At 41.9% G+C, this 115343-nt stretch carries 84 protein-coding genes, 3 tRNA genes and 3 pseudogenes (1 of these 90 running past the window's edge); 30 read left to right on the top strand and 60 right to left on the bottom strand.

Annotated elements, in window-relative coordinates; translation table 11 throughout:
- The 3 genes from H8B21_RS20425 to H8B21_RS20415 all read left to right on the top strand — a co-directional run.
- On the top strand, positions 1 to 2478 hold the 3' portion of the coding sequence (locus H8B21_RS20425; protein WP_190315708.1) for an outer membrane beta-barrel protein. It extends 204 nt beyond the left edge of the window; only the last 2478 of its 2682 coding nucleotides appear in the window; its start codon lies off the left edge, out of view; the stop codon is at positions 2476 to 2478.
- Between the two features lie 179 nt (positions 2479 to 2657).
- Complete coding sequence (locus H8B21_RS20420) at positions 2658 to 4061, top strand: DUF4270 family protein (protein WP_190315707.1); 1404 nt, start codon at positions 2658 to 2660, stop codon at positions 4059 to 4061.
- Positions 4062 to 4064: 3 nt separating this feature from the next.
- Complete coding sequence (locus H8B21_RS20415) at positions 4065 to 5078, top strand: Kelch repeat-containing protein (protein WP_190315706.1); 1014 nt, start codon at positions 4065 to 4067, stop codon at positions 5076 to 5078.
- A gap of 62 nt (positions 5079 to 5140) precedes the next feature.
- Here H8B21_RS20415 and gltX read toward each other — a convergent pair whose 3' ends face one another.
- Positions 5141 to 6661: a glutamate--tRNA ligase gene (gltX, locus tag H8B21_RS20410; RefSeq protein ID WP_190315705.1), complete on the bottom strand. Its 1521-nt coding sequence runs from the start codon at positions 6659 to 6661 to the stop codon at positions 5141 to 5143.
- A gap of 25 nt (positions 6662 to 6686) precedes the next feature.
- On the opposite strand from gltX, the gene H8B21_RS20405 reads away from it, so the two are divergent.
- The 5 genes from H8B21_RS20405 (at position 6687) to H8B21_RS20385 (ending at position 11455) form a co-directional block, all read left to right on the top strand.
- Positions 6687 to 7961, top strand: coding sequence for a sensor histidine kinase (locus tag H8B21_RS20405; protein ID WP_223815164.1), 1275 nt, complete (start codon positions 6687 to 6689; stop codon positions 7959 to 7961).
- Positions 7942 to 8481, top strand: coding sequence for a DinB family protein (locus H8B21_RS20400; RefSeq protein ID WP_190315704.1), 540 nt, complete (start codon positions 7942 to 7944; stop codon positions 8479 to 8481). Before H8B21_RS20405 ends, H8B21_RS20400 begins: the two co-directional genes overlap by 20 nt.
- Positions 8482 to 8491: 10 nt before the next feature.
- Entirely contained in the window at positions 8492 to 8932 is a 441-nt protein-coding gene (locus H8B21_RS20395) for a hotdog fold thioesterase (protein WP_262891568.1), read from the top strand.
- Between the two features lie 357 nt (positions 8933 to 9289).
- Positions 9290 to 10573 carry a sugar MFS transporter gene (locus tag H8B21_RS20390; protein WP_190315703.1) on the top strand — a complete coding sequence of 428 codons (1284 nt, stop codon included), beginning with the start codon at positions 9290 to 9292 and terminating at the stop codon, positions 10571 to 10573.
- Between the two features lie 39 nt (positions 10574 to 10612).
- The gene (locus H8B21_RS20385; RefSeq protein WP_190315702.1) at positions 10613 to 11455 is read left to right on the top strand and encodes a DUF2911 domain-containing protein; all 843 of its coding nucleotides are present in this window, start codon (positions 10613 to 10615) and stop codon (positions 11453 to 11455) included.
- Positions 11456 to 11496: 41 nt separating this feature from the next.
- Here the strand turns inward: H8B21_RS20385 and fabD are convergent, their stop codons facing one another.
- The 10 genes from fabD to H8B21_RS20335 all read right to left on the bottom strand — a co-directional run bounded on the left by fabD (position 11497) and on the right by H8B21_RS20335 (position 27089).
- Positions 11497 to 12384: an ACP S-malonyltransferase gene (gene fabD, locus H8B21_RS20380; protein ID WP_190315701.1), complete on the bottom strand. Its 888-nt coding sequence runs from the start codon at positions 12382 to 12384 to the stop codon at positions 11497 to 11499.
- Positions 12385 to 12437: 53 nt separating this feature from the next.
- Positions 12438 to 13664: a M16 family metallopeptidase gene (locus H8B21_RS20375; RefSeq protein ID WP_190315700.1), complete on the bottom strand. Its 1227-nt coding sequence runs from the start codon at positions 13662 to 13664 to the stop codon at positions 12438 to 12440.
- Between the two features lie 102 nt (positions 13665 to 13766).
- Positions 13767 to 14726: a discoidin domain-containing protein gene (locus H8B21_RS20370; RefSeq protein ID WP_190315699.1), complete on the bottom strand. Its 960-nt coding sequence runs from the start codon at positions 14724 to 14726 to the stop codon at positions 13767 to 13769.
- A gap of 46 nt (positions 14727 to 14772) precedes the next feature.
- Positions 14773 to 16608: a RagB/SusD family nutrient uptake outer membrane protein gene (locus H8B21_RS20365; protein ID WP_190315698.1), complete on the bottom strand. Its 1836-nt coding sequence runs from the start codon at positions 16606 to 16608 to the stop codon at positions 14773 to 14775.
- Between the two features lie 7 nt (positions 16609 to 16615).
- The gene (locus tag H8B21_RS20360) at positions 16616 to 19945 is read right to left on the bottom strand and encodes a TonB-dependent receptor (protein WP_190315697.1); all 3330 of its coding nucleotides are present in this window, start codon (positions 19943 to 19945) and stop codon (positions 16616 to 16618) included.
- 186 nt (positions 19946 to 20131) lie between these two features.
- Complete coding sequence (locus H8B21_RS20355) at positions 20132 to 21286, bottom strand: FecR family protein (protein ID WP_190315696.1); 1155 nt, start codon at positions 21284 to 21286, stop codon at positions 20132 to 20134.
- Between the two features lie 50 nt (positions 21287 to 21336).
- On the bottom strand, positions 21337 to 22695 hold the full coding sequence (locus tag H8B21_RS20350; RefSeq protein ID WP_190315695.1) for a Gfo/Idh/MocA family protein: 1359 nt from the start codon (positions 22693 to 22695) through the stop codon (positions 21337 to 21339).
- A gap of 129 nt (positions 22696 to 22824) precedes the next feature.
- Positions 22825 to 23370, bottom strand: a complete 546-nt coding sequence (locus tag H8B21_RS20345; protein ID WP_190315694.1) for a sigma-70 family RNA polymerase sigma factor — start codon at positions 23368 to 23370, stop codon at positions 22825 to 22827.
- A 188-nt stretch (positions 23371 to 23558) separates the two neighbouring features.
- Positions 23559 to 26348, bottom strand: a complete 2790-nt coding sequence (locus tag H8B21_RS20340) for an outer membrane beta-barrel protein (protein WP_190315693.1) — start codon at positions 26346 to 26348, stop codon at positions 23559 to 23561.
- Between the two features lie 18 nt (positions 26349 to 26366).
- Positions 26367 to 27089: a hypothetical protein gene (locus H8B21_RS20335; protein ID WP_190315692.1), complete on the bottom strand. Its 723-nt coding sequence runs from the start codon at positions 27087 to 27089 to the stop codon at positions 26367 to 26369.
- A 221-nt stretch (positions 27090 to 27310) separates the two neighbouring features.
- On the opposite strand from H8B21_RS20335, the gene H8B21_RS20330 reads away from it, so the two are divergent.
- Entirely contained in the window at positions 27311 to 27907 is a 597-nt protein-coding gene (locus tag H8B21_RS20330) for a ribonuclease HII (protein ID WP_190315691.1), read from the top strand.
- A 45-nt stretch (positions 27908 to 27952) separates the two neighbouring features.
- On the opposite strand, the gene H8B21_RS20325 is transcribed toward H8B21_RS20330, so the two are convergent.
- The gene (locus tag H8B21_RS20325) at positions 27953 to 30088 is read right to left on the bottom strand and encodes a carboxy terminal-processing peptidase (RefSeq protein ID WP_190315690.1); all 2136 of its coding nucleotides are present in this window, start codon (positions 30086 to 30088) and stop codon (positions 27953 to 27955) included.
- 279 nt (positions 30089 to 30367) lie between these two features.
- Between H8B21_RS20325 and H8B21_RS20320 the strand changes: the two genes are divergently transcribed.
- Both H8B21_RS20320 and H8B21_RS20315 read left to right on the top strand, forming a co-directional pair.
- Positions 30368 to 31489, top strand: coding sequence for a tetratricopeptide repeat protein (locus H8B21_RS20320; RefSeq protein WP_190315689.1), 1122 nt, complete (start codon positions 30368 to 30370; stop codon positions 31487 to 31489).
- Between the two features lie 416 nt (positions 31490 to 31905).
- Positions 31906 to 32499: a hypothetical protein gene (locus H8B21_RS20315; protein WP_190315688.1), complete on the top strand. Its 594-nt coding sequence runs from the start codon at positions 31906 to 31908 to the stop codon at positions 32497 to 32499.
- A 64-nt stretch (positions 32500 to 32563) separates the two neighbouring features.
- Here the strand turns inward: H8B21_RS20315 and H8B21_RS20310 are convergent.
- The 12 genes and pseudogenes from H8B21_RS20310 to H8B21_RS20270 all read right to left on the bottom strand — a co-directional run bounded on the left by H8B21_RS20310 (position 32564) and on the right by H8B21_RS20270 (position 44911).
- Positions 32564 to 32638: transfer RNA gene (locus H8B21_RS20310), tRNA-Val, on the bottom strand.
- Between the two features lie 12 nt (positions 32639 to 32650).
- Positions 32651 to 32725, bottom strand: a tRNA-Val gene (locus H8B21_RS20305).
- 201 nt (positions 32726 to 32926) lie between these two features.
- Positions 32927 to 34642 carry a GMC oxidoreductase gene (locus H8B21_RS20300; RefSeq protein ID WP_190315687.1) on the bottom strand — a complete coding sequence of 572 codons (1716 nt, stop codon included), beginning with the start codon at positions 34640 to 34642 and terminating at the stop codon, positions 32927 to 32929.
- A gap of 27 nt (positions 34643 to 34669) precedes the next feature.
- Entirely contained in the window at positions 34670 to 35152 is a 483-nt protein-coding gene (locus H8B21_RS20295) for a gluconate 2-dehydrogenase subunit 3 family protein (protein ID WP_190315686.1), read from the bottom strand.
- 21 nt (positions 35153 to 35173) lie between these two features.
- The gene (locus H8B21_RS20290; RefSeq protein ID WP_190315685.1) at positions 35174 to 36595 is read right to left on the bottom strand and encodes a glycoside hydrolase family 140 protein; all 1422 of its coding nucleotides are present in this window, start codon (positions 36593 to 36595) and stop codon (positions 35174 to 35176) included.
- 33 nt (positions 36596 to 36628) lie between these two features.
- Positions 36629 to 36997 carry a fibronectin type III-like domain-contianing protein gene (locus H8B21_RS20935; RefSeq protein ID WP_449618951.1) on the bottom strand — a complete coding sequence of 123 codons (369 nt, stop codon included), beginning with the start codon at positions 36995 to 36997 and terminating at the stop codon, positions 36629 to 36631.
- Positions 36998 to 37129: 132 nt separating this feature from the next.
- A pseudogene (locus H8B21_RS20930) lies at positions 37130 to 37843 on the bottom strand (glycoside hydrolase family 3 protein); the annotation flags it as partial.
- A 120-nt stretch (positions 37844 to 37963) separates the two neighbouring features.
- A pseudogene (locus H8B21_RS20925) lies at positions 37964 to 38611 on the bottom strand (glycoside hydrolase family 3 protein); the annotation flags it as partial.
- A 306-nt stretch (positions 38612 to 38917) separates the two neighbouring features.
- Positions 38918 to 39544: pseudogene (locus H8B21_RS20920) on the bottom strand (SGNH/GDSL hydrolase family protein); the annotation flags it as partial.
- A gap of 56 nt (positions 39545 to 39600) precedes the next feature.
- Positions 39601 to 42123, bottom strand: a complete 2523-nt coding sequence (locus tag H8B21_RS20280) for a hypothetical protein (RefSeq protein WP_190315684.1) — start codon at positions 42121 to 42123, stop codon at positions 39601 to 39603.
- A gap of 6 nt (positions 42124 to 42129) precedes the next feature.
- Positions 42130 to 43611 carry an L-fucose/L-arabinose isomerase family protein gene (locus tag H8B21_RS20275; protein WP_190315683.1) on the bottom strand — a complete coding sequence of 494 codons (1482 nt, stop codon included), beginning with the start codon at positions 43609 to 43611 and terminating at the stop codon, positions 42130 to 42132.
- A gap of 97 nt (positions 43612 to 43708) precedes the next feature.
- Complete coding sequence (locus H8B21_RS20270) at positions 43709 to 44911, bottom strand: MFS transporter (protein ID WP_190315682.1); 1203 nt, start codon at positions 44909 to 44911, stop codon at positions 43709 to 43711.
- Positions 44912 to 45011: 100 nt separating this feature from the next.
- Between H8B21_RS20270 and H8B21_RS20265 the strand changes: the two genes are divergently transcribed.
- Positions 45012 to 45752 (top strand): GntR family transcriptional regulator, encoded by a 741-nt coding sequence (locus H8B21_RS20265; RefSeq protein ID WP_190315681.1) that lies wholly within the window; start codon positions 45012 to 45014, stop codon positions 45750 to 45752.
- A gap of 1 nt (position 45753) precedes the next feature.
- On the opposite strand, the gene H8B21_RS20260 is transcribed toward H8B21_RS20265, so the two are convergent.
- The 20 genes from H8B21_RS20260 to nagA form a co-directional block, all read right to left on the bottom strand.
- On the bottom strand, positions 45754 to 48132 hold the full coding sequence (locus H8B21_RS20260; RefSeq protein ID WP_190315680.1) for a cellulase family glycosylhydrolase: 2379 nt from the start codon (positions 48130 to 48132) through the stop codon (positions 45754 to 45756).
- A 2-nt stretch (positions 48133 to 48134) separates the two neighbouring features.
- Entirely contained in the window at positions 48135 to 49034 is a 900-nt protein-coding gene (locus H8B21_RS20255; protein ID WP_190315679.1) for a DUF5017 domain-containing protein, read from the bottom strand.
- Between the two features lie 17 nt (positions 49035 to 49051).
- Positions 49052 to 50653, bottom strand: a complete 1602-nt coding sequence (locus tag H8B21_RS20250; RefSeq protein ID WP_190315678.1) for a RagB/SusD family nutrient uptake outer membrane protein — start codon at positions 50651 to 50653, stop codon at positions 49052 to 49054.
- Positions 50654 to 50658: 5 nt separating this feature from the next.
- On the bottom strand, positions 50659 to 53823 hold the full coding sequence (locus H8B21_RS20245) for a SusC/RagA family TonB-linked outer membrane protein (RefSeq protein ID WP_190315677.1): 3165 nt from the start codon (positions 53821 to 53823) through the stop codon (positions 50659 to 50661).
- A gap of 60 nt (positions 53824 to 53883) precedes the next feature.
- On the bottom strand, positions 53884 to 55305 hold the full coding sequence (locus H8B21_RS20240) for a RagB/SusD family nutrient uptake outer membrane protein (protein ID WP_190315676.1): 1422 nt from the start codon (positions 55303 to 55305) through the stop codon (positions 53884 to 53886).
- A gap of 18 nt (positions 55306 to 55323) precedes the next feature.
- Positions 55324 to 58491, bottom strand: a complete 3168-nt coding sequence (locus H8B21_RS20235) for a SusC/RagA family TonB-linked outer membrane protein (protein ID WP_190315675.1) — start codon at positions 58489 to 58491, stop codon at positions 55324 to 55326.
- 292 nt (positions 58492 to 58783) lie between these two features.
- Positions 58784 to 60784 (bottom strand): putative porin, encoded by a 2001-nt coding sequence (locus H8B21_RS20230; RefSeq protein WP_190315674.1) that lies wholly within the window; start codon positions 60782 to 60784, stop codon positions 58784 to 58786.
- Positions 60785 to 60861: 77 nt separating this feature from the next.
- A tRNA-Val gene (locus H8B21_RS20225) sits at positions 60862 to 60936 on the bottom strand.
- A gap of 89 nt (positions 60937 to 61025) precedes the next feature.
- On the bottom strand, positions 61026 to 62513 hold the full coding sequence (locus H8B21_RS20220; protein ID WP_190315673.1) for a sodium:solute symporter: 1488 nt from the start codon (positions 62511 to 62513) through the stop codon (positions 61026 to 61028).
- 9 nt (positions 62514 to 62522) lie between these two features.
- The gene (murQ, locus tag H8B21_RS20215; protein ID WP_190315672.1) at positions 62523 to 63338 is read right to left on the bottom strand and encodes an N-acetylmuramic acid 6-phosphate etherase; all 816 of its coding nucleotides are present in this window, start codon (positions 63336 to 63338) and stop codon (positions 62523 to 62525) included.
- A gap of 101 nt (positions 63339 to 63439) precedes the next feature.
- Complete coding sequence (locus H8B21_RS20210) at positions 63440 to 65305, bottom strand: outer membrane protein assembly factor BamB family protein (RefSeq protein ID WP_190315671.1); 1866 nt, start codon at positions 65303 to 65305, stop codon at positions 63440 to 63442.
- A 20-nt stretch (positions 65306 to 65325) separates the two neighbouring features.
- A complete protein-coding gene (locus tag H8B21_RS20205) occupies positions 65326 to 66795 on the bottom strand; it encodes a glycoside hydrolase family 10 protein (protein ID WP_190315670.1) in 1470 nt (489 codons plus the stop codon).
- Positions 66796 to 66859: 64 nt separating this feature from the next.
- Complete coding sequence (locus tag H8B21_RS20200; protein WP_190315669.1) at positions 66860 to 68287, bottom strand: DUF4623 domain-containing protein; 1428 nt, start codon at positions 68285 to 68287, stop codon at positions 66860 to 66862.
- Between the two features lie 31 nt (positions 68288 to 68318).
- A complete protein-coding gene (locus H8B21_RS20195) occupies positions 68319 to 70133 on the bottom strand; it encodes a RagB/SusD family nutrient uptake outer membrane protein (RefSeq protein WP_190315668.1) in 1815 nt (604 codons plus the stop codon).
- A gap of 21 nt (positions 70134 to 70154) precedes the next feature.
- Entirely contained in the window at positions 70155 to 73619 is a 3465-nt protein-coding gene (locus H8B21_RS20190) for a SusC/RagA family TonB-linked outer membrane protein (RefSeq protein WP_190315667.1), read from the bottom strand.
- 235 nt (positions 73620 to 73854) lie between these two features.
- Positions 73855 to 75618: a RagB/SusD family nutrient uptake outer membrane protein gene (locus H8B21_RS20185; protein ID WP_190315666.1), complete on the bottom strand. Its 1764-nt coding sequence runs from the start codon at positions 75616 to 75618 to the stop codon at positions 73855 to 73857.
- Between the two features lie 2 nt (positions 75619 to 75620).
- Positions 75621 to 78929: a SusC/RagA family TonB-linked outer membrane protein gene (locus H8B21_RS20180; RefSeq protein WP_223815162.1), complete on the bottom strand. Its 3309-nt coding sequence runs from the start codon at positions 78927 to 78929 to the stop codon at positions 75621 to 75623.
- A 212-nt stretch (positions 78930 to 79141) separates the two neighbouring features.
- Positions 79142 to 80368, bottom strand: a complete 1227-nt coding sequence (locus H8B21_RS20175; RefSeq protein ID WP_190315665.1) for an exo-beta-N-acetylmuramidase NamZ family protein — start codon at positions 80366 to 80368, stop codon at positions 79142 to 79144.
- Between the two features lie 120 nt (positions 80369 to 80488).
- Positions 80489 to 82159 (bottom strand): glycoside hydrolase family 10 protein, encoded by a 1671-nt coding sequence (locus H8B21_RS20170; RefSeq protein ID WP_190315664.1) that lies wholly within the window; start codon positions 82157 to 82159, stop codon positions 80489 to 80491.
- Positions 82160 to 82179: 20 nt separating this feature from the next.
- Entirely contained in the window at positions 82180 to 83313 is a 1134-nt protein-coding gene (nagA, locus tag H8B21_RS20165; protein ID WP_190315663.1) for an N-acetylglucosamine-6-phosphate deacetylase, read from the bottom strand.
- 253 nt (positions 83314 to 83566) lie between these two features.
- Here nagA and H8B21_RS20160 point away from each other — a divergent pair, with 253 nt between their 5' ends.
- The 4 genes from H8B21_RS20160 to recG all read left to right on the top strand — a co-directional run bounded on the left by H8B21_RS20160 (position 83567) and on the right by recG (position 87544).
- A complete protein-coding gene (locus tag H8B21_RS20160; RefSeq protein ID WP_190315662.1) occupies positions 83567 to 83953 on the top strand; it encodes a RidA family protein in 387 nt (128 codons plus the stop codon).
- Positions 83954 to 83956: 3 nt separating this feature from the next.
- Positions 83957 to 84877: an EamA family transporter gene (locus H8B21_RS20155; protein WP_190315661.1), complete on the top strand. Its 921-nt coding sequence runs from the start codon at positions 83957 to 83959 to the stop codon at positions 84875 to 84877.
- A gap of 123 nt (positions 84878 to 85000) precedes the next feature.
- Complete coding sequence (locus H8B21_RS20150; RefSeq protein WP_190315660.1) at positions 85001 to 85411, top strand: hypothetical protein; 411 nt, start codon at positions 85001 to 85003, stop codon at positions 85409 to 85411.
- 27 nt (positions 85412 to 85438) lie between these two features.
- Positions 85439 to 87544, top strand: coding sequence for an ATP-dependent DNA helicase RecG (recG, locus tag H8B21_RS20145; RefSeq protein WP_190315659.1), 2106 nt, complete (start codon positions 85439 to 85441; stop codon positions 87542 to 87544).
- A gap of 4 nt (positions 87545 to 87548) precedes the next feature.
- On the opposite strand, the gene H8B21_RS20140 is transcribed toward recG, so the two are convergent.
- Positions 87549 to 87773 carry a helix-turn-helix domain-containing protein gene (locus H8B21_RS20140; protein WP_190315658.1) on the bottom strand — a complete coding sequence of 75 codons (225 nt, stop codon included), beginning with the start codon at positions 87771 to 87773 and terminating at the stop codon, positions 87549 to 87551.
- Between the two features lie 132 nt (positions 87774 to 87905).
- On the opposite strand from H8B21_RS20140, the gene H8B21_RS20135 reads away from it, so the two are divergent.
- Positions 87906 to 89699: a hypothetical protein gene (locus H8B21_RS20135; RefSeq protein ID WP_190315657.1), complete on the top strand. Its 1794-nt coding sequence runs from the start codon at positions 87906 to 87908 to the stop codon at positions 89697 to 89699.
- A gap of 171 nt (positions 89700 to 89870) precedes the next feature.
- Positions 89871 to 93368 (top strand): DEAD/DEAH box helicase, encoded by a 3498-nt coding sequence (locus H8B21_RS20130; protein WP_190315656.1) that lies wholly within the window; start codon positions 89871 to 89873, stop codon positions 93366 to 93368.
- Between the two features lie 6 nt (positions 93369 to 93374).
- Here H8B21_RS20130 and H8B21_RS20125 read toward each other — a convergent pair whose 3' ends face one another.
- Positions 93375 to 93929 carry a hypothetical protein gene (locus H8B21_RS20125; protein WP_190315655.1) on the bottom strand — a complete coding sequence of 185 codons (555 nt, stop codon included), beginning with the start codon at positions 93927 to 93929 and terminating at the stop codon, positions 93375 to 93377.
- A 93-nt stretch (positions 93930 to 94022) separates the two neighbouring features.
- Between H8B21_RS20125 and H8B21_RS20120 the strand changes: the two genes are divergently transcribed.
- The 6 genes from H8B21_RS20120 (at position 94023) to H8B21_RS20095 (ending at position 98083) form a co-directional block, all read left to right on the top strand.
- Positions 94023 to 94421, top strand: coding sequence for a hypothetical protein (locus H8B21_RS20120; RefSeq protein WP_190315654.1), 399 nt, complete (start codon positions 94023 to 94025; stop codon positions 94419 to 94421).
- Between the two features lie 139 nt (positions 94422 to 94560).
- Entirely contained in the window at positions 94561 to 95067 is a 507-nt protein-coding gene (locus H8B21_RS20115; protein ID WP_190315653.1) for an RNA polymerase sigma factor, read from the top strand.
- Positions 95067 to 95573 (top strand): hypothetical protein, encoded by a 507-nt coding sequence (locus H8B21_RS20110; RefSeq protein WP_190315652.1) that lies wholly within the window; start codon positions 95067 to 95069, stop codon positions 95571 to 95573. The genes H8B21_RS20115 and H8B21_RS20110 overlap by 1 nt, the downstream gene beginning before the upstream one ends.
- 178 nt (positions 95574 to 95751) lie before the next feature.
- Positions 95752 to 96942: a GTPase HflX gene (gene hflX, locus H8B21_RS20105; protein WP_190315651.1), complete on the top strand. Its 1191-nt coding sequence runs from the start codon at positions 95752 to 95754 to the stop codon at positions 96940 to 96942.
- A 9-nt stretch (positions 96943 to 96951) separates the two neighbouring features.
- On the top strand, positions 96952 to 97647 hold the full coding sequence (gene lipB, locus H8B21_RS20100; RefSeq protein ID WP_190315650.1) for a lipoyl(octanoyl) transferase LipB: 696 nt from the start codon (positions 96952 to 96954) through the stop codon (positions 97645 to 97647).
- A gap of 16 nt (positions 97648 to 97663) precedes the next feature.
- Positions 97664 to 98083, top strand: a complete 420-nt coding sequence (locus H8B21_RS20095) for a 6-pyruvoyl trahydropterin synthase family protein (RefSeq protein ID WP_190315649.1) — start codon at positions 97664 to 97666, stop codon at positions 98081 to 98083.
- On the opposite strand, the gene H8B21_RS20090 is transcribed toward H8B21_RS20095, so the two are convergent.
- Genes H8B21_RS20090 through H8B21_RS20065 form a run of 6 tightly spaced genes read right to left on the bottom strand, consistent with a single transcriptional unit; the run spans position 98078 to position 104281 of the window.
- On the bottom strand, positions 98078 to 99406 hold the full coding sequence (locus H8B21_RS20090; RefSeq protein ID WP_223815161.1) for a DUF58 domain-containing protein: 1329 nt from the start codon (positions 99404 to 99406) through the stop codon (positions 98078 to 98080). The genes H8B21_RS20095 and H8B21_RS20090 overlap by 6 nt on opposite strands.
- The gene (locus H8B21_RS20085; protein WP_190315648.1) at positions 99406 to 100401 is read right to left on the bottom strand and encodes an AAA family ATPase; all 996 of its coding nucleotides are present in this window, start codon (positions 100399 to 100401) and stop codon (positions 99406 to 99408) included. The genes H8B21_RS20090 and H8B21_RS20085 overlap by 1 nt, the downstream gene beginning before the upstream one ends.
- Positions 100398 to 101606 carry a DUF4350 domain-containing protein gene (locus tag H8B21_RS20080; protein ID WP_190315647.1) on the bottom strand — a complete coding sequence of 403 codons (1209 nt, stop codon included), beginning with the start codon at positions 101604 to 101606 and terminating at the stop codon, positions 100398 to 100400. Before H8B21_RS20080 ends, H8B21_RS20085 begins: the two co-directional genes overlap by 4 nt.
- The gene (locus tag H8B21_RS20075; protein WP_190315646.1) at positions 101603 to 102421 is read right to left on the bottom strand and encodes a hypothetical protein; all 819 of its coding nucleotides are present in this window, start codon (positions 102419 to 102421) and stop codon (positions 101603 to 101605) included. Before H8B21_RS20075 ends, H8B21_RS20080 begins: the two co-directional genes overlap by 4 nt.
- Positions 102411 to 103328 (bottom strand): ABC transporter permease, encoded by a 918-nt coding sequence (locus H8B21_RS20070; RefSeq protein ID WP_190315645.1) that lies wholly within the window; start codon positions 103326 to 103328, stop codon positions 102411 to 102413. The genes H8B21_RS20075 and H8B21_RS20070 overlap by 11 nt, the downstream gene beginning before the upstream one ends.
- Positions 103319 to 104281 carry a stage II sporulation protein M gene (locus H8B21_RS20065; protein ID WP_190315644.1) on the bottom strand — a complete coding sequence of 321 codons (963 nt, stop codon included), beginning with the start codon at positions 104279 to 104281 and terminating at the stop codon, positions 103319 to 103321. The genes H8B21_RS20070 and H8B21_RS20065 overlap by 10 nt, the downstream gene beginning before the upstream one ends.
- Before the next feature lie 109 nt (positions 104282 to 104390).
- On the opposite strand from H8B21_RS20065, the gene H8B21_RS20060 reads away from it, so the two are divergent.
- The gene (locus tag H8B21_RS20060) at positions 104391 to 105119 is read left to right on the top strand and encodes an RDD family protein (protein WP_190315643.1); all 729 of its coding nucleotides are present in this window, start codon (positions 104391 to 104393) and stop codon (positions 105117 to 105119) included.
- A 3-nt stretch (positions 105120 to 105122) separates the two neighbouring features.
- On the opposite strand, the gene trmB is transcribed toward H8B21_RS20060, so the two are convergent.
- Positions 105123 to 105770, bottom strand: a complete 648-nt coding sequence (gene trmB / locus H8B21_RS20055) for a tRNA (guanosine(46)-N7)-methyltransferase TrmB (RefSeq protein WP_190315642.1) — start codon at positions 105768 to 105770, stop codon at positions 105123 to 105125.
- A gap of 56 nt (positions 105771 to 105826) precedes the next feature.
- Between trmB and fcl the strand changes: the two genes are divergently transcribed.
- Positions 105827 to 106756 (top strand): GDP-L-fucose synthase, encoded by a 930-nt coding sequence (gene fcl / locus H8B21_RS20050; RefSeq protein WP_190315641.1) that lies wholly within the window; start codon positions 105827 to 105829, stop codon positions 106754 to 106756.
- A 3-nt stretch (positions 106757 to 106759) separates the two neighbouring features.
- Here the strand turns inward: fcl and H8B21_RS20045 are convergent, their stop codons facing one another.
- The 3 genes from H8B21_RS20045 to H8B21_RS20035 all read right to left on the bottom strand — a co-directional run bounded on the left by H8B21_RS20045 (position 106760) and on the right by H8B21_RS20035 (position 108008).
- Complete coding sequence (locus tag H8B21_RS20045) at positions 106760 to 107281, bottom strand: hypothetical protein (RefSeq protein ID WP_190315640.1); 522 nt, start codon at positions 107279 to 107281, stop codon at positions 106760 to 106762.
- Entirely contained in the window at positions 107256 to 107675 is a 420-nt protein-coding gene (locus tag H8B21_RS20040; RefSeq protein ID WP_223815160.1) for a hypothetical protein, read from the bottom strand. The genes H8B21_RS20045 and H8B21_RS20040 overlap by 26 nt, the downstream gene beginning before the upstream one ends.
- Positions 107676 to 107738: 63 nt before the next feature.
- Complete coding sequence (locus H8B21_RS20035) at positions 107739 to 108008, bottom strand: YtxH domain-containing protein (protein WP_190315638.1); 270 nt, start codon at positions 108006 to 108008, stop codon at positions 107739 to 107741.
- Between the two features lie 226 nt (positions 108009 to 108234).
- Between H8B21_RS20035 and H8B21_RS20030 the strand changes: the two genes are divergently transcribed.
- Positions 108235 to 109773 carry a YifB family Mg chelatase-like AAA ATPase gene (locus H8B21_RS20030; protein WP_190315637.1) on the top strand — a complete coding sequence of 513 codons (1539 nt, stop codon included), beginning with the start codon at positions 108235 to 108237 and terminating at the stop codon, positions 109771 to 109773.
- 6 nt (positions 109774 to 109779) lie between these two features.
- Here H8B21_RS20030 and H8B21_RS20025 read toward each other — a convergent pair whose 3' ends face one another.
- From H8B21_RS20025 to rsfS, 4 genes are read right to left on the bottom strand one after another with little or no spacing between them, the layout of a single operon-like run.
- A complete protein-coding gene (locus tag H8B21_RS20025) occupies positions 109780 to 110409 on the bottom strand; it encodes a rhomboid family intramembrane serine protease (protein ID WP_190315636.1) in 630 nt (209 codons plus the stop codon).
- 12 nt (positions 110410 to 110421) lie between these two features.
- Positions 110422 to 111069 (bottom strand): LutC/YkgG family protein, encoded by a 648-nt coding sequence (locus tag H8B21_RS20020; protein WP_190315635.1) that lies wholly within the window; start codon positions 111067 to 111069, stop codon positions 110422 to 110424.
- A gap of 17 nt (positions 111070 to 111086) precedes the next feature.
- Positions 111087 to 113141, bottom strand: a complete 2055-nt coding sequence (ftsH, locus tag H8B21_RS20015; protein ID WP_190315634.1) for an ATP-dependent zinc metalloprotease FtsH — start codon at positions 113139 to 113141, stop codon at positions 111087 to 111089.
- A gap of 39 nt (positions 113142 to 113180) precedes the next feature.
- Positions 113181 to 113555: a ribosome silencing factor gene (rsfS, locus tag H8B21_RS20010; RefSeq protein WP_190315633.1), complete on the bottom strand. Its 375-nt coding sequence runs from the start codon at positions 113553 to 113555 to the stop codon at positions 113181 to 113183.
- A 28-nt stretch (positions 113556 to 113583) separates the two neighbouring features.
- On the opposite strand from rsfS, the gene H8B21_RS20005 reads away from it, so the two are divergent.
- The 3 genes from H8B21_RS20005 to H8B21_RS19995 all read left to right on the top strand — a co-directional run.
- Positions 113584 to 114378 carry a biotin--[acetyl-CoA-carboxylase] ligase gene (locus H8B21_RS20005; RefSeq protein ID WP_190315632.1) on the top strand — a complete coding sequence of 265 codons (795 nt, stop codon included), beginning with the start codon at positions 113584 to 113586 and terminating at the stop codon, positions 114376 to 114378.
- A 173-nt stretch (positions 114379 to 114551) separates the two neighbouring features.
- Positions 114552 to 115001 (top strand): protein-disulfide reductase DsbD N-terminal domain-containing protein, encoded by a 450-nt coding sequence (locus tag H8B21_RS20000; RefSeq protein WP_190315631.1) that lies wholly within the window; start codon positions 114552 to 114554, stop codon positions 114999 to 115001.
- Positions 115002 to 115078: 77 nt separating this feature from the next.
- Positions 115079 to 115343 (top strand): hypothetical protein (locus H8B21_RS19995; protein ID WP_190315630.1); only part of this gene is annotated, 265 nt, incomplete at its 3' end.

The following is a 115343-nucleotide window of genomic DNA, read 5'->3' as shown; positions in this document are numbered from 1 at the left end:
CCATTTAAATCGTCGATAACACTACTGGATAAAGATATACAAATCAACATTGCCATGGAATCCGGAGAGATCGCTTTAGAAGAAATTGAAATTACGGGGACACCGGCAGTTTCTCTCCGTGGCGATACCACGGAATTTGATGCGAAACGTTTCTCTACGCGAGAATATGCTGATGCCGATGAATTAGTTGCACAAATACCCGGCGTAGAACTGGATGAGGAGGGAAATGTGAAAGCACATGGCGAAGAGGTTACCAAAATTATTGTGGACGGAAAGGAATTTTTCAGTACAGATCCGCGTATAGCCCTTAAGACACTACCTGCTGAAATTGTGGACAAGATCCAGCTTATTGATGAGAAATCGGAACAGGCCAGGTTTTCCGGCTTTGATGATGGTGAACGGAAGAAAGTAATTAACATTGTGACAAAACCCGACAAAAAACGCGGCACATTCGGAAAGGCTTCTTCAGGTTATGGAGATGAAAACAAATTTGCTTTAAACACCTCCATCAACCGATTTGAAAACGATAAAAAAATTGCCGTAAACCTCATGGCAAATAATGTGAATGAGACAAACTTCGCGGAACAGGGCCGTGGTGGATCGCGAAGAGGCAACAACAATACGGACCGGGGATTATCGGATACCTACGCGGGTGCTATTAATTATAACAATTCGTTTTTTGAAGACGCCATGGACGTCAGTGGCGATTACAATTTTCGTTCTTCCAAAACGAGCGTCATCTCTTTATCCGACATTGAATATATCTTAGGGAATCGCGCCAACCAATCGCGAACACAGGAACAAGATAATCTTAACCGACAAACAGAACATAAAGCAAACGCACGGGTACGTTGGAACATAGACGATAAACAGCGTGTCGATTTAGCACCAAACCTATCTTACAGCTCACTCGGCCGTACCGGAAGCAACCATTTTTCTACTTTTTTGAATGACAATGATTTGCTCAACATATCCGAGAGACAGAACGACACGCGTAACAGCAACTTCAATTTTGGAGGGAGGTTCACCTATATGTATCGTTTTAAAAAACCCGGTCGCACAATTTCCTTAAATGTCTCAGGAAACAAAAGTACCAATGACGCTTTAGGAAAAAATCTAGCACTTACGAAATATTACAAAGATGCTTTACTGAACCGTGTCGACACCAACAACAATCAGAGTATCACAAACGGATATGGTTCGGGCTTGAACAATCGGCTGTCGTTTACAGAAAATCTCTCCAGTAGAAGCAGATTACAGCTAAGTTACAATTATAGAAATACACTAAATTATTCCGATCGGGAAACATTTGAATGGCTCGCTGAAACAGGACAATTGGGAGAGCTAAACGAACGTCTATCAAATGAATTTAGAAACGACTTTAATTATCATAAAGGCGGTTTATCTTTTTCTTACAACAAAAAAGATTCCCTCCGTTTTCAAATCGGGTTAAGCTATCAACGTGGCGTTCGCAATAACGATCGAATCATACCCATTCACCTCGTCACACGCGCGTCGTTTGGCAGTTTCCATCCGGAATTCTCAGCGACTTACAATATCAACAAAGAAAGGCGTTTCGAAGTAAATTATACTACGACAACCAATACGCCAAATATCAATCAACTACAGGATTTCATCAACAATCAGAACGAATTGAATATCCGCAACGGTAATCCATATCTTAACCAAGAGTATAACCATCAAGTAAAAATTCAGTATAAGGACGTACGACGTTCCACGGGGCAGAGCTTCAATTCAAGCATGGATTTCAATTATACAAACGATAAAATCGTCAACTCCATCCTTACGACAGATACGGCACTCGTATTATTTGACGATATCCGCTTGGGCGCTGGCGGCCAATACACTGTTCCTATCAATGTAGACGGAGCTTATGGCGCACGTTGGACAAACAGTTTCGGCATTCCGATCAAAAAATGGAAACTCAACGTTAATCTAAATAATACCGTTTTTTATAATAGCAATTTTGCGGTACTCAACGATGAATTTGTCAACGGTTATAATTATGGTGTACAACAGCGCGTTGGCTTAAATACCAACATCAATAAAAAATTTGTTTCCGCACTAAACTATCGTATCAATCTCACATTGAGCGACAATCCCGTGTCCCGCGTAGCATTATATAAGGTATACTCTCACACCGTCAATCACACCTTAACCTATGAGTTTTTAGGCTCATTTATTGCCCACTCCAATCTATTGTACATCTATAATAGCGGCCTATTAGAATCTCCAGGAACAAACACCACGCTTTGGAATGCTTCATTGGGTACTAAATTCCTAAAACAAAAAAATGCAGAGCTATCACTGAAAGCTTTTGATATATTTAACCAAGCACAAAATATCGGCAGAAGGGTGACTGATATTGCCATTACAGATGTGACGTCTAATACATTGACACGTTATTTCATGCTGTCATTAAATTATAACCTGCGAAATTTTGATAGCAGGAGATAGTTTGTAGTCCGTATGAAATACATCTTACAAGTCAAGAATCACGAGAATCTAGTTACGTGTCACAAAAACGAGAATAAATTACTGCCTGTGCACTAAACAAGTATAAATGACTATTTTTAACAAAATATAACACTGATTAACAATTCTATTTAATTACTTTTGCCGATCAGACATTAAATATGAATCGTTTTTTAAAGAGAAGTATTCACTTTTTTGCCATACCATTTTTCACACTAATCATTGTAGCGGCCTGCGACAAAGACATGAGCGTCATGTTAGATAATTCGGCGACGAGCAACGTGGGGGTTACCTTGATAGACTCTTTCACCGTCAATACTTCTACCGTTCAGCTAGCGAACTTACCTTCTGCTGGCACAGGAAATATACTGGTGGGAAAGGCGACGGTTCCGCAAAGCGGAAGCGTAAAATCCACATCATATTTTCGGATCGGGCTTACTTCAACAGCAAATGATATTCCAGAGACTGCTCGGTTTGATTCGATTACCTTGGTTTTAAAGCCGACAGCTACTCCGTATTCTTTTGGGGACACGACAAAAATGCAAAAAATCACGGTGCATCAATTGACGGAGGCCCTGGCGACAAAAACACCTACGCCTCTTTTCCCTAATCAAGCACTTCCTCTCTACGTCATTGGCAACACGATTTTTACTGACCAAACGTTTGGCTACAATAGCACACCTATCGGAACAATTTCTTTTAGGCCGCGCATGCACACATTGGATAGCCTCAGTATCCGCTTGGCAGACGCTATCGGACAGGATTTCTTTACCCGTATAAAAGCTGGTAATATACAAGTGACCTCTTATGATAACTTTAAAGAATATTTTAAAGGGTTGGTGCTTGTTCCGGATGAGGAGAATACAGCGGTAGCTGCTTTCAATGACGTCGTGGAGGTCCGAATAAATTATAATTATCCATCTGCCGATGGGCATAAACGTACGGGATTCAAAACGCTTGGTATTTTAGAGCCCGGTTTTCAATATAACAACATCGTTACGGATCGGACGGAAACCGCCTTTGAAGAATTATCCGCTAAAAAAGCAATTCCGACATCATCTACAAGCGGACTTACCTATGTACAGTCCGGCAGCGGAACTGTAGCGAAAATCTCTCTGCCTACGTTAAAAGAGTTCTTGCAAGCTGAAAATATCGCGGTCAATAAAGCCGAGCTTGTGATAGAGACATCGTCAAAAACAAATACGATGTATCCGGTACCAAGTAATCTGGTACTGTCTATCAATGATCAAGACGGTGTTCCGAGGTCCGTATTACAATCGGTATATAGTTCTGGAACACAATACGCTGTATTGGTTCCGGGGGTGGAAACAGGAAGAAATGGAACATATACTTTCGACTTAATGATGTATTTGCAACAGTTAAAATCAACGCAAATTTATGACAACACTTCTTTTTATCTGATGGAAAATCCGAATAGCACTACGCAGGGGCAGAACGAAATAATTCCTCCTGATCTGTTTAGGTCATTCAATACGGCATTTATAGCATCGGAAAACTCCAAACCCAAAATAAAACTGAATATATTATACACAAAATTTAGATAATTTATGAATAAGAAAAATTGGCTATTGTTATTCTTTGCCTGCACTATTGCTTTCGCTTCGTTTAATTCATGTAAGAAAGATGATGATGAGGGGGACAGCGGAGATACTGGTCCTACAGAATGGACAAAATCAACGGTATTTACAGGCGATCCGCGTAGTGGAGCCGCTTCATTCACCATAGACGGTAAAGGTACTTATGTGGTTGGCGGATACGTAAACCCAACCGTAGGTACGGCACAAGATGGTCGCGTGTTTAACGGAAAAGGCTGGAGCAGCATTGAAGACTTCACTGGCCCAGCACGTCATGAAGCCGTAGGTTTTGCTGTCGGAGGAAAAGGTTATGTGGGTACCGGAAGAAACCTTAACAACGAGTTATTCAACGATTTCTACCAATACGACCCAGCTACAGACAACTGGAGTCCGATTAAAAACTTTCCTGGCGTTGCACGTTCAGGCGCTGTTGCATTTACGTTAGGAAATTATGCGTATGTCGGGCTTGGCACTAACGTGGGCGGCGGCCGTCTTGGAGACTTATACCGATACGATCCCGCTAATGATGAATGGTCCGCGGTAGACAATCTTCCTTTCAAGGACAAGCTATCAGGGGCATTTGCTTTCGTCATTGGTAACAAAGCATATATCGGTGGCGGTTATAGCGGCAGCTCAACTCTTCCTGACGGCCTTTACACTTTTGACGGAACGAATTGGACGACATTAAACAGCTTAAACCGATCGGACGATAACTATACCTATGATGCGCGTAAATACAACGCTGCCACCTTTGTCATCGGCAATTATGCTTATGTTGTCAGCGGTAGAAACGCTAACAGCGTAACCAGCACCGTATGGAAATACGACCCTTCTTCTGACTCATGGACGGATAAGCATCAGGCGCTTTCCACGGACTCCCGTGAAAAAGGTGTAGGCTTCTCTTTAGATGGTAAGGGATATGTTGTTACCGGTGTAAACGGATCGATTGTCTTTGACAATATGTACGAGTTCACTCCTGTTCGTTAATATAAGATTTATACCGCATAAAAAAGGGAGCTGGCGCTCCCTTTTTTATGCGGTAATTATCGTCATGCAAAATGCGGCAACGCCTTTTCTATACGTTTAATAACCCCCTCTTTACCTAATGCCTCGGCAATCTGGAATACATCAGGGCCAAACTTCCCTCCCACCAACATAATCCGAAAAGGCATCATCAATTCGCCTATCTTCATGCCAGAATCAGCAATCTTACTTTTAAAAAATGGTTCCAGAGAACTTGCAGTCCATTCTTGCATTGCCCTAAATTCGGCTACTATATCTTGAAAGAAGGTTATTTTATTTTCATTCCATTTCGGTCTTACCGCATCCACGTCGTAAGTTTCCGGTATCGTAAAGAAAAAGGAAGCCTGTTCCCAAAAATCTTCAACAAAGGTCATGCGCTCCTTAACCAAAGCTAGCACGTTAGCTATATAATCTGAGTGAGGTAAAGCAACGCCGTGCTGTTTTAACACCTCTTCTATCTGCGGTAAGATTTCCTTATTGTCCGTTTTCTTTATCCACTCATGGTTAAACCATTTCGCCTTTTCAAAATCGAATTTAGCCCCTGCCTTACTAATTCTGTCCACCGAGAACTTCGCAATGAGCTCCTCCATACTAAAAATTTCTTGCTCCGTTCCGTCATTCCAACCTAAAACGGCCAGCATATTGATAAAAGCCTCCGGCAAGAATCCCATTTCTCGGAATCCTCTCGTGACATCACCCGATTTTATGTCGGTCCAGTTCATTGCATATACCGGGAAACCCAGTCTGTCACCATCGCGTTTGCTAAGCTTACCGTTTCCATCTGGTTTCAATATAAGCGGCAAATGCGCCCAGTGGGGCATTTCATCTTTCCACCCTAAGTATTCCCACAATAATATATGCACTGGTGCCGACGGAAGCCACTCTTCTCCACGGAAAACATGCGAGATTTCCATCGCTTTGTCATCGACCACAACAGCTAGGTGGTAAGTTGGCATACCATCTGCTTTTAACAAGACTTTATCATCTATCAATCCCGTTTCAAATGCAACACGTCCCCGGATCATATCTTCAAAAGATACGGTTTCTTCTACGGGCATTTTAATACGGATCGTATGCGGACGTCCGTCAGATAATAATCTTGCCGTTTCCTCTTCAGAAAGACTTAATGAGTTACGCAATTGTAAACGGTTTTCGTGCGAATATCGAAAATTAGGTTCTTCCTTCCGTCGTGCATCTAATTCTTCCGGTGTATCAAATGCATAATATGCGAATCCGTTATTCACCAGTTGTTCCGCATACTGCCGATAAGATGCTTTCCTTTCGCTCTGCCGGTAAGGTCCATATCCATCTGGTTTATTTGGGCCTTCATCGGGTGTAAGCCCACACCAATCCAAACATTCGTTGATGTATTCTTCAGCACCTGACACAAAACGAGTTTGATCGGTATCTTCAATTCTCAAAATAAAATCACCTTTATGATGGCGGGCATACAGATAATTAAACAATGCTGTACGTACACCCCCGAGGTGTAAACCGCCCGTAGGACTTGGTGCAAAACGCACTCTTACTTTTCGTTGCGAACTCATGGGGACAAAATTACACATTTTAGGAATGGCAAAAAATCCCTATTTTGCAAACTATTTAGATATGAATCACGACAATCTATATCAATATAACAATAAACAACGATGGAAAGTGCTCCTCTTTCTGTTTGCGGCACTCATTGCAGCCGCCTCGCTGTTTTATACAAACTATTTGGTCAAAAGCCTTTCCAAGTCCGAACGCACCAAAGCCGAGGTATGGGCGATGAGTACCCGGAGTATTATGACCATGCCCGATGTAGATGATCAATTCATCAGCTATGTGTATGCGGTGCGGGACAGTTTATCGATTCCGGCTATTATCACAGACAGCAAGGGCAATATCATCTTTTGGCGCGATTTAGACCCTCACAAGACCAATATAGAAGAACAGGCTGATTCCGTTAATAGCGAATTAGAATATGACCCTGTTTATTTTGAGAAACAGTTGGCTAGGATGAAACGTAACCATGCGCCAATTGCACTCCCGCTAGATACAGGCGAAACGTGGTCTGTTTATTACCTAGATTCCCTGGCATTACGCCAACTGCGTGTTTTTCCTTACCTCCAACTCTCCCTGATTGCGATCTTTCTTATCATCGCGTATACAGTTTTTAATTCTATCAAAAAATCAGAACAAAACTTAGTATGGGTAGGTATGGCAAAAGAAGCTGCGCATCAGCTTGGCACGCCTATATCGTCATTAATGGGCTGGTTAGAGCTCGTACGCATTAAGTTCGATGCAGAGGATGATAGCTCCTTAAATGAAATGGAACGAGATGTAAAACGTCTCGAGGTTGTAGCGGATCGTTTCTCTAAAATAGGCTCTATCCCTTCCTTAGCCAATCACGTGGTTTATCAAGTTATCCGCGACTTCGTCCAATATTTTAAAGTACGGACCAGTGAAAAAATTACTTTTGAAATCACTGGAGATAAGACTGTTGAAGCAAAATTGAATATCCCTTTATTCGACTGGATTATCGAAAACTTGCTAAAAAATGCGGTGAATGCAATTGAGTCCGAAGGAAAAATAACGATTAACATCATCGATAACATTGCAAAAGAGGAAATTTTTATAGACATTAGCGATACAGGAAAGGGCATTCCGAAATCGAACTTCGATGCGATTTTCCAACCTGGTTTTACAACACGTAAACGTGGTTGGGGATTGGGGCTCAGCTTGACAAAACGTATGGTTGATTATCATCAAGGCCAGATATTTGTTAAAGAATCTGAACTAGGAAAAGGAACAACATTTAGGATTATACTTAAAAGTAATTTACGCTATGAACCCACTCAAGTCTGATGAATATCCTGCGATATACAGTGACTACATAGAGAATGTAGTTGGTTCTGTTATGGAAGAGCTGTACGAACAGGTAGAAACGTTCCCAGAATTTATTCGAAATATCCCAGAAGACTTAGGCGATTACACCTACGCTGAAGGAAAATGGACAATCAAGGAGGTACTATGCCACATCTTAGACACGGAACGGGTAATGGCGTATCGTGCCCTGCGGTTTGCACGTAATGATATGACGGAATTGGCTCCTTTTGAACAGGATGAATTTGTACAAAATGGCCGTCACAACGAACGTTCTTTGGACAGTATTGAAGAAGAATTTATATATCTTCGAAAAGCAAATCTCGTGTTATTCAATACGTTCAACGAAACGGAATTAGAACGAAAAGGTATGGCATCAGGCAGGCTCATCACCGTTAAGGCTTTCCTTTACGTGATTGCAGGTCACTTAACGCATCATCGCATCATTTTAAAAGAACGCTATCTCAATAATGAAACCGAGATGCAAATAACATTGACATAGGGTGGTAATTATGATGAAAACGTCGAAAATTTGGCTTAAAGATTATACGTTGGAAGAGATTAACAGTATCTTCCATAAGTTTATGACAGGTTACCTTAACATTCGGGCAACAGAGGTACGTAGCGATATGCTCATCGCTTCTATGCCTATAACTGACAAAGTAAAGCAGCCGTTTGGAATTTTGCATGGCGGGGCGTCTGTCGTGTTAGCAGAGTCTGTAGGGAGTATTGCTTCGAACCTTATTATTGATCCGCAACATCTCGTGGGCGTAGGCATGGAAGTAAATGCAAATCACTTGAAATCCGTTGCAGAGGGCACGCTATATGCTTATTGTTCTCCCCTTCATATCGGAAAAAAAAGTCACGTATGGGATATTAAAATCAAAAACGAAAAAGATATTCTTATCTGTATTTCCCGGCTGACAGTAGCGATTATAGAAAAACCCTCCTGAAGGAAAACCGATGCAATCAAAAACTTGTAAAAAAAAATTAAAAATTTTTAAAACTATATTGTTATCTAAATTGTACTCTATATACAAACACCATTCGATATGGTTTTATGATACGGTTTAGGTTTTAGAGAGACTTCACCCCCAAATGAAGTCTCTCTATTTTTTTTAAGAAGTGTTAACCTCCAATGCCCCCTAAAGACGTTTAATAACTTTCCAATTTTGCTCGCATAGAATTATATAAAGGTTTTTACAAAATGCAACCGTTTGTGTACATTTTTCTGTTTCCTAATATCAATATATTTTATTAGTCTTGTAATTCGATTTTGATAATCACATATTAAATCTAATATTCCACAAATGGATTCGAAAACCTCAACACAACAGACTGGTCAATCTTCAATAGGACCAATGATTATTATTGCTTCTCTATTCTTTATTTTCGGTTTTGCTACCTGGCTAAACTCCTTATTGATACCATATCTCAGAATAGCGTGTGAACTTACAGAAGTACAATCTTATTTTGTAACTTTTGCGTTTTATATCGCCTATTTGGTTATGGCACCAGTCTCTACATGGGTATTAAATAAATACGGGTTTAAGAAAGGAATGGCTATATCTCTTGGTGTAATGGCTGTGGGTGCTTTATTATTTATTCCGGCTGCCTATACTAGAACATATCTCATCTTTTTAGTAGGTCTATTTACGATGGGTGGAGGTTTAGCTATACTACAAACTGCATCCAATCCCTATATTACAATTATAGGCCCCGTCGAGACGGCTGCAAGACGAATTAGTATTATGGGTATTTGCAATAAGGTAGCAGGTGCTATTGCTCCAGTCCTACTAGGATTATTCCTAAATCTTGGCGAAGCTGATAAGATTGCTAAGCAAGTGGAGTCGATGCCGGCAGACCAATATTCGGCTGCGCTAGATCAGGTAGCGCTACAGGTTGTTAATCCCTACATCGGTATCGTTGTTGTGCTAGTGCTTCTAGCTATTTGGATTTCGCGTGCAAATCTTCCAGAAGTAAAAGGAGATGAAGAAGAGACAGCTGACCACCATATCATATCGGAAGATAAAAAGAGTATTTGGGATTTTCCACATGTTATATTGGGCTTCATTGCGCTGTTTATGTATGTGGGAGTAGAAGTTCTTGCTGGCGACACGATTATTGCCTATGGTGTATCGCAAGGTGTCAGTTTAGATAAAGCAACTGTCTTTACAGGATATACCATGGGAGCAATGGTATTAGGTTATATTATCGGAATCATCGCTATACCAAAATATTTCACACAAGAAACTGCTATGAAAGCATGTGCTATCTTAGGTATCATCTTTACTTTAGGAATTGTTTTTACAGATGGCATGCTTTCGCTTACTTTTGTTGCGTTGTTAGGTTTAGCGAATTCCTTGGTATGGCCGGCTATCTGGCCATTGGCATTAAAAGGAGTAGGAAGATTTACCAATGCAGCTTCAGGTTTACTAGTTATGGGTATTGCAGGTGGAGCTGTTATACCGCTAATTTATGGACAAATAGCCCATATGGTAGGTTCCCATGCCGCTTACTGGATAGCCCTTCCCTGTTATTTATTCATTTTTTATTACGGAATTGCCGGACATAAAGTGGGGAAAAAATCATAAGAAACCTTATTTTAGCATAGAAAAATAAACAACATGTATATGAAGAAGATATTCTTTTCGCTAGTATTTGCCGGAGTGATCCTGTTTTCAACACAAGAGTCACAAGCCCAAGCGAAGTTTCCGCCTGCCAGCAGCACAACAAAAATCGAACAAGGCATCGGTATCAAAAAGGTCACTCTTGTATATCAGCGTCCAAACGTAAACAGCCGTACGATCTTCGGAGGGTTGGTGCCCTACGACCAAGTTTGGCGGACAGGAGCAAATGGTATACCTTCTCTTACTTTTGAAGAGGAAGTAACGATTGCGGGCAATAAAGTTCCTGCCGGTACATACGGACTCTTTACTATTCCAACTAAAGGTGATTGGACTATCATTCTAAGTAAAAATGTCGAGCAATGGGGTGCTTACCAGTATAACCAAAGCGAAGATTTTTTACGTTTTCAAGCCAAGTCAAAACAAACCTCGGATAAAGTAGAATCTTTCACGATTGCCTTTGAAAATGTAAAACCGAACGGTGCAGATTTAACATTGTCGTGGGAAAACACGAAAGTTTCTTTCCCTATTTCCGTTGATCAGTCCAAAGAGATCATAGCAGGTATCGAGGAAGCGATGAAAGGAGAAAAGAAACCTTATTTTGCAGCCGCTCAATATTATTACAATAACAATCTAGACATTAACAAAGCCGTCGAATGGGCTAATGAGGCAGATAAAGGCAATACAAAAGCCCCTCATATCAAATATTGGAAAGCACGGATTTTATTAAAATCGGGTGACAAAGCCGGAGCTATCAAAGCCGCAACCGAGGGTGTTGCGATGGCCAAAGCCGGTAATAATGAAGAATACGTGAAGTTGAACACGCAAGTGCTCGAAGAAGCTAAATAAAAAAATAAGGACGCAGTACTGCGTCCTTATTTTTTTACAGCCTAACCAACCGTCGCCGCCGATGTCTGCGCCGAACGATCTACCTTTTTAACCAATCCCTGTAATACATTCCCTGGGCCTACTTCTACGAAAGCTTCCGCACCGTCTGCTAACATTTGTTGCACCGTTTGTGTCCAACGGACAGCTCCTGTCAGTTGCGCGATTAGGTTCGCTTTGATCTGTACTGGATTTGTATAGGGTTTTGCATCCACATTTTGTACGATAGGACAAATAGGCTCTTTTATTTCTGTTTCTTCGATAGCAGCTTGTAGCTCTACTTTTGCCGGTTCCATCAACGGCGAATGGAATGCACCTCCGACATTTAATTTCAGCGCACGTTTAGCCCCTGCTTCAGTCAACAAAACACAAGCTTTATCCACCCCTTCTATCGTTCCCGAAATAACTAATTGCCCTGGGCAATTATAATTTGCCGCCACGACAACATCTTCTACTTGCGCACATACCTTCTCTACCGTTTCATCATCTAATCCTAGAATAGCGGCCATTGTCGAGGGATGCGCCTCACATGCTTCTTGCATCGCATTGGCACGCTTCGCTACCAACCTTAGTCCATCTTCAAAAGACAATGCCCCTGCTGCTACCAATGCAGAGAATTCGCCTAAAGAATGTCCCGCCACCATCGCCGGTTGAAAGCTATCGCCCAGGGCTTTTGCCAAGATAACCGAATGGAGGAAAATAGCCGGCTGTGTTACCTTTGTTTGTTTTAAATCCTCATCTGTTCCGGAAAACATAATATCGGTAATACGGAAACCCAAAATATCATTTGCCTGTTCAAAAAGAGACTTCGTCTCTTGATTTAAATTGTATAAGTCCTGTCCCATTCCTACGAACTGAGCACCTTGACCTGGAAAAATATATGCTGTTTTCATCTTCAAAAATAAAAAATTCTGTTGTCTTTGTCTCTTTACCACCGTTCTTTTGTCTATTCGGGGAGAAACGCTAAGGACGTTAGTTTCCTTTCATCAAAAATATCTTGTGCAATCGACAACAAGTCATTAGCAGATACCGCATCTATCTTTTCAAAGACCTCGTTTAGCGATATGACCCGATCGTAGTCCATTATATTTTTTGCTTCTGCTATAATCATACTCATTCTATTCTCCTCTGCCAGTGCGATTTGCCCTTTAAACTTATTTTTTGCCTTTTGTAGTTGATTTTCCGAAACTCCTTTTGTTTTCAATTTATCAAGCTCCCGGAAGACAAGTTTTTTCGCCCGTTTTATCTTTTCCTCATCGGTACCGAGATAAATCGTGAACAACCCTGTATCCGTAAAAAGTGTGTAGTTTGATTCAATTGTATAAGCAATTCCGTATTTTTCCCGAACAGCAAGATTAAGAATAGATGCCATACCAAATCCACCCAACATATTATTGAGCAGGAGCAAGCCGGTTTTACGATCGTCATGCATACTATACGCAGGCGCACCCAACATGAAATGCACTTGATTGATAGGTTTCTTTAATTCCACATGCTGGGACGCATTCACAAGTACCTCTTTACGCGAGCGTGCGGGTTTGTTTTCTTTTACTGGCTCAAAGTAACGTCTTAACATTTTTTCCACCGTCTTTAACTCATAATCTCCCGTGATACCGATAACGATATCATGGGTATGATAATTTTGACAGATAAATTGCTGAACATCTTCTCTCGTAAAAGCTAAAAGATCGTTTTCTAACCCTAGGATATTGTGTCCCAACCCCGACCGTTTAAAAATCAAATCTTCGTAATCATCCATAATTGATTCTTCGGGGTTATCCCGATAGGATGCCATTTCGTCCACAATAACACCTTTCTCTTTTTCCATTTCATCTATTGGAAATGTAGAATGGAAGATGATGTCCTCAAATAAGTCCAGCGCCTTAGATAGGTGTGGCTTTAAAATAGAGGCATGCACACAAGTATATTCTTTGGTCGTGTAAGCATTTAAGTCGCCCCCTACAGCTTCCAAGTAATTGAGAATCTGCTGCATGGAACGTCTCTCCGTTTGCTTAAACAATAAGTGCTCGATAAAATGGGCCACACCATATTTACCCTCTTCTTCATCTCGGGAACCAGCATTTACAACCAAACAGGTATGAGTAATAGGAGAAATCTGACGGTGAAATACCGCACGGATACCGTTATCCAAGCGGATAATTTCATATTCCATATTCATCAAAGTCAAATGCCAAAAGTAGAAATAAAAAAGTAGAGACGCAAATTAAGGGCGTCTCTACTTTGTCGGTGCTGATTTTTTTAAGAACTTATCGTTCTAATACGTATAAACGACAAATTCTGCTAAAAATGTTGTTGCTTGTTTACCTTCAAGCATAATAATCCTTATATTCTTCAAATATTGCGGTTCTATTGGATAGGTTTGATAATTTCTATTCGCGGGATCAAAATCCAACTCCTCCGAAAGAGCAAACCAATTGTCACCATCTCGACTTCCTTCTAGCTTAAATTTGGTCATTCCATTTACATTGTTTTGACGTGTTGCTATGGACACTTTCGTTACATAAATCTCCTTTATCATATCAAAACTCAACCAATGTGGGTAAGTTTCCCTAGGTTCTGGCTTATAACGTGCATGCCAGATCGTATTCAGATTTCCGTCTAAAACAGCAGAAGCCAAACCCGTACCCTGACCAGGCTCTTCTGAAGAAGCCTCTGCTACCCATCCTGACGTATTAGCCGGTTTTTCTATCAACCTATCTACAACAAACAGAACAGATTTTGCTGTCGGACTGATACTATATCCTTCTGCGTCTTTAATACTTAAAGCTAACAAATAGTCTTTCTCTGTATCAAATTCTTTCGGTCGATACATTAACGTAGAATAGTTAGAATATAATGCTCCCTTTGGAATTACCAAATCCAGAACATCAATGGTATAAGCTTGTGCAGGAAAATGTTCATAAGGAGGCAAGCCATCCGTAATCCGAACATTATTAATACTGTCAAAAGCCGCCTGATCTTCGGCAAGCAGTACGCGAATGGGATTTGCCGGCAGGCCTAAAGCTCCAAATCCAGTGTTGAATTTTATAGTAATCTCGTCCTGTCCATATGGAAAAGTCGCCAGTTTTTGCCCACCTGAATTAGCTTTTGCAATAAACACCTGCGCTCCATCTTTTGATTCAGTGAGAACTTCATAGGGCGGCGTATCTTCTGTACAGGACATAACGAACAATATCGATATCCAGATAGCTATAAAATATTTTCTATTTTTCATTACAATAATTATTTATGAGTGAAATATCTCCATGCGAATAAAAGCATTAATAACCTGGAGGGTTTACAAGCACTCGATTTCTGTCAATTTCTCGTTGTCCGTAAGGCATAAAATAAAATCTCTTCTGCCAATTTGCTCTTCTAAAGACTAAGGTCCGTTGATGGAATTTTGGATCGGACAGTGATGTTCCTTCATTTATATCCATACCATAAAATGCTCCTCCTTGTTCGGAACCAGGTTTGTCAGCTACTTTCCAACGTCTTACATCAAAGTAACGGTGCCCTTCAAAACATAATTCAATACGCCTTTCCAAGCGTATTTCTTCGCGCATTTGTGCCTGTCCGAGACTTTCTTCTATAGGCGGCAATCCTCCTCGTTCGCGTACTGCATTCAAATACTTTACAACATCCGGATGATCCGGTTCCGCTTCGTTCAGTGCCTCCACGTAATTCAGATATAATTCTGCTAAACGAATCAAGATAGTGGGGCGTGCCACGCTAGTACTTGGAGCAACATAATTTGGCGGTATATTTTTTCGCGCAATATAGCCTGTCGTTGGCCAGTTTCGTGGTTCTCCCGCTTTTCCAGAGGAACCAGTGTAAAACAGTTCAACTCTTGCATTAGCAGCTCCAGATTTTGATACCCCCGGGTTAACCGCACCGTTGAAGGTAATATCGACGTAAAATCTCGGCTCTCGATTGGTGTACATCTTATTCGTTCCCGACACATAATAAGGAGTAGCGGTTGTCGTGTATTCGTTCTCCACATAACTTGGATTTGAGTGGATGGAAGACCCATCCTGCAACCTAAAATCATCGACCAATCGTTGAACAACAGAAAAACCGGCATATCCGGTACCTTCTACCGATCGAGGTGCGACACGTCGCTCCCAGCCGCTCATACCGCTCTCTGTTCGCAACCAGATGCCTTCTATATTAGCTCCATCCCAATACAAATTCCGACAAGATAAAAATGCCGCTCTGAAAGGATCGGAATCGCTTACTTTATATAGTTGTTTACCATTACTTTCCGCAATATCTATGGCTTCTTTTGCTGCATCAGCCGCCCTTCTCCAACGATTGGGGTCATATTGTTGTGCTATCAGTTGCTTTCCGTCAAAATTTCGAAAATCCGACATCTCCGAATTGCCATTGTATAATGGGCTTGCATGGAAAAGTAAGATCTGGGATTCAACTGCAGTCGCGATGATTTGATTAATTCTACCTATCCTAGCCGGATCCAGCTCTGTATCGCTGCCCATCGCATAATTGTTTAACGGCAAATCTTCTTTTGCAAATGCAATTTCAGACAAGACAAAGTCAACACACTCATCCCAGGAACTTCGCGGTATCTGGAGATCGTCATCTGGTGACGAAGAATGCAAAGGAGCTATAGCTACCGGTCCGACCTCTTTCATCATCAGCCAATAATAATAAGCTCTCAAAAATCGAGCTTCCCCTTTATATTGCTGGATAATCTCCGAACCGTTGACCAGATCCTTAATTTCCTGATTGCGATCTATATTTTCCAGAAATATAGATGCTTTTCTTATGCTTTCATAATAATCAAGAAACTTAAGTGAAGCATTGGCAGCATTTAAGGCTCCGCTGTTTATTGCCGGATTAACCCAGTTACTCGCATCCAATTCATCGGTAGTTAATGTGTATGGCGTCACAAAGCTTTCATAATTCCAGATATTCGGTACAAAGGTATAAATACCCGCTAGCCATTTTTCTGTTTGTCCGCGATTCACAAAAATTTTATCAATAGTCAGTATGTTATCAGGCTGCGTATCAAAATAATTTTTCTGACAACCACCCCATGCCAATAAGCTTATAAGACAAAATCTGTATATTAATTTTTTGATTAAAACATTTTCCATGTCGTCATTATTTAAAGTTCGCTCGAACACCAACATTATATGTACTGATATTTGGGTAAACTGCCCCTCTTCCATCTCCTAGTTCCGGATCCCAAAATTTCCAGGGCGAGAACGTCAATAAATTTGTACCACTGGCGTAGACACGCAGTTTACTCATCCCCACCCTATCCAGAAATTGGTTCTTCGTAAATGAATAACCGAGTTCTGCTTGTTTTAGCCGAATATAATCGGAGCGATAAACCCACCAGTTGCTAGCGTAATAATTGGTCGTATTATCCCTGTCTGTGGATAGTCTCGGATAAAATGCTTCCGCATTGGGGTTTTCCGGTGTCCAACGATCTAAGACCTGCCGATACATATTCCCATAAGTCGCCCCGTTATAAAATGGATTCGTTCCATACCCACTTTCGTAGCTAAAATCAACCATACCAACTCCTTGAAAGAATAAGCTCAGATCAAATCCTTTAAATCCACCGCCAAACGTCAACCCATATACCATACGGGGAATAGCACCATAGCCGATACCCGTACGGTCGTCACTATTGATAATGCCGTCTCCATTAAGATCCTTATACCGGATATCTCCTATTCGTACATCTCCTGCTTGCGTAGCCGCGTTATCAATTTCTTCCTGTGTTTCAAACAATCCTGTTGCCACATAGCCAAAGCGTTGGCTAATTGGCTTTCCAACCCTATTAAGGTAGTCATAGCGATATGGGGGGATTCCGTCCACTACAGCTAAGTTCTTATTATAGTTGAATACTCCCCGAAAGGTGAAGAATCCGTCTGCTGCCCATTGTTTATTGTATTCCAGTGTAACGTCAATTCCCTTATTTTTGGTTTGTCCAATGTTACTATAGGGGAGATTATCTGCCGTAAAGCCAGACAGATAGGGCACGGTTTGATTTCTTAGCAAGATCCCTTTTCGGTCTTCCTTAAAAAGCTCAACAATAAGCTGCAAATCATTATTTAGGAAATTCATTTCGACACCGAGATTCTGACGATAAGACGTTTCCCATTGCACATTTCCGCCAATACGGGTTTCAGAATAACCTACCGTTTTACTTGATCCGGGTTGTCCAAAGATATATCCTCCCGATTCGCCAATGGTGGTTAAGTATAAGAAACGTGAATCAGGGTCGTTTAATGATGCATTCCCCGATAAACCGTATGTGTAACGCAGTTTTAAATATGGGACATAATCACTAACGCCTTCATACCATTTTTCACGCGACACCACCCATCCTGCTCCAAATGATGGAAAGAAACCAAATCTTTTACCCGGCACAAAATTATCCGAGCCAGAATACGAAAAATTTGCTTCTGCATAGTACCTGCCATCATAACCATAATTGGCTCTTCCAACAATATTTCGTTGACGATATGGAATGGCAGCTTGATACGAGCTTACCCGAGAAGTAGCATCCGCATAGTCAGATTGATTGAACAGGAGCAGCCCTGAAACATCATGCATGCCAAATTGATGACTATAATTTAACGCTGCTTCCGAATAAAAACGTCGATCACCATAGCGTGAGATGGAAAACGCCAGTTCTTCCGTGCCAGGCGTTGTTATACTCGTTATCAGGTCGCCATTATCATCCCTTCCGGACGCATAATATGTTTGCAATGTGCGGCTACGGGCAGTACTGTTAGTTAGATTCACATCAAAGGCAAACATACCGGTAGCACTTAATCCGTCAAGTACCATTGCTAAATCCTGCTTCACCCGAAGGTTGGAACGCACGGCCGTCTGATAAGAATTATTTATACCTGATTGTGTTAATGCCATGTAGGGGCTAATTTGTGTACCTGAAAGCTGCGGCCACAATCCATTGGAATATTGCGGTGGAATGACGTGTGGTGCTGTGCTTGTAGCCAGTGCAAATATCTGGTTTATCCCGTATGCGGGGCGATTAACATTCGTTATAAACCCATTGATACCTAGTTCCAGCTTTGTTGACTTGGTAATATCTACACCTACATTACTGGTAAAATTAAAACGATCGAGTTTTAGTGTCGAGTTATACGACTGTATATCGTCCGTTTTAAAGAGGCCAACTTCACCAAAATATCCCGCAGATATGTAATAAGTTGCACTTTCCGAACCGCCGTTCACATTTAATGTTGCCCTGTTGTTATGACCATATTTATTGAACAGGACACTATACCAATCAACATTCGGATATAAATCAGGATCTTCCCCCGATCTATGGTTTTCTATAATCTCCGTTGAATAGAGGGGTGCACGACCACGCATTTCGAGCCCTTCATTATATAATGTCATAAATTCCGGGCCATCCAAAAATTCCGGCAGCAACGTAAAACGTGTTAAAGCCTGGTTAAATTCGGCGTTGATTTGAGGTTTTCCCAGCTTACCCCTTTTGGTATTAATCAAAATCACACCGTTCGCCCCCCGTGTACCATATACAGCTGTTGCGGTAGCATCCTTTAATATGGTGAAACTTTCAATATCTTCCGGATCAATATTATTGATCGCCCGATCAGGCACACCGTCTACAACCAATAATGGTCCTTGAGGACTTGAGGCATATGTTCCCACTCCTCTTATTAACAATGTGGCGCCATCTGAGCCAGGGGCACCACTACGCTGGGTCGCAACAACACCAGCCAAACGACCAGCTAACACCGTTGTTAAATCTCGTGCAGGCGTTTTTAATTCTGTCGCTTTTACAGTAGATTGCGCCCCAACTAAGCTCTCTTTCTTTTGAGTACCAAATCCCACTACGACCACTTCACTTATCGCAGCGTCATCTCTTTGCATGACAATATTTATCGCCGTACGTCCCTGTACCGGAACCTCTATAGTTTTAAAACCTAAATAAGTAAAAACTAGTATAGCATCTGTTGAAGCATCAATAACGTAATTTCCACTCATATTCGTTACGGTACCCACGCTGGTACCTTTCACTTTAATTGAAACACCCACCAACGGTTCGCCCATACTGTCTCTCACCGTTCCCGCGATCTTGATGTCAACGTCCCTAAGATTCGTTTCTTTTAAGGGTTTAACTTTTCCCCTATTTTTTATAATAACAGTATTCTGCGAAACCGAATAGGTAAATGGTTGTCCTTTAAAAACAGTTTGCAGAACCTCATCTAACGAACCATTCTTGATATGAATAGTTACTGTTTTGGCTTCGTTTAATGTATTCTCTTCAAAAAAGAAGTCATATCCGGTTTGTAATCGAATCTCTCTCAAAAGACTTGGTATCGAAGCATTTTTCTTAGAAATACTGATGTTTTGAGCATTTACATCTACGGCATATGTAGACTGAAGGAATACCGTTGCTAAAAGTATAATGGCAAATTTCATAACTATCAAATAGTTTAGTAGCAAACGTAATATGTTCCTTACGTTTTTATCATGTAAATTCATACATTTGATTGTTGGTTTTGTTAACACATCGGTTTATTAATTGATATCTGATGGAACCACAAGCTTGCCAGAAGTATCTGCTACATACTTCTGGTTTTTTTGTTCCACACCATCCGAGAAAAATTAGGTCATCACAATAATCCTCCTCCCTTCAATATTAAATTTTACTTTTCCTGTTAGCGCCATAATTTTAAGGACTTCCGAAATATTTTTTGATCTGGAAACAGCTCCACTAAAACGTAGATCATCGAAATCTCCCTTATATTCAACCTCCACATCATACCATCTCTCGAGCTTTCGCATTACACTTTTTAAATTTTCATTGTTAAAAATGAAATCGCCATTCTTCCAAGCTACATCTAGTTCTGTATCCACTGATTCAGCATAGATATTGCCGTTTTGCAATCGTGATTGTTGTCCCGGCTTCAGTAACAATTGCTGTCCGGTTGCGCCTGCCACCACACGCACAGAGCCCTCTAATAATGTTGTTTTGATGACAGACTCATCTGTATAACTATTGACATTAAAATGTGTCCCCAAGACCTCGACTTTCTGATTTTTACCGTTTACCACAAAAGGAATATTTTTAGATGTTCTATCTGCTACATGCGCAACTTCAAAATAGGCTTCTCCTTCCAATTCAATTTCGCGTATTGTTTCTTCAAATATGCTTGGGAATTTCAATGTCGATGAAGCGTTCAACCAAACTTTTGTGCCGTCTGGTAATTCAACCTTATATTGCCCGCCCTTCGGTGTTTGTAAAGTATTAATCTTGTGCTGCGCTTTTCTACTCGCCTTATCTGATATAACTAACGAGAGTAAACCATCCTCATCTTTATTCACGATAAGACCGTTTGCTTCAGTTGAGCTACCAATACCGACTTTATCCAAATCTACCTCCATCTCACTACCTAATCTAAGGACAGCATTATTCCTCCCTGGTCCAACATCATCTTTCAACAACTGGGTATAATGTATTGTCTCAGCTGGTTTTCTAGGATAAAGGAAAAACGCAAGAAAAGAAAGAACAACAGCAACAGAAGCCGCATAACCGATCGCATGCTTACTGATGACAAACGATTTTCTTTTTTGGATTTGTTTCTGAATATGACTGTATAACCTCTTTTTTACATTTACAGAATCTTCGTCCGTAGTTATGACAACCTCTTTATCCTGATCTTTTTGATCATACCAAGCATGTAATAGAGCTTCCTCCTCCTTTGTAGTCTCTCCTTTTAAAAATTTTATCGCCAATAAGCGTATTTCTTGCTCTGTCATCTATGCTATCCTATTAATTTAACCTTTTTATATTATGATGCTTTCTGTCATTAAAAGCCGCTATCATCTAAAGCAAAGGTAGGTTGTCTTGTTTTCCACTTTCCTTTCGTAAAATCGGGAAATTCCAATGTCTTGTTGCCTTCTTTAATCGATTGGATAGAAAGCGGGAACAAAGCACTCATGGTTACAGAATCGTAGACATCTATCGGTGTCTGACGTTGTTGTTTGACTGATTCAATGAAAGCATTTACAACGAACCAATCTATACCGCCATGACTCGCTCCTGCTGCAGATGATTCATACTTAGCCCATAGCGGATGATCATATTCCTTTAACCAGTCGCTAGCTTTATCCCACTGATGGTTCTTGGCAGACTTGCCCTCGATATATATTCCTTTGTTTACGTCCATCCATATTCCATTAGTACCTTGCACTCGCAACCCAATAGAATAGGGTCTAGGGAGATGGACATCGTGTGTGATTTCCAGTACCTCGCCATTTGCACAATTCATTAATGAAACCGTAATATCTCCATTTTTATAATGTATTTTCCCGTTTGGATGTCCAGGCGATTTCTTGTCAACATAATCTGCCAGTCCTCTAGCTTTACTGGAATAAGAGACAACTTCTGTGATACGATTTCCATGATTGATGTTGGCAAAATTCATAACCGGTCCTAACCCATGGGTAGGATATAAATCCCCGTCCATATCAATATTAAATTGGGTTCTCCATTGTGCTTCGCTAAATCCTTTTTCTGGCCCAAATTCTACTCCTTCGCCTTTGGATGATTTTCCATCATTGAATAATACTCCTCTCAAATCATGCTGGTAGCCTCCTGTCAGATAAACAAGTTCGCCAAATAAACCCTGACGCACCATATTTAAAATAGCTAAAACATCGCGCCTATAAGCCACATTCTCTAAGCACATGTAGGGAACACCCGTTTTTTCGGAAACATGAACAATATCCCAATGCTCGTCAAGTGTTAGTCCTGCGATAACTTCACAACCGACATATACTCCAGCTTTCATCGAATCAACAGCTTGTGCATGATGAAACTGCCATGGAGTAGCAATAATAACAGCATCCAATTTTTCTTTATCAAGCATATGCTTATATGCTTCGAAGCCACCTGTATATTCTTTCGGCAAGTTCTGACCTACTTTTTTAAATTGTTCCCTGCAGCGAGCCAACGAATCCTCCTGTATATCACAAATAGCTACAATATCTACATCTTGTCGATTTAAACACACAGCAACGTGTCGTCTGCCACGTCCCCCAACTCCTATTACTCCTAATCGAACATTCTTTTTAATGTTTCTATCATTTGCATAGCTTAATTCAGAAGATAGGAGTCCCGCTCCCATGACAATTGAGCCTGCCTTTATGAAATGTCTTCTATCCATTTTTCTTCGGTTCATTTAATAATATAGAGACAGCCGAGAGACATTAACCCTTAGTTGGTAAAAAATTTTTTAAAAAAAATATAAATAATAGGCCTGCAATAATAAATACGAAGCTTCCGTTGTTCGATATTAGAAGAACAAGCACAAAAAGCTCCGGATATTCAACCGAATAAATTTCAAGGCTTTTGAGAGATGGGCTTCCGCGGTTTTTATGGATATATTCAGTTCTTTCGCCACATCCTTGATTGCTTCGTCCTGTAACTTATTTCGTTGAAAAACAAGGCGACACTTTAGCGGTAATTGATTAGAAAGTTCCAGTATCTTTTTTAGAGCAAGCTTGTTGTTCAGTTCATCTTCCAAATTCAGATTTTTTTTCTGTACTTCCTCAAAACGAAGTTCCCGATTTTTAACCGCCTTTTCAGATGCGACGTAACGATACACGGCATGACGAACCATTGCGGCCAGATAATTGGAGAGTGAGTGAATAGAAAGCTTTTGACGATCTCTCCATAATGTAAGAAAAACTTCTTGTACAATCTCTTCTGCTGCTTCCTGGCTTTGAAGTTTTTGATAAGCTACATAATACAACCTGTCCCAATAATGGTTATATATTGTTGAGAATGCTTTTTCACTACCTTTTATAAGGAGCGGTATTTGTGATGCAATATCTTCCACTTTAAAGGGCTATAATATATTGAAACAATAAACGATGGCAAAACTAACTATAGATTAGCTACTTTTCCGTCGTTTAATGTTTATATTATCATTAATTTTTCCTAGTTTATAAGTTAACTCTCTCAAGCTGCTTTAGACCGTAAATCTATCTATTTTTTTTAAATAAGAAAAATCAATCCGCTCCCTTTTTACATCCTTGGTCGTCTCATCCCTCCTGGCCCCCTTTCTTCTTGCGGTGCGATTCCTCCTGCAAATTTAGAGAGTCTATAGGTAAATAATAGCATGAAGTAACGCCCTAATCTGTTTGTCCGCGTATCTGAAATCTGGATATCGGACACTGTCCTGGAGATGTTGGTCTGTTCATTTAATAGGTCAAACGCCTGCATACGTAGAGTTCCTCTCTGACCTTTTAAGAATCGCTTTTCTACATAGGCATTAATGATAAAAGGGTTATCATCATAGGCATTTCCTTGGTAAAAAGTTTTCGAAACATCTGTTCCAAATATAATCGTCGGCGTAATATTTACAGACCCGACTAAATTGGGTGCCCAAGAACGCATAACCACTGAACGCTCATTAAGCGTATTAAAGGTATGATCCCAGCTATATCGTACTCCAGGGTTAATTTCCAGATTTTCGGAAGGTAAATAACGGAACATCAGTCCTTGCATCAGGCTCCAGTTTCGTGCTTGATTCAAGTCTCCGTCAGTATAGGAAGGGTTGTTGTTATAGTTTACACTTCCCATAAAATTCAAGCTGTACACTTTGTTTTTGAACGAGCGTCCATAATGATAGAAGCCTCGTAAATTAAAAGCACCATCTTCATTCAAGTAGTTTGTTTCCTGTACTATTCCCAATTCCGGATCGCTATATCTCAAGTTGTTTGAAACAATCTTATCTTGCGTAAAGGTACCATTCAATATCATGAAGAAAGTCTTTCCCGCCTGGAAATCACCACTATTAAAGCGGAATCGAACATTATGCTGAAATTCGGCATCCAAATCCGGATTTCCTGTAACAATATTGGTAGGATTTGAATTGTCTGTAAAAGGCTGTATCTGTGTAATCGATGGCTCATTGGCCCGACCCGAATAGTTGACTTGAAGATTCTTCTGCCTACTGAATTTGTATTCAAAACGTGCGATAGGGATAATATTGAAACCGTTTCTACGGATATCAATCGCATTTCCATCTACCATTGCATCCCCATCTAAAATAGTTGGCTGGGCGGATAACCCTACGGCATATCTAATTTTATCATTATCGTAATTATAATTGGCTCCCAAACGATGTGTACTAAAGGAGTAATCATACATCCGATCGAAAATATAACGGGAATCATCCAACACGCTGCCATTTGCATCAAAAGCATCTTGTGAACGACTATTATCGTACGTATTTACATTATAATCATAAGAAAGTTCGATCTTGCCAAATTGACTGACGGGTTCTAAATAAGAAACACTCGCTCCACCATTCCAACTCTTGTTATCCATCTCTGCTATCGTCTGCCGATACAAACTGTCCACCGTCATATCGTTATTATTCGGATCTCCGACTATCGTCTCAATAATTCTGTCTTGATCTTGTTTCGTTCCAGAAGACGATATATTCATGTTAAAGAAAATGTTCCTTCCTTTATCGTTAAGACGTCGATTATACAAGGCACTAATGCCCATATTTGGCGATTTAGATACGCCATCAAGATAGTTGGATTCTGTGTTGTACAATTCGCTGTTCAACAGGTTTTCGTTAAAATTCTCACTAACGGTGGTTGTACGGCCGTAGCCAATCTGCGGTGATACTTTAATAAAATCCCGCTCGGATGGTTTCCACTCAAAATTGGCGTCAAAACGATGTGAATTACCGATGGTATTGGTATTGGATGTGGAGTTTCTATCGAGAATAGAGTCGGGATAAATAAACTTATTTAAACTGGATGATATCGCATCGTTATCATCGTGCCCGAAGCTATAGCTCCCATAAACGGTCAGTTTATCACTGATATCCTGTCGGTAGTTTATACCGAGCGATCCCGTATTCGTGATACCATTGGCACCACCAAACATACCACCTCCACCAGGTCTTCCTCCTCCTCCTTGCCGACGACGAGCTCCACCTCCCTGTGTATTGAAATCAAACAATGGCGCATTAATATTATTCAAATTCCCGAGTACGGATAACTGCATCTTATCTCGCATCGCCATGATACTCGCCGTAGCTTGATAACGATCATCCGTACCATAACCAACCCGTAACATCGAAGTATAGCCATTGTTTTTATCCGGATCAATCTCAATATTGAGAACTTTCTCCGCGTCTCCGGTCTTGTTTCCGGTCAAATTTGCCATATCACCATAATCATCAATGACCTGCATCTTATTGATAATGTCTGCTGGTAAGTTCTGCGTCGCAGTTTTTACATCGCCACCGAAATAATCTCTTCCGTTCACCCGCACGCGAGTAATCTGCTCTCCTTGTGCGGTCACATTCCCATCTTTATCCACCTCGACACCTTGCAATCTCTTCAACGCATCCTCCGCAAGAGCACCCTCTCTCAATTTCAAATCTTTTGTAGAATATTCTATGGTGTCTCCCTTCACTTGTACAGTAATTACACCGTCTACAATTACTTCTTCCAGCATATTCGCTATTCCCTGCAATTGAAACGATGGAATCACCATTTTATCCTGTCCTGGCGAAAAGCTGAATTGCTGCTCAAAAGCTTCGAAGCCTAAACTGGATACTTTAATAGTAAATTTATCCGATTTTACGTTATTGAATATGAATATACCTGCTGGGGAAGCACTTGTTCCCAACGTATCTTTATCCCCTTCCAATTGCACTGAAGCTCCTGCCACTACCCTCGATTCATTATCCCGTAACATACCCTGCACCGTTTTACCTGTCTGTGCAACAGCGTTAGAAGCGGATAACCAAACCGCCAAACCACAAATTACTATCAAAAAACCTTTCATATTTTCTTAAATCGTATGCTAATCTATTTTTGCTTCTAAAAGTACCTCCCGGATTCGTATGTCTTTAGATCGAGGTGTGGGCCTGCCGCGATAGGGGCGGTACATTCCACCGGAACGGGTGGACGCGCTTTTCTTCGGTGCCACCAATGGGGTGATGCCATCATGAATCGCCAGCTTTAATGTTGCAAGAGGCTTCGTGTAATCCAGTAAAGACTTAGGAATAACCGCTTCATAATATAATGTTCCTTCGTCCGTACGTATTTTAGCTCTCAAGCCATATTCGTTTTGGAAAGACAAAAGACCACTGGGTATTGTCGGAAAACCGTATACGAAATAACCACGTGAACGCTCAATAAACGCTCTCTTCTCTTCTTCTTCAGAACGATAACCTTCCTGATTTATCGCACGCTTCGCTTCTCTATCAGTATAGGGGTATAAAAATAGTATTTCATCTCTGTTCTTCTTATCAGGAATGACACTGAACACGATGCCGGACAAAATCGCAGAAATATGCAAAGAATAATCCTCCACGCGAATAGCCAGATAGAGATTGGAAGCATCTTGTGCCAATTGGTAGAACCAAAAGCCTTGATCTGCAACATTGTGCAACGTATCCCACTCGCTTAGGTCAGCATCAATCTTTATATCCGATAATGACTGAATGGCTATCTTTTGCTTCTTTTGTGCAAAAGACTGGCTCATACCTACAATTAATAGTATGCCAAGAAAAAATGCTTTCATCGTTAGTTGTTATTCCACTTCATTAAATGCTTTACGTATAGACTCATTGATCATGGCAAAGTAAAAAAGAAGAAATGCTTTTTTATCGAATATCACACACATGTTACATACAGTCCGATTATTTTCATCTATTTATTTCTTTTATGGCCGATGCGAGCTCGAGTAAATCATTTCTTTGTGTGTTAATGCTTATTTACATCTCGGTTTCGTATTTTAGCAGGATGTTATTATCAACTTTTCAGCATGATGTAATGGAGGCAGGTTGTGACGAAGCGGGAAGAGGATGCTTAGCAGGTCCTGTATTTGCCGCTGCCGTTGTCTTTCCACCGGATTATTGCAATGCTTTGCTCAACGACTCTAAGCAGCTTTCGGAAAAGAAAAGAATGGCTTTACGTCCCGTCATCGAGGAAGAGGCTTTAGATTTTGCCGTAGCCAGTGTCTCGGCAGAGGAAATAGATAATATCAACATCTTAAATGCATCCTATTTAGCCATGCATCGCGCATTGGATCAACTCCAAACAAAAGCAGCTTATATCATTGTAGATGGCAACAGGTTCAAAGCATATCAAAATATACCTCATCAGTGTATCATAAAAGGTGACGGAAAATACTTGTCTATTGCTGCGGCCTCTATTTTAGCGAAGACCTATCGTGATGAATATATGCACAATCTTGCAAACGAATTTCCGTATTACGATTGGTTGTCTAACAAAGGGTATCCAACTATTAAACACCGTAACGCTATTTTACAACACGGTATCAGCCCATACCATAGAAAAACATTCCGCGTTACCGACCCCCAATTGAAATTGTTTTAATGACATAAAACAAGTAGAGACGCCGTTTAGCGTCTCTACGAAATTCTATTTCTTTGCCAATTTAGTCTGGCCAAGCCGTATATAATCTGCGATTACATTTAAACTTTCGTCTAAAACAAAATCGAAATCTGTTTTGGGTTGCGGTTCACCCTCTTTCCATAAAGGAAGCCCGCGTAGCTCTAATCCTTTATTAATACGCGCTCTATTTTTAGCTCTGGCCTTCTCCCGCTCCTGCTTTAGCTTGTCTTGGTTTAAGCTAATTTCCTGAATAGAATCCAACTTCTGGAATTCATCGATATCTTCCATAAGATACGCGTACTCAGGTGATTTCTCCATGCGGGATTCGTGAATCCCTTTTAGCTGGTCTTTTAAATTCGTTAAATCCGCGACTGTCGCAAAGTTAGATGGTTTTATCTGATCCCAAGGTAAAGCTGATGGTTCAGAACTTTCTCCGAATTTCTCCGCCGTATACTGTGTCGGAAAGGCAATATCAGGTATCACGCCCTTATGCTGTGTACTGCTCCCCGTTACACGGTAAAATTTGCCCATAGTAATGTTAATCTGACCAAATTCTGGTGCGCCGGTAGGTGTATCCGGATCTTTGTCTAATCCTTTAGCTTTTAATAACAGTTTATTGGTCGCGCTGATAAATTTTGACATATCAATAGCAGACTGTACGGTTCCTTTTCCATAAGACTGCGTTCCCAGCACAATGCCTCGACCGTAATCTTGAATTGCGCCGGCGAAAATTTCGGATGCCGACGCTGAAAAGCGATTAATCAGTACGCCGAATGGTCCATCCCATGCAACGCCAGGATCGTTATCACTATCTACTTCCACGCGATCACGTACGTCACGTACTTGAACAACTGGTCCTTTGTCAATAAACAATCCTGTCAATTCAATAGCTTCCTGCAATGAACCGCCACCATTGTTTCTTAAATCTAACACCACGGCATCTACATTCTCCTGACGAAGGGTATCCAAAATCAGACGAACATCTCTTGTTGTACTTTTGTAGTTCGGATCACGACGACGGTAAGCTTCAAACTCTATGTAGAATTTCGGCAATTTAATAAGTCCTACTTTATAGGTTTTGCCATCTTCTCCCTTAACCTGCTTTATTTCTTTCTGTGCAGATTCTTCTTCAATAATAATCTTATCTCTTTTCAGTGCCACCACTTTTGGCTGCGCGGTAAGTTCTTGCCCCGCCGGAATCACTTTCAGTCGTACGACTGTATTTTTTGGCCCTTTAATCTTTGCAACAGCTGCATCCAAACGCCAACCAATGATATCCTCGAACTCTCCTTCTCCCTGTGCTACGCCAATAATTCTATCGTCCACATTTAAGCTTTTATCTTTAAAGGCTGGTCCTCCGGCAATAATCTCCTTAATCGTGACCATTTCGTTTTCCATCATCAAACGCGCTCCAATCCCTTCAAATGTGTTAGACATACTTTCGTTAAATGCTTGTGCAAACGAAGGGTTATAGTAGGTCGTATGCGGATCAACAGCATCTGTCAAAGCAGTCATGATAAGCTGAAATGCGTCATTAGAATTAGTTTGCTTTGCTTGGCTAACGAGATTCTTGTAGCGTTTGCGCAACGTTTCTTTGTGTTTTTTTACGTCAACAGAATCTTTATCAGTACTCGTCAAGCGTAAATTCAACAAATCATATTTTACCCGCTTACGCCATTGATCCTTTAGTTCGGTATCGTTCTTAAAATAAGGAAGTTTTTCTCTATACGCCACATATTTCTCATCGACATCAAAGTCATGAGGGGCATCTACTTGTGTCAACGCGTATTCCATTGCCTCCAAATAGCGTTGCGAATATACATTGAAAATATAGAATGGAGCCGATAAATCGCCTTTTCTAAAGTCTTGACTTACGGTATTCTCAAATTGTTTGAAATCATCGATATCGGACTGTAATAGGTAATTACGCCCTTGATCCATCGACTTCAATAGGTTTGCGAAAACGATCTGTGATAACGAATCCGTCATCGGTACTTTTTTATAACTATAGTTTTCAAGTAGATTGGCCACTTCGGCTGCAATCACTTCATGCTGTGCCGACGGTTTTAACTGTAACGCTTCTTCATCCAGACTCACACGGGGTTTTGATCCACAAGCTATAAATGAAATTAAAGCCAGACCAAATACGATATTCTTAAACATATAAGATATTTTTTTTAAATACATTTGCAATAATCCTTTTCAGTATCCAAAACTTACAACAAAATTTTGAATGCCATAAAAATACTGAAAACAAAGCATAAAATAATAGGGTCACTAAAATTAACGACCAGAAGCTACTAAGTTAAACATTAATTTACTTTTAAATAACTTAATAAGCGGCGAAATATTGTGTAAAGATTCTATGACGGGTGAGAAAAGACGCGCATTTGTGATTCTCCAAATTAGAACCTAACTTTGTAAAATAGGAAAGGAACGCATATGAAACTCTATCAAAAGAGTCTTTTTAACAATATATTAGGTGTATTCGCTTTGGGACTTAGCTTTACTTCTTCCCAGGCGCAACAGGTTGATGGCGCGTTGGATCCGGCGGGTTATGTTAATAAGTATGACACAGATTTTGACGGTGTAGGGCCTCGGGTATATGTGCTCCCTGCTCCTCGAACCCGAGAAGAGTTGCTCACGGATTCTTACAAAGAGAAAGCGTCTTTTCAAGATAGCATCGACAAGGCGCTTGATTTTCAGCAGTTAATTGCGGAATTTAAAACTACTATCGCTGAAAGAAATGTGCAGTACCTCCTGTCGCCTATGCCGAGTACTGCTTTAGCGTGGAACGAATTGGTGGAGCGGGAAGTGGAACGCGGTAATTACAACGCCGCTTACGGCTTATTACACACTTACGCTTCATTGTCTCTAAAAGAAGGGACTATCTCCCAAACGTTAGGCTTGTTGCAAAGTGCTCTTCAGCATGCACAGAAGACGTCAAACACATCCGATGTCGCCGTCATCCAATATAATCTTGCCAACATTTTTTTGTACGATAAAAATATTCAACAGGCAGGTTACTTTCAAGAAGCTTACTATAAAACGGCTGTTCAACAGAAGAGTATTATCGACCAGGCTAATTCCCTACTGAAAATAGCCTTTATCCAAGCACACGACAAAGATTACCGGTCTGCCGAGAACAACATCATCCGTAAAGCTATTCCATTACTAAATCGAGCGAAGGCTTACGAGCAAAAAATTGTTGCCTGGCAGACGTTGGCCCGGATTTACCAATTACAAAATAAACATACGGAAGCCCAGTGGTTTCTGATCCAAGCCCGCGACCTAGCAAATAGTAAAAACTTCAGTGGAGAGCTTGCTGAAATTGAATATATGCTGGCGTCCTCTAAATTTGTTCAGAAGAATTATAACGTTGCCAAAAAGGAATTCATGCAAGCGGACGAACTAGCAAAATCAGAAGATAATAAACTGCTCCAGTTGGCTATTGCAGACAAGCTGGGCCAGATATATATGACGCAGCGTGATTTCAATAATGCCGAAGCTGCCTTACATGACTATCAGGGTTTGCGGGAAGAGCTTTTTGCTCAAACTCTTTAGGTTAAAGAATGTCACGGCCATCTTATTTTTTGTTTATTTTCCCAAATAGTCGGTAACCTAGACCTATCCGTACATCGATATACGGATAGAAGATTTTCCTACGATTGTCGACAAATACTCGCGATTTGCTTCATTTAATAAAAGGTGAAACTTAGGATTTTGATATACTATCTGTCCCCATTTATTAGAGATTATATAAAGCTTATATAGGGGTTTTATAGAGGGTTGATAGAGGTAAATCACTAATATTACTCTATTTAGACTGTATTTTATTTGTGGATTCTCATCGTAATGATTAGCTTTATTCTAATTAAATAGTACGAAAGTGTACTGATTTTATAAACACCAGTATAAACATTGAATCCTTATGGCAATTCTAAAAGATAACATCATCGGTTCCTTTTCGGGAAAAATAGGTGGCATTTGTGGGTTACCAATTAAATGGACAAACCATCATTCGCGGTCTTCCAGTGCAACCTAAACGAAAACCGAGTAGATTGGCGGCATTAAATCAACAACGTATGAAAGCTGTTTCTCAATTTCTCAAGCCGATTAAACGAATTATTAATTGGGGATATCGTGATATGGCTCCGCCAGGAAGCCGGGTCGGCACTTTCCAACAGGCGCAATCCTATACGTTTAAAAACTCACTGGATTACGACAGCGATAACGATAACGCGCCCTATGTTAACCCCGAAAAGGTGTTGCTATTCCGGGGCGAAGAACCGGCACCGGAAAAACCGCAGGTGAGACGAGAAGGCAAAACATTGGTTTTTGAATGGGAGTCATTTTTTACAACTCCCCAAGATCGCATATTTGTCGCAGCTATTTATGACGGATCCCACCAATACGACTTGTTGCTGACCGGACCCGACCTATCGGTGAAGAAGTATATTTGGGAACCCCAACGCGTTGTTATGGCTGAGGGGAAAATACTCCATGTTTATGTGGGAACAAAAAACATGCTGACGGACAAATTGTCTGATTCGGTGTATCTGGGGGCAGTGTAAGAGATTGGTTATGCGAGACCGCATAAAAAAAGCCCTTTTTTTAAAAAAAGGACTTTTAGGATTGTGGGAGATACTGGGTTCGAACCAGTGACCCCCTGCTTGTAAGGCAGGTGCTCTGAACCAGCTGAGCTAATCTCCCGAGGTTCTTATGTGGAGAATACTGGATTCGAACCAGTGACCCTCTGCTTGTAAGGCAGATGCTCTGAACCAGCTGAGCTAATTCTCCAAGCCTTTTGCTTATAGCGTGTGCAAATATAGGGGTAAAATCTGATTTGCAAAATTATTTTTTCATATTTTTTACACTATGATATCAATCCTTTAGTTACCAATTATATAGATTTCCCATCTATTTTGATTAAAACAATTACACCTTAATCACACGCTTTCCTATGATTCGTATTCTTTATAACAATATTGTTCTTATTGCTTACAAAACACCTTTTTTCATTAACATCAACGCATGATTAACGGCTCTAGCTGTCAATGCCATGTAAGTCAGCGAGGGGTTCTGTGTAGCAGTGGACGTCATACAAGCTCCGTCTGTTACAAATACATTTTCACAGCTGTGTAGTTGGTTCCATTTATTGAGTAGGGAAGTTTTTGGATCATGCCCCATACGCACGCCGCCCATCTCGTGGATATCATTTCCAGGTCGGCGATCATCATTTCTTGTTTTGACATTCTGAAAGCCTGCCGCATCAAACATCGCCGTCATTTGCTCAAAATAGTCTGTTCGTATTTTCCAGTCATTGTCGTCGTATGCCACATCGATATGCAACAATGGAACACCCCATTGATCCTTTTCTGCTGTATCGAGCCACACTTTATTGCTTTCTTTAGGAATAGTTTCGGCCATCATATGCGAACCTACCCGCCAATTTCCCAGTTTTGGATGTAGTAATTGATCTTTCAGTGATACGCCGACACCGGAAGTATCCGTAGATGGGGTCCTGCTAGCACTAAATGTCGCCGCCCAGCCCCTTAGAAAATCGGTTTCCTGCTTGTAGATGTTACGGAACCGAGGAATATACCCCCCTCCTGCCGGATTCCGCCCATCTGTACGATATTCCAACTCGCCGTCGTATTCACCGGTTATGACAGCGGTGTAACTATGGAACCCAATATACTTACCAAGCAATCCATTATCGTTGCCCAATCCGTTAGGAAAACGGCTTGAAGTCGAATTAAGAAGAATGAGGTTGCTGTTCAAGGCGGAGGCATTGACAAAAATTACCCGGCTGTAGAAATCGATTACTTCCTTGGTATTGGTGTCAATTACCCGCACACCTACCGCCTTGCCCTTCTGCTCATCATATATAATGGATTCCACGACAGAAAACGGTCTAAGCGTCATATTACCTGTTTTCTCTGCCCACGGCAATGTAGACGCGTTGCTACTAAAATATCCGCCAAAGGGGCAACCTCGCTGGCAAAGGACACGATTTTGACATTGGACACGTCCCTGTTCCAAATGGATCGGTGCTGGCTGAGATAGATGGGCACATCTCGCACTTATTACATAACGATTATCGTATTTTGATGCTACGATATTTTTAAAATGATTCTCTACAGCATTTAACGGATATGCAGGCAAAAACTCCCCGTCAGGAAGCTCAGCCACACCATCCCGGTTACCTGCGACACCAATGAAGCGTTCTACATGGTCATACCACGGGGCGAGATCACGATAGCGTATCGGCCAATCCACAGCGAACCCATCTCTGGCCGGCCCTTCAAAATCAAAATCACTCCACCGTTGCACTTGTCTTGCCCATAAAAGAGACTTTCCTCCTACCTGATATCCCCGAATCCAATCGAACTCTTTTTCCTGAATGTAGGAGTGTTCATCGTCCTTCACAAAAAAGTGTGCGGAATCTTCCCGATAAGCATAGCAGCGATTGGCAATCGGATTCTTTTGCTTATCTTCATAAGGCATTTCCAACCGATGCTCAAACTCATAGGGATACATGTTGGTTGTAGGATAGTCCTTTACATGCTTTACATCCCGTCCTCTTTCTAAAACGAGTGTCCGTAGTCCCTTTTCACAGAACTCCTTGGCCGCCCATCCGCCGCTAATTCCCGATCCGATGACAATAGCATCAAAAGTGCGTTCCTTTATGCTATCTATGTTGATATTTGCCATTCCTTAAATTAGTTCCTTTGTATTTATTCAAACTTTTGCATATCCATTATATCGTCCTGGAACTAGTTCGTATATCAGCTTGTTTTTCATTACATACGCTGAATTCAAATATCCCTGTATAACTCTCCTTTTTGTCATCATAAAAAAGTCGAATAGTGGATGTTCCTTGTCTTGTTCGATCTTCACCAAATAAGATTGCCCTAAAGAATTATTCATCTCCTGATCCCAATCCTTCAGCCCTTGGACAAAAACCTGCTGGTCTCCCTCGTTATGGCAATCGTCGATCATTTTTAGTACAAAAAGGTGTAGATGAAGTGCTTTTCCTCCCGGACTATCAGTTTCGGGTATAATGGATTCTACTATTTCGGCAAGGAGGTTTTCTTGCTCAGCATTAATATACAGTTTACGCAGGGCGATAGAAGCTTTATTCGCCCCTCCCCAACATGATGGAAACAGTACTATTCCCCCTGCTATGAAAAATAATTGCTTTAAAGCTGTTCTACGTTGCATATTTTGATTCTTTGAAAAACGCTACTTCTTTAATTCCAAAATTAGAACACAATCATCTGCCGCAGCAGGTGGAATAAACGCTACTGGCCCATTTGATATTACTTTTTCTTCATGTTGTATCTCACCATTACGAGGATCAAACCAACTGACTTTATAAACGGTATCGGCAGATAAAGACAAATTCAACACAATCACCTGACTAACTGGTGTGTATACATATATACAGGACTTATCGGCGTTCGTCGCTGCCCGGATATGCGAGGCACCGGACCTATTAACCCCATAAATCAATGATTGATCCGGAACCAAAGTAGAAAAATCCCAATTTTCCATAAAAAATCGAAGGTGCTTTATCTGCTCGGCGCCTGGTCTTGTGAGTGCTTCACGCCAGGTATACAAACTGGGCACTACGTATTCTTTTCCGGTATCTACAAATTGCCATACGGCATTATTTCCATAACTGAATCCCATTGCTCCCGACAAAAGTCCCCAATATGCCTGTTGGCGCACGTCTTTATCGGTAAAAAATCCTGCCTCGAAATAATCTCTGTCTATGATTATACCCGACGTATCGAATACCGATCCGATAAGTTCCTCTGATGGCCTTTTTGATAAGTATTCCCAGAACTTTATAGGAATATCTTCGTAGGCCGGCTCCGCATCAAGAAATGGTTTTTGTGGATCTAACAAACGGTGTGCCTCTGCGTATTGATAGCCGGGCATCGATCGGCGGGCGTGACCTGTTTGGTACATATTAAAATCCAACCAAGTAGATTTATGAAACCAATAAGCAGAACTGCTTTCGCCAGCCGGGTGGTAGCTCATCAATTGCTTATCATCATTGCCTGCCCGAATCCCTTCCGCTAGCTTATCCCAGATAAGCTTTGCTTGACCATTATCCACATTACGGTCTCCTCCGAGTACCCAGATAATTGATTTATCCTTATAGCGATCACCAAGAAAGTTACCGTATTGATAGGCATTTTGAGGGGTGAAGATATAGGGGCGTTTACCGTCCCTTGCATTTTGAACATTATTCCCCCAAGTAGGAAGTACTGCTAAACGAAGCCCCAAACTTTGTGCTTTATTGATGACATAATCCACATGTTCAAAGTATCGAAGATTAGGCTTAGCCGGATTCTGTCCATGCAAAGGAACTTCACCGTAAGCATTGGATACCGTTAATCCTTCATGTTCCGCTAATATTACCGTATAGATAACGGTGAATCCTTGTTTCATCCGCACGGTTAAATATTCATCTACTTCTTCTCGGTTCAACTTATGAAATAGCTCCCATGCGGTGTCGCCAATCCATATAAACGGCTTTCCATCCGATGTTTGTAAATAGCTTTTCGATGGTGCCACAGTCAGTTGCTGCGCAATTCCTATTTGCAAGTGGATAAAGCTCAGCATCCAGATAAAGGTCCAAACCGATTTCATCATGAACATTATTTTTGATTCACTACCCGTCTATTATTACTTACTTGACCGCAATGTATTTATCGGCACCTGCGGAACCAACGATTTACTTACTTTTTCCGTTATCTGCGATTTCGCTAAGTGGAATTTGCCATTTGCTACTATAGTATCGGAGGATACCGCTATTTTCAAATCATAAATACCCTTTTCTGCCACCCAAGCAGAGGCGTCCGTATCAAAAGAAGAAAGCATACGGGGGCTAATTTCAAAACGAAGCGTTTCTCGTTCACCGGGTTGCAACAATCTCGTTTTCGCAAAAGCTTTCAGTTCCTTTTCGGGATGCTCCAATTTACCTGACGGTGCCGTGGCATATACCTGAACGACCTCTTTTCCCGGATATCGACCCGTATTCTCCACCGTAACCATTAGTGTTGCGTTTCCCCCTTTTCCTTTTTCAATTTTGAAATCAGTATAGGTAAACGACGTATACGAAAGCCCAAAACCAAAGGGAAACGATGTTGGAACACGAAATGTATCATAATATCGGTAACCTACATAGATATCCTCTTCGTAAACAACTTCTGTTGGATTCTCGGAAGGTGTTCCGGGGAAGTTTTTTGCAGACGGAGCATCGGCATAACGCACGGGAAATGTTGTGGAAAGTTTTCCCGAAGGGGTGAATTTACCACTGACCAAATCGGCAACAGCATGCCCGCCCTCCTGACCAGATTGCCAGGTCAACAATATACCATCTACCTTATCTTTCCACGATGCCGTTTCCACAACTCCGCCCACGTTTAGCAGAACAACTACCTTTTTCTGTTGCGCATGGTAAGCGTTTGATACGCGATCGATTAAAGTTAATTCCTCCGCTGTTAGATGAAAATGATCGACATGACGATCACCGCCTTCACCAAAGATGCGCATAATCGTGATAATGGCCATATCGGTTTCCTTAGCGCTTCTTTCGATTTCACGATTATCCCACTCTAATTCACTTAAAATGCTATCCCTTGGGGGCATAGCCGTTATCAAACTATCCGCCTTATCCGACAGGGGCTTTCCTTTTTCCAGATGGGTCGTATATTTTCCTTCTAAAACCGGATCCAGTCCAAATCCCGCTGTTTTCAATCCTTCAGCAACAGACACGGCATGCTCATAATTGACCGCTCCACTCCCTGTTCCACCGGGCAGATTTTTGTAGCTATAATTGCCAAACAATCCTATTGATGTAGATCTGGCTTGGATAGGCAACGTATTTCGTTCGTTTTTTAACAAAACCATACTCTCCCGCGCTACCCGTCGTGCAATTTCCTTACTCTTTTCAAAATCAGGCTTCTCCGTATAGGGATAATCTTTTACCGTACCTGTTTTTAATGCTACGTTGAGTATATTTTCTATATTTTGGTCGATCACGTCCATGCTTAGATTTCCCTTACGCAGAGCATCTGCAATCGTATCTGTCCATACTTGTAGCCCGGGCATCAGCAAATCATTATGTGCTTTCATCTGTTCGACCGGATCGTCGCCTCCATACCAGTCCGTTAGCACAAAACCATCGAATCCCCATTCTTTTCTCAGGATATCGACGAGCAATTCTTTACTTTGCGGCGTGTACACGCCATTTATCTTATTATAAGAGGACATGACCGTCCAAGGCTTTGCCTCCTGTACGGCAATACGATATCCCTCCAAATATATCTCCCGCAATGCGCGCTCTGATACAATGGTATTGATATACCGTCTACTCGTTTCTTGATTATTGGCTGCAAAATGTTTTATAGAGGCTCCTACTCCTTTGGATTGTATTCCTTGAACGTACGCCGACGCCATCTTACCCGTCAGCAAGGGATCTTCGGAATAATATTCAAAACTCCTACCGCCTAGTGGATCCCTGTGAATATTCATGGCGGGAGCCAATAAGATATCCACGCCATATTCAAGCGCTTCATGTCCCATGGCTTCGCCTATTTCCCTAGAAAGCGAAGTATCCCACCCGGAAGCCACTAACGTGGCAACTGGAAAAGCCGTAGCGTAATACGTTTGGCCGTCACCTGAACGTCTTGGCGCAATACGTACACCTGCCGGCCCATCAGACAGATAAATGGGTGGTATACCTAAATGCAGAAAAGGATAGGTATATCCCCCGACAGCTACAATATTTTTTTGTCTTTTGCCCGGCAAAGCGGTGGGATAGATCTCCCGACGTTTTGCCCCCGTCACCATCAATGCTTTCTCGTCTATCGTCATCGCCGCGATGACATCTTTTAAGGGATCCACACCAAATTGCGGATACTTCTGTTGGGCGAAAAGCTTAAATATTTCATTTGCGATCAACTCGTGCCCCAAACGGTTGGGATGATTAACATGTGACATAAACGGTTCTATGGTTCCATTCTCTTTAAACACAGCTTCAAAAGCAGCGTAAGAATCTGCAACGGGCAGTCCATATTTTGCCGCCAGCTTTCTGATCTGCTGGGCATGCTTGCTCAGCAGATTTTCCGTATTCCCCATATCTTGTCGCTGGTCCGGAGACGGCGTTAACAGCACGACCGATATATTATTTAATTTCGCCTCCTCAATCATCTGCGCCCAAGCCGCTTCCGAGCGTTCCAATCCTAATCCTAAATCATTTAGAGCATAATCAATGAAGATAACATCTGGTTGGTGTGGCAATACATCTGTCGCGAATCTGGCGGCACCTTTTTCGGCATGTTCTCCACCAATCGCGGTAGTAATGATGTTAATGACCGCTTTCGGATATACTTTTTTCAGTAAGCCAAGTAAGATGTAAGGATAAGAATCCAAGGTATGTACCTCTTGATTTGACCAATAACCGGACGGAACGGAATGCCCGTGGAAAACGAGATTTATGGTTCGGTTATGCGGAAAGACCTTCGCCAGCTCTTGTTTCAATACCCCTAGATTATCTGCAGTATCTTTTTGTGCATTGGCATGGATGGCCAAGCACATAAAGAGACAAAATGTATAAAAAAATATTTTCTTCAGCATTGTATGTTAATTTTTAATCACCATGCGACGGTAACATGCCCTGTCACATCTTTGATTACAAAATGGTGCCCGTATTTAGGGTCTCCCAATTCAAACGTTTGATGTCCCGTCTTCCATGGATAGCCTGCGTTGAGGTACGCTCTAAAATTTTCGGCAGTGATATTCTCTTCCGGATAAATTCGAAGCGTCGCGTTCTTCAATCCAGCTATCCGAATTCTTCGGCTGATTCCCAATTCGCCCGAATGCATCTCTTTAGATGATACGATGCCGTCCTCTTGTTCTACAAAAACACGAACTTCATGATGCCAAGCGGTCGGGAATTGATAGGTGGTCATACCATTTTCTATTTTGCTATCATATCCATGTAATATGGGCGCTCCTTGTGGAAATTTAAATTTCTGTACCACGGTTGTATTGGGCGCATACCCCGAAAAGAAAAAGCCGTTGTGACTGCGGGCAATACTGAGCATCGGGCTCTTGATCGAAAGATCGTCCTTTTCAAATGAAAACAAATAATCAAATTCTTTCAAGGCGTGGCGCGCCAATTTTGGACTAATCGCCCATTTTTGTGGATCATCTGGGCGTAAAAGCATACCCCCTTGGAAACTACTCGAATTTGTTCCTCTTATATACACCACTTTACCACCCTTCCAATCCGGCAGTGATCTCGACCATACTTGGTCCCGCTCCTCATTTCCCTGTATAACATGCGCCAAACGCTTCGTATACGAATCTTTCGTATGGGCAATAACGGTGCGCATACTACCGCCGGAGAATAGCGGATTATGGTGGATATTCGTAGGTATATCGTGCTGTACCTTATCGAGTTCGATATGGCTAACTAAGCGAAAATTGCCTTCTAATCCGCTAATATTTTTAAGATTCAACAAGTCTTTAAAAGCGTCACTGGCTCGATCCGCAGGTCCATATACCATAACTTGTCCGCCGTTTTTAATAAACGCTGTCAACGCGTGTTCCTGTTCGGAACCGGCGTCGGGAACAATGGTCAGTATAACGGACTCTCGGTAATAGTTGGGATCCGTCTTCAACAACTTCGCAAAATTGGTTGTAGAAGTGATCGTGTTTAACGGCAAACCGTGGTTGATCGCCTGTCTGATAAACCAATCGCCATAGTATATTTCCGGCAACAGCTCTTGCTGCTCTTTTGCCCAATCGTGATATTCATCAAACGGATATACCCATACCAACGGTCCCGCAGCAGTTGGCGAATCTTCTCGTCCCCTTAAAATATGGGGAATGACTTCATTTGGAACGACATCCGGAATGTCTCCGAAGGAATCATCGATCGTCAAAAAGTTCAAGGTAGTAGGAAGTCCGACTTGGCCTTTTTCGTCAATCCGGGCGACGGACATCGGCATATAGATATCGTGCGGAAAACGCCCATATCTGTCCAGCCAAGGACTATTTAGCCACCAAGGATCATGCGTATAAAACCGATAGACGTAACGATTGTCCGGCAGATCGGCAATATGGGACATATATCCTACCATCTCCAATCCAAAATCCCCATCAATGGCTGCCCAAGGAGAATTTGGCGGCGGTAAGATATCGAATCCAGACTTATATATGGCGCGCAAATCCACGCCATCCCGTGCCAAATCGATGCCGGTGGAAAGGTTGGAACCCCTAGTCTGGATTTCGAAATCAGGGCATTCTTTGCGGAATAGCGTCCAAAAATCAATAATCTTTTGGCGTGTATCTTCCAGTTTTTCTTCCAAAAAGCCTTCTCCCGTAAAAACCGCGCCAGTGGAAGACCACGGCTCTACACCAAATCCGAAACCATTACTTAACCAGAGGAAATCAAAGTTCAAATCTTGTAGGAAATGTTGGCTTTGCTTACCAAAAAAAGTTCCAAATGGCGTTTGATCTGGTATTCCATTGGGATACGCCGCGTACGAGACATCATCTGCATGTAATACCGCATAACAACTGACAAATGATTTGTGACCCATAGCGTTGCCTTCCAGTATTTCAGGATGTCGCACATATTTAAATTCAGATTTGGCAAATTCGGGACCGGGATCAAACGTCGCACCTATTTTTATCGCTTTACCCGTTAATTTTTCCCCTTTTTCGCGCAGGATCTCGATAATCAACTTCAGATCCGCATAGGAAAAATCGGGTGGATTTTCCATATAAAGGTATGCGCGCTCATGCAGAGAGAGCTCCTTGGGACCTGCACCTACTTCATGATTCGTGTTGGGATTTCCGATGTACTTCGCCCACTCTAAAGATTGATCCAGTTTTCCGGTATATTCCAATATTTCTGAACCATCGGATATCCATAGCATAATAGAAACGGTATCTGTATGAACCAATAAATTCCCCCATTGCCTAAACATGTGTTCTGCCACCTGCTCGATATACGCTCGATCTTTCTGCTTAAATGGTTTCAACGATGTCTCCAACGTGATATTTTGAAACTTTACAGGCTCTTTGGGATACTTCTCCAGCCAGGAAACAAATAGCATGTAGAGCGGAAATAGTACCAACGTCAGATAAATTTTTGACCCCTTCATCTTATCTTATTTTACAAAAACAGTTTCTATATTAAGGTATCTTCCGATCTTTAGGATGGTGTCTGCATGATGCCCTATGCCCAGCGCAAAATGATGCGTGGGCCCTTCGGCAACCCAATTTTTTAAAAATTGGCGTATATCATCTCCAAAGAATCCACGTGTATTGGTATTACCCGTCGGCGGTATAGGCCCTGCAACAGATTCACCTTCCGCTACAATGAATTTGAAGCGCCCATCAAATGTCGAGCTGATGCTTAACATCGTAATCGGCCCTTCTTTAATTTTAAATTCTACGCCTGCCCCAAACCCCGGTTTACCATGATATTTTTTTAGGCTTCTTAATACCGGCTTACCCTCTGCAATCGTAACATTGTGTGGTCCATCATGACCAACCAACACAAAATTTTCGTTGAAATCTACTGGATGAAATTCCGCAAAACTACCGCCAATACCCAATCGATCCATCACCATCATGGCTATACAGGTTTTAAGATCAGATTCGCCACACATCGGGAACCCTGCTGCAGTAAGAAGAGAGTTTCCGACAATCAAGTTTGACATGACGAGTTGCTCCGTACTTTGTGCTGCACCTTCATAATAATAAGCCAGGCCATCTAGTTTCTTCGTCGCCACAAAAGCTTTCAACGCTAACGATACTCTTGCTGCTACTTCCAGATCGGCAGGTTTAAGCTTATCCGATATCGGATCGGAAACCGGATCCGGGGTATCGAAGAAATCCAGTATAAATTCCTTTTCTCTTTCCAGATCAATCACATCGACCTCCTGATATTGCTGAATAATCTCATGCGATTCACATTGCACCACATGCAAGCCGAAATGGGCTGTCAGCATGGTGGAGTCTGTATGCATATCCAACATCGCTTCAATGGGATGTCCGATATGCCCAATCCGAGCGTTCTTCAAGCTATGCAATACATTGGCAATGCGACAGTATTTACCAATCTCTTCGACGGCTTCTGCATCATCATATAGCGTCCCGATAATGACATCAGGTACCGGACGCCCTAACCGCACGGCTACTCCTGTAAATTCCGGCAACGAACAAATATCGTCGTTAAAAAGCTGCTTATAGGTAGATGCCTGTTCGTAATTGAGTGCCTTATCCGGCTGTAGTGCCACCAAGATTAGTGGTACTTGGACGTTCTTTACTATTGCTCCGAAGGTACTCGAAGTAGCATAAGTAAGCATATCGCAAAAAATAAGATCCAGATCGGCGCCTAAGAGCCGGGGCACAAGATCATACGCCGATTGCGCATCGTCTACCATGCCGAAGTCGACAACTTCAACATCAAATTGTTCAACCATGTTCATAAACACGGCTTGCTTCTCCTGCATATCAGCAAGCAGCCCATCAAATTGTGCCCAATATTTAACATATCCTACACCAAAAACTCCGATACGCGCCTTGCCTACTTTCTTTGATAATGGTTTATAGAAGGCCGTACTTGAATCCAATTTTATTTCCATAATTACAGTTTATACTTAACGCACTAAGTTATTTCACTTCAAACATAATCATTAAATAACTATTTCACAAAAAAAATCAAACTAATTTATTCCTGCATTAAAACAATGCTTTTATCCGGGGTATAAATACCAAAAAGAGGAGAAAACCTAGGGGGTACATCAACCCTGCTGTAACCCATAATGGCGTATACGAATAACGTGTCACGATTTCTCCGATAAAAGGGTTTATCAACAAACTGGACAATGCACCGGCGGTGCCGGACAACCCCACGACGGTCGATGTCGCCCTACTTCCGAAAATATCGGAAATAGCGGTAATATAATTCGTGATCCAAAATCCATGCGCAAATAGCAATAATGTTAGTAGTGCTATGGCAAGCTGATAAGACCCAACAAACGCAATAAACGGTGCACAGAGGGTCAATCCTGCCGCTATTCCCATAACCCATTTCCTTGCTTTATTGATGGAAATACCTCGCTGTATCAATTTGTCAGATATCCAGCCGCCAAAGATGTTCGAAATTCCGAGTGCCAAAAAAGGAATCCAAAATAAATCGCCGATACGTTCAAACGACATCCCTCGGTATTCGCTTAGGTACTTAGGCACCCAAAACATTAAGAAATAAAGAACCGGATCAAGTAAGAAGCGGATACTGACAAAAACCCATAAATATTTGTTTTTCAAAATGCTTGCAAAAGGAACTGCGTTCGATATAATCTTTTCCTTTTGATTCCCCAGATACTTTTTCCAAGGGATCAGAAACCAGCTAACAACCCAAATCATCCCGACGATAGCCGGAATAATAAAGCTTGCTCGCCAACCAAAGCTAGAGGCTACGTAGATGGTTAAAGGTGGCGCCAAAACGGCACCGATTGCTGATCCACCGATGGCAATACCGTTAGCCATACCCCGCTTCTTTTCGTCGAACCATTCATAAACGACCTTCGCCGCTCCGGGAAAACACCCGCCTTCCCCGAAGCCCAGAAGAAAACGGAAAGCAATTAACTGGTAGAAGTTCTGCATGACCCCATGCAGAAAACAAGCGATAGACCAGATCAATACCGCTAGTCCCAAACCAATTTTTCCACCGACGGTATCGATAATACGCCCCCCTACGGTAAACATTAATGCATAACTGACCAGAAAACTCGTGTTTATCCAACCATATTGTACATCTGTAATGTGGAATTCCTCCTGGATTTTAATTATCGTCATGGACAAGACTTGCCTATCCAAAAAATTTAACCCCGTCGCAATAAAGACCAGGACCAACACTAACCAAGCTATTTTATTCTTCATCTTGTTAACGCATTAAGTTGCGGACTACCAAACATAGTGAACACATTTGTTACACAAACTAATTATTTTATATTTGTAGCAAAATCGTTTTATATTATATATGGATCCCAAATTTATTCTCATCAGCGAAGAAATTATCAAACGAATCAAAGAAGGCGATTTAGCGCCCGGCGATAAGGTTCCTTCGGAAAATGAGTTAATCAAAACCTTCAAAGTCAGCAACACAACGGCACGGAAGAGCCTCTTAAATTTAGAGACACTTGGTTGGGTACGTCGAATTAAAGGCAAAGGCACATTTGTGCTTAATCGCACCGGTGACCATAAAATTGTTCGCACATTGGGTTCGGTCGAATCCACGCGGAGAGGATTCAATGAAAGTTTATCGCAAGAAGGGTTCGAGCCTAAAAATATTGTCATTGAAAAAACGATATTACAAGAGGGTATTTCTACCATGATTCAACATAAACAACTGACGCTCGAAGGTCCGGTTTTGAAGATCCGTATCCTTCGCTACGCTGACGACGATATCTTGAAAGACGAGACCCGATATATATCCCTTAAGCACTGTCCAAAAATTGAACGCATATCGCCCGAAATTTCTTTTTTCAAAACATACGAGCAAACCTATCATATTAAAATAAAGACGATAGAGCAAACACTTAAGACAACAATATTTGACACCAGCACACCGGATAACTACTTTGAGAACGACAAACCTCTCCCTATATTTATCCTGGATGGAGCTGTTATAGCGGAGGATGGAAACATTATTGAAATAGAACATTCTTTTTATAGCGGCGATAAGTACCAGTTTGGCATTATCGCGCACCCTAATTACTAAATCACTTACCATTGACTTTCAAGTATTTTAAGAGTACTTTTAGCTGCGGACGATCTATCCCATCTCTTGGTTCTATTGCTAATTTGTACTTATTCCACCAAGGTCCGGCAGCCCAGTATGTTCCATTCACGCCATTATCTTTGAGGTAGTTCAGCATATTATCAAGCGTTACCAACCAACGGGGATCATCATCCGGAACACCGTATTCCCCGACAAAGCCTTTTAAATTATTTTCTTTCAGCCATTCTACAAACGGGCGTGCCCGAACAATACCTGTTTCTGGCGTTGTCCCTTCCTCATCATAGGTGCCTTTATACGTTCCGGAAGCGTCTTTATCAAAATAAAGATGACCTTCAAAAATCAGATTAGCGGATGGGTCTACCAAGTCTTTTAGATTTCCACTGGCTTGTTGCCAACGGTATGTCGAACTCCAGCTATCACCTCCTACCATAATCGGTGTATCCATATCCATTTCCCGGATTTTAAAAATAGCCCGTTGCGCTATATTAAACCAAGGTATGGAATCTAACATGCCGTGTGGTTCGTTCATTAATCCGTATGCCCAAATATTTTCTTTCGTTCGAAATTGTTCTGCAAGTTTTCCCCAGACATCTTCAAAGTGTTTAATAGGCAGATTGGCTGAGCCGATAATTTCCCGGGTACCATTTACAAATCGACGTCCATAATTATGCATATCCAAGATAACCCAGAGGTTTCTCTCCCGTGCGGCGTCAACAAAAGCCATCATTCTTCCTAATTCTACTTCGTCTAATGCGCCATCTAGCTCGTGTTGTATCCGTTCCCATAAAAATGGCAGACGGAAGAGGGTTAATCCTTTTGATTTGAAGTAATCCAGTTCAGCAACGGTGGGATATGTATAATCACGATTGTAAACACCAGGAGTTTTCTGATGCGCAAATTCAGCTCCTGCTAAATTTACCCCAAAAGGAGCTTCACTACGATCTGGCATATCTAAATCCGCCTTTGCCAACCGAAAGCGGTGCGATTGCGGCTGATTAAGCTGATATATTGCTTCTGGTAAAGTGTTCGCTTGCTTTTCCAAATCCATCTGTTGGGGTTTGTTTTTCAAATATGCCTCAAATATGCTATGGAATGTTTCGTAGCGGGCATCTTTTGACACCTGTAAAAAAGAAAGGTATTCCGAAATAAATGTTTTAATCGGCTCGAAATCTCCACCCCACAGTTCTTTGGGAAGATAACTAAATTCTACAAATTTAATTTCTCTCAACTGCCGCTGCACGTTACGATAAGCTACCGCTTCCTTAAAGACTTTTAACGCTTGTTGATACTGGGGCGTATTTTTTCTCTCTGCCAAGTTTATACCTTTCGCCAATTCCTCCTGTGTAAAATTGCTGATGAGGATATCATCGATCGTAAGCGTATACACGCCCTCCTCCAAATCTTTTACCTGTAATAATTGTGTATTGAAATCGTCTACAAAAGGGACAAGGGTCAATGCTTTTTCTGCTTCGGGAGGTACGGGAAAAGGCAGCCTTTCTTCCAGATAATCAAATGTCAGCTCGTCTTCCTGCATGTTTAAATTACTGACTGTACCATATTTAACATCCGTTATGCTACCTTTATCAATTGTAAGTGATGACACGTTATTGGGGGTATCCATCGCTTTAAGGAAAGTATAGGCCATCACAAAATGTCCCGGCGGGCCCGGATGAACCCTATCTTGACCGACGATGGTGGATTTAACATCCGTTTGTTGAAGATTAGCGTTGACTTCATGCATAATCGTCCAGTAGTCGATTACCATGACCTTGTGTTTCTTGGCTAGCTTATCGATGATTTTACCGCATTTTTCCAACGCACCATTTACGCCCACCAAGTTGACAGCAGTCAAATCTCCGGTTTGATCATAGATACTCGGTTTCTGTAAGATAATATTCGTTTTTGTCCGTTTTAAACGCGTCAAAAATGAATCGTAATACGATTCAAAATCTTTCAACGCTCTCTCCTTCCGTTGCTGAATATCAGGTTCAGCTTGTTTCTCCGGCGTGTACAATCCACGGTTGACATCATTCATCCCCGCCATTACGATAGACCAGCCTGCTTTATGCGGAATAATATCGGCATCCATCCTGCGCAGGAAACTATTGGCGTTGTCGCCTTTAATCCCCAGATTGTAAAATGTGACTTTCTTGTCTGGAAAACGGGTTGCATAATACAGCAGAATATAGTGGTGAAAATCGCCGTTATGGGTAATGCTGTTTCCGATAAACGCAATCTTATCACCCGATTTAAATAGGATGTCCTCCTTGTTTTGTGCATAAGCATTGCTGATAAAGGTTATTAACAACACCCATACGAGCATCATATTGGAACCGTATTTTATATGCAAATACTTCATCGTTAAGGCTCTATAGTGATTTCAAATTCCTTCACCACCGATTTGTAATCGTCGGCACTCGCATTAGAAGCCAAAAAAGCAACGTGATAGGTTCCGGGGGTCGTATATGTATATGAATAATCCGAAAGAAGATTGGAACCTATATTTTGAATAGGAATCCCTGTATCCGGTGGCACCTTTGTAAAATAGAGCGGCTTCGTAATCAACCAATCTTCACTAGGGTCCGTATTGGGGCCGCCACCGATAATCACAACATCGGCTGCCCGGATGGTCCATACAGTAGCCGGATTCAATACATCGATTATGCTCCAGCCGGCATTTAGACGATCGGCTACCGGGATTTCTGATCCATCAGGCAGCTCCGTAACAGCTTCTAATTCGCGGACAATCCAATTTCCCGGCGTAGTAGCGGGATCTTTTTTCCCTACAAATTTGAATGCTATAAAAAAGGGGGCTGCTGTATCGACCCATGGCGACAGATCCAGGTATCCTGATTCAACGACCGTGGCATTCGTCGCCATATCCACCTGTGAAGTGACATCTGTCCAGTTGGCCTGCGCCACGCCTTCTGCCGTATATTGCGCCAAGTCACTACTCACCATCAAACGGAGTGTTTCTATTTGATTACCGCCCCCACCGTACTGTGTGGTAATTTTAGCTTTGGGAATTCCTCCCTCCACTTGCGTACGCTCCCTAAAGCGATAGTCAGATCCAGGCAAGCCGGAATAGAAAGTGATATTATCGGGAGCTCCGGAAAATTCAAAACGAATGGTGTCTCCTACCTTATATGTAGTTTTACTTAGCCTCACCTCAAAATCGGGCTGATCTACATGCAGGTCCTTTTCACAGGATACCAAGCCTAAAAAAAAGACTATGGACAGGATTTGATATATATGTTTCATAATTAAGTCTTAAAAAATTAATAACCAGGGTTTTGTGTTAATGCTTTATTTAAAGACATATCATACGTAGGAATAGGCAACAACACGTTGCGGTCGGAGACATTTCGCGAACCGAGCACATGCCCCTCTACACCGCCATTGGCCAATGCCCATGTGATGTATGCTTTCATATCCCCTACAAAGTTGCCCCATCTGATCAAATCTGTACGCCGCGACGCTTCGAAACAAAATTCTCTGGCTCGTTCATCTTTTATAGCCTGTCTAAACTCATCTTTCGATAGTCCCAACAGATCTGCGTTTACATCCGGGTTAGGTGGCTGAGGCAGTAGAAGCCCGTACGCACGTCTTCTCACCTCGTTGATGTACGGATACGCATTATCTGGCCCGTTCAACTCGTTCTCTGCTTCAGCAGCCATCAGCAAGACATCTGCGTAACGCAAAATCGGAAAATTTTGGGGTGAGGTAGAAATATCTTTAGGTGACACCACCTCATATTCGCGTCGCCATTTGCCCATGTTCCTTCTCCATCGATCGTTATTGGGTGTTTTTACGCCCGGTGTACCCACATAGGTATAAGGAGCCAAGTTCCAGTCACGTCTTAAATCATATGAATCTTTCAGCGGTACGGTTGTGCTATTCGGATCAAGTTCATAAAGATCGAACAATTTGCCACTGCCGTTGATTAACCCTCCGCTACGTCCAAGTTCAGCATCTTGTGTACGTATCCCCCCTCTTGCACCGATATAATAAGTGTACTCTTGCATGGCACCCTGTGTATTCCCATAAAATTCGACTTCCCAAATACTCTCCCGGATATCGTATTCATCCTTTGCATATTTAATAAATACATCAGTATAATCGGGATTCAGGCTATGTAATCCTGAATTTTTTACAGCTAGCGCCCATTTTAGAGCATCAGCATACTTAGAATGGTCCATCAAAGGATACCCCGCCATCTTGAGATATACCCTCGCCAACACACCCTGTACAGCAGACCGCGAGACCCTTCCTCCAAAATTCACGGTCTTCTCGGTATTACCCCCTTCCACTTCGTCTACCAATTGCTCGGCCTCCAGCATATCCGCCACAACCAAGTTGTAAACTTCTTTCATAGGCGTTCTCGGTACATCCATTTCATTGATGGAGGGTTTGGCGCTTAGATACAAAGGAATATCACCGTAATTGCTGACTAACATGAAATAGTAATATGCCCGCAGAAACAAGGCCTGCCCCTTTATCCTGTTTTTAGAGCCATCGTCCAAATCCGTACCGTCTACCACATCCAAGATAAGATTGGCACGATATACACCTGTATACAAGGCTTTCCAAAAATCAGTCACGTTTGCTTCCGCCGGGCCGTATATATATACAGTAGCATTGGCAGACCCGGTATTGGTGTATTCGATATCCGTACTTACATTGAGCCAATATGGCCACACATCGCCGTAAAATGTCCGATTTCCAAGGATGTCGTACACTCCGGCAAGTGCCAGTTCAAAATCGTTTACCGTCTCATAGGAGGGTGTTACAAAATCAGTAGGTTTTGTGTCGAGAAAATCTTTGCACGAAGATGTTCCTATCAACAGTGCAATTAAAATATAAGTGAATCTCATCATCATTTACGTTAAAAAGTTGTGGTCAAACCAAAAGTTATCGTCCGGGCCAAAGGATATGCGGAAAAATCAAATCCGGGTGTCAACGCAGAATGCCGTACAGATACCTCTGGATTTGAACCTGAATAGGATGTCCAAGTATGCAGATTTTGTGCCGAAGCATATAATCTAAGCGAGTTTACCTTCAAACGGCTTAACACATGATCTTGGAAAGTGTATCCCAAGGAGACCGTTTTGAGACGCAAGAATGAACCATCCTCTACCGTCCGGCTTGAATAGTAGGTATCCCGTTGTCCACCCGTTCTAAAAAGTTCGTTACTAGGATTCTCAGGTGTCCAGCGATTTTCATAACTCGCATATTGATTTAAGGAACGATGTCGTTTTGCATTTCCCTCGAAAATCAATCTATTCGCATTGAGAATATCATTTCCATAAGACCATTGAAAGAATATATTCAAGTCAAAACCCTTATAATCAAAACGGTTGGTAAAGCCTCCCACATGAATAGGCAATCCTCTTCCGATTACAGTAAAATCCATCTCGTTGACGACCAAATCACCATTTATATCGTTATATTTGATATCTCCAGGTTGAATATTCTCCCGTGGTTGGCCATTTGTAGTGATATGATCCTTTAATACATAGTTTCCCAGTACTTGATCAAAATCATTATATTGGTAGACGCCATCCCATACCAATCCGTACATCTGCGCCAAAGGGCCTCCTACAACAGAAATGTAAGGGAACACATTTCTAAAATCGGTATCAAATGCTACCGGGCTCAGTAAAGCTGTTTGGTTTTCGTTGAGGGCGATAATTTTATTTTGATTAAAACTGATATTGAAATTTGTACTCCATTTAAATCTGCCATTATCGATATTGGTTGTATTTAACGTCAGCTCCAAACCCTGATTACGTAACTCTCCAATGTTCTTGTAAGCCGTAGCCAAGTTAGTGGCGCTGCTCGTCAACCCGGTAGCGTATGGAAGTGTCGCGTCTAACAATAAATCTTTTGTATTTCTTCTATAGACATCTGCTACAAATTCAATTCTTCCTTCCCAAAAGGAGAGATCTAAACCGATATTGCTTTGGACAGTCGTTTCCCATGTTAAATCGGGATTACCATATTGCAAAAGCAATGCTCCACGTGTAGGAGCAGCATTATTAAAGGAATACCCCCCAAATCTGGGAATACTTAACTGTGTTATGTACGGAAAATCTGATACCCGGTTATTCCCAGTAGCCCCATAACTCGTTCTTATTTTGGCATTATGCAAGAAAGAAACGTCTTTTAAAAAATCTTCTTCTGACACGGTCCAGGCAAATGCTGCTGACGGAAAAAAGGCCCACCGCTTACCCGGTGCAAATTTTGAAGAGCCGTCATACCTAAAGGAAGAGGTTAATCTATATTTGTTTTTATATCCATAGTTGAATCTTCCTAAAAACGACATCAAAGCCCATCTAGAAGATGATGAGAATCCAACATTCGTTCCGGCTTCATCCAATCCATCTATCCCGAGTGATTCATTTAACACATTCAATCCCTGGAAACCGTAGTCTCCACTATCGTATTGCTGCAAAGAAAAACCACCGACAGCATTGAGTGTATGCCCTTGTTTGAAGGACTTTTTATAGGTAAGAATATTTTCATTCACCCAAGTCGTTCTCGGGCGAAACGCAATAGAACCGTTTACACCTTCGTTACGCCTTATGTTTCCGTTTGCTGTTAGGGAATTAAAAAACATATCTTGCCGAACCATCACATTGGTGTAAGCAGCCGAAGATCTGAAAACTAGATTCGGATTAAAGGAATATTCGGCATATCCATTTAGCGTCAGTGTATTCGCAAACGTTTCCCGAAGTTCATTTTGGGTCGATAAAATGGGGTTTACCCTAAAGTCATTTTCGGGAGCCGTCGGATCAAACAGGTCTTCCAGAAGCGATTCGTTTACGCCTTGTATGGGTCGAAATCCCCATACGGAAGCCAGTAAGCTTAAACCGCTGTATGTGATTCGCATCGACGGTTCGCCAACGATAATACCGTACGTTTTATTTGCACTATAATTTGCGATCGTTCCTATTTTAAGCTTCTTACCCAATTGTTGGTCAAACTGGAATCGCAACTGTTTTCTATCAAATCCCGAATTGGTGACCAATCCATTATTTTTCAATAAGTTCCCCGAAAGTGAATAGGTCGTACCTCCACTACCGCCCCGCACAGACAATTCATGGTTGTGCACAAATGCTTGTTTATAGATCTGATCCTGTAAATCTATACTCGGCTCGTCCCGGTAACTTTCCAATGTACGTCCCACCAAATAATAATCAGTCGTAAACTGAGGCTCCAGTTCATACTGATACTTTACGAATTCATAAGCCCCCATTAATTTAAGAGGTTTCGGGTTTTCGGCAAAACCACCGTATGCATTATAATTTACCACTGGTTTTCCAGCCACTCCTTTTTTCGTCGTGATCATAATCACACCGTTTGCACCTCGCGCTCCATATATTGCGGTTGCCGAAGCATCTTTGAGTATTTCAATAGATTCAATATCTCCGGGATTGATGCTGTTACTATTGGCATCTTCTAAAGGGAATCCATCAACCACATAAAGCGGTGCGGTGTTTTGCGTGATCGAACCAGATCCGCGTATTACGATGTTGGTATTTGATCCAGGCTGTCCATCACTTGCCGTTACGGTTACACCTGCTACCCGACCGGCTAAAGCTTCATCAAAGGATTTTACGGGCGCCTGAGCCAAATCTTTCATATTAACAGAACCTACCGACCCGGTCACATCTCGCCGGGTAGTTTCTCCATAACCGATGACCACCACATCATCCAATGTGGTGGATTTGGTCGCTAGGACCACATTAAAAAAACGTTTCTGCCCTACCTTTATTTCCAGTCTGTCGTAGCCTAAAAAGGAAAACACTAGAACAGCTTCCTCACTCTCTATAGACAAAGAAAACAAGCCCTCCGCATCAGTCTTCGCAGCAATAGCTCGATCTTTAACAGATACACTTACTCCCTCCAATACTTCATTTTGTTGATTGACGACTTTTCCGGAAATCGGAATTGAACCTGACGTTTGCTGGGCATACGCCAAACTGTTGCACAATAGGCCACAAAGCATCAGTTTGCAACTTATTAATGATATTATTTTCTTCATCATTTAGCTATATTTGGTGTAATAAATTTATTTATAATCTCATAGGTTAACGTGTTATACAAGTTAATAACCATCATTTTGTCCTAACTCCGGATTGATATCGATCTCTCTGCGTGGAATAGGAAATATCAATTCATGGTTTTGCACCGTAAAATTTAAGCCTTTACCCACAAAAAATGCATTCATGGTTTCCTGAGTTTTTCCTGTTCGCAACAAATCGAACCAACGATGCGCCTCATACGCCAATTCCAGTCTTCTTTCTTTCGCGATGGATTCACGCATATCTTCTTTATTACTGATTTCCAGCTCTTCCAGATCTGCGCGGGAACGAACCATATTTAGGTAAGTCTGTGCCCCACCTATATCATCATCTTCATTTAATGCTTCAGCATACATGAGGAGGACATCGGCATAGCGTAAAACGGTAAAATGAACAGAGCCATCTCTCGGATTTTCTGCATTTAGATCCACGAACTTCAACCCGTGCCGGCTGTATTCCTTTACCCCATTGGGTCTAATCGTATCGCCTACAGAAGCCTGCTTCCTAGCATCGCCTTCTTCGTAGGCGTCCATAAGGTCTAGAGACGGTGTAATTCGTCCCGAGCCTTGCTGGTTATTAGCCAATAATCCTGTTGAAGCTGGTGTAAATAACACCGAATATTCGTTACCTTGGTTAAAACCAGAGATAAACTTTAATTCGAAAAGGGACTCCTTTGTGTTACTATTTCCTGGACTAAAAAGGGTCTTGTAATTAGATTCTAAACTATATGTATTTGCTTCAATTAAACTTCCCAACGTACGTATAGCATCCGTATATTGGTGGCGTGTTAAATAAACCTTACCCAGTAATCCTTTTATAGCACCCACAGACACCTTTCCTTTGTCTTCGTTGGAATCATCAACCGCCAATTCTTCTGCCTCTTTCAAATCTTTAATAATCTCTGCATATACATCTTCCGAAGACTTCAAGGATAAGTCGGCATTGGCTATATCTTTTGGACTCCGAAATTCTCCATGTGTAATAGGAGATCGTCCAAAAATCTGTACCATCAAAAAATAGCTATATGCACGAATAAATTTTGTTTCGCTAGCGATTCTTGCTTTACTTTCTATATTTAAGTCAGACTGCTCTAACCGTACAAGCAGGATATTTGCACGTGCGATCGTAAATAAAACCTTTGTCCAAAAGCCTTGAACGATCGTATTGGACGGGGTTATATTCATTTCATCAAACTCCATCTCAGCAACGGAAGAGGAAGATATAGATACCTCAGCATTATCCGAAGTCAATTCGGCGAGATAGAAAATCTCATGCGTATATATTTCCCGAAAAGATGCATACACTCCGATCAGCGCATTTTCAAAATCAGCTTCCGTTTTATAGAAATTATTTTCGTTGATTTGATGTTCGGGCGAAAGCGCTAGAAAATTGTTGCAGGAGCACAAAAAAAAAGACAACGCAACACAAACGATATATTTTTTCATTTCAGTAAGATTATTGGGTTAACGGATATTCATTCTAATGCCTAATGTAAAGGTTCGAGGTAATGGATATGAAAAATAGTCTATACCACTCGCCGCAATGTTATCTCCTGTCGAACTTCCTTCAGGATCATAGCCGGGGTAATCCGTAAATGTATACACATTCGAGACATCGGCAAAAACATCGATAGCGGGCAATCTTGAACGGAATATATTGGACGGCAACTTATATGCTAAATTAACATTCCGGATACGGACAAATGAAGCTTCGAACAGATACCTGGAATTAATACCAATTCCCCGGGCATAATCATTACGTATGGCTCTTGGCACAAAACCATTACCGGGATTTTCTTCTGACCTCCAGCGATCATTGACCAAAGCCAATTGATTTTGAACGCCTGCTGAATTCATGATAATCTCTGCGCCTTGAAAATACATTTTTTGACCATACGAACCAGTTAAGCTCACACCCAAAGAAAGGTTTTTATAGGTAAACTGATTATTGAATCCAAAAGTATACTTTGGCCACGGCGTGCCAACGAAGGTTTTATCATCGTCTGTGATCCGCCCATCGCCGTTAGCATCCTTAAATTTGAGATCTCCCGGTTGCGTGTTCGGATGCTGCAAAGGGCTAGCATGCACTTCATCCCAGTCTTTGAATACGCCTGTCGCTTCCAACAAAAAGAAACTTGAAATGGGCTGACCTACCTGTGTAGCTTGATAGGCCGAACTTAATATCCTAGCTGATGAAGTATTTAGTGCTAGAACCTTATTTCTATTGAAACTTATATTAAAATCAGTATTCCACTGAAAAGATCCGCTCGCTATGTTCTGTGTATTTAATGCAATCTCCAAACCTTTATTTTCAAGCTCACCGATATTTTGTGTCACGGAGCTAAACCCAGTAGCTGCGGGCAGTAACGTGTTTAGCAACAAATCCTTTTTCATATTGCGGTACGCATCCACCGTCAAGACTATACGATGATTAAATAGCGCCAGGTCGAGCCCGAGGTTGGTCTGTAAAGATCGCTCCCACGTTAGGTTTTCATTGGCGAGGGTTTGCGGTGTCACACCAAGCAATGGTTGCCCATTACCGACATAAGGAACAATACCCAACAGCCCGATATGGGCATAATTTCCTATTAAATTATTACCCGACGCACCATAACTCGCCCTTAGTTTCAGATCATCTATAAACGACAACGATTTCATAAACTCTTCATCTGATAACCTGTACCCTAGAGACGCGGAAGGGAAGGTACCCCAACGATTGTTAATCCCGAATCTCGAACTTCCGTCCCGACGTACAGTACCCGTCAATAACCATTTCCCCATAAAACTGTAGTTAACCCGAGCTAACCACGACAACATCGCCCATTCTGTGATATAATTCGTTCCAGCATTCACATTTCCTCCGGCTAAATAAGGAATCAAATCCGTCGGAAAATCCATCGCTCCAGCCTGCAGCATATTTAGACTTTCTTTCTGCGCTGTAAACCCTACAACTGCGTCTACCTTATGATCCTCTCCGAAGTTCGTCGTATAGTTCACCGTATTTTCATTTAACCAATTTAATAAAGCACTGTTGTGAGCACCTGCAGTTGCCGGGCTCGTTTTAGCCCCCCATTCACCAATCTGGGATGATTTCCAGAGGCGGGTTGACCCGGTCACATAATTCACACCTATGGACGTTTTTATCGACAACCCGTCTAAAAGATTATACTGAAGATAATTATTGGTAAAAATATTCGCAGAATTCCGCTTATCACTAAATTCATCAAGGATTAAATAGGGGTTTTCTACCGGTACACCTAGCGGATCCAATAACTCTGAACTATAGGAACCATCTGCTTGGTAAATAGGCATCGCAGGTGAATTTGCTAAAGCAGCGGCAATTAACCCTCTTGTTCCCAAATGCCCTTCGGCACGTGCAAAATTTCCATGCGTGTAGGAACCTGCCAAGGATACACCAAGAGACAACCGATTAGATAACTTAATATCTATATTGGAACGCATATTATACTTATTGAAATCGGATTTTTTGATTATTCCTTGTTGATTATAATATCCCAACGAAACCATGTAATCTACCGACTCACCTCCGCCCGTGGTCGAAAGTTGATAATTCTGCAATGGCGCCGTTCTAAAAATCTGGTCCTGCCAATCTATATTTGTAGTCAATGATTCGGGATGACGAAACTCGGGGCGGACTCGCGTACCTCCTGTCCTTAAGTCATTCGGATCTGACGCATTCCCCCCCGCATAAACCCAAGCGTTGTCTCGTCCTTCCGCATGAAATTCTGCGAACTCCTGCGCATTCATCATTTTCAGCTTATTGGCCACGTTCTGAAAACCTCCCGCGGCTTCTAAATGAACGGTAGGACTTCCTCTTTTTCCTTTTTTTGTAGTAATGATGATCACGCCGTTGGCTCCTCTTGATCCGTAAATAGCAGTCGCAGACGCATCCTTTAAAATTTCTATGGAAGCAATATCGGAAGGGTTGATACTGCTCAACGGATTAATTTTAGATGCGGTGTTATTGGCCATCCCCTCTGATGAATAGGAATTTCCGTTGAAATTAGACACATCCGATCCACTTCCACCAGCACCAATGGCATAACCGTCAATTACATACAGAGGCTGGTTACCACCTGTAATCGAATTAATCCCCCGAATAACGATATTTACATTTCCTCCTGGAGCCCCTGTAGTCTGGGTAATTTGCGCTCCGGCTACTTTTCCCTGCATCATTTGGTCAAAACTAGCCGCCGGCCCTGGTTGTAAATCCTGTGGAGACAGACTAGTCACCGACCCCGTTATATCTCTTTTTCGCTGTGTACCATAACCCACGACAACCACAGAATCCAGACTCTCAGCAGATCCAATTAACTTTACATCGTAAACACTTTCTTTTCCAACAAGAATTTCAACAGGGTCGTAACCCAAGAAATTAAACCGTAGCAAATCGCCCGTCTTTGCTTCTAACGAATATTCTCCAGAATTATTCGTACTCGCTGCTTGACCACTGCCAACAACATTAATGGTTACACCCTGTAAAGGGATTAAGACACCAGCATCCACCACCTTCCCAGTAATTGTGCGCAACTGTGCTTTTGCAGCAAAACTAGAAAGAAGACATATTAAGAGGTATCCAAACAGCGATTTGATTAAATATTTTTTGTCCATAACAAATTTTATAACATGAATAGGTTTACGCACTATCTAGATTAAAAATATATTTAAGCTATCTTTTAAAGTTTATAATCTATATATAACAAAGACATTAACCTCACACAGCTTAACGCACTATGTTAACATAAAACAAACATATAGCTTTTTTTTAAAAAACAAAAATTTTTTAAAAAATATAATTTCAGACCATGTAGGCGATAAAAACACAAATAAGCGTATATCTTAACCTAACGCGTTATCATAAAATACTTAAAGGAAAAATTAATAGGAAATAATAACTTATCGGTTAATCATAAAACTTCCAGGACACGCCGAACCGTAGATTCGCGTCCTGCATAGGGTAACGCCGGACGGTATAATATCCTTTCGGATAAACAAACTGATTGGCAAAGTTATAGGAGATGAATAAGTTCACACGGTCGATATTACCGGTAAACCAAAAATCCACGATCGGGTAGGTGGAATATTCTATCCCGACGTTATCGTTGTAAAATTGTCCGACGTTGATCGCATAGGAAGGAGAACGGAAAGGTGTGTTGAAGCGCACATCAGTTCCTAATCGGAAATCCATCACGTTGTATAATTTATTAGCATAATAGAAGCTATGCCAAGTATACAGCTCCGGAATAGCCAATATATTTTGAGCATCCGTTTTCTGATACACGCCCATATTATCAAAATGGAAGCGTCCCAAACGAAATTTCTGACTGACAGAGACTTTCAATAAATTCATATTGCCGGATTGATCGGGGGTTATTTGTCGCAGATATAATTCGTCGTTATCGGGATTATCAACCTCGCGAAAATAAAGGTACTTATCCATTAAAAAGTAATCTACTTTACCCGAAAAACCTATTTTATTATTGGTATAAGCGAAAGAAAGGTTCTGTGTCTTGGTTTTTTCCCAACTATGGTCCCATTGATGATAGGTATAGTTCATTAAGTCAAACACCATTTCAGGAGATTTATTTTGTGAGTAGGCTCCAATACGTACCCTGCCCGCATTCTCACTCAATAAAACATCAGCATTGGCCTCATAGAGAAAGTCTCCTGCGTGACGCCCTACAACAATCTGGTTTACATTTCCCTGTAACTGAACACGATCGCTAAATTGATAACCTAGCGTACCCTTTAGCATACTGTTTTGAAAGAACTCATTCGTCAAACTATCCTTATACCAGATTAAATCGTTCTGAAACCCTAGATCGAGCTTAGCCTCATTTTTAAACACGCCTTTACCACGTAAATAGAAGCTATAGGTAAATTCGTTGGTAATATTCGTAACTATCGTGGTATCTTCTACGCGTGCAAAGTCGCCATAAGGGAATGCACCTTCCAAGTCTTCTTCATTTTTGAAAAAAGTGAACGTTCGCTGGCGCAACGAAGAATTATGGGCGACAGTATTCGTAGGACGCACCTCCATCTCCGGTGTTCCGCGATTTACGGTATCTAATCTACCTAGATAGTAGGACTGGCGCAAAAAGATACCATTGTCCTTCCATTTATGATGAGGTTGATTTGCCTGCTGTCCCCGCAACCTGACGGGATATCCCATGTTAGACATATCGGAAGTGTCCTTAAAGACATCCTGCATGTACACGTTCCGATCCACAACCGAGCCATTTTCGGGGGAGTTCAGGTTGTTGAACGTTGCATTCATCAACAGGTTATAGCGTAAGCTTTTTGACTCGTACCAAGTAAATACGGCTGCCTTGCGATCATTATAAGCTTGGTTGACATAGTATCCATCTGTATTTGTTGCATAGTACTCCGCACCGATATTCCATTGCGGATTAATATTTTGCGCCAGTCGTGCCCGGAAAACCTGATCGTTGAAAAAGAATCCCACGGCGTATAATTCAGAATAACGCGCCCTCGCTCGAAAATATTGGATAGAATCGGGCTGCAACAAATATCTTTCCAGAGCATGGAACCCGGGCTGAAAGCCAATCGTCTTATTCGGGTTGAACAAAAGGTCTCGGGAAGCTAGACCATAAGAACCCAAGTTTATTGTTGGATTCCACGGAACATTTTGCTTATTGTAATATTGAAAATTGACATGGGTAGTATCAATCTGTATGGTACGTGTACTCTGCTTGAGTATATCTAACGTTGCGTAGCGTACATATCTAGCGGTAAAGACGACAGAGTCTGTTTTATTGTCTTCTTTAGCACGAGCCGAATCCAACGCACTGCTAAATTCCTCTTCTACCTGCGCAGAAACATACGACGTGCCTACGAAGATAAAAACAAAAAAAAGTAGGAGTTGCCTCAAGTACCTATTCATCAATGCCAGTTTGCTCTGGAATAAAAATAAAAAATAAACCGTAGAAACAAAAAAGAGACTTTAACAGTCTCTTTTTGTGGGAAATACTGGGTTCGAACCAGTGACCCCTACCTTGTCGAGGTAGTGCTCTAAACCAGCTGAGCTAATTTCCCATTATCGACATATTGTTCGAGCGGCTCAAATATACCGAATGTAAAGTGAAAAAGAAAAAAGCCAAACTAAAAAATATAACAAATAGAATTTAAATGGCATTCTTCTCTTGTGGCAGCTTTCCTGGTGAAGTCACCCACATCATCAGGAATGTCGTCAACCCATTATAAACAATTAACTCAAAACCAATTCGATAGCTGGTATAAGGAACGATATAATAGGTATTTAGCAGATACCATATAATCGGCGACAAGATACAGAAATAAGGCACCAGATTATCGTTCACTCTATTTCGGGTCAAGATACCGAATGCAAATAAACCTAACAATGGGCCATACGTATAACTAGCCGCCGTAAAAATGGCAGTCACTACGGAATCATCGTTCAACAGCCGGAATACCAAGATAACTAATAGCATCACTACACTAAACGCGAAGTGCACTATATTTCGCTTTCTAACCAGCGCTTTTGCATTCGGATCCTCTGCCTTATTAAAACCAAGAAAATCTACGCAATACGATGTAGTCAATGCGGTGAGTGCAGAGTCGGTCGTTGCGAAAGTCGCAGCAGTCAGCCCCATCATAAAGATGACTCCCGCCGCTATAGACAAATGGTTCAGCGCTATCTCCGGATAGAGATAATCCGGTGTACGAAGCATACTGATATCAATTCCTTTTTCCGCCACATAAATGTAGAGCAACGCACCAACTGCCAAAAAGAATAAGTTGATAACAACAAATATCCCCGTAAAAGTAAGCATGTTTTTCTGTGCTTCGCCAATTGTTTTCATGCTTAGATTTTTCTGCATGAGATCCTGATCGAGCCCGGTCATGGCAATCGTCACAAATGCACCACCAATAATGTGCTTCCAGAAATGATTTCGATCTCCCAACAAATCTTCCCAAACCACAATCTGCGAATAAGAGCTCTCTTTCACCCTCTCAAATGCATCTAAAACAGAAATACCTAAGCCGTCCGCCATAAAATAAATCGATAGGATTACCGCTAAGAGCAGACAGAATGTTTGGAACATATCTGTAATGATAATCGTTTTAAGCCCCCCTTTATTGGTATATAACCATATTAAAAGCAGACAACCGGCTACTGTTATCCCGAAGGGTATATTCCAGGCATCAAAGATGAATTGTTGAAGAATAATCGCGACCAAGTATAATCGAAAAGCGGATCCGATCGTCCGGGAAACCAAGAAAATCATAGCTCCTGTCTTGTAGCTCCTATGTCCCAACCTTTCTTCCAAATAGGTATAAATGGAAGTGAGGTTCATCCGATAATAAAGTGGCAATAAAACGTAAGCTATTACCAAAAATCCAAGTGCATTACCTAAAACAAATTGAAAATAGCTAAAATTCGAGACACCTACTGCGCCTGGAACAGAAATGAAAGTAACCCCCGACAGCGCCACACCGATCATCCCAAAGGCGACCATGTACCATTTCGAATTTTTATTTGCCACAAAAAATGTAGCATTATCAGCAGTTTTACGGGATGTGAAATAAGATACGCTCAGTAGTATACCAAAGTATACAAATAAAAACATCAATAGTGTAATTGGAGACATTTTTGAGTTTTAAGATTTTAAAGATTGATAACTTTCGATAGCTTTACGCACGTTGCCATAACGCTCCAGCAGTGCAGAGGCTTCATCTTGGTTGAGCCCTGTCTCTTCCATAACCATCCGCACCCCTCTAGCAACTAATTTGATATTCGACAATTGCATATCAACCATTTTATTTCCTTTTACGCGTCCCAGTTGAATCATCACGGAAGTACTCAACATATTGAGCACCAGCTTCTGTGCCGTGCCTGATTTCAGTCGTGTGGAACCCGTAACAAATTCAGGCCCAACAATAACTTCAACCGGGTATTGCGCTTCTTCCGCAATTGGTGAATTACTGTTGCAAACGACACAACCCGTTACCAACCCCTCCGCGTTTGCTCGTCTTAACCCACCGATGACATAAGGCGTTGTTCCAGAGGCAGCGATGCCTATTATCACGTCATTCTTATCGATATCGTACTCTTCCATATCTTTCCAAGCCTGTTCCATATCATCTTCTGCAAACTCCACAGCTTTACGAATGGCAGTATCTCCACCAGCTATTAACCCGATTACCCAATCAAACGGAACCCCGAAAGTTGGCGGACATTCCGAAGCATCCAAAATTCCTAAACGGCCACTAGTTCCTGCGCCTATATAAAATAAGCGCCCTCCTATTTTCATTTTCTCGACCGTAACCTTCACCAATGCTTCCAGTTGCGGAATAGCTTTCTCTACAGCTAATGGCACGGTTTTATCCTCTTTATTCATGTTGGTCAATAACGCATTGACTGACATTTTATCCAAGTCTTGATAGTTCGACTCCTTTTCCGTAACTCTTACCATTTAAATTATTCTATTACTTCCAACACAAAAATGCAAATTCTAAACCAAAACACGCACAAACATGCACAAATACTTTAAAATATCCAATTTGTCTATGTTTTTTATCTCTTGTTGAGGTAAAGTTTTAATGTCACACCATCCATCGTGGAGATAATTAGATGGTTAGATCCCAAAACAAATATAGGATTTATCATCGCATTTGAACATTTATACTGCCATAAAACTTCTCCGGTCTTCACATCAATACCGGAAAGAAGTCCCGAATGGCTCGGCACAAACACTTGCTTACCATTGGTAGCTATGCCAGAGGGCGTTAGCTCGTACGGCAGCTGTAACGCTGAACGCCAAGCAATATCCATACTATCCGCAGCAGTGGATATACCAAGCAGGTTTCCATCCATAGTTTTTACATACACATAACGTCCATCTTCCGAAAGCCCCATCGACTCTCGAACACGAATGGTGTCATTTTTTTCCCGCCAAACCACCTCTCCTGTCGCAGCATCCAAACAGGTCATATAACGATCTGGAGCGACAATAAAAATACGGTCATTCGTTGCTACTGGATAGCATGCTGCAGCCGAGAACATGCGGTTTTTATGCCCATTATCCCAAGACCATTGCAACTTGCCGCTCTTTTTGGACAATGCGTAGAATCCGTTTCCCCAGTCTCCAAATACCACGTTATCCTTATACAACGTCGGTTTCCCAGAAACATACCCTTGAAGTTTATTGAAAGTCCATTTGACTTTTCCTTTTTTCATATCTATTGCACGGAATGATCCATCAGAACCACCCACAAAAGCCACTCCTTTTTCGACTACCGCACTGCCCAGCACCGCCTTGTCCGTTTTTATCTGCCATTTCAAGTGCCCATTTTTCGCATTCAGACCGTATATCGTTCCATCTGAAGAACCAACAACCACCGTATTCTTCCAAACCGCGGGCGTAGCATAAACTTTACCTCCCGTTTGATAAGCCCACACTTTCTTTCCTGTGTTTATATCAAGCGCAAAGACCTGTCCCTCGGTATTACCTGTTAAGATCAAATCCCCATAGCTCGCCAATCCCGCTCCCAAATCAGCATCATCTTGAAATCGCCACATCTCTTGTACACGATTAGTATACTTATCATTTACAGAGAAGTCTGGCCGCTTATAGGAAACGGCAGTTTGATCAAAATGGTGGTTCTTCAATGGCACGTGCGTCCAACTTGCTTCGGTTTTCCATAGCGGCCTGCGCACGGTATACGTAGCCGTTCCATTTTCAATGGAAATAATATTGTAACCGCCAACAGAATCCTTTGCCCGCAAATTGGAACGCCCCATGACCCCTGGTATCCCCTCCCAATTGTATACACTGTTATTATGCCCATGTCCACACATTGCCAATTGCACATTCCTTTGTTTTAAACGGTCTATTGCTTCATACCAGTTATTCAAGGAAGAGTCTAACGGATAATGGTTAATAAAGATCAGTGGGGTTTCTTTATCCGGATTCGCCTTAAGTACCGAGTCCATCCACACTAAGTTCTCTCGAGGTATCTGCCCCGGACTCATGCGCATGTTAGGTCCTGATGTTGTTCCCATAAACATATAACCTTTGTGACGGAAGAAGAACGTCTCATCGCCAAATACCTTCCTAAATGAGTTGGCACCACTTTCTGACCAATTGCTGTCGTGGTTACCGGGCAATACGTATAAAGGTAACGAGAGGCTATCTAAAATCTGCTTTGCCAGGGCAAGTTCGTCATCCGACCCAAACTCTGTTACGTCTCCCGATAGGATGACAAAATCGATATCGCTTTGTTGGTTAAGATCCCGAACAGTACGCCTTAAATCCTCTGCACCGGTTGCCCCGCCTACGTGGGTATCCGTTACCTGTGCGAATTTAAAGGGTTGCTGGGCAACACAATACCCGCATACACTCCCAAATATGCAAACCAGAATAGTGATTATCCACCTCATTATCGGATGTCGTACTTTTGTTAATATTCCACGGTTTCAGATGCCGCACTTTCTTTATTATCCTTGTTCAACGCTGTGACACAATAATAGCCGTTCATGGATATCGTCAAGCTGTTTTGATCGGTAATAACGACCACTTGACCTGTTTTCTTCAGATCGTCCGTATAGTAAACGACAAAACGTTCATTATTATTTTTATCCCATTTCAATATATTACCTTCCACCTTCACATTGGCAACCACCGTTGGATCAGCAGCAGAACTCCTCCCTATAAAAGGCATCACGGCAGGATTACTGTATAAAGCGGCTATCTTATTCGTTATCCCGATTTTATTATCCATCACAGATTTAGCGCTATACAATACGCTACCCACTGCTTTTGTATCTTTCCGGGTCAGTTCGAACTGCCGTTCGAGTTCGTCAGCAGACTGAAAAGCTGCTGGTTGTGCTGCATCACCGAATTTATAAATAGCGTGACCAATGACCAACGCTGCGTCATAACTATTCTGCGACCAGTCTGCCAGGTTCGCCTTAAAATCGTTCGAGCTGTTTCCAATCTCTTGATACAGCTGTGGGATGAGCAGATCCAACCATCCCTGTTGACACCATTTTGCTACATCCGCATACAACGTATTGTAATTGTAGTTCTTACTGGCGGCAGGTGAAACAGAAAACACAACGGCCGGCTTTGTAGCGACAATAGCCTCGTGTACCTCCTGAATAGCCTTATCGACATTGCCTCGACGAAAAGCTTCTATCGAAGCATATTCCGATCCGTATTGCGCATAGTCGGCAACATCAGAAACCATCGTTCCGGCACTTGTAGGATCCGGGTAAAAGTAATCATCAAAGTGGATACCGTCGACATCGTATTTAGCCAGAATATCCCGGATAATATCCACCAAGCGTGTCCGTACTTCCGGTACAGCCGGGTTATATATCTGGATTTTTTCGTGATTCACGACCCAGTCTGCAGAAATGGAACTGTGCAATGTCGGATAATTTGCTCCGGCATTTGCTCTCGTGGCGATACGGTATGGATTCATCCATGCATGAAACTCCATTCCCCGATCGTGCGCTTCGTCAATTAGAAATTTCAGAACATCATAACCGGGATCTTGTCCGCGCGTACCCGTGATAGATGCTGCCCAAGGTTCGTAAGGTGAATTATAAAACGCATCGCCCATGGCTTTCACCTGAAAGAATATGGTGTTCACTTTTAGTTCCTGAAACTTATCCAACATGGTAGTGTAAGCCTGTTTCTGCTGGGCTTCTCCATAAACACCAATCGGCCAATCTAACCCCCACGCGGTAGCAATCCAAACTGCCCGCATTTCGTTTTTTGGCAATATTATTTCCGTTGCCGGATTATCGTCATCATCACCTGGTTTTGGGGTTGGTTTTGACGGCTCCGGACGGTCTTTGTTACAGCTGTGCAACAGCAGTGCAAAGCTCAAAGCCAAAATACTTAATATTTTATTCTTCTTCATTCGTATATTTTTAATAGCAAAGGAAACTTGCCTACCCACCGTAGACGAGCTCCTTTACACGTTTCTATTCTTCTTCCAATTGTTTTTTTGGCACCTCTATAATCACAAAACCGGCGTCCGTAGCAGCGGCGAATAATTGTAGCACACTGTCATTCCCTTCTCCATCTTTGATGACTTTAAATCCTGTTTGCGAAGCCGGAGCGCCATTGGGAATCGTCGACAAGTTGTACTGATATACGGGCTGCTTATCAGTCTGCTCAAAATTAGCCAATGCATCGGCGACACTGCTTCCTTTTGTAATATTATATAGATAGAGCGTGGAGACATCACCCGGACCACGCGCCACAGATATCATCATCAAGTAGCGTTCGCCGTTGAACTCAATCACGCGTGCATCCGAACCTTTTGGAATAGACGAAGCTCCCAAGGAGTAGGATATCGAACCCCCGGAGCTGATCACAGAAACCGGCTGCGTATTACTGGTAATGAGATAGGTCTCGGTATTCCCTATTTGAAGATAAGAAGACCATTGTCCATAGGTGAACGGGACCGAAAGTACCGTCGGTTCTGTAATCTGCGAATAATTAGAAACTTTCAGCCGTAAAACTGGACCGGTGTCACTGATGTAGAAAATATAGCCGTTTCCGTTCTGATCCAAATTGAATGACACATTGTCCCCATGTCTCGTGCCTGCTCCCGGAACGGTAGCCATGTTAATTTGCGTAACCTCCGGTAATTGGGTCGGATCCGTCCAATGATAAATCTTCAATGGCGAAGCAGCCGCACCAGAAATATTTGCTACATAGGTATGACCATTAATCTGCGCTCCTCCAGAAACGACAAGCGAACCGGCAGCAACATTCCCGACATTCAGATTAATCCGGTTAATAGTATTATTTTTCAGATCACTGACTTTCAATAAGTGTGCGTCGGTGACCGAGAAGCCTGACCTGCTGACGATGAGCACATGCTCTCCGTCAAAGCCGGTACCCCGGGTTAGCTGACCTGTAAATGTAGCGTATATCGGATTTCCTTGTGGATTTGAAGAATAGTCGTATATCGTTGGCGTGCTGAATTCAGCGCCAAATACCGGTACGTTTAAACGGAGTTTTACCAAGTATTCCCGATATCGTGGTTCGTTCTGAACTTTCACCACGATTACTTTTTCGGTTTTTCCCTCTTCAAACACAACCGAATATGTTTCTTGGTCTAGTTTTGCACCATCCGAAAGTGAAGCTTCAAAACGCAGATGTTCAAAATCCGTTAGCGTATCCAATCGTGGGAAAGAAACTTCTTTTGTTACCTCATTGATGGTTCCTTCCACAACCCCGTTACCAGCCTCGCCGACATTGACGATCTTAATTGCTTTCAGCTCCGTCATCTGCGATGTGGTATCCATCACACCGGGTAAATCATCCTCACAAGAGAACAAAACGCTCAGCAACAAGGAACACATTGACCCGATTGCTGCTATTTTATATAGTGATTTCATACGGTACATTTTTATTGATTAAACTTTAAAATTAGTTCTGTGGCCACCCTTCTGTCTGTTTCAGCACATAACCTTTTAATTCATATTCGTCCATTTGTACGAGCCCTACCGGAGTAAGATAGGGATTGATATTGGCTTGGTTCAAGAATGGTAAACGTGGGTTATTATTTTGATGTTTGTAGAAGCCTTTCATTTCAGCATCGTTAGTACCATTGTAGACCGTTTCTGTACCATCTTTATCCACAACCGCGAATACACCGATATTTTTTGCATCCAACTCGTTTGGAAGCTCCACTGGAAAATCAACCCAACCTCCAGACAACAAATCCGTATTTTGTTCGTTATCCATATACTCCAACTTCGACCAACGACGGAGATCAGCCAAACGATTTGTTTCGAAAACAAATTCCAGACGACGTTCCCGACGTATTTCCCACAGTAAAGGAGATACGCTTGGGTCTCGATCCGGATCAGTCGGTAAAGCATTGAGCAATAAATCCGGTAGATTTTCTACCCCTCGGGATTTCGCCTCCGCTGCCACCGGGCGCTGACGGATCTTGTTGATTGACTTATTAATATCATCCTGCGTTACTGCAGCGCCCCCCATACTAGCCAATTCCGCTTTCGCCTCGATCCAATTCAGCAATACCTCTGAATAACGCAATATCGGTGCATCGGTTTCATTCCTATTCGACGAAAACTCGGTAGGCAGCCCGTTACCTGTTACAACAGATTCTTCCGCCTCCCGTGAAAAATATTTGGTCACGTAAAACAGCGCAGATCTGTTCAGTAGATTAGGTTTGCTGAAAAAAGTAGCTTCAAAGCGAGGATCACGCGACTGGATCATACTGGTCAAATCAAATTCGGACGCATTCGCTACGGCCGAATTTCCCCAAGTCTTACCATCGGTACACAGATAGGCTTTCAATAAATCTGTCGTTGGGCCATTGTTGGTCGACTCCGACAGGTTGCATTGGGAGGCAATAGCATGCGTCACCCCCAAAGCTGCATCGTAACCTCTGTATAACACCATATCTTTATTACCTTTTAAATCTTTGGAGGTAAATAAAGATTTATAATCGGTCACGATATCGTATTTACCACTGCTGATATCGATCTGAGCCGCCTCTATCGCCAGTTCATAGAACTTTTTTGCTTGCCCGGGGTTATTGTAGTAATATTTCTGCCAGGAAGCCTCCGTTAGTGCCAGCCTGGAAATAAATCCTGCAGCGATATATTTATTCAGTTTTTGATCGTCTCCATCATTCGTTCGAATATTTTCCAGCACATATAGCCAGTCATCATAAACATGATTCATTACTTCATTGCGTGCTGTCCGAGGTTTATAAAGCTCCTCTAAATCGGTATCAAACAGCTCAAAATCATAATACGGCACATCACCATAACTCTGCACCAGTTCGCAATAACGGAAGGCCCGGAAAAACTTACCGACAGCTGTCCAGTGCGCCTTTGCTTCCTCGCTAAGGATACCGCTCATACGGGTTTCAATGCGATCCAACATAATATTCAAAGATCGAATATTTGTGTAGCTCCATATCCCCGAATTGGGCACGGATCTGGTAAAATTGGCTTGATTCCCCAGACTTACCACGTCATCTGTGTTAGTAGATGACGTCATGGGAGCCGTTCCGTAATTGAACGCAATACCATAACCATTAAAAAAATCAGCGTAATATTTATCGGCATACATCCGCAGCTTCTCTTCACTTGTCCAACCATTGGTATTATCATCCAGTGCGGTCAGCGGTGGTCGGTCTAAAAACTTATCGCAGCCAGAGAATAATAATATCAGGACTGCATATACCGCTATATAATTCGTTTTCATAACTTTCATCAATTTAAATCATTAAATACCTATTTGAACACCAAAAGAAGCCGATCTAAACGTTGGGTTTGACGTGCCTGTCCGACCTAGATTGTAGTTATTATTGCCATCATCTTTCAACATCGAATATCCCGATATCGCTTCCGGATCGATAGGTAACCCACGGAGTTTGTCGAACGTGAACATATTTTCCAGCGAAATAAACAGCCTCGCGCTAGATAGCTTTGCTTTTTGTAAGAAAGATTGCGGTACCGTATAACCAAAGGTGATGTTTTTGATACGGAAATAGGCCATATTCAGCATATAACGGGATTGTGCGCGCATCACATATCCTTCATTAGCACCGTTTAGGTTCCAGGCTCTCGGATAGAACGCATCCGTACGATCCGGCCGCCAGTAATCCTCTGCAATGGCTTTCGGCATAGCGCCCTCTTTAGCAAAATAACCCGGAATAGCTAACTGGCCGGAACCCCAAATCTTCCGTTGCCCTACACCTTGCGCAAATACCGAAAGATCGAAACCTTTCCAGTCGGCACCTACACGAAAGCCATACTGATAGCGCGGTGTAATATTGCCGATAACAACACGATCGCCAGGCTCACCGTTTGTATTCTTGCCTGCATCGATATAACCATCGCCATTTATATCTACAAATTTTATATCGCCGGGACTGATGAGCATTGTTTGGTTGCCATCTTCAAAGTAAGTCTGGTAAACCGGATTATCACCCGCCAACACATTGGTCATCTTACCGGTACCATTGTATATGATATTCGTCTGTACAAAATCACCGTTTCCATCATACACAAAATCCTCGGCCTGAAACAAGCGGTCGGTTACAAAACCGTAGACATCCCCGTAGCGTCTGCCGGTAGAAAAGGTCGTTCCCAACAATCGGTCTTCCCAAGCATCATTCCAATCCGCACCTTTTGTGGTAAACGATGTCGCATCCGATATATTTGCCATAACATTTAGTCCTATACCATTTGTAAAACGATGATTAAAATCCAATTCCAGTTCCCAGCCGCGGGTACGCAGATTGCCATAATTTCCTAGTGGTGATCCTGTACCTAATGTTGCAGGCGGAATCACCCCCGGTACGATCATATCCTTTGTCTCTCGCTGAAACCATTCAGCCGTAACGCCCAGTCTATTCTCAAAAAAACGTAAATCTGCACCGACGTTCAGATGCTCAATACGCTGCCAGGTCAGTCCACTACCTACCAGACGCGGGGTGCCAATGGTGGTCAGCTTATTTCCGCCAGCAAGCCAGTTCGATTGTCCAGGCAACATCTCTGGCATATATAGACCATTATCAATAGATTGATCCCCGATAGAACCCCAGGAAGCCCGAATCTTAGCGAAGCTCAAAACCGGATCAAGGGGCTGCATAAACTCTTCTTGCGATAGCACCCAGCCTCCCGAGAACGAGGGGTACCAGCTCCAACGCATGTAGTCTGGAAAAAGGGATGAGGCATCATAGCGAAGATTAGCCTCCAACAGGTATCTATCCCGGAAAGCATAGTTTATCCGACCGAACATGCCGATCTGCGAATCCCATCCACGGTCACCACCAGTTGTCATCACACCATTGGTATACGTGAAGTTCGGATTATCACTATTGAAGACACCAGTTCTATTAGACCAGTGAGATTTAAAATTGTAGGCAGTTAAATTCGTTCCTAACATAAACTTGAATTGATGATCCTCCGGAAGCTCCAAATTATAGGTAGAATAGGCATTCAGCGTATGTTTTCTGCGGAAATTAGAGTTCTGGTCAAAGTAACTGGCAGACGGCAGCACATAATCCGTCATCGGAAACTCATAAGCGATCATGCCATCGCCTGGATTAGCGACCGGATTTCCAGACTCATCTACATAGATCGTCCTGCCATCAGCGTCTTTCATTTCGTTTACACCGTACCAGTGTGTTCTGGCTTGAAGCGGTACCGTTGCAGATTCAAAATCATAGTTTTCCGTACTATGCGAATAATCTGCCTGTACATCCCAGTTCTTTGTCAGATTGATAGTTGTCCCTATATTAAGATTTAAGTACTTCTTATTATCAATGGCGTCTTTGGATGTTTTCGCCGTCCAGGCTGGATCGATCATATCATGACCGTCTTGCTGTACACCGATCGGGAACAGTAAGCTCCAACGATACAGATACAACCAAGGATCGGCACCGAATCCCGCCGAATTGTTGGAATTCGGATAACGTTTTGTTCCGTCGGAGTAAATCAGTCCACCACGCATCGTGATTGCCTCATTGACTTTAGTAGACACATTGAGTGTACCATTGTAGCGTCTAAAATCGTCGTGATTGGCGGGTTTCATCATTCCCTGCTGTCCGAGATACCCCATATTGATATTGTAATTGGTATTACCTGTTTTACCACTCAAGCCCAAATTATGTAAATTCGAAAACGGATTGTCTTTGACCATGGCCGCCACTGGATCATAAATTCGGTAACCGAATTTCTGGGTTCCATCCCACCACCAATCGCGACCATACACCACGGGATCATCGTTACCGACGACACCACCATATTTCGTTTGCCACTCGCGGATTTTTTCGAGACTGTTACGGTCCACACGCCAGAAACCACCTGCAGCACCGGCTGCATTCATGTTTTCGTGGGCATCCACGGTATATTCCAATCCGGCTATTCCAGCCATTTCAATATCCTTAAAAGGCTTCTGCCACGAAAGGTTATTGGAATAGGTTATGGTGTTCCTATCGGTTTTTGCACCTTTCTTCATGGTAATCAAAATGACCCCAAAGGCTGCTTTTGCTCCATAAATCGAGGCCGAAGCCGCGTCTTTGAGCACCGATATGCTTTCGATATCGCTGGGATTAATCATTTGGATACTGGGTACCTCGACGTTATCCACTAAAATCAATGGATTGCTTCCACCATATTGGGACCCCACTTGTCCGCGGATTTTCATGATTGGGTCAGAACCTACCTCGCCACTGGGAACAACCACCGAAAGACCAGGAACAACCCCCTGCAACCCCCGACCAGCATCTGAAATCGGACGTCCACCCATAGCTTTTTCCACATCAACAGAAGAAACTGCACCGGTCAAATGTGCTTTCTTCTGTTGACCATACCCCACCACCACGACTTCTTCCAGAGAATTATCCTCCACCTGCAGTACCACATTCACGGTACCGCTTGACACGACAATGTCTCTGGATTGATACCCTACATAGCTGAAACGCAATGTTGCACCTATCGGAGCCTTAATTGAAAAATTTCCGTTGTCGTCCGTAAAAACAGAGGTCGTTCCACCTACTATGCTTACGGTAGCTCCACTGATTGCTCCATCAGCACCCGTGACCCTTCCCTTAACGATGTCTTGAACCACATTGTCCAATAGCAAGGGAGTTGCTCTCGCAGTCAGATATCCTTCCCTTGCAACGGCCCCTGTCGTCGCAATCAACCCTAAAGCAACAGAAAATAATAGAGATTTTCTCATAGCTAGTTAGTTAGTTTGTTTTAATAATGATTACTTCATAAGGTTTACATATTGCGTATTTTTATATAAATTAAAATAAAAAACGCTAAAACCTGCACTAATATAAATAACAATATTAAAAAAACAAATTTTTATGCCTCTTTTGTTTTGTTTTTGTCAGAATTAAAAAAAACACGCACAAAGGCGTGTTTTTATTATAGCATGCAAAGTTTGACCTAACACTTGCTTAATGAAGCTATTCTTCCGTCCATCCCGGGTTTTGCTTCAACTCAACACCATTACTTTCATAAAGTGAAATTTGATCTAAAGGTATCGGATCGAGATAAAATTTATCCTCCACCGTTCTTTTAATAGAGGCTGACGGTATTATATACCCCTCATTTGCACCATCTATTGTGATACCGTTCAACTGTTCAGACGTATAATCTGCTTTTACAATATAAGCTCCTCTATTGTTCGTTGGATTTTTATCTGTATCGGCGTATTCCAGCTTTTTCCATCGGCGCAAATCGTTCAGCCGAAGCCCTTCGAATACGAGTTCGGATCGACGTTCACGTCTTATTTCCCAGAGAAGGCTTGGAACACTTGGGTCACGGGCGGGATCGTCATACGGCGTCCCATTCACAGCAGGACGTCCGCCAGACAATTCTAAGCGCGGTAGGCCTACTCCGTTTCTATTTCGAAGAACATTGATACTTTTGTCCAGATCGTCCTGTGTTAATATCCCGAGTTCCGCCGCTGCCTCCACGTAATTCATAAGTACCTCGCCGTAACGGATAATGGGTGCATCGGTAATATTCAAGGAGCCGGTTCCCACGGTTTGATTCCGGAGGCTTTCATTCAGAAATTTCTGTACGGCATACCCAGAAAGGGCGAAGTTGCTCACTACATTCATCATGCGGAGTTGTGGCGCAATGGTTTGCTGTAAACGTCCGTCACGATCACGCAGCGCATTGGCTACCGTCCGGTCGTTTTCGTAAAGCGGCGATAGGCCAATAGGCAGTCCATCTGACAACAGGTAGCTATCTATTGCATTTTTGGACATCCCGGCCTGCGGTTCCAGGTTATTGTACGACATCGCGCTGTGCGACAAAATGCCTTCCGCATATTCTTTAAACAGGATAACTTCTTGGTTTCCTTTAAGTGACTCCGAAGCAAAGAGTCCGCGATAATTGTTGGAAACTGAAAAAGCACCACTCGTGATCACTTGCTCAGCAGCCCATTTCGCTGCTTCTAAATACTCCGTTGCTTTCGCTTCATCTATACCATGGTATTTCAACCAGGTTCCTTCAAATAGAAATACCCGGGACATAAAAGCCAACACCACATATTTGTTCACTGCCTGCTGTGTCGGCCCATCGCTGGCTCGTACATGTTCGGCAGCAAATTTAAAATCTTCCAACACTCGGTCCATAACATAAACCCTGGAGTCCCGCGGCCGATACAAATCAGGATCATCTTCCGTCAAAACCCGATCAATATACGGCACATCACCAAAAGCATTGACAAAATTCGCGTATTCTAAGCCACGGAAGAATCGTCCTATACCCAGCCAGTGGTTCTGTACTTCTTCATCGAGCTCTGCAATCGGCACACTATTGATGAAGTGATTAGCTTTACGGATACGGGAGTAATAAGAGCTTGCGCCTGTGGGGGTTTGGTTTGCAGGTACAACCGGCGACCAGCCTCCACCCGAGGTCGGCACGTTGATCACAAACTCGTCTACAACGATCTCATTCGGGCTTATCGATATAAAATCATCGTTGATAAACTGCCCGTCATAGAAAGTTCCCCTACCAAAACCACTGCCATATCCTTTGAAATAGGAGTTATAAAAACCAAAGGTATAGGTGCGGATGTTGTTTTCGGACGACCAGAATGCTGGATCCGTCAACTGATCTAGCGGATCTTTTGTCAAAAAATCATCGCCCAAAAAATCTTTAGAGCAGGATGTCATCGATAAAACACCTGCTATGGCTATATATTTAAGTAGTTTCATCTCTAAAAAGTTAATTGAAGCCCTAATGAAAATGTTCTGCGGTACGGGTAGGAGCGACCGAATGTATTCGGGTCGGCAGCTCCCTGCTCGGTATAATCTACTTCCGGATCGACCGGAACGTCTAAATTATCAAATTCCAACAGGTTCTCGCCTGAGAAGAATACCCTTAGTTTCGAAATTTTTGCCTTATCCATCACCGATGAAGGTAACGTATAACCAAATGTTAGATTTTTCAATCTTAGGTAGGACATATCCATGAGGTACCTCGTTTGGGGCATATGATTCAACGTGGTGTTGCTTTGCGCTTGGTCAGTTGGCCGATAGTAGAACGCTCCGGTGTTCTCCGGTGTCCAATAGTCCATTTGATGCGTATACCAAGCTTCAGCAGGTCTCCAACCAGGAACGATAAAATCTCCCCCTACCCAAATGTCGCGTGAGCCGACTCCTTGTAGAAAGAATCCTAGATCAAATCCCTTATAATCGAAATCTGCACGGAAACCGTACTGATAACGAGGATTGGAATTACCGATAATTCTTCGATCACCCGGATTTTGTACTGTACCATCTCCTACACCAATCACACCATCTCCATTCAAGTCTCTATATTTGATATCTCCCGGACCAAATTTAAACGTAGTCGTCTCGTAAAAAGATTGTGAAGGAATTCCTTCTTTTAAAGTATATGTTCCATCTGGATTTGCAATGAAGTCGTCCAACTGGAACAGTCGATCCGTTTCGTAACCCCAAATTTCGCCGATAAGCTTACCTGCATAGTTTGTGGATGTACCATTGGCATTTATTTGAGCTTGTCCATCGAACTTGGTGATTGTTTCTTTGAAATCAGACAGCTGACCCGCCAGCCGCATATTCAACCCGTTGCTGAAGCTATGGTTGTATGCCAACTCCAATTCCCAACCGTTGGTTTGCATCTCACCGAAATTACGCAAAGGAGAAGGCGCTCCAAAGCTCGATGGTAGAACCACGCCTCCGGTAATCAAGTCAGATACTGTTCTTCTGAAGCGATTGAATGTCACATTAAATTTATTTTGGAAAAATGCTGCATCGATCCCGATCTCTTGTGTGGTCACTGTTTCCCATGTTAAATTTTGGGATACAACAGTAGGTGTGGCCATCGTATTCTGGTTCACTCCGTCTATCACCCAGCCCGTTGCTGCCTGACTCAACGTAGATAGGTATAATCCCGGCGGCACCGTCTGATTGCCGACACTACCCCAGGAAGCTCTTACTTTTAAGAAATCCAGATAGGGTTTGGACCAATCCATAAACTCTTCCTGAGAAACCACATAACCGGCAGACATCGCAGGGAAAAAGCCCCAAACATTTTCTTTATTAAATCGAGAGGAACCATCATACCGAGCCAGTACTTCAAAAAGATATTTATTTTGATAATCATAGTTGATACGCCCGAAAAAGCCCAGCGTAGACCAATGCGATGCGCCGGAACTTGCCGTCTGATCGCCAGTTGCCAAACCTAGTTGTGGATAATCCTGATCCAGTAGCCCGAGCCGTTGCCCCCATACGTTGTCCGATTCGGCTAGCTCGGCATTCGCTCCTGCCATAAACTTAAAGTTGTGTGCGTCGTCAAAGCTTTTATCGTAGGTCGCATACATATTCGCGACATGCCGGGTACTCATGCTACGGTCTTTTCGAGCCCGGTTATGTGCTGCACCGGTATATGTTATATAATCAAAATCTGTTTTGTTCCAAAAGTCCCAACCCGTTACGCTACCACCATTGATATCAAATCGGTTGAGATACTGTGAATAGGTATAGTCGGCATCCAAGGTTAAGCCCTCCATGATGGTTGCTTGCCCCCCAAAAGAAATACGGGTCATGTTCAGCATTCTGGAATTCATACTTGCCTGCTGCACATCGGTAATCGCATTTCGCATGGGCAATCCGTCTATCGTTCCGTAAGGGAAATTTCGTGGCCAACGATACATGTAAAATATGGGCTCGTACACATCGCCATTAAAAGAATAGGGCTTGCTCACATCCGAAGCCGAATACAATACTTTCGCAAAACCTGTCAGCCAGTCATTGATATCAGCATTTATTCCGAGATTAAAATTATATCGGTTGTATTTATCCGGGTTTACTTTCAATATACCCGATTGGGAGACCAATCCAAACCCCGCGTTGTAGTTTACTTTATCCGATCCACCGTTAATGCTCAGATTATGGTTTTGTTGGGGCGTAAAATCGCGCATAAACATACTTTCTGCATCCCATGGCCGGTGGAAGTAAAGAAATCCATCTTTCACTTCCCAATCTCGTCCTTCCACCATCTCCAAGCCTAGATTTTGCCCTCCGTATAGCCGCTCCCATTCTTCCATTTTCTCGATGGCATAGTCATCGTAACGGGTACCTAAATTGTTATAACCCGTTAGCGACGGATTTGTCCGTTGCTGCGCGAGCAATCCTGCCCTCGCCCCCTCTGCTCCACCGGCAATAATAGGCGTAGTGGTTGGTTTCTGAAGTGCAATGTTATTGGAGTAATTGATGGAGGTCTTGGTATTTCGTTTTCCCGACTTTGTTTTGATCAAGATGACACCCCATGCGGCCCTAGAACCATAAATAGCTGCAGACGCATCTTTGATTACCGACATGGTCTCAATATCTGTTGGATTAATCATAGACAGACTAGGCACTTCAACTCCATCGACCAATATCAACGGCGACGCACCTCCTTGTGTCTGTAACGATCCGCTTACACCGCGTAACCGAATAGTGGGATCTCCTCCAAGATCTCCGCTCGGCGTAGACACTGACAAACCGGAGACTGCACCTTGCAAGGCTCGCCCCACATCCGTAATCGGACGTGTTTCAAAAGTCTTCTCCGTATCAACGGTCGATACTGCACCAGTAATATTAGAACGTCTCTGCGAGCCATACCCTACAACAACTACTTCGTCTAAAGCAGTGTCGTCAGAGTCCAGTACCACATCCAATGTGGTGCTGGAAACCACGACATCTTTCGCAAGATATCCCAAGAAAGTAAAACGCAAGGAAGCTCCTATTGGAGCATTGATCGAGTAGGATCCTGTTTCATCGGTACTCGTCGCTGTTTGTCCTCCAATTACCGCGACAGTCACGCCCGCTAAAGGTCCGTTAGCATCCCTAACCACACCTTGCACCGTATTTTGCTTTTTAGAGATGTCTCCCCTCACTCCGTCTTTGGGTACAAACACATTTATGTCTTTCCCGTTTATCGAAACACCAAAAACAGTGGACATGTTGGTGAGTGAGAACGTCGCTAAAGCAACAGAAAATAGTAAAGATTTTCTCATAGCTAGCCAGTTTGTTTTCATAACGATTGTTTACTTAATAGGATTATTCACTGCGCGTTTATTCCCACACAAAGAATAAAAAACGCTAAAACCTGCACTAAGTTAAATAACAATATTAAAAAAGCAAACTTTTTTGCGCATTCTATAGTGTTTTTATTTAAAAACAAAAAAAACACGCACAAAGGCGTGTTTTTCCAATTTGTTAACGATAATTATTCAAAGTCGGGGTAGAGAAGATATTTTTTACGCATTTCTTTGTAAGCTTTCAACTCTTCTGCCCAACTATTACGAATTTCGTTTTCCGTTTTTCCGGCAATTATTTGTTTTCGTAACTCATCTGTTCCCGCAAGCTTATCGAAAAACTCCGGGCGGGCAAAAAACTTGCTTTTATCAGGCATTTTATTATAGAAATCCAATAAGTATTTCAAGGTGAATTTTTCACTAATGGCATCTACATTCCGCAAATCAATTCCATAGCACAAGTTATCTTGCTGTTCTACGTGTGCTGCCATCCCCGGCCGTGTACCCGGTGTAAAGGTAAATTCTCCAAATACGGGGTCTGGATAACCCACGACTTGGAACGGCCAGTCTGTACCTCGGCCTATACTGATATCGGTTCCTTCAAAAAGGCAGAGCGACATATATAATCTTACAGACGCATAATTCGGTAAGCTAGGTGATGGTACGACCGGCAATTCATAAGGTGTGCCGTGGTCCCAGTTCCTTACCGGAATCACTTCTAAATCACATGTCGCACCGCCGTCTAGCCATCCTTCTCCGTTAATCATTTTCGCCAACTCACCAACGGTTAAACCGTGAATCATCGCTATTTTATGATAACTAATGTTCGCCTTAAATTTGTCGTCTTTCCGAACCGGGCCATCTACTTGGTCTCCATTGGGATTTGGTCTATCCAACACAATTACCTTTTTGCCTTGATTTGCACATAGTTGCATAACGCGGTGCATAGAAGCCACATAAGTATAAAACCGTGCGCCTACATCTTGTAAATCGAAAAGCATAACATCCACAGAGCCCACGATGGAATCCGCTTTCGCATTTTCACCATACAATGTGTGTAGCGTAAGTCCGGTCTTTTTGTCAACCGTATTATCCACTTTTTCACCACGTTCAATATCACCTCGAAACCCATGCTCGGGCGCAAAGGCAAATTTTAAGTCTACATTTTCCCGTAGCAATACATCTACCAAATGTTCCTTTTTTTCTCCCACTATCGAAGTCTGGTTCCCCATCAAACCGACCTTCTTCCCTTTTAGTAGAGGCAGATAAGCCTCCAGTTGATCCGCAGCAGGTATTATTCGACTATCTTCTGAAGGCGTGTTTGCTTTTTCGTTTTCTCTGCTGTTTTGCGTGTTTCCTCCGGCACATGCCGCGAAAGTTATCGTCAAAACAAATAATAGACAAGCAAGTCTTTTCATATTTATGCGTTTTTGTTTCTACAACAAACATAAACAAGAAATTTCAAAACAAGAAAAAAGACGCTATCTTTTTATAACAGCGCCTTTTTCTGATAAACCTTTATGTTTATTTTCACATTATCATATTACTTTTTTAGCTATATAATCACTTTCATTACTTAACCGATCAATAGCTTTTACGGCAACGGTTTTCAGCGATTTTCCATTTTTGAGTTTCGGAAAACTTTTCTCTGTCTGCTTTCCATCCAATATCTCATATTCCCATACATCGCCATATTGCGCATAGACAATCCATTGAAAAACCTCATTGGGCTGTTTATGAAGCCACTTAGCAAATATACTGCTCGTTTCTTTTGTCAGCAACAAGCTGGGCGTTAACAACGGGTTAGCATTGAGCCACGGCGACCGCGGAATCAAAGCTTGTTTGTTATACGGACCCGATTTAACCGCCTGTACCATGCCAGGACTATTCGTCAATCCGGCGATACTCCAATGTATAGCCCCCACACTGTTAGGGATCAGCTTCCGCGTCTCTTCGATCTGTTTAACAATTTCTTGTGTTCTGTTTGGTGTCCTTACGGCAACGGTGTTCAATCCTGGCCAAAGATGCCGCTTATGCGTATTCTCAGATTCCCACCACCGTAAAAGTGCTGTAAAACTTTGCCGAGGGGGTTCAATAGGCCAGTATAATTGTGGTGCAAAATAATCTATCCATCCTTTATTCAACCATAGTTTGGCATCTGCATAGAGCTCATCGTATTGGGAAGAACCGGTTACACCCGCGGGATAACCTGGCTTCCATATTCCAAATGGGCTCAAACCAAACTTCACAAAATTCTTTTCAGCTTTTATTTCATTATACACGCGTTCTATAAAACGATTCACGTTATCCCGACGCCAGTCTGGACGCGATAATGTTCCTCCCGATCTGCGATAAGCGTTCCAAGAAGCATCATCAGGAAAATCTGCTCCTCCATTATAACTCGCATATGGATAAAAATAGTCATCAAAATGGACGCCGTCGATATCATAGCGTTTTACAATATCCAGCACAACTCTGGCAGCATGGTCTTGTGTTTTCGGATTTGCCGGATCAAACCAATACATGCCATTTTTTAGACGAACGACCATATCGGATGCTTTGCGCACCATAGACGCATTGGTTACCGCCCCACCCGTGGAGTGATGGGCACGATAGGGGTTTAGCCAAACATGAAGTTCCAATCCACGTTTGTGTGCTTCCTCCACCCAAAAAGTTAGTGGATCATAGTAGGGATTGGGACGTTTGCCAATTTCCCCTGTCAGAAAATAAGACCATGGTTCATGCGGACTCTCGTACAACGCATCCGCAGAAGGTCTAACTTGAAAAATCACTGCATTAAAATTGTTCTCTTTTAACAAATCCAACAGCTGTATGGCTTCTCGCTTTTGTGCTTCGGTCGAATAATTTCCCTTAGTTGGCCAGTTTATATTAGCGACCGTTGCAATCCAAGCCCCCCTAAATTCGCGGTCGATATCTGGTAAATCAACTCGCAGAGGAACTTCCACGACAGGTTTCTTTTCCGCGACAACAGGCTTTTCTGCTGGAATAGGTTTTGCATCCGTTTGTGCAGCCGCTGCTTCCTCTTTCTTTGCCGCCTTCGCCTCTTCACTTTCCGCTACGACAACTTCTACCGACGGCGATTTCAATTCCTTCGCGGCTCTTTTATTTTTGCGGGAAGCACAAGAAAACAATACGGTAGACAAAATCAATGCGACTATTGCTGTATTTTTTATCGGTCTCCATTTCATAGGGTACAAAACTAATGTTTTTATGTATATGAAAATGTTAAATCAACCTTTTCACCTTTGCAATACACGGAATGAACATTAAAATCGGTATCGAACACCAAAACATTTGCCCATGATCCTTCGTCGAGATTGCCTATATCGGATCGTCCGATTAAATTTGCCGGATAACAGGTTGCCATCCGGATAGCCTCCTCCAATGGTATATCAACATACTGTACACAATTTCGTATGGCATCGAGTAGGGAAAGGGCAGACCCGCTAAGGGTCCCGTCAGGTAAGGCATAGTGATCGCCATGGAGAACGTGCTGATAAATTCCTTTATCACATGCTGCCACTGCATCTGTAATCAAAAACAAACGTCTACCCATCAACTCTTTAGCAATTTTAATGGCTTGAAAATCCACATGTATGCCGTCTACGATAATCGATGCTGAAACTTCCGGATGCCGAAATACCGCCCCGGGAAGGCCGATGTCGCGATGATGAAAGGACGACATAGCGTTCCAAAGGTGTGTTGCCGCTTTTATACCATTATCAAAACCCTGTATACCTTGTTCAAAGCTGGCAGCACTGTGTCCTGCACTGAGCAATATCGATCGTTGCAAAAGCAAATTCATACTTTCTGCATCAAATTGCTCAGGGGCAATCGTCATCATCACAACAGCTCCCTCATTAGCATCTAGCAAATCTGCTATTAACCCAACAGATGGTGATACGATAAGCTCGGCAGGATGTGCACCCCTTTTTAGAGGATTGAGAAATGGGCCTTCCAGATGCAACCCTATGGCGGATTGAGGTTGACAGCTATTAAATATACGTATCGCCTCTTTAAACACCTCCATCGTATTCGTTGCTAAAGTCAATACAAAAGAAGTACATCCTTGCACAAGCAGCCGACGCTCAATCCGAGCTATACTTTCCGTTGACAATTCAGCTGAAAAAAGGTCGTCACCGGCACCATATATCTGCAAATCAACAAGCCCGGGGCAGATATTGCCCCCCTTTACATCGATCCGCTCGGTTTCTGCAGGAACAGCAGATACAGGGCATATTCCAACAATCTTCTCTCCTTGCATAACCAAGGCGTGATCTAAACAATTATTATCTCCATTGAAAATATGACCGTTCACCAATGCAATTCCCTTTTTTTCCATTTGAATATCTTTTGTGCTAAGTTATCGAAGATGTAAACTTACACAAAGTTTAAAATGGATTAACACACCTACTTTTGATTTTTTGGTTTTTCCATTGTAAATTAGTCCCATGGAGCTAAAAGAGACGAAACCGCAACTTTCTAAATCATCCCGATTTAACAGAAAAGCCATGCGCATCATGAATATCATTGCCATTTCGGTTTTTATTTTAGCTATTATCTATAAAATATTTTTTTCAAAGTAACTTATCAGTATGTCACACAAACAAGTATTAAATACCGGAGAAGCTCCGGCAGCAATCGGGCCTTATAACCAAGCTATCCAAGCAGGAAACACATTATATGTCTCCGGACAGATCCCGTTGATTCCCGAAACGATGGAATTAATTGATAGCGGTGTGGCAGATGAAACCCATCAAGTATTGAAAAACGTGCAAGCGATCTTAACCCATGCAGGGTATACATTTAGCGACGTCGTAAAAGCAAGTATTTTCATAGCCGATATGAATGATTTCGCCACTATCAACGAAGTATATGCGCAATATTTCATAGAAAACCAGCCTGCACGCGAATGTGTAGCCGTTAAGACACTTCCTAAAAACGTCAATGTCGAAATATCCGTTATTGCTTGGAAAGCTTAGTGTGTGGAACAACAACCAGAGAAAACAGAAAGTCGCAGGAATTATTTTCTTGCGGCTTTTTTGGCTCCCTTGATATGGGGGTTCATGGCCATTTCGGTACGATGGGTAAAGGAATATCCAGCGGAAGACATTTTATACTACCGGATCCTGGTTGCACTCATCGTTTTATGGTTATTTATCTTTCTATTTCGATTCAAGTTCTTAAAACGTGATATAATCGTTTTTAAGCAGTTATCACGCCGGCAACAGAATCAAACAATTGGTCTCACCACGTTGGCTTCCGTACTAATTTTTGGCAATTGGTTTACCTACATTTATGCAGTTAACCACATTAGTGTACAATCTGCTGCGTTTGCCTATCTCATTTGCCCACTTATCACCGCCATTGCAGCATTTTTCATTCTTAAAGAACAATTAAGCCCCTTAAAAATAATTGCGCTCGGCATCGCACTGATCAGCGCAGTTACACTAGCAACCGGTTCATTTATTGACGTACTCTGGTCAATGAGCATTGCTTCGTTATATGCTTTGTATTTAATCGTTCAACGAGCATCGCAGGGATTCGACAAGCTAAATACACTAGCTGTTCAATTGTCACTTTGTTCTCTGTTTGTGATTCCGAAGCTTTTTATTAATCAACATTCTTTTCCTACAGCACCTTTTTTTTGGTTTAGCATACTGACGATAGCTGTTATTTTCACAATCATCCCCTTATTTTTTAGCATGTATGCACTGACACGCATATCCTCTTCTACTACAGGTGTTCTCCTCTATATCAATCCACTGATTGCATTCACTTTGGCGATTACCTACTTTCACGAAACCGTCGCACCATATAAATACCTGGCCTACACCTTTATTTTATTCGCTATTATTCTTTTTAATTGGGAGACATTAAAAAAAATTAGAAAAAAGCGGGGATAAATATTATAAACTGTTATGGCATAAAAATTGGTTTAACTTATTAAACGACAGAACGAAACGTAGCGTTTTACAAAAAATGCACGTTCTTTTTTATAATGTGATAAAACTAAATATGTATATGCCATGAAAAGATTTTTAATATTATTGATGACGCTGGGAATTGTAGTAGCTTGTGAAAAGTCAGAAACCACCAACCAAGAGGCTGACCGTGAAAGACTGAATAAGATGAGACAGGAGATAATGGATAGGATCGATGCAATACCTTGTGAAAATGCGGAAGACTGGCGTCCGGAAGCTTTAGGAAGCAAAGCTTGTGGCGGTCCAAAGGAATATATTCCCTACCCACAGGCTGCCGATGAATCGGGCGAACTGCTTGATTCAATTAAAGCATATAACGCGGCGGAGGCTGAGTTCAACAAAAAGTATAAAATCGTCTCCGACTGTATGGCTATCATGCCACCAAAAGGCGTACGTTGTGAGGACGGCAAACCTGTCTTATACGGTTCTCCTATAACGGATGACGAAACAAAATAATATTTTGTAAATTAGCCATTCTTAGGAATGGCTAATTTATCTGTAATAACTCCCATAGAATACCTAAAAGGTGTGGGGCCGCAAAAGGCGGACGTGCTCAAAAAAGAGCTACAGATTTTTACTATCGGTGACCTACTATCCTATTACCCTTTTCGGTATATCGACCGCACACAGTTTCACAAAATCCGGCAGTTACATCCCGATATGATCGGTGCGCAGGTTTTGGGACGTCTTATTTCCATTCAAGAAGCTGGAGAAAAAAGAGCACGAAGACTGGTTGGACAGTTCCGAGATGATACCGGCAGTATTGAACTCGTCTGGTTTCAAAGTATCACTTGGTTAAAAAAAAGCTTAAAAGTAGGGTCTGCCTATATTATTTATGGCAAACCTTCCGAATTTAATGGTCAGATTTCTATCACACATCCCGAGATGGAGCTGTTCAATGCACAAGAAAAGAAAATCGGTAACTTAACGATGCAGCCGGTATATTCATCTACCGAAAAACTTAAAAAATTTAATCTCGACACCAGAGGTATACAGCGATTACAACAGACGGCATTAGAAACGGTTTTTAATACACTGCAAGAACCTCTTCCTTCCTATTTGTTGGAACAGCACCAATTGATGGATTATGCAAAGTCAATGCTTTCCATCCATTTCCCTCAGAATACGCAGGACTTAAACGCCGCCATCCGTCGATTGAAATTTGAAGAACTGTTTTTTATCCAGCTTCGGTTGCTGCGCAATAAGCAACTAAATACCCAAAAATATAAGGGGCATCTGTTTGACAAAGTAGGCGATAAATTCAACACCTTTTTTAACGAGCATCTTCCTTTCCCGTTGACTAATGCTCAAAAACGCGTTATTAAAGAAATCCGGCAAGATACCAATACGGGAGCTCAAATGAACCGGCTTGTACAGGGGGACGTAGGGTCAGGCAAAACAGTCGTCGCCCTCATGTCCATGCTCATAGCCATTGACAACGGTTATCAAGCTTGTATGATGGCACCTACGGAAATACTAGCGCAGCAGCATTTTGCCGGAATTCGCGCGTTGCTTGGTGACGAGCTTTGTTCTGTTAAACTGTTAACGGGCTCTACACCCATCAAGCAAAGACGATTGATCCATCAACAATTGGAAGACGGCACATTGGACATCCTCATTGGCACACACGCCCTCATTGAGGACAAGGTCAAGTTTAAAAACATTGGTTTTGTGGTCATTGACGAACAACACCGCTTTGGTGTAGAACAACGGGCAAAACTATGGCGCAAAAATGTCATCCCTCCGCATATGCTGGTCATGACAGCAACACCTATCCCCCGCACGCTGGCCATGACCATGTATGGCGACCTGGACATTTCGGTTATCGATGAGCTTCCCGCTGGGCGTAAACCTATCAAAACCGTGCACTTCTACGAGAATCAACGTCTGAGGGTGTTTGGTTTTATGCGCGAGGAAATTGCCAAAGGAAGGCAGATCTATGTCGTATATCCGTTAATTAAGGAAAGTGAAAAAATGGATCTACTATACCTCGAAGCCGGTTTGGAGAACCTGCAGCGGGAGTTTCCGTTACCGCAATACAAAATCAGTATCGTGCACGGTAAGATGCCCGTCAAGGACAAGGATTTTGAAATGCAGCGCTTCGTAAAAGGTGAAACACAAATTATGGTCGCCACGACTGTTATTGAGGTGGGTGTCAATGTACCTAATGCTTCCGTCATGATCATCGAAAATGCAGAGCGCTTCGGATTATCGCAGCTACATCAACTCCGCGGGCGCGTAGGGCGGGGGGCAGAGCAATCTTTCTGTATCTTGTTGACAACGCATAAGCTGAGCAAAGAAGGGAAAACCCGACTGGAAACCATGGTACGTACTTCGGATGGATTTGAGATTGCCGAGGTCGACTTACAGCTACGTGGCCCCGGCGACATTTCCGGCACGCAACAATCCGGTGTTCTTGAGATGAAAATTGCTAATCTTGCGTCCGATCAAGCCATCCTAGTGGAGGCTCGCCGTAGTGTTATGGAGATATTCAAGGAAGATCCGTCTCTTTCCGCTGAGAAAAACACACTGCTGACCCACTACCTTTCCCAACGATCACCCGGTATTTCGTGGGATAAGATTTCTTGATATATTATTCTTCTTCGCTGACTAGTTGTAGGTGACCATATAACCTATTGAGCACCTCACAAGGATCGGCATCGATTGCTTTTGCGATAAGGTATAATTCTTCTGCCCTCAAATGTGACGAGGTATTTAATGAAAGTTCATTTATACGGGCTTTACTCAGCCCCGTCCGTCTGGCTACCATCGATTTATTTACGGATCGCTTTGCTAAAAATTCTCCTAACGCTGTCATGATATCTATCTAGTGGTTTGCTTAAAGCTACTGAACGTATAGAAAAAATGTACAAATAATTTTATTATTGAAAGTTTACTTATACATTTGTATAGACAAGCTATACAATTAGTAGTTTTTATAAATCAAATTATGGCAATAGATACACAACTTTTGGTAGAACGCCTAATCCAGCGGATGGATCTGGATCGTATTTTTCTTTTCTCTTATTCCTTTTTAGGCAAGGAACAACAACACTTAATTTTAGTCATGAAACCGGAGGACGGTGTTTCTCCGAAAGTGATGAAACCCGTCATTGAGCTTTGCCTTATCGATACGAAGGAGTTATCTTTTGAACTGATTCCGTTTGGTGAATGGCGTAACAAAGTTCGCCATGGAGGACTTTACTATGCTTACGCTTCGCTGCCACAGCATGAAATATACCGGTCACCTCGTAAGGCCACAAAATCGCTGACTGCCAATGAGATTGGTGGTGTTATTGAATTGGCTGATCAATGGCAAATGAAGATGAAAAAAGAAGGGGAAGAATTTCGGGAAGGGGCGCTGAAGTTTGCGGAGCATGGCAGTTATTTGAAAGCGACATTTATGGTGCATCAGAGTTTAGAATCTTTTCTGCGTCTACCACAGGCTATGATACAGGGCAATGCTAATAATCAGCACAACCTGGAGAACAGAATGCGGGCGCTAAGCACCCATATTCCTGCATTCAAAACGGTTTTGTTGAGCGAAGCTTTTATGAGTATAGAAACATTTCGACTGCTGGACAAGGGCTATCACGCAGTGAAGCAGAATAGGGATTTGGAGATAACCGCTTTTGATGCTTCTTATCTATACGATAAATGTTGTGAAATCTCGAAAGCAATAGAGATGCTCTATCAGTTCTTCTTGGATGCATTGAAGACCGAACAGCAAACTCGTTTGGAACAGACCGCACAGCAGGCAGCGTTAGCAGAAGAAAAGAAAAACGCAGCACCAGTTACGGCAAATGCCGGCGGCACGACACACATAAGGTGCGAAGACTTTTCCGGTTTTCCTTGGCCGAAAGAATATAAGGATGACGTCAATGCACTGTTGGATAAGATTCGTGGCAACCACAACCCCGAACAGATGAGTCTATTGAATTACCATACCGGTGGTTTTTCGGGCAGTAGTCCATTCCGCTTGGAAGGCGGCGAAGAACGAGCGGGTGTGAAGGTAGAGCTTTATCTCGTCGTACTGATGAAGAATACGGGGCCTTTTACCTTTAAAACCATGCAGGTGGGTGTCGCGAGTGCGATGGTGGTTTTTCTAGATATCAAGTATGTGGAAAAAGGCTTGGCTGAGGGGAACAGATTTGTACATACGGTATGGACGAAGGGGCTTGTCCTGCGTAGGAAGTCGACTTTTGAACCTGCTTTTGAATTAGGGGATATCGATTGGCAACAGGAATGGGAACGTGCGGATAAGCTATGGAAAAGAGCGAAAACGGTGCTGGATAATATCGTGGTTACAGCTAGAGATGCACAGCCGTTGTTTGTGGACGCCGGCCTTTTGATGCTACGTAATATGCTGGAAATTGGTGTACATAGCTTTCTACGGGTAGCCGTTAGGTATATACCAAAAACGAAGAATCTAGACGAGCTACTGGATTGGACGGCTGTGGTCGATGGTCAGGTAGTAGACTACTTGTTAGATAAAAGTGGGATTCGAGGCCAAATGCTGCATCTCATATTTCATCCCAAAATCCTGTGGTGGGATCAAGATCTACTGGATTCTTTGGACGAAGTAACACCAGACCTTTGTCGTCTGCAGGCTGAGAAATTGGTTGATCTATTTGATCGGCTCTGCTGTGGTGCTATTGAAAAAATTAAAAAGCAAGCGATCAGCGTGACGGAGCGTGATTCCCTGTTACCTTCGGCAATGGGGGAAGCACAGGATAATAGTTAAAAAGCTATTCAAATAAAAGTCCGCAGGATGCCGTATTCTCACGGTACCTGGTACGGTATTCCTGTCGGACTTATAGTAATAAGTAAAACAAGAAAGAAGAAAGCTACCTGTTCGGCAGATCCTTCGGAGCCCAAGGTGCCCACGCAGGTATGCTTTTTAAAAGCCTAAAAAATGGAAAACAAAGACTTGATGACCCCTGAACCGGAGGCAAAAGCTACGGCTTTGCCCAAACGCAAAGCTGAGGAACCTTATTTGATTCCTTGGGAGGATGGAGAACCCTTTAAATGTTCTAAGGAATACATACTCCAATTTTATAAAGGACGGAAAAATGTGAAGGACTCGATATTCTCTGGGAGATTTAATGATTTTTACGCCTTTGATGAGTACAGTGTTTCCGTTAGGGAAAAAGGCGATGAAAAATATACGCTGTATCTTTCGTTGAGCAAAACACATCTATCGATTCGATGTAGTTGTGCAAAACAGGCCGAAGGTCTGTGTGAACATGCTGCTGCGGTGTTTTACGATAAGATACCATCTCACAAACCTTTCTATTTTAAAGGTCTATATAATGAAGATCTGTTGTCTCTATCACAGAAATTCCGTTCGATGCTGAGCATTAAACTGGAAGCAAACTGGAACTCCTTGGAATTGCAATTGCAGAATAATTCCACTTTCGGCCGTATCTACAACTTTAGCATCACAGAAAGATACGATCAGGAGGCTTGGTCTTATCGTGCCTCGTCTTATCGGGGAATGGATTTCCCTGCGGCAAAATTTGAGGAAGTAGCTTTTTTGGTTGTCACAGATGGCTTATACTGTGGTCTCCCTTATGTTTTGCCCTATATGGAAAAAAACAAACAAGGTCGTAATCTGTCAAAAAGTTACCTATTTTATGAAGGCGAGGAACCAGAGTTATTGTCTCCGCATGACCTGTTTAAAGAAAGGATCTGCAAAAAGATGCTGGAGATTGCCGATGATGACAACTATCAAATAAACGGCATAACGCTAGACGGGGATTCCAATCGTAATAATCACAGCAAGGCGCTGGGGATATTAGGGGAATGGCGTACACTTATCGCGTCATTACAAAACAATGAAACGTTGTGCTTTACCGAACTTTGGGGACATACATACTCTCCTTATCGGGCAAAATTAAAAAATACATATCGCAAAAAGGATATACCTGTATCTTTAAGTAATGGAGACGTGAAACTGCAGATTACTCTAGAAGACAACCCATCCTATCTCCGTCTAACATTCAACATTTCCTATAAAGAAGAGCCTATAGAAAATCCACAATTTATGTCTGATGATCATTGCTTCTTTATGATCGCCGAGGAGAACCGTGTTGTTTTCGTAGATGATCTTGATCTGGAAAAAGTCATCCGGGAGGCACGGAAGTCGGATTTTATCTTAACTGTCTTCGGGCATGATCGAGGGAAGTTTTTGGAAGAAAGTCTTATTCCGCTTTCCCAACGGTATGCGATGCAAGTCGTACTTAAAGGGAAAAGAGCAAATCTTATCGTGCAGGCTAAAAAGCCGAAGAGAATCGTTGACATTGACGTCACGAATGAGACGCTTGTGGTTCGAGCAAGTGTTTGCTATAATCGTTTTGGCGAACACCCTTTGGCGCCATTTGCCAATATGTTGGTAAAGACGAACGAGGATGGGCAGTATGTGTATGCACAACGCCATGCCGAGATCGAACAAGCATTTTATGCTTTCCTCCAACAGCAACATAAAGCTTGGTCCGAGCAACAGCACGAAATTATGTTCTCCTTACCAATGGATAAGATTGACCATACACAATGGCTGTCCCTTTTTTGTGAACGGTGCAAGCAGGAAGGTATCGAATTGCAAATGGATACGGTTCAACAGGGATCGTCCTATTATCCGCACCCCTTGCATTGGGAAGTGAAAAATGTGCATTTTCAGGATAATAAATGTAGGATTTTATTTGCGCCCAAATTCCGAAATAAAGTCATTCCCCTAGCCGATTTTGAAAATATGATTACGAAAGCGACAACCGTATATGACTTAGGAAAGAACCAGTATGGTGTTATCCGTTCCTCCGATATCGCACTATTTAGACCTATCTTTCTAAGCGCGGAAATTGACGGCGATTATATTATTCTTAATTCGTTACAGATGCTCTCTTTCCAGACCATACTGGAGAAGATTGACAGCAAGATTGTGAACGATACTATACGGGAGCGTCGTGAGCGACTAGCTAGACTGGAAGAAATTCCACAGTTAGCGGTTCCTTCGACAGTCCAGGCAACGTTGCGTCCGTACCAGATTGCCGGATTCAGTTGGATGAGCTTTCTCAACGAATTTCAATGGGGTGGTTTGTTGGCCGATGATATGGGATTGGGTAAGACATTACAAGTTATTACTCTCTTGGAGCATTATTATCAAGTTCATCCACTTGCTTCTGCGTCGTTGGTGGTTGTTCCCAATTCCCTCCTATTCAATTGGCAAAATGAATACCAAAAGTTCGCACCAAACCGAGAGACCGTTGTTTACTACGGTATTACTCGTCAGGATATGACCGACTTTGACACAGGTGTTGCTGTCTTGACCACCTATGGGACACTTTTGTCCGATAGTGATTTTTTTGCCGAAAAATCCTTTTCTTACTTGATTATGGATGAATCCCAAAATGTGAAAAATCGCAACTCGAAGCGTTTCGAGAGTTTATCACGAGTTAATGCGCAATACCGGATTGCCATGACGGGAACACCAATTGAAAACGGAATTCAAGATATCTATTCGCAAATGAGTTTGGTTAATCCCGGATTTTTTGGAAATTACCGGGCTTTCAATAAGCTATACAAAGGTGGAACGGATGCTGATACTATGAACGAAACGCTTAGTAACCTCCAGAAGGTCATACAACCGTTTATCTTACGACGTACCAAAAAACAGGTGGCTTTGGATCTGCCGGAAAAAACAGAAACCATACTGTATATGGATATGCCGCCAGCACAACATAAGGTGTATGAGAAATACCGGAAGTTATTTCAGGGAGAGGTAAAGCGCAGCCTAGAAAGTGAATATTCTGGAAAATCCAAGTTTATAGCTATCGAGGCATTGATCAAACTGCGGCAGATCTGCAATTCTCCGAATTTGCTAAAGGGAGAGACATTTGATAAAAACGCTGTCAAGTTGGATTATATTGATGAGATTCTGGATGATGTAACACCAGATCATAAGGTATTATTATTTTCTTCTTTTACGGGGATGTTGCAATTGGTCGCAGAACGTATCGAAGGGAGAGGAATAGAATTCGCTTATCTTGACGGGAAAATGTCGCAGGATAAAAGGCAAAATGCTGTACAGACTTTTCAGGAAAAGGAAAGCTGCCGGGTTTTTCTGATCAGCCTTAAAGCGGGTGGCACAGGGCTCAACCTTACCGCGGCGGATTATGTGTATATCCTCGATCCGTGGTGGAACCCAGCTGCCGAAGCTCAAGCCATCGATCGTTGCTATCGTATTGGCCAGGATAAGCATGTAAATGCATACAAAATAGTGTGCAGAGATAGTGTAGAAGAAAAGATTTTGGCCTTACAGGAACATAAGAAGAAATTGGCCGACGGTCTAATTTTGGATGAGACCAATATCATGAAGTCACTAAGTAAAGATGAATTGTTGAAACTATTCGAATAAATCTGATTAACATTCCTGTACCCCCCCTCTATCATATATCTCCTGCAGAACCTGGGGTAGCTTGACGAGAAGTTCCCGTACGGGAATGTATTCCAGATCTAAAGGTAATTCATCCATATTATCTTCGCTGTAATCTCTACGTCGAAGGAGATCGTCCAGCACGGCAAGCCATTCATTGAGATTTTTAAACCCAAAGAATGTACGGAGTGCTTTCTCTGGAAATATTCTGTTTTTTTCAATTTCCGCTTCGAACATTTCTTTGCAGCGGTATTGAAATAGCCGATGGCTTGGGATGGGCTTTAGGGCAGATTTCTCGAGAATCACATAGGCTACTTCAATCATCTGATCTAACTGGTGATGCATAAACCCATACTCAAAGGCTGTATTTGTGCGCATAGGTGGATAGATAGAGCTACAGACAAGGTAGTTGAAATTACTGGACCAATTCAATCCCCATTGCTGGACGACTTCTTTCAAAAAACGGTCGGGATCCTTAACATACTCTTTGCTTAAGTAGCGAAAATGTTTTGCTTTTAGTTTCTTTTGCGTATTTTTCATCATAAATCAGTTTACAAAGGTGTTTAGATATTTTTCTATATTGACAGAACAAATATAAGATAATAAAATATCTTACTAAAATTTTTAGATAAAAAAATGTCGAATATTAAAGAACGGGTATTACAGATAGCAGAAAGTAAGAAAATAAGCAAAACAGATTTCTTCAAGAACTTAGGACTTTCCTATGCTAATTTTAAAGGCATACAAAAGAATACCGGATTAAATTCCGACGCAGTAGCTATTATTCTATCCAAACATTCCGACATCAACCCTGCATGGTTAATTATCGGAGAAGGATCCATGTACCGTCATAAAGATGCGATCGTTCGAGAAGAGGAGGTGCGTTATAACGAACCGGTCGTTGTGAACGAGATCGAACATACACTGATCGATGCCCTTAAGCTCGTGATATCCTCTCAGGAAAAAACGATATCTTCCCTTGAAAAGCAGGTGACTATTTTGGAAAGGGAGCTCCAAACGCTAAAAAATAAGTAGCGAAAGATACTCATTGCATACCTTCCCTACTGGTCACGGTCGCTTTCGCCATTGTGAAAGCAGTCAAGCGATATGATGTTCTCAAAAAATCGTCCTATTTATGTAACATATTCCTCTCATTTTCGACATATAAGATATCATGACCGAAAAATTGGAACACTGTTTTGTCAGCCTCTTGGAGGAACACCAGAATATACTCCATAAAATATGCTCCCTCTACACGGAGGACAATGAAACGCATAAGGATCTTTTCCAAGAAATGACCATCCAGTTATGGCAATCTTTTCCGAAGTTCAAAGGCGATTCTAAATTTTCGATCTGGGCCTATCGGGTCTGTTTGAATACCGCTATCTCCTTATACCGACACAACAAGAAAAACATAGTCACTGTAGAATGGGACACCTCCCTGTATCAGCTACGTCATGAAGAGTACAATCCAGAACATGAAGAGCGCCTCAAGGTACTCTACGCTTCTGTCCGACAGCTCAATGATATTGAAAAGGCGCTTGTATATATGTACCTGGAGAACAAGGATTATGAGGAAATCGCGATCACCCTCGGCATCAGCGAAGGAAATACGCGGGTAAAAATGAATCGGATAAAAACAAAACTAAAAAACATACTTAATAAACAAGGTGGGTTATAATGGACGGATTAGATTTATTAAAACAGCATTGGAACAGGAACGACAGTTTCCCAAAACTTAACAAAATGGAATTACAGCAGATGATTCACCGACGATCTTCTTCCATTATCAAATGGATTTTTGTCATCAGCATTCTTGAGCTGTCCGTTGGCGTAGGACTCGCTTTTTTATTACCTATAGAGGAAAAGCAGACGTCTTCTTTCGAACAATACACCTCGCTGCTACTGGGTATTATTTTTAGGGCTACTATCTTTTTCTTTATCTACATTTTCTTTAAGCATTATAGAAAAATAAGAAATAACACGAACACTAGAACACTTTTGGAAACAATCTTGAAAACCCGTCAAGCGGTAGATCATTATATCAAATTCAACATCTACTTTGTTATCGTTTATACCGTATGGTCAGGATTACAACATATTGTTAAAGCCTTTGACCACAAATCGATAGGAGAAGGCATTCTGGTGACCTTACTGGTATTATTGTTTCCACTCCTATTATTTTAATAACTACTTATTTGATGAAACATTATTATCGAATCCTGTACCGCCGGTTGATCCATAAACTCCATGATAATTACGAAGAGCTCATCCGTATCGAAGGGTAGCCCCTTACGTTAGAACAAAAACCATTATCTTTGTAAGCTTGTTCTATTTGTACAAGTTATTAGAGAAGTAATAATACATGGGAAAAACAAAAATATTCGATACAGCACTTAAACCCGAAACAGCATTACTTGTTTCGGTGATAACACCAGACATTTCAGAACAAAACGCAAAAGATTACCTTCAAGAATTGGAATTTCTCGTGCAAACAGCGGGAGGAGAAGTACAAGGTGTTTTCACTCAAAAATTAGCTAAGCCTGAACACGCCACTTTCGTGGGATCCGGTAAGCTGGAAGAAATCCGGCAGTATGCGGATGCCGAAGATATTGATATGATTGTGTTTGACGATGAACTATCCCCTTCACAGCTCCGCAACGTAGAACGCGAGCTCAAACGTAAAATATTGGATCGTTCCAACCTTATTCTGGATATTTTCGCTAAGCATGCGCAAACGGCGCAGGCCAAAACACAGGTAGAGCTGGCACAATTGCAGTATCTGTTACCACGCCTCACACGCATGTGGACACACTTGGAACGTCAGCGTGGGGGTATCGGTATGCGTGGTCCGGGAGAGTCCCAGATTGAAACAGATAGACGGATTATCCTCAACAAAATATCGCTGCTGAAAGAACGACTAAGGGTCATCGACAAACAGAATGAAACCCAGCGTAAAAACCGGGGTGAGCTCATACGCGTTGCTCTTGTAGGCTATACCAATGTCGGGAAGTCCACCATATTGAACATGATTTCCAAGTCGGATGTGCTTATGGAAAATAAGCTGTTCGCCACATTAGATACAACGGTACGGAAAGTGGTTATTGACAACCTCCCTTTCCTGCTGTCGGATACGGTAGGATTTATCCGCAAACTGCCACACCATTTGGTGGAGTCCTTTAAATCCACACTGGACGAGGTTCGCGAAGCAGACGTACTTATACACGTAGTTGATATCTCGCATCCTAACTTTGAAGACCATATTGCTGCCGTGAACGAAACGCTAAAAGACATTGATGCGCTGGATAAGCCCGTTATTACGGTTTTCAATAAGATAGATGCTTATAAACCCCCGGTAGAGGTCGACGAGAACGGTGAAGAAATTAAAGTTACACTTGATGATTTCAGAAACTCCTGGATGGCAAAAAACTCCGATCCGGCAATTTTCTTGTCTGCCACGGAGAAAACCAATGTTGAGGAATTCAAGCAGAAGTTGTACGAGATCATCTCCAAAATGCATACGGCACGCTATCCATATAATAATTTGCTTTATTAGCGATATTACATGAACAAACAGGTACACTTTATAGACTGGGGACTGGTCGATTATCAAGATGCGTGGGATCGTCAGGAAGAAATATTTACCAGAACGGTGGCAGTCAAGAACGACAACCGGATAAATGGTACGTCCCACCCTACCCCCAATCATCTCATCTTCACGGAACATCCTCACGTATACACCTTGGGCAAAAGTGGTCATGAAGAATATTTGTTGCTGGATGAAATAGGATTGAAAGAGAAAAATGCGACCTTTTATAAAATTAACCGCGGTGGGGATATCACTTATCATGGACCGGGACAGATTGTAGGATATCCCATATTGGATTTGGATAATTTTTTTACCGATATCCATCTCTACCTGCGCACATTGGAAGAGGCCATTATCCGAACATGCGGCGAATATGGAATACAAGCTGGACGCTACGAAGGATATACCGGTGTCTGGCTGGATGCCGACAACGATAAAGCGCGTAAAATATGTGCACTGGGTGTTCGTGCCTCCCGCTGGGTCACGATGCATGGGTTCGCTTTCAACGTCAATGCAGACCTCAATTATTTCGGCAATATCATCCCTTGCGGCATAGACGATAAGGATGTTACCTCGCTGGAGCGCGAACTTGGACGCAAACTGGATATGGACGAGGTTAAAAGCAAACTAAAAGGACATATCGCTGATTTATTCCAAATGGAACTGTTGTAAATATTATCTTTGTATAATGATTCTTGCAGAAAGATACCATGATATATCTTGTGGACACCGCGTGGTTGGACATGAGGGGAAATGCCGGTTTTTACACGGTCACAACTATCGTATACATTTTACGGTGGCTGCTGACCAATTGGACGAAGTAGGTCGGGTAGTTGATTTCTCTGTGATCAAAACCGCACTTTGCGAATGGCTGGAAGAACATTTTGACCACAAGTTTTTAATTTGGGAGAAAGATGAATTATTGCCTCAATTGCATGAAGTTTCTGGCGAAAGTCTCGTGGTCGTCCCATTTAATCCTACAGCCGAAAACATCGCACAATATCTAGTAGAACGTATCGGGCCGCAACAATTGAAAGATTATCCCGTTCGTTTGATCTCTTGCAAAGTAGAAGAAACGGCGAAGTGCTCTGCTACTTATAGTTTATAACAATCCTCTCGCTTTAATTTCCAGATATTTGTTGATGGCATTAATGGTTAGGTTTTCCGGCGACGTATAAATGGTCTGGATTCCCTGTCTATGTAATTCTTGGATAACCAGATGCTTTTCGTATACAAATTTCTGCGCAATGATTTGGTTATACACGTCAATGGTTTTCTTACCTTCTTCTTTCGCCATATCGATCAACTCTGTATTCTTGAATACAACCACAACTACAATATGCGTCTTGGCGAGCATACGCAAATAAGCCATTTGCCGTGACAACGCATCTATCGTCTCGAAATTGGTATACAACATCAATAAGGAGCGCTTATTGATATGTTTATTGCAGAAAGCATACAGGTTACCAAACTCCGTTTCTTCGAAAGCGGTTGTTATATTGTAGAGTTTTTCGGAAATCAGTTGCATCTGATTATTACGCTTCTCCGCGGGAATATGGTTGGATACTGTTTTGGAAAATGTTAGCATGCCTGCACGATCCTGTTTTAGGATCGCCGCATTCGCCAGAACCAATGTCGAATTAATGGCGTAATCCAGTAATGTCAAACCATTGAAAGGCATACGCATTACTCTACCAGCATCTATGAGTGCGTAAATAGGTTGTGATTTTTCTTCCTGATATTGGTTAACCAATAGTTTCTTATGCTTGGCCGTTGCTTTCCAGTTGAGATGACGATATTCATCTCCTCGAACGTATTCCCGTATATGATCAAATTCCAATGTAGCCCCAATTTTTCGGATACGCTTAATTCCCAATTCCATTAGCCTATCCGTCGTGGCCAATAATTGATATTTCCGCATTTGGATAAAAGAGGCGTAGCAAGCCAGTTCGAGCGGCTCATTCAACGTGAACTTCCTTGCAAACAAACCAAGTCTCTGAACTAAAGCGTGACATCTCCCAAAAGCATATACGCCCCGGGAGGTTGGACGGATTTGATAATTGGTAACTTTGGTTTCCCGCGGTAAAATATCCGATTCCAATTCAACATTCCGCAGTTGCAGCTGTATCGGGAACTCTTCCAACAGGCGGATACGGACTTTGGCAGGATAACTACTGGTCAACTGAATCTCCATATCATTCTCATCACCATTCGATAGCTTCTCCGGATAATTTCGCTGTATAATTATTTTACTTTTTTGATAGTAAAGAAACAGCATATCCCATGCACATGCCGCCATAAACAGCCAAAGAAGCGCAATCACAAAAGAAAATAACACTTTAATAAAAAAAGACAACACAAAGCATGTCGCTAATAAGAGTAGCGCATAGAAGAATTTATTGGTCACATACAGACTACGGATAAAACGCATTATCTCGGAATTTCGATACTGTCTACAATTTGTTTGATGATATAATCACTTGTGAATCCTTCCATTTCCTTCTCTGGAGTCAATAGCACGCGGTGACCCAATATAGCCGGAGCGACATACTTCACATCATCCGGCGTAATAAAGTCCCTTCCTTGAAGTGCCGCACTTGCTTTTGAAGCTTCCAACAAGGCAATCGAAGCACGCGGCGAAGCGCCCAATGTAAGGTTCGGGTTTGAACGCGTATGATAAACGACTTGTGTGATATAACTCAACACGTCTTCATGTACATAAATAGACTTGATCAACTGTTGAAAGCGGATCAACTCGTCGATACCCAATACAGGGGACACTAAATCTTCCTTATTATTTGCTTTTTGTGCATGATGCTCACGCAATATATCCAACTCCTGTTCAATTGCAGGATAATCTACATTAATCTTGAAGAGAAAACGATCCAATTGGGCTTCAGGCAAGCGATAGGTTCCTTCGTGCTCTATAGGATTCTGTGTAGCAAATACTACGAACGGTGTTGGTACGGGATAGGTGATACCATCCACCGTAACCTGTCGCTCGGACATACACTCGAACAAAGAGGATTGCGTTTTTGCCGGGGCACGGTTTATTTCGTCAATCAAGACGATATTCCCAAAAATTGGACCTTTCTTAAATTCAAATTCGTTGGTCTTCAAATCTAGCACAGAAGACCCCGTAACATCTGAAGGCATTAAATCGGGGGTAAACTGGATACGTCTAAATTCACCCTTCACTGCCTTTGCTATCAACTTTGCTGTTAATGTTTTTGCGACACCCGGCATTCCTTCTATAAGCGAATGCCCTGTTGCCAGAATAGCAATCAAAAGTTTATGGATGACCTCGTCTTGACCTATAATAACTTTCTTAACCTCCTGCTTCACTCCTCCCATCTTCTCTCTTAGCTCGGTCAGGTCTATTCTGTTTTCAAAACTGGGCTCGTATTTATTTCCTAGTTCACTCATAGCATATTCGCTTTATGTTTAAAATCTTCTATTTTTTTATTTAACTCTACCAATTCGGCATCCGTCGACGTACGTACTTTTCTATATCTCAGAAGTAGCCTTATCAAATTTTCACACTCCTCCAGCGGGACACCGGTTTTAAGCGACAATTGCTTTGCAAAAACTTCATCCTCCAACTGCAGAATATCCAGTTGGAAATGTGTCCTTATATCATATAGAAAATATTCTACTTTCTTTTGTATAAGATTACCCGGATTCCCACTTTCATAATATAAAGTAGCGATTGTACGTGCAAATTCTTTGGATAGATTTGGTTCTGGTTCCACGACATGGACAGCCTTTTGTTCCCGTTTACTTTTGAACAATAAAAACAGAATAAGCCCAAAAAGTAAAATATACCATGCCTGACGCAATCCGTCGTTTTGCAACAATACACGTAAGGGTGTTTTTGCTTCCATCGTTCCTTTAAAGGTACTATCAAACCAATAGACCTCCTTATTGGAAAGCAATTTCAATACAGCCGCTCCGTATATAAAGTTCTCCTCTTTTAACATGTAGTAATTCGTAAACATCAACGGTTCCAGATGCAATAGAAAGCGGCCTTTTCCTCTTTTTAACTCGATAAAATTAGGTATTTCCCTGTCTTCCACGTCATAATAACCGATTATACGCGTATTAACCGTATCCAAATCGCAGAACAACCCGGGATAGTCCAAATCCTTATAATGGGCTGTCTTGCCATCCACCAACGAGAAGGGACGATCCTCCACATTTATGACCTCATTAAAATTGTGGGGATAGTGATATTGTTGCTTTATCCCCAACGTATCAAGTAAGTAAAGCGGAAAACCATTGGCAGAAATAAAAACTTCTCCTCCCCTTTCTACAAATTTCAGTAGTTCGCCCGTCACCTCTTTACCTTCGTAGAACCCATTTACGATATAAACTAAACTACTTTGTTCTTTCTCCGGTAAAAATGTTTTTAGAAAATCATAGTTTGTCGATGTGAAATCTTCTATCTGTACCTGTTTTTCCAAAATTTCGGGCAATTCTTCCCGCGTTACATATAAACCATAAGGAATTTTATCCCGCTGGTCGTATGTTTTCGACCAATCGATCTGCTTATCGCTTGCCAAATCAATAAAAGCAATGATCAGGACGGTGATACCGAGTAACATAAGACCAAATTTCCCAGAATTCTTCATCGCCACTTTGATTGAAAGGTTAAGAAATAAGGTGCATACTCCTCATATTTAACTTTGTCTATAGCGACATTTCCGTACCACACGCGGTTATATATATTTACATTTCTCGCAAAATCCCTCTTCAATTCCTCGTTTTCTATTTCCTCAATAAGCTCCACATGGGTTTTGGTGTGTTTCCAATGGATCAGCTCCCGCTTTGCTAATAATTGTATGTTCAAAAGATTGAGGTAACGTATAGCTAATGCGAAATCACCGTCTTTTTGCGCCTTATCAATAAAACTAGTTAGATCAATATCCAGCAGGTTTTTCTCTACGAACTTTACTTCGTCAGACACATCCTCATCATCTTTATCTGTAGCTAACAAACGCTTACCGGAAAATAGCACGCGATAGATGATCCAAAGAAAAATAACCAACGCCACCACAGCCAGCAACTTATACACCACATCGGCAAATTGGAAATACTCTCTCGCGGGAAATAGATTGTCCAACATTCGCCCTAGCCTATCCAATATTTTCTTGAATAGACCGATACGATTGGGACTATTCTTGTCATAATCAAACTCCTCACCTTGATAGCGTGCAATCAATTTGGTAAATGTTGCTGTATCCACCTGCGGAATCTGGCTCATACGGGGAATGGTGTCGTAATAGCCTTTCTCCATATAATCTACCCAATCCGGTGGGGTATATTCCTGCGCTTTCATGGAGACACTATCTTCCAGCACCGGAGGTAGAGATTCAGTAGTATCTTGCGCATGAGAATAAAAGAAACCCCAAAGCAAAAGTGACATTACCAAAATTCTATTGCCCATCTTCCTCCTTTCCCAAATTTTGTATCTTTTCATAGACGTCTTCGCCGTATGTCACTTCTTTTGCTGTCTCATAAATAATTCCCGACACCAAAACCGTAAACATATAATACACGATATAAAGCAAGACCAGCAACGTAGCGCCAATAGAGGTGAACATGCGGCCAGCTATACTATCAAAAAATGTGGTCTCAAATCCAATCGTGTTATACGCTATAATCCCGATAATCAGCGATGGTATTAACGTGAGCATCACCAGTAGTGTCTGGAACACCAAACTTACGACATAAGCGGAAACACTATAATCGATAATTTTCTTCTTTAAGATAGAAAAGCTTTGTTGTATGGCATTGCTGGCTGGCATATATCCCTCCCGATAAAACAAAAATGCGCAAAAGAACCAAACGCCTAGAAAAGCACCCAAAATTCCAACGGCAAAACTTCCGACCAGCGGAATAAACATCAGGATAATCATAGCGAACATAATGGGGATAAACAGAATAACGGAAGCTATAATACTGACAAGTAAAAATTTAAAATATTTGCCTAGGTTCGCTACAAAAGCCCGCCAAACGTCATTAGAATTGAAATCAGTTCCCCTCTTATTCTTCAGCAAGATAAAATATTCAATGGCTAGCCCAAAGAATACCATACTTACCACCAAAAGTGTAAATAACGCCGCAATCGCAATAAATACCAAATCCAACGATTCTGTCCAGCTTTGAGTTGTCGTTAAATTAATCTTGGTCGTTCCGTAATAGATAAGAATCAACATGAGACATAATGGGACAATAGCAAGTTTCAAGATAGTTTGAAAGAAATGCCGTAACACCAGTCGCAAGAGGTTAATGAAATCTTGGACAATTTCACTAAGTTTTCGTTCTTTCCGAAATTCGAAGTCTATTTCCATCCGTTAATTCTTGCCAGTTGATAAGGTTTGATTATATAGAAATAGATAATAGCCATAAACGAGGCGATAATGATACTAATACATAACCAAATAGAGACCTGATAATGTCTTGTCACAAAGCCCTCTAAAAAGCCCGCTACTATAAAGAACGGAACAGTACTTATTAAGACCTTGGAAGCGGTTTTCATCGCTCTTTTGAACGATTCAAGCCTTGTATAGGATTTCGGGAACAATATACTGTTTCCGATAGCAAGACCGCACCCCCCAGCAATGACAATTACCGACAGTTCAATAGCTCCGTGAATCCAAATAGCCGACATGGCTTCCTGCATCACGCCGTATCGAAAAAATAAATGATGAAAAGCGCCGACCATGATGCCGTTACTGAATAAGATATAACCTGTGCCTATACTGTAAAATACGCCTAGTACAAAAGCCAGGAAAGCGACCCGAACATTATTAATCGTGATCGCCAAAGCGGAGCCTACCTCACTCCCTCCTTGATAAACGCCGGCAGGGTTTCCATCTTCGATGTTCGCTATGCTCATGTCTACGTAATAATCGCCTAAAATTAAACGTACGAAATCCAAGTCGTATTGAGCTGAAATAAATCCGATAGCGATAGCTAGGCAGAAAATCAGTAAAGAATAGAGCAGCGGACGGCGCAACTGCCATATTGCTTCTGGAATCTCCTGCTGTACAAAACGCTTGAACTGGTTCTCCGATGATTTCTGATCGCGATACAATTGCTGATGGGCCAGTATCGCCAGCTCATTCAGATAATCTTTTGTCTTTGATCGCGGATAAAATGTCTGTGCATACGCCAGATCGTTAGTTAATTCAATATAATCGGAGGCTAGGATATCGGGATCTACATTGATCTTATTTCTCAAATTATTTTCAATCAGGATCCATTTTTCTTTATTTCGTTCAATAAAGGATGCTTCTCTCATTATATCTTTCTAATTTTCTATATTTAAATAAAATAAACAAAGTAAATAGGAGAAGCTAAAAGTAGCACCTACTCGAAGCTAATATAGGAAATATTAACGTTTTAATAAAATGCACAAACTCTCTATTAATACGCCACAGAACGTAAAATTTGAATACAACTTGGCTTCGCTTGGTTCCCGTATCATCGCGTTTGCAATTGACTATTTCATTATTACGTGTTATGCCATCATGGTCTATTACATGGTCTCCAGACTTGGCCTTTTTAATACCAGTGATCCTTGGTTGACAACAGGTGTTTATATGCTTATTTTGCTTCCTGCTTTTTTTTATCCTTTTCTCATGGAGACCTTTTTTAACGGACAGACCATCGGAAAAATGATTATGCGTACGAAAGTTGTAAAGGTTGACGGCACACGCGCATCGGTATATCAATATTTTATCCGTTGGATATGTTCTATCGTGGATATCTTTTTATGCGCAGGTGCTTTGGGGATCAGCAGTATCATCGCCACAAAGCATGCACAACGGATTGGTGATATTGCTGCCGACACGACTGTCATTAGCATTAAACAAAATATGGCACTGCAACAAACGCTATTTGCAGAGATTACACAAGAATATACAGTTACCTTTCCACAAGTAATGCGTTTGTCCGATAAAGATGCCAATACCATTAAAGATATATACAAAAAGGGATATGAACGTAAAGATTATAATATCATACTAGCACTAAGCAATAAACTTGTAGAACTTCTGGACGTCAAACCACAGATGCGCCCCGAAGAATTTATTGATGTAGTAATTAAGGACTATTATTACACGTTTAGGGATCGATAACACTTAAAACCGCCACTGTACATAATTAATGTTTTTATTATCTGCGAGATACTTGCGTTCATAGTATGTTTTGATGGAAAGCACATCGTCAACTATATCTGAGTGGTACAAATCAGCGGTTTCTTTTACTTTAGGAAGATTTAACAACGTAATCTGTTCTAAGGTATAAGCATAGAAGCCGTCGTTGTCCGTTTTCAGATGCATAATACCATCATCTTCCAGAATTGTTTTATACTTTTCCAAAAACGTAGGATTAGTCAAGCGCTTTTTCTCGCGGCTATCTTGTGGCTGTGGATCCGGAAAAGTAATCCATATTTCCGCTATTTCGCTTTCTGCAAAATATTCCAATATAGTTTCAATCTGAATCCGTAGAAAACCCACGTTATCAATTCTCTCTTCCAAAGCTGTTTTCGCCCCTCTCCAGATTCGGTTCCCTTTATAATCGATACCTATAAAATTGATATGGGGAAACATTTTCGCTAAGTTAACGGTATATTCACCCTTGCCACATGCAAGTTCCAATACAACAGGGTTATTATTTGCAAAGAACTTCGTTGCCCATTTTCCTTTATAGTCTTTTCCGGCATCCAATTGAATAACATTCTTAAATGTGGCCACTTCGGCAAATCTCCGTAACTTATCCTTACCCATTTCTAATAATTTGTCCGCAAAAATAATCTTATATTTGCAGGAATCAATAGTTTAACGTGGAAAAAGAAGCCAAAATATTTGTTGCGGGTCATCGCGGAATGGTGGGTTCAGCGATTGTCAGAGCATTAGAAAAAGAAGGATACCATCGCCTTATCAAACGCACCTCAAAAGAGCTCGATTTACGAAACCAATCTGCGGTGGCAGACTTTTTCGCTGAAGAACAACCGGAATATGTATTCTTAGCGGCGGCAAAAGTCGGCGGTATTGTCGCAAACAACACCTATCGCGCCGATTTTCTCTACGAGAACCTCATGATCCAAACAAACGTAATCCATCAGGCGTATATTCGAAATATCAAAAAACTATTATTCTTAGGCTCCAGCTGTATTTATCCAAAACTTGCCCCACAGCCTCTCCAAGAGGATTATTTATTGACGGGCACATTGGAACCTACCAACGAGCCTTATGCCATTGCAAAGATTGCTGGAATTAAAATGTGTGAAGCCTATCGTTCGCAATATGGATGCAATTTCATCTCGGCAATGCCCACCAATCTATATGGTATTAATGACAACTACCATCCCCAAAACTCCCATGTATTGCCTGCTCTAATCCGTCGTTTCCATGAGGCGAAGATAGTAGGATCAAGCGAAGTGAGTATCTGGGGAACTGGTTCGCCTCTTCGGGAATTTCTATATGCAGACGACTTAGGCGAGGCCTGCGTTTTTCTAATGCAAAACTATGACGAGGAACAATTTATTAACGTAGGTGTTGGTGAGGATATGAGTATACGCGATCTTGCTTATCTCGTGCGTGAGATCGTAGGATATCATGGCGAACTCCGCTTCGATACAAGTAAGCCAGACGGCACCCCCCGCAAATTAATGGATGTTAACAAACTACATGCCTTAGGTTGGCGGCACAAAACATCTCTACGCGAGGGTATTGCCTTAGCTTATGAAGATTTTAAAAAAAAGGAAATTTAATTATTAAGTTTTATCGGTAAAACGTTCATCTTCTAAAATAGCAGCTTGCTGTTCCATAACCGCTATTTTTTCTATTTCAGCATCTATTTTTTTCTTCTTCTTTTTCTTTTTAGGCTTTATAAAAGAGGTTATTTTACTTACTAAACCACTAATTTTATCTTGATTAACCTGCCCAATAGCAGTTTCTGAAGCTAATAAAACCATAGCCTTTTTAAACCAACCAGCTCTTTTAAGTACAGTTGAATTCAACACGATGGGTGCACCCAATTGTAAAACCCTTGTCAACCAATCTGCGTCTTTACGCTGCGCAGCTTTACTGATACTTGATGTAAGATCTTTTACTAGATTTACTCCCGGTACATGAGAAGTGACAAGTCGAAAAAATCGGATCGGTGCACTTATCTTTATTTTCAACAGATTATATTGATCTGTCAAATAGGCTTCCTGCTCCCTCCGTCTTAAATTGAGCCGAGCGATCTCTGCTTGTAAATCATGTAAGTTATTTATTTTCGGTGAATTCTTCATTTACGCTTGATTTGATTTTCTCTTCTATAATATCCTCATCCTCTTCTCCTTGCCATTTTCCTGCCACCTTACGAATAGTCAGATTCATAAATATCTTTTCCAGTCCAGGTTCAAAAGCACGAATAAGCAATACAAGCACAAAAAATATAACGCCTGTCAATAAAAAGCCTAATGCATTGCTATCCAGCACTTCGCCAAGATAAAAACCTAACGCCAACGAACAGAAAAAAACGATGAATAAAGTAAATACGATCCTAACAACATCCAAGGCCAAAGAGGCAATTATTCGCGAGCCTTTAGCTAGCCCTTTGAGTTGCAATAACTTAATTTGAGTATCTACGTATTCCTTACCTTTTTGAAAGGTACCACTAAGTGAAAATTTTTCCTCTTCCATCAAATGTCTATTTTTTATGGTACGCAGTAGAGACGCAGGATGCTTTGCCTCTACTGCGTTTTGTTAAGCGTGTTCTTCTATTTCATCATCTACGATGTCCTCAACATTGGAAACTTTTGACTTCACCAAACTTACTAGCCTGTCTTTAAGTTCACTAAGTTGATCAAATTGTTCCTCCGCGCGCTCCTTGATTGCATCGCCTAAATCAGACAATGACTCATTTATCTTATCCCTTGTTTCTGATCCTTTATCGGGAGCAAACAATAATCCTACTACTGCTCCCGCTGCTAACCCTGCTAATAACGCAGTTACTATTTTACTGTTCTCATTCATATTTTTTGTCATTTAAATAATTCTCCATTACCGGATTGAAGATTAATTAAGTTATAGAATTAACAAATAATCTTCTTAATCGTTTTAAAAATACAAAAGTATTTTGGGCTTCGGCTTCCATTCAAAAAAGAAAACAAAAATCTTGCTAAAAAGTAACATACCACCAACCTTTTTTGTTTTCCCGTTTTCTTTAGCTACTTTTAGGAAACCATTCTAACATACAGCTATGCTCGTCAAAACCTTTAGTAGTGCGGTATACGGCATAAATGCAACCACTGTTACTGTCGAAACTCTTGTTTGTCCTGGTATACACTACCATATTGTTGGACTACCCGACAGCACTATCAAGGAAAGCCTGCACCGTATTGAAAGTGCGATTGTGTCCGCGGGATACCGTATGCCTCGTCAAAAGATAGTCGTCAATCTGGCTCCTGCAGATATACGCAAAGGAGGTTCCGCCTACGATTTATCTATCGCGTTAGGCATTTTGGCGGCGTCGGGCCAAATACACGAGCCCTTGCTTACAGATTATATTATGCTGGGAGAATTATCCTTGGATGGCAATATTCAACCCGTCAAAGGAGCTCTGCCAGTAGCTCTGCAGGCTAAACAGGATGGCCTAAAAGGTATTATTTTACCAATAGCAAATGCCCGGGAGGCTGCGGTCGTTCAAGACTTAGACGTATTGGCGGCGAGCAACTTACAAGATGTCATTCATTTTTTTAACGAACAACAAAAGCTACAACAAATTCGAATTGACATTGAAGATGAATTTCTACATCATATAAATAATTATGAAGTAGATTTCGCTGATGTAAAAGGGCAGGAGAATATAAAAAGGGCGTTAGAAATCGCCGCAGCGGGTGGACATAATGTTATTCTAATCGGCCCTCCAGGAGCGGGTAAAACCATGCTAGCCAAGCGTCTTCCCACCATTCTCCCTCCACTTCATTTAGATGAATCGCTTGAAACCACCAAAATACATTCCGTCGCGGGACAGCTTAGCGCCCTCTCTTCGCTGATGACCGTCCGTCCTTTTCGGGCTCCACACCATACAACGTCTGATGTTGCTCTTGTTGGTGGTGGTTCCTCGCCGCAGCCGGGTGAAATTTCACTCGCTCATCACGGCGTGTTGTTTTTGGATGAGTTACCCGAATTCAAGAGATCTGTCTTAGAAGTCATGCGGCAGCCATTAGAATCCCGTAGCATTACGATTTCACGCGCCAAGTTTTCAGTCGATTACCCGGCGAGCTTTATGCTGATTGCTGCTATGAATCCGTGCCCATGTGGATATTATAACCATCCAGAAAAAGAATGTATCTGTGGGAGCGCTGTCGTACACCGCTATCTTAGTAGAATATCAGGCCCCCTATTGGATCGTATCGATTTACACGTCGAAGTAACTCCCGTCGACTTTAACGAACTTTCTAGTGTGAAAAATGCCGAGAAAAGCGAAATTATCCGGGAAAGAGTCATACAAGCGCGTAAAATTCAAGCGAAACGCTTCGTCAACTTCGCTGATATTCACAATAACGCTCAAATGAATACGCCCACCGTACGGCAAATATGTCAAGTCAATCGCTCGGGCAAGCAGCTCTTACAAACCGCAATGGAACGACTTGGGCTTTCTGCACGAGCGTACGACCGTATATTAAAAGTATCACGTACTATAGCCGATATGGACGGCTCAGAAGAAATTGAAACCCGACACCTAGCAGAAGCTATCCATTTTAGAAGTTTGGATCGAGAAAACTGGGCAGGGTAATGAGACCTAAAAAAACTGACTGATAAGATGGCTAATGGACCAAGGGTAAAGCAATATCGTCAACCCTATGCCCGCAAGCGCACCAAATAAATGGGCATCATGATTGACATTATCGTACGCCTTTTTAGAAGCCCAGATACAATACCCTAGAAATAGGAAAGCAAACAAATAAGCCGGTATCGGGATAACCATAAAGAGTCCAAGCATAGCCTTCGGCTGAAACATGATAAAGCTGAAGAGTACGGCACAAATAGCACCCGACGCACCTAAACTATAATAACTAGGATTGTTTTTTTGTCGAATCAATGTGGGTATATCGCTAAGGATTAAACTAACCAGATAAAGCCCTGCAAAAAGCACATGCCCCATTGCACCACTAAATTGAACAAACATACTCTCCAGACCAAACCCAAAATAGTAGAAAGTCATCATATTAAAAATAAGATGCATCCAATCCTTATGAATTAAGCCACTTGTAAAAATCATATACCATTTTGACTTATCTCTATGAACCGTATATGGATGCAGCATTAACTTTGTATACCATTGCGGATTGGAAAAAACATATAAGCTCAATCCTATTGTCAAGACAAAAATCACAGAGGCGACAGGAGTAGCGTAAAGGTAGTATAACATAAAGTCTGTAGGTTAAAATCTGTCTTCTATCAAAAAGACGTATAGTTCTTTTGGACCATGTGCACCTAACACCAACATTTTCTCCATGTCTGCTGTCCGGCTGGGTCCGGTAATCGTTGAAACCATAGAAGGGATCTTATCGCCATATTTTTCTTTCACGCGCTGTAATCCATGTTTAATATCCATAACTAATTGGGAGGCTTTGGCGACCACAATGTGAATAGGCGGATAGATACTTAGCCGGCGACCAGCCTCATTTCCATTGGTTAACATGATGCTTCCGTTGCGCGCGATAAGAGCTTCACATGTTGTAATTCCTGCGTCTGCAGCTTCAAGTTGCTGATCGGTTGTATAAATCGGGAAACCATATTGTCCTAACAGCTTCTGTATTTCAAGTTCCCAGGCTAAAATCTTTTTTATTTCCAGTTTCTCAGCTAACAGTATCAAGTTTTCAATAAGCGAGATTTCACCATCGCAGTAGATAAAATTACCTGCAACTTGTGTAAATTCCCGTGCAAAGGTGACATCCAATGGTTCTTCCTCATCTTTATAAAGTGGAGAATCTTCAAAGTCAGCATGTGGATTCTCACGCTTCTGTAACAAAGCTTGACGAATCTTCTTTAGCATCCGTTCTTTAGCCGTGGTATTTCGAATGTTCATGTACGCAACCCGCCGCCCTACTCTTCTGACTTTGTATCGTTGTTATTACTGTCCTGTGGAAGATCCAACGGCAGATCAGTTTGTGGAACACCACCTCCGTCAACTCCACCATTTACAAACTCGTCATACGTAGTACGGTTTTCAAACGGACGTTTCCCCAAAATTTGTTCTAAATCACTTTGAAACAGAATTTCTTTCTCCAACAGCTTCTCTGCGATTTTGATGAGACCATCTTGTTTATCCAATAGAAGCTGTTTGGTCCGATCATATACCGCATTAATTAAGTTTCTTACCTCTTGGTCAATCAACTCCGCCGTTTGATCGGAATATGGTTTATGGAATTGCGTTTCTCCCGAGCTATCACGGAAAGATACATTTCCCACTTTATCATTCATACCATACACCGAAGTCATTGCATAAGCCAATTTTGTGATTCGTTCTAAGTCATTTTGTGCACCGGTACTGATGCGGCCGAAAGTGATATCTTCCGCAACACGTCCCCCCATCGTCATACACATGCTATCCAGCAGTTGCTCCGTGGTATATAAAAATTGCTCTTTTGGTAAGTACTGCGCATACCCCAACGCTGCCACACCACGCGGAACGATAGACACTTTAACCAAGGGATCAGCAAACTCCAAAAACCAACCAGCAATAGCGTGACCGGCTTCATGATAAGCCACAATCTTCTTCTCTTCAGGAGAAATAATTTTGTTTTTCTTTTCAAGCCCTCCAATCACCCTGTCAATCGCATCTTGGAAATCCTGCATAGAAATAGAGGCTTTATTTTTCCGCGCTGCAATCAACGCTGCTTCATTACACACGTTAGCGATCTCTGCTCCCGCAAAACCCGGTGTTTGTGCCGAAAGTTTTTTTGCATCTACTTCCTCCGACAGTTTCAACGGCTTTAAATGCACATTAAATATTTGCTCACGTCCAATCAAATCTGGTTTATCGATAGAAATTTGTCTATCAAATCGTCCCGGACGCAACAATGCTTGATCCAGTACATCTAAGCGGTTGGTCGCGGCCAAAAGAATGACGCCTAAATTGGTACCGAACCCATCCATCTCAACCAATAATTGATTCAATGTATTTTCACGTTCGTCATTTCCTCCCATAACGGAGTTTTTACCACGGGCACGTCCAATCGCATCGATTTCGTCGATAAATATGATACAAGGTGCTTTTTCTTTAGCCTGTTTGAACAAATCCCGTACACGCGAAGCACCGACACCCACAAACATTTCTACGAAATCTGATCCCGACAGAGAGAAGAAGGGCACTTGAGCCTCTCCTGCCACCGCTTTTGCCAACAATGTTTTACCTGTACCCGGAGGGCCTACAAGTAAAGCTCCCTTCGGAATTTTACCTCCTAAATCCGTGTATTTTTTCGGGTTTTTCAGAAAATCCACGATTTCCATGACTTCCGTCTTCGCCTCTTCCAATCCAGCCACATCATTAAACGTGATGTTTATTTGGGACTCCTTATCAAAAAGTTGGGCTTTAGATTTTCCGATATTGAAAATCGCACCGCCTCCAGTACCAGCACCTCCGCCCATACGGCGCATCAGCAACATCCATATCGCCACGATAATTAATAACGGAAGCATAAACGAAATAAACCAACCCGCCCATGGGTTAGATCTGTTTTCGTAAAGTGGCTCAATACGTGTTTGTCCTTCCGGTAATTCCGTTTGTGAATTTTTCAGCTTCTCACTCAAAATTTCTGCGGAAGGTTCCGTAAATGTATATTGAGGCCCCACATCAGGAGATAACAACAGGGCATTCGGACTAGGAGCTACATTTTTATACTTATCTTCTTTAAGTCTATCTTTTTTTATGTATACCTCAACCTCAACCAAGTCATTGCTCTTAAAAGCAACAAGCTTTTCTACATCGCCAGGCAATAATATTTCCTTCTCAAACTTTGAATAGGTAATCTCTTCGGTTTTATCGCTACTAAAAAAGTACTGCAGTCCAAAGAACCCGAGGATAATCAATATCCACAACCACATCATATTAAATTTGGGTGGAACAGGAGTTACTTTTTTACTTGGAATTTTCTTCATTACAATCTATTATATCTATTTCTCTTACTTTCTAAACTTTTACGCACTTTGGTACGTCTCAACCTGAGCGTCGCCCCACAAATCCTCTATGCCATAATGGCTTCTTTTTTCCGTCTTAAAGATATGAACAACGACATCTACAAAATCCAACAGGATCCATTCACCATTATTATGCCCTTCTTTCCGCCACGGTTCCTGTCCAAAGGCTTTATAAACTTCTTCTTCTACACTATTTGCTATGGCATTGATTTGTGTTGCGGAATCCGCATGACAGATAACGAAATAATCGGATAAAGTGGCATTCACGTTCCTCATATCCATCCGCACTATATCATTGCCTTTTTTTTCTTGCATGCCGTGTACTACCACTTCCGCAAGTCTACCCGACAATTCCTTTTTTGTATCTTTATTCATTAAAAAATGTTAGTTTTGAACGATATTTATGTCTTTAAATATTTTTCCCTTGCAAAATAATACATTTTCCCGACTTTACCTTAGACAAAATTTAATTGTACTAGAAGAGGTAACGTCTACCAACGATTATTTGAAAGAACTTTTGTCAAATATTACGCCACTTCCCGAAGCAACTGCCATTATGGCAATACACCAAGTAAAGGGAAAAGGTCAACGGGGAAATTCTTGGCTTAGCCAGCCCGCCGAAACACTGGCCATAAGTTTTGCCCTATATCCAAAAGACTTCTCCATACAGCAATCGTTTAATTTAAATATGTTAATTTGTCTAGGCATCCAACGATGGGCATCGACACTACTTCCCAATGTACAGATCAAATGGCCCAATGATATCTATGTCAATGATAAGAAGTTAGGGGGCGTATTGATCGAAAACCAACTATCAGGTTCTCATATCCGTTCAAGCGTAATTGGTATCGGTATCAATATAAAGCAAGCAACCCTCCCTATAGCGATACAAGACAAAGCAACTTCGCTTTATATCGAAAATCCGAAAGTATCAGCGCAATCCCTTGAGTATTACGCGCTATCTCTTCTTTCAACGATAATGGCATGCTATGAAAGTATTGATTTACAAGATACACAGCGGCTTCTGGATGCCTATAATGAATGCCTGTTTAGAAAAGGGATCCCCACACATTATGAAATTGAAGGGAAAACCTTTTTAGGCATGATTCAGGGCGTCGAAAGTAATGGCAAATTAAAATTATTAATCAACGAACAAGAGCAGTTATTTGACCTCAAAGAGATCAGCTTTAAGTTGTAAGCTTTTAATTCTTTTTTATTACTTCTGGCTTACAACTTATTACAAAATTTACTTGTATATCGCTTATATGCTCCCTAAATTTGGAAATATTTTCTCCATTAGGTTAGATTAAACCTTACAAGGTCGAAATAGTCCTATATCAAGGAAAGTATTCATAAAAACAATTTATTAGAATGAAGAAATTAAGTTTACTAATTGTCGCTGTGTTATTTACCATGGCAGGTGCGGTAGCCCAAATATACAACCCTGTAAAATGGAGCGTGGCGTCTAAAAAATTAAATGATAAAGAAGCTGTTGTATTTATTCGAGCGACTATCGATAAAGGGTGGCATATATACGGAATGAATGTCCCTGACGGCGGACCGATTGCCACCTCGTTTGCATTTGCATCTTCTAAAGATTACAGCCTAAATGGTAAGGTTGCTGCTCCTGCACCGCAGACAAAATTTGAAAAAGCTTTTGACATGAATGTTACCTATTATGCGAAAGAAGTTACTTTTCAACAAAAAGTAAAATTAAACAAAGGTCAGGCGACTATAAAAGGAACAGTGGAATTTATGGCTTGTGATGCTGAAAGATGTTTACCTCCAGATGAATACGCTTTTAACGTCACAATTAAGTAGTATTTACGAATATAAAAAATCATAAGGCGGTAAGTTTACTGCCTTTTTTTTATTTTAGCGACTTATCTAAATAAGCTATGCGTTCATTATTTAAGTATTTTGTAGTCTTACAAATTTTAACTTTTTCCTTATATAATTCGTCATTTGCACAGCAAGATAGCTTAATTTCATTTGATGATGTAGAGTTTACGGATGGCTCTGTTGACGCGGGGGAAGATACCCTGTTGGAGATTCCGGACGATCTCGTCTTTGAGGAAGGAACAGCCAGTGGAGAGGATGAAGAGGGACAGGCAGTCGGTGCACCTGTACAACCAGTTGATGCCAGTGATACGGAACAACAAT

The organism is Sphingobacterium chuzhouense (genome assembly GCF_014692525.1).
GTDB lineage: Bacteria > Bacteroidota > Bacteroidia > Sphingobacteriales > Sphingobacteriaceae > Sphingobacterium > Sphingobacterium chuzhouense.
Note: the sequence above shows the minus strand (reverse complement) of the source record. Positions and strands in the feature narration are given on the sequence as shown.

What these genes read in the sequence shown, in the direction of transcription:
- H8B21_RS20420 (WP_190315707.1), top strand. Translation starts at nt 2,658, where the DNA reads ATGAATCGTTTTTTAAAGAGAAGTATTCACTTTTTTGCCATACCATTT.
- H8B21_RS20415 (WP_190315706.1), top strand. Translation starts at nt 4,065, where the DNA reads ATGAATAAGAAAAATTGGCTATTGTTATTCTTTGCCTGCACTATTGCT.
- gltX (WP_190315705.1), bottom strand. Translation starts at nt 6,661, where the DNA reads ATGAGTTCGCAACGAAAAGTAAGAGTGCGTTTTGCACCAAGTCCTACG.
- H8B21_RS20405 (WP_223815164.1), top strand. Translation starts at nt 6,687, where the DNA reads ATGGCAAAAAATCCCTATTTTGCAAACTATTTAGATATGAATCACGAC.
- H8B21_RS20400 (WP_190315704.1), top strand. Translation starts at nt 7,942, where the DNA reads ATGAACCCACTCAAGTCTGATGAATATCCTGCGATATACAGTGACTAC.
- H8B21_RS20395 (WP_262891568.1), top strand. Translation starts at nt 8,492, where the DNA reads ATGATGAAAACGTCGAAAATTTGGCTTAAAGATTATACGTTGGAAGAG.
- H8B21_RS20390 (WP_190315703.1), top strand. Translation starts at nt 9,290, where the DNA reads ATGGATTCGAAAACCTCAACACAACAGACTGGTCAATCTTCAATAGGA.
- H8B21_RS20385 (WP_190315702.1), top strand. Translation starts at nt 10,613, where the DNA reads ATGAAGAAGATATTCTTTTCGCTAGTATTTGCCGGAGTGATCCTGTTT.
- fabD (WP_190315701.1), bottom strand. Translation starts at nt 12,384, where the DNA reads ATGAAAACAGCATATATTTTTCCAGGTCAAGGTGCTCAGTTCGTAGGA.
- H8B21_RS20375 (WP_190315700.1), bottom strand. Translation starts at nt 13,664, where the DNA reads ATGGAATATGAAATTATCCGCTTGGATAACGGTATCCGTGCGGTATTT.
- H8B21_RS20370 (WP_190315699.1), bottom strand. Translation starts at nt 14,726, where the DNA reads ATGAAAAATAGAAAATATTTTATAGCTATCTGGATATCGATATTGTTC.
- H8B21_RS20365 (WP_190315698.1), bottom strand. Translation starts at nt 16,608, where the DNA reads ATGGAAAATGTTTTAATCAAAAAATTAATATACAGATTTTGTCTTATA.
- H8B21_RS20360 (WP_190315697.1), bottom strand. Translation starts at nt 19,945, where the DNA reads ATGAAATTTGCCATTATACTTTTAGCAACGGTATTCCTTCAGTCTACA.
- H8B21_RS20355 (WP_190315696.1), bottom strand. Translation starts at nt 21,286, where the DNA reads ATGACAGAGCAAGAAATACGCTTATTGGCGATAAAATTTTTAAAAGGA.
- H8B21_RS20350 (WP_190315695.1), bottom strand. Translation starts at nt 22,695, where the DNA reads ATGGATAGAAGACATTTCATAAAGGCAGGCTCAATTGTCATGGGAGCG.
- H8B21_RS20340 (WP_190315693.1), bottom strand. Translation starts at nt 26,348, where the DNA reads ATGAAAGGTTTTTTGATAGTAATTTGTGGTTTGGCGGTTTGGTTATCC.
- H8B21_RS20335 (WP_190315692.1), bottom strand. Translation starts at nt 27,089, where the DNA reads ATGAAAGCATTTTTTCTTGGCATACTATTAATTGTAGGTATGAGCCAG.
- H8B21_RS20330 (WP_190315691.1), top strand. Translation starts at nt 27,311, where the DNA reads ATGTTATTATCAACTTTTCAGCATGATGTAATGGAGGCAGGTTGTGAC.
- H8B21_RS20325 (WP_190315690.1), bottom strand. Translation starts at nt 30,088, where the DNA reads ATGTTTAAGAATATCGTATTTGGTCTGGCTTTAATTTCATTTATAGCT.
- H8B21_RS20320 (WP_190315689.1), top strand. Translation starts at nt 30,368, where the DNA reads ATGAAACTCTATCAAAAGAGTCTTTTTAACAATATATTAGGTGTATTC.
- H8B21_RS20300 (WP_190315687.1), bottom strand. Translation starts at nt 34,642, where the DNA reads ATGGCAAATATCAACATAGATAGCATAAAGGAACGCACTTTTGATGCT.
- H8B21_RS20295 (WP_190315686.1), bottom strand. Translation starts at nt 35,152, where the DNA reads ATGCAACGTAGAACAGCTTTAAAGCAATTATTTTTCATAGCAGGGGGA.
- H8B21_RS20290 (WP_190315685.1), bottom strand. Translation starts at nt 36,595, where the DNA reads ATGATGAAATCGGTTTGGACCTTTATCTGGATGCTGAGCTTTATCCAC.
- H8B21_RS20935 (WP_449618951.1), bottom strand. Translation starts at nt 36,997, where the DNA reads ATGGTTACGGTGGAGAATACGGGTCGATATCCGGGAAAAGAGGTCGTT.
- H8B21_RS20280 (WP_190315684.1), bottom strand. Translation starts at nt 42,123, where the DNA reads ATGAAGGGGTCAAAAATTTATCTGACGTTGGTACTATTTCCGCTCTAC.
- H8B21_RS20275 (WP_190315683.1), bottom strand. Translation starts at nt 43,611, where the DNA reads ATGGAAATAAAATTGGATTCAAGTACGGCCTTCTATAAACCATTATCA.
- H8B21_RS20270 (WP_190315682.1), bottom strand. Translation starts at nt 44,911, where the DNA reads ATGAAGAATAAAATAGCTTGGTTAGTGTTGGTCCTGGTCTTTATTGCG.
- H8B21_RS20265 (WP_190315681.1), top strand. Translation starts at nt 45,012, where the DNA reads ATGGATCCCAAATTTATTCTCATCAGCGAAGAAATTATCAAACGAATC.
- H8B21_RS20260 (WP_190315680.1), bottom strand. Translation starts at nt 48,132, where the DNA reads ATGAAGTATTTGCATATAAAATACGGTTCCAATATGATGCTCGTATGG.
- H8B21_RS20255 (WP_190315679.1), bottom strand. Translation starts at nt 49,034, where the DNA reads ATGAAACATATATATCAAATCCTGTCCATAGTCTTTTTTTTAGGCTTG.
- H8B21_RS20250 (WP_190315678.1), bottom strand. Translation starts at nt 50,653, where the DNA reads ATGATGATGAGATTCACTTATATTTTAATTGCACTGTTGATAGGAACA.
- H8B21_RS20245 (WP_190315677.1), bottom strand. Translation starts at nt 53,823, where the DNA reads ATGATGAAGAAAATAATATCATTAATAAGTTGCAAACTGATGCTTTGT.
- H8B21_RS20240 (WP_190315676.1), bottom strand. Translation starts at nt 55,305, where the DNA reads ATGAAAAAATATATCGTTTGTGTTGCGTTGTCTTTTTTTTTGTGCTCC.
- H8B21_RS20235 (WP_190315675.1), bottom strand. Translation starts at nt 58,491, where the DNA reads ATGGACAAAAAATATTTAATCAAATCGCTGTTTGGATACCTCTTAATA.
- H8B21_RS20230 (WP_190315674.1), bottom strand. Translation starts at nt 60,784, where the DNA reads ATGAATAGGTACTTGAGGCAACTCCTACTTTTTTTTGTTTTTATCTTC.
- H8B21_RS20220 (WP_190315673.1), bottom strand. Translation starts at nt 62,513, where the DNA reads ATGTCTCCAATTACACTATTGATGTTTTTATTTGTATACTTTGGTATA.
- murQ (WP_190315672.1), bottom strand. Translation starts at nt 63,338, where the DNA reads ATGGTAAGAGTTACGGAAAAGGAGTCGAACTATCAAGACTTGGATAAA.
- H8B21_RS20210 (WP_190315671.1), bottom strand. Translation starts at nt 65,305, where the DNA reads ATGAGGTGGATAATCACTATTCTGGTTTGCATATTTGGGAGTGTATGC.
- H8B21_RS20205 (WP_190315670.1), bottom strand. Translation starts at nt 66,795, where the DNA reads ATGAAGAAGAATAAAATATTAAGTATTTTGGCTTTGAGCTTTGCACTG.
- H8B21_RS20200 (WP_190315669.1), bottom strand. Translation starts at nt 68,287, where the DNA reads ATGAAATCACTATATAAAATAGCAGCAATCGGGTCAATGTGTTCCTTG.
- H8B21_RS20195 (WP_190315668.1), bottom strand. Translation starts at nt 70,133, where the DNA reads ATGAAAACGAATTATATAGCGGTATATGCAGTCCTGATATTATTATTC.
- H8B21_RS20190 (WP_190315667.1), bottom strand. Translation starts at nt 73,619, where the DNA reads ATGAGAAAATCTCTATTATTTTCTGTTGCTTTAGGGTTGATTGCGACG.
- H8B21_RS20185 (WP_190315666.1), bottom strand. Translation starts at nt 75,618, where the DNA reads ATGAAACTACTTAAATATATAGCCATAGCAGGTGTTTTATCGATGACA.
- H8B21_RS20180 (WP_223815162.1), bottom strand. Translation starts at nt 78,929, where the DNA reads ATGAGAAAATCTTTACTATTTTCTGTTGCTTTAGCGACGTTCTCACTC.
- H8B21_RS20175 (WP_190315665.1), bottom strand. Translation starts at nt 80,368, where the DNA reads ATGAAAAGACTTGCTTGTCTATTATTTGTTTTGACGATAACTTTCGCG.
- H8B21_RS20170 (WP_190315664.1), bottom strand. Translation starts at nt 82,159, where the DNA reads ATGAAATGGAGACCGATAAAAAATACAGCAATAGTCGCATTGATTTTG.
- nagA (WP_190315663.1), bottom strand. Translation starts at nt 83,313, where the DNA reads ATGGAAAAAAAGGGAATTGCATTGGTGAACGGTCATATTTTCAATGGA.
- H8B21_RS20160 (WP_190315662.1), top strand. Translation starts at nt 83,567, where the DNA reads ATGTCACACAAACAAGTATTAAATACCGGAGAAGCTCCGGCAGCAATC.
- H8B21_RS20150 (WP_190315660.1), top strand. Translation starts at nt 85,001, where the DNA reads ATGAAAAGATTTTTAATATTATTGATGACGCTGGGAATTGTAGTAGCT.
- recG (WP_190315659.1), top strand. Translation starts at nt 85,439, where the DNA reads ATGGCTAATTTATCTGTAATAACTCCCATAGAATACCTAAAAGGTGTG.
- H8B21_RS20140 (WP_190315658.1), bottom strand. Translation starts at nt 87,773, where the DNA reads ATGACAGCGTTAGGAGAATTTTTAGCAAAGCGATCCGTAAATAAATCG.
- H8B21_RS20135 (WP_190315657.1), top strand. Translation starts at nt 87,906, where the DNA reads ATGGCAATAGATACACAACTTTTGGTAGAACGCCTAATCCAGCGGATG.
- H8B21_RS20130 (WP_190315656.1), top strand. Translation starts at nt 89,871, where the DNA reads ATGGAAAACAAAGACTTGATGACCCCTGAACCGGAGGCAAAAGCTACG.
- H8B21_RS20125 (WP_190315655.1), bottom strand. Translation starts at nt 93,929, where the DNA reads ATGATGAAAAATACGCAAAAGAAACTAAAAGCAAAACATTTTCGCTAC.
- H8B21_RS20120 (WP_190315654.1), top strand. Translation starts at nt 94,023, where the DNA reads ATGTCGAATATTAAAGAACGGGTATTACAGATAGCAGAAAGTAAGAAA.
- H8B21_RS20115 (WP_190315653.1), top strand. Translation starts at nt 94,561, where the DNA reads ATGACCGAAAAATTGGAACACTGTTTTGTCAGCCTCTTGGAGGAACAC.
- H8B21_RS20110 (WP_190315652.1), top strand. Translation starts at nt 95,067, where the DNA reads ATGGACGGATTAGATTTATTAAAACAGCATTGGAACAGGAACGACAGT.
- hflX (WP_190315651.1), top strand. Translation starts at nt 95,752, where the DNA reads ATGGGAAAAACAAAAATATTCGATACAGCACTTAAACCCGAAACAGCA.
- lipB (WP_190315650.1), top strand. Translation starts at nt 96,952, where the DNA reads ATGAACAAACAGGTACACTTTATAGACTGGGGACTGGTCGATTATCAA.
- H8B21_RS20095 (WP_190315649.1), top strand. Translation starts at nt 97,664, where the DNA reads ATGATTCTTGCAGAAAGATACCATGATATATCTTGTGGACACCGCGTG.
- H8B21_RS20090 (WP_223815161.1), bottom strand. Translation starts at nt 99,406, where the DNA reads ATGCGTTTTATCCGTAGTCTGTATGTGACCAATAAATTCTTCTATGCG.
- H8B21_RS20085 (WP_190315648.1), bottom strand. Translation starts at nt 100,401, where the DNA reads ATGAGTGAACTAGGAAATAAATACGAGCCCAGTTTTGAAAACAGAATA.
- H8B21_RS20080 (WP_190315647.1), bottom strand. Translation starts at nt 101,606, where the DNA reads ATGAAGAATTCTGGGAAATTTGGTCTTATGTTACTCGGTATCACCGTC.
- H8B21_RS20075 (WP_190315646.1), bottom strand. Translation starts at nt 102,421, where the DNA reads ATGGGCAATAGAATTTTGGTAATGTCACTTTTGCTTTGGGGTTTCTTT.
- H8B21_RS20070 (WP_190315645.1), bottom strand. Translation starts at nt 103,328, where the DNA reads ATGGAAATAGACTTCGAATTTCGGAAAGAACGAAAACTTAGTGAAATT.
- H8B21_RS20065 (WP_190315644.1), bottom strand. Translation starts at nt 104,281, where the DNA reads ATGAGAGAAGCATCCTTTATTGAACGAAATAAAGAAAAATGGATCCTG.
- H8B21_RS20060 (WP_190315643.1), top strand. Translation starts at nt 104,391, where the DNA reads ATGCACAAACTCTCTATTAATACGCCACAGAACGTAAAATTTGAATAC.
- trmB (WP_190315642.1), bottom strand. Translation starts at nt 105,770, where the DNA reads ATGGGTAAGGATAAGTTACGGAGATTTGCCGAAGTGGCCACATTTAAG.
- H8B21_RS20045 (WP_190315640.1), bottom strand. Translation starts at nt 107,281, where the DNA reads ATGAAGAATTCACCGAAAATAAATAACTTACATGATTTACAAGCAGAG.
- H8B21_RS20040 (WP_223815160.1), bottom strand. Translation starts at nt 107,675, where the DNA reads ATGGAAGAGGAAAAATTTTCACTTAGTGGTACCTTTCAAAAAGGTAAG.
- H8B21_RS20035 (WP_190315638.1), bottom strand. Translation starts at nt 108,008, where the DNA reads ATGAATGAGAACAGTAAAATAGTAACTGCGTTATTAGCAGGGTTAGCA.
- H8B21_RS20030 (WP_190315637.1), top strand. Translation starts at nt 108,235, where the DNA reads ATGCTCGTCAAAACCTTTAGTAGTGCGGTATACGGCATAAATGCAACC.
- H8B21_RS20025 (WP_190315636.1), bottom strand. Translation starts at nt 110,409, where the DNA reads ATGTTATACTACCTTTACGCTACTCCTGTCGCCTCTGTGATTTTTGTC.
- H8B21_RS20020 (WP_190315635.1), bottom strand. Translation starts at nt 111,069, where the DNA reads ATGAACATTCGAAATACCACGGCTAAAGAACGGATGCTAAAGAAGATT.
- ftsH (WP_190315634.1), bottom strand. Translation starts at nt 113,141, where the DNA reads ATGAAGAAAATTCCAAGTAAAAAAGTAACTCCTGTTCCACCCAAATTT.
- rsfS (WP_190315633.1), bottom strand. Translation starts at nt 113,555, where the DNA reads ATGAATAAAGATACAAAAAAGGAATTGTCGGGTAGACTTGCGGAAGTG.
- H8B21_RS20005 (WP_190315632.1), top strand. Translation starts at nt 113,584, where the DNA reads ATGTCTTTAAATATTTTTCCCTTGCAAAATAATACATTTTCCCGACTT.
- H8B21_RS20000 (WP_190315631.1), top strand. Translation starts at nt 114,552, where the DNA reads ATGAAGAAATTAAGTTTACTAATTGTCGCTGTGTTATTTACCATGGCA.